Origin of the sequence: Paenibacillus sp. GM2FR, from assembly GCF_002803325.1 — a bacterium.
GTDB classification, from domain to species: Bacteria; Bacillota; Bacilli; order Paenibacillales; family Paenibacillaceae; genus Paenibacillus_AQ; species Paenibacillus_AQ lautus.
Map to the genome: position 1 here is coordinate 4,089,430 of NZ_MKZM01000008.1, position 115,343 is coordinate 4,204,772.

At 50.2% G+C, this 115,343-nt stretch carries 106 protein-coding genes and 1 riboswitch (2 of these 107 only partly in view); of the genes, 23 read left to right on the forward strand and 83 right to left on the reverse strand.

The genetic code is table 11. The features are described 5' to 3' along the window. A protein-coding gene (locus PAEVO_RS18525) for a FecCD family ABC transporter permease (RefSeq protein WP_100538873.1) crosses the window boundary here: on the forward strand, nt 1-434 show its 3' portion. The gene continues 571 nt to the left of window position 1, outside the view; the window shows 434 of its 1,005 coding nt (coding positions 572-1,005); its start codon lies beyond the left edge, outside the window; its stop codon occupies nt 432-434. Between the two features lie 218 nt (nt 435-652). Here PAEVO_RS18525 and PAEVO_RS18530 read toward each other — a convergent pair whose 3' ends face one another. Next, nucleotides 653-1,702 carry a 2,3-butanediol dehydrogenase gene (locus tag PAEVO_RS18530; RefSeq protein WP_100538874.1) on the reverse strand — a complete coding sequence of 350 codons (1,050 nt, stop codon included), beginning with the start codon at nt 1,700-1,702 and terminating at the stop codon, nt 653-655. Nucleotides 1,703-2,028: 326 nt separating this feature from the next. Between PAEVO_RS18530 and PAEVO_RS18535 the strand changes: the two genes are divergently transcribed. Next, nucleotides 2,029-3,057, forward strand: a complete 1,029-nt coding sequence (locus tag PAEVO_RS18535) for a LacI family DNA-binding transcriptional regulator (protein WP_100538875.1) — start codon at nt 2,029-2,031, stop codon at nt 3,055-3,057. Between the two features lie 73 nt (nt 3,058-3,130). Here PAEVO_RS18535 and PAEVO_RS18540 read toward each other — a convergent pair whose 3' ends face one another. The 19 genes from PAEVO_RS18540 to PAEVO_RS18630 all read right to left on the reverse strand — a co-directional run bounded on the left by PAEVO_RS18540 (nt 3,131) and on the right by PAEVO_RS18630 (nt 22,384). Then, on the reverse strand, nt 3,131-3,649 hold the full coding sequence (locus PAEVO_RS18540) for a DinB family protein (protein ID WP_100538876.1): 519 nt from the start codon (nt 3,647-3,649) through the stop codon (nt 3,131-3,133). Between the two features lie 235 nt (nt 3,650-3,884). Continuing rightward, a complete protein-coding gene (locus PAEVO_RS18545) occupies nt 3,885-5,198 on the reverse strand; it encodes a 6-phospho-beta-glucosidase (RefSeq protein ID WP_100538877.1) in 1,314 nt (437 codons plus the stop codon). Continuing rightward, nucleotides 5,183-6,175, reverse strand: coding sequence for an N-acetylglucosamine kinase (locus PAEVO_RS18550; RefSeq protein ID WP_100538878.1), 993 nt, complete (start codon nt 6,173-6,175; stop codon nt 5,183-5,185). Before PAEVO_RS18550 ends, PAEVO_RS18545 begins: the two co-directional genes overlap by 16 nt. A 105-nt stretch (nt 6,176-6,280) precedes the next feature. Continuing rightward, nucleotides 6,281-7,948: an extracellular solute-binding protein gene (locus tag PAEVO_RS18555; protein WP_100538879.1), complete on the reverse strand. Its 1,668-nt coding sequence runs from the start codon at nt 7,946-7,948 to the stop codon at nt 6,281-6,283. Between the two features lie 73 nt (nt 7,949-8,021). After that, complete coding sequence (locus tag PAEVO_RS18560; RefSeq protein ID WP_100538880.1) at nt 8,022-8,915, reverse strand: carbohydrate ABC transporter permease; 894 nt, start codon at nt 8,913-8,915, stop codon at nt 8,022-8,024. Nucleotides 8,916-8,937: 22 nt separating this feature from the next. Continuing rightward, a complete protein-coding gene (locus PAEVO_RS18565) occupies nt 8,938-9,891 on the reverse strand; it encodes an ABC transporter permease (RefSeq protein WP_100538881.1) in 954 nt (317 codons plus the stop codon). A gap of 133 nt (nt 9,892-10,024) precedes the next feature. After that, the gene (locus tag PAEVO_RS18570) at nt 10,025-10,903 is read right to left on the reverse strand and encodes an AraC family transcriptional regulator (protein ID WP_015737064.1); all 879 of its coding nucleotides are present in this window, start codon (nt 10,901-10,903) and stop codon (nt 10,025-10,027) included. Between the two features lie 225 nt (nt 10,904-11,128). Beyond that, the gene (gene bglS / locus PAEVO_RS18575; protein WP_100538883.1) at nt 11,129-11,899 is read right to left on the reverse strand and encodes a beta-glucanase; all 771 of its coding nucleotides are present in this window, start codon (nt 11,897-11,899) and stop codon (nt 11,129-11,131) included. Nucleotides 11,900-12,184: 285 nt separating this feature from the next. Continuing rightward, complete coding sequence (locus tag PAEVO_RS18580; RefSeq protein WP_100538884.1) at nt 12,185-13,042, reverse strand: helix-turn-helix transcriptional regulator; 858 nt, start codon at nt 13,040-13,042, stop codon at nt 12,185-12,187. A 192-nt stretch (nt 13,043-13,234) separates the two neighbouring features. Then, a complete protein-coding gene (locus PAEVO_RS18585) occupies nt 13,235-14,077 on the reverse strand; it encodes a sulfurtransferase (RefSeq protein WP_100538885.1) in 843 nt (280 codons plus the stop codon). Nucleotides 14,078-14,113: 36 nt separating this feature from the next. Further along, nucleotides 14,114-14,887 (reverse strand): ABC transporter ATP-binding protein, encoded by a 774-nt coding sequence (locus PAEVO_RS18590; RefSeq protein ID WP_100538886.1) that lies wholly within the window; start codon nt 14,885-14,887, stop codon nt 14,114-14,116. Between the two features lie 21 nt (nt 14,888-14,908). Next, entirely contained in the window at nt 14,909-15,925 is a 1,017-nt protein-coding gene (locus PAEVO_RS18595) for an ABC transporter substrate-binding protein (RefSeq protein ID WP_100538887.1), read from the reverse strand. Between the two features lie 40 nt (nt 15,926-15,965). After that, nucleotides 15,966-16,742 (reverse strand): ABC transporter permease, encoded by a 777-nt coding sequence (locus PAEVO_RS18600; RefSeq protein ID WP_100538888.1) that lies wholly within the window; start codon nt 16,740-16,742, stop codon nt 15,966-15,968. Between the two features lie 5 nt (nt 16,743-16,747). Next, on the reverse strand, nt 16,748-18,088 hold the full coding sequence (locus PAEVO_RS18605) for an LLM class flavin-dependent oxidoreductase (RefSeq protein WP_100538889.1): 1,341 nt from the start codon (nt 18,086-18,088) through the stop codon (nt 16,748-16,750). Nucleotides 18,089-18,164: 76 nt separating this feature from the next. Continuing rightward, nucleotides 18,165-19,145 carry an aldo/keto reductase gene (locus tag PAEVO_RS18610; RefSeq protein WP_100538890.1) on the reverse strand — a complete coding sequence of 327 codons (981 nt, stop codon included), beginning with the start codon at nt 19,143-19,145 and terminating at the stop codon, nt 18,165-18,167. A 268-nt stretch (nt 19,146-19,413) separates the two neighbouring features. Beyond that, on the reverse strand, nt 19,414-20,736 hold the full coding sequence (locus tag PAEVO_RS18615; protein WP_100538891.1) for an LLM class flavin-dependent oxidoreductase: 1,323 nt from the start codon (nt 20,734-20,736) through the stop codon (nt 19,414-19,416). A 45-nt stretch (nt 20,737-20,781) separates the two neighbouring features. After that, complete coding sequence (locus PAEVO_RS18620) at nt 20,782-21,354, reverse strand: DUF4825 domain-containing protein (RefSeq protein WP_100538892.1); 573 nt, start codon at nt 21,352-21,354, stop codon at nt 20,782-20,784. After that, a complete protein-coding gene (locus PAEVO_RS18625) occupies nt 21,351-22,031 on the reverse strand; it encodes a permease prefix domain 1-containing protein (RefSeq protein WP_100538893.1) in 681 nt (226 codons plus the stop codon). Before PAEVO_RS18625 ends, PAEVO_RS18620 begins: the two co-directional genes overlap by 4 nt. Further along, entirely contained in the window at nt 22,028-22,384 is a 357-nt protein-coding gene (locus tag PAEVO_RS18630) for a PadR family transcriptional regulator (protein WP_100538894.1), read from the reverse strand. The genes PAEVO_RS18625 and PAEVO_RS18630 overlap by 4 nt, the downstream gene beginning before the upstream one ends. Nucleotides 22,385-22,611: 227 nt before the next feature. On the opposite strand from PAEVO_RS18630, the gene PAEVO_RS18635 reads away from it, so the two are divergent. From PAEVO_RS18635 to PAEVO_RS34890, 6 genes are all read left to right on the forward strand, one after another. Further along, the gene (locus PAEVO_RS18635) at nt 22,612-23,139 is read left to right on the forward strand and encodes a DUF2062 domain-containing protein (protein WP_100538895.1); all 528 of its coding nucleotides are present in this window, start codon (nt 22,612-22,614) and stop codon (nt 23,137-23,139) included. A 210-nt stretch (nt 23,140-23,349) separates the two neighbouring features. Continuing rightward, a complete protein-coding gene (locus PAEVO_RS18640; RefSeq protein WP_100538896.1) occupies nt 23,350-24,810 on the forward strand; it encodes a spore germination protein in 1,461 nt (486 codons plus the stop codon). Next, nucleotides 24,810-25,985 (forward strand): Ger(x)C family spore germination protein, encoded by a 1,176-nt coding sequence (locus PAEVO_RS18645; protein ID WP_100538897.1) that lies wholly within the window; start codon nt 24,810-24,812, stop codon nt 25,983-25,985. Before PAEVO_RS18640 ends, PAEVO_RS18645 begins: the two co-directional genes overlap by 1 nt. A gap of 13 nt (nt 25,986-25,998) precedes the next feature. After that, nucleotides 25,999-26,202 carry a hypothetical protein gene (locus PAEVO_RS18650; protein ID WP_100538898.1) on the forward strand — a complete coding sequence of 68 codons (204 nt, stop codon included), beginning with the start codon at nt 25,999-26,001 and terminating at the stop codon, nt 26,200-26,202. 69 nt (nt 26,203-26,271) lie between these two features. Further along, nucleotides 26,272-27,387, forward strand: coding sequence for a GerAB/ArcD/ProY family transporter (locus tag PAEVO_RS18655; RefSeq protein ID WP_100539508.1), 1,116 nt, complete (start codon nt 26,272-26,274; stop codon nt 27,385-27,387). A 278-nt stretch (nt 27,388-27,665) separates the two neighbouring features. Continuing rightward, nucleotides 27,666-27,749, forward strand: coding sequence for a putative holin-like toxin (locus tag PAEVO_RS34890; protein ID WP_223260591.1), 84 nt, complete (start codon nt 27,666-27,668; stop codon nt 27,747-27,749). Between the two features lie 169 nt (nt 27,750-27,918). On the opposite strand, the gene PAEVO_RS18660 is transcribed toward PAEVO_RS34890, so the two are convergent. Further along, a complete protein-coding gene (locus tag PAEVO_RS18660) occupies nt 27,919-28,779 on the reverse strand; it encodes a DUF421 domain-containing protein (RefSeq protein ID WP_100538899.1) in 861 nt (286 codons plus the stop codon). A 153-nt stretch (nt 28,780-28,932) separates the two neighbouring features. On the opposite strand from PAEVO_RS18660, the gene PAEVO_RS18665 reads away from it, so the two are divergent. The 3 genes from PAEVO_RS18665 to PAEVO_RS18675 all read left to right on the forward strand — a co-directional run bounded on the left by PAEVO_RS18665 (nt 28,933) and on the right by PAEVO_RS18675 (nt 30,996). After that, nucleotides 28,933-29,139 (forward strand): DUF1657 domain-containing protein, encoded by a 207-nt coding sequence (locus tag PAEVO_RS18665; protein ID WP_053491912.1) that lies wholly within the window; start codon nt 28,933-28,935, stop codon nt 29,137-29,139. A gap of 160 nt (nt 29,140-29,299) precedes the next feature. Beyond that, a complete protein-coding gene (locus PAEVO_RS18670; RefSeq protein WP_100538900.1) occupies nt 29,300-30,262 on the forward strand; it encodes a sugar kinase in 963 nt (320 codons plus the stop codon). A gap of 65 nt (nt 30,263-30,327) precedes the next feature. Then, the gene (locus tag PAEVO_RS18675) at nt 30,328-30,996 is read left to right on the forward strand and encodes a bifunctional 2-keto-4-hydroxyglutarate aldolase/2-keto-3-deoxy-6-phosphogluconate aldolase (protein WP_100538901.1); all 669 of its coding nucleotides are present in this window, start codon (nt 30,328-30,330) and stop codon (nt 30,994-30,996) included. A gap of 96 nt (nt 30,997-31,092) precedes the next feature. Here the strand turns inward: PAEVO_RS18675 and PAEVO_RS18680 are convergent, their stop codons facing one another. The 5 genes from PAEVO_RS18680 to PAEVO_RS18700 all read right to left on the reverse strand — a co-directional run bounded on the left by PAEVO_RS18680 (nt 31,093) and on the right by PAEVO_RS18700 (nt 36,538). Next, nucleotides 31,093-31,698: a YitT family protein gene (locus tag PAEVO_RS18680; protein ID WP_100538902.1), complete on the reverse strand. Its 606-nt coding sequence runs from the start codon at nt 31,696-31,698 to the stop codon at nt 31,093-31,095. Between the two features lie 124 nt (nt 31,699-31,822). Beyond that, nucleotides 31,823-32,674, reverse strand: a complete 852-nt coding sequence (locus PAEVO_RS18685) for an MBL fold metallo-hydrolase (RefSeq protein ID WP_100538903.1) — start codon at nt 32,672-32,674, stop codon at nt 31,823-31,825. 150 nt (nt 32,675-32,824) lie between these two features. Next, complete coding sequence (locus tag PAEVO_RS18690; protein ID WP_100538904.1) at nt 32,825-34,795, reverse strand: PTS fructose transporter subunit IIABC; 1,971 nt, start codon at nt 34,793-34,795, stop codon at nt 32,825-32,827. A gap of 82 nt (nt 34,796-34,877) precedes the next feature. Next, nucleotides 34,878-35,789, reverse strand: a complete 912-nt coding sequence (gene pfkB / locus PAEVO_RS18695; RefSeq protein ID WP_100538905.1) for a 1-phosphofructokinase — start codon at nt 35,787-35,789, stop codon at nt 34,878-34,880. Further along, nucleotides 35,789-36,538: a DeoR/GlpR family DNA-binding transcription regulator gene (locus PAEVO_RS18700; RefSeq protein ID WP_076324436.1), complete on the reverse strand. Its 750-nt coding sequence runs from the start codon at nt 36,536-36,538 to the stop codon at nt 35,789-35,791. The genes pfkB and PAEVO_RS18700 overlap by 1 nt, the downstream gene beginning before the upstream one ends. A gap of 268 nt (nt 36,539-36,806) precedes the next feature. On the opposite strand from PAEVO_RS18700, the gene PAEVO_RS18705 reads away from it, so the two are divergent. Next, on the forward strand, nt 36,807-37,718 hold the full coding sequence (locus tag PAEVO_RS18705; protein WP_100538906.1) for a molecular chaperone DnaJ: 912 nt from the start codon (nt 36,807-36,809) through the stop codon (nt 37,716-37,718). A gap of 84 nt (nt 37,719-37,802) precedes the next feature. Here the strand turns inward: PAEVO_RS18705 and PAEVO_RS18710 are convergent, their stop codons facing one another. Then, entirely contained in the window at nt 37,803-38,693 is an 891-nt protein-coding gene (locus PAEVO_RS18710; protein WP_100538907.1) for a hypothetical protein, read from the reverse strand. A gap of 173 nt (nt 38,694-38,866) precedes the next feature. Between PAEVO_RS18710 and PAEVO_RS18715 the strand changes: the two genes are divergently transcribed. Together PAEVO_RS18715 and PAEVO_RS18720 are read left to right on the forward strand one after the other, a co-directional pair. Then, complete coding sequence (locus PAEVO_RS18715) at nt 38,867-39,724, forward strand: DegV family protein (protein ID WP_100538908.1); 858 nt, start codon at nt 38,867-38,869, stop codon at nt 39,722-39,724. Between the two features lie 240 nt (nt 39,725-39,964). Then, a complete protein-coding gene (locus PAEVO_RS18720; protein WP_100538909.1) occupies nt 39,965-40,468 on the forward strand; it encodes a hypothetical protein in 504 nt (167 codons plus the stop codon). Nucleotides 40,469-40,565: 97 nt separating this feature from the next. Here the strand turns inward: PAEVO_RS18720 and glpX are convergent, their stop codons facing one another. From glpX to PAEVO_RS18740, 4 genes are all read right to left on the reverse strand, one after another. Beyond that, nucleotides 40,566-41,543, reverse strand: coding sequence for a class II fructose-bisphosphatase (glpX, locus tag PAEVO_RS18725; RefSeq protein ID WP_100538910.1), 978 nt, complete (start codon nt 41,541-41,543; stop codon nt 40,566-40,568). Between the two features lie 41 nt (nt 41,544-41,584). Continuing rightward, nucleotides 41,585-42,391 (reverse strand): pyruvate, water dikinase regulatory protein, encoded by an 807-nt coding sequence (locus PAEVO_RS18730; RefSeq protein WP_100538911.1) that lies wholly within the window; start codon nt 42,389-42,391, stop codon nt 41,585-41,587. A 13-nt stretch (nt 42,392-42,404) separates the two neighbouring features. Continuing rightward, on the reverse strand, nt 42,405-43,067 hold the full coding sequence (locus PAEVO_RS18735; RefSeq protein WP_100538912.1) for a helix-turn-helix transcriptional regulator: 663 nt from the start codon (nt 43,065-43,067) through the stop codon (nt 42,405-42,407). 207 nt (nt 43,068-43,274) lie between these two features. Beyond that, the gene (locus PAEVO_RS18740; RefSeq protein ID WP_100538913.1) at nt 43,275-43,448 is read right to left on the reverse strand and encodes a GapA-binding peptide SR1P; all 174 of its coding nucleotides are present in this window, start codon (nt 43,446-43,448) and stop codon (nt 43,275-43,277) included. Nucleotides 43,449-43,780: 332 nt separating this feature from the next. Between PAEVO_RS18740 and PAEVO_RS18745 the strand changes: the two genes are divergently transcribed. Then, entirely contained in the window at nt 43,781-44,755 is a 975-nt protein-coding gene (locus PAEVO_RS18745) for a cation diffusion facilitator family transporter (RefSeq protein ID WP_100538914.1), read from the forward strand. A gap of 65 nt (nt 44,756-44,820) precedes the next feature. On the opposite strand, the gene PAEVO_RS18750 is transcribed toward PAEVO_RS18745, so the two are convergent. After that, nucleotides 44,821-46,617, reverse strand: a complete 1,797-nt coding sequence (locus PAEVO_RS18750) for a S9 family peptidase (RefSeq protein WP_100538915.1) — start codon at nt 46,615-46,617, stop codon at nt 44,821-44,823. Between the two features lie 272 nt (nt 46,618-46,889). Here PAEVO_RS18750 and PAEVO_RS18755 point away from each other — a divergent pair, with 272 nt between their 5' ends. Next, a complete protein-coding gene (locus tag PAEVO_RS18755) occupies nt 46,890-48,281 on the forward strand; it encodes a SpoVR family protein (protein WP_100538916.1) in 1,392 nt (463 codons plus the stop codon). A 127-nt stretch (nt 48,282-48,408) separates the two neighbouring features. Here PAEVO_RS18755 and PAEVO_RS18760 read toward each other — a convergent pair whose 3' ends face one another. Together PAEVO_RS18760 and PAEVO_RS18765 are read right to left on the reverse strand one after the other, a co-directional pair. Next, nucleotides 48,409-49,470: a globin-coupled sensor protein gene (locus tag PAEVO_RS18760; RefSeq protein WP_100538917.1), complete on the reverse strand. Its 1,062-nt coding sequence runs from the start codon at nt 49,468-49,470 to the stop codon at nt 48,409-48,411. Between the two features lie 212 nt (nt 49,471-49,682). After that, nucleotides 49,683-51,578, reverse strand: coding sequence for a PrkA family serine protein kinase (locus PAEVO_RS18765; protein ID WP_100538918.1), 1,896 nt, complete (start codon nt 51,576-51,578; stop codon nt 49,683-49,685). A 265-nt stretch (nt 51,579-51,843) separates the two neighbouring features. On the opposite strand from PAEVO_RS18765, the gene PAEVO_RS18770 reads away from it, so the two are divergent. Further along, nucleotides 51,844-52,620: a DUF2161 family putative PD-(D/E)XK-type phosphodiesterase gene (locus PAEVO_RS18770; protein WP_100538919.1), complete on the forward strand. Its 777-nt coding sequence runs from the start codon at nt 51,844-51,846 to the stop codon at nt 52,618-52,620. A 138-nt stretch (nt 52,621-52,758) separates the two neighbouring features. Here PAEVO_RS18770 and PAEVO_RS18775 read toward each other — a convergent pair whose 3' ends face one another. Both PAEVO_RS18775 and PAEVO_RS18780 read right to left on the reverse strand, forming a co-directional pair. Continuing rightward, on the reverse strand, nt 52,759-53,973 hold the full coding sequence (locus tag PAEVO_RS18775) for an aminotransferase-like domain-containing protein (RefSeq protein WP_100538920.1): 1,215 nt from the start codon (nt 53,971-53,973) through the stop codon (nt 52,759-52,761). Nucleotides 53,974-54,082: 109 nt separating this feature from the next. Further along, nucleotides 54,083-54,739, reverse strand: coding sequence for a DNA-binding response regulator (locus tag PAEVO_RS18780; protein ID WP_100538921.1), 657 nt, complete (start codon nt 54,737-54,739; stop codon nt 54,083-54,085). A gap of 381 nt (nt 54,740-55,120) precedes the next feature. Between PAEVO_RS18780 and PAEVO_RS18785 the strand changes: the two genes are divergently transcribed. Next, on the forward strand, nt 55,121-55,528 hold the full coding sequence (locus tag PAEVO_RS18785) for a hypothetical protein (RefSeq protein ID WP_071218139.1): 408 nt from the start codon (nt 55,121-55,123) through the stop codon (nt 55,526-55,528). Then, entirely contained in the window at nt 55,525-56,610 is a 1,086-nt protein-coding gene (locus tag PAEVO_RS18790) for a phosphodiester glycosidase family protein (RefSeq protein WP_100538922.1), read from the forward strand. Before PAEVO_RS18785 ends, PAEVO_RS18790 begins: the two co-directional genes overlap by 4 nt. Nucleotides 56,611-56,891: 281 nt before the next feature. Here PAEVO_RS18790 and PAEVO_RS18795 read toward each other — a convergent pair whose 3' ends face one another. The 8 genes from PAEVO_RS18795 to PAEVO_RS18830 form a co-directional block, all read right to left on the reverse strand. Continuing rightward, nucleotides 56,892-57,146 carry an AbrB/MazE/SpoVT family DNA-binding domain-containing protein gene (locus PAEVO_RS18795; RefSeq protein WP_009595823.1) on the reverse strand — a complete coding sequence of 85 codons (255 nt, stop codon included), beginning with the start codon at nt 57,144-57,146 and terminating at the stop codon, nt 56,892-56,894. A gap of 195 nt (nt 57,147-57,341) precedes the next feature. Next, nucleotides 57,342-57,806, reverse strand: coding sequence for a tRNA (uridine(34)/cytosine(34)/5-carboxymethylaminomethyluridine(34)-2'-O)-methyltransferase TrmL (trmL, locus tag PAEVO_RS18800; protein WP_100538923.1), 465 nt, complete (start codon nt 57,804-57,806; stop codon nt 57,342-57,344). A gap of 129 nt (nt 57,807-57,935) precedes the next feature. Then, nucleotides 57,936-59,024, reverse strand: a complete 1,089-nt coding sequence (gene serC / locus PAEVO_RS18805) for a 3-phosphoserine/phosphohydroxythreonine transaminase (RefSeq protein WP_100538924.1) — start codon at nt 59,022-59,024, stop codon at nt 57,936-57,938. 102 nt (nt 59,025-59,126) lie between these two features. Further along, nucleotides 59,127-60,011 (reverse strand): hypothetical protein, encoded by an 885-nt coding sequence (locus tag PAEVO_RS18810; RefSeq protein ID WP_100539509.1) that lies wholly within the window; start codon nt 60,009-60,011, stop codon nt 59,127-59,129. A gap of 78 nt (nt 60,012-60,089) precedes the next feature. Continuing rightward, nucleotides 60,090-62,816 carry a GH36-type glycosyl hydrolase domain-containing protein gene (locus tag PAEVO_RS18815; RefSeq protein WP_100538925.1) on the reverse strand — a complete coding sequence of 909 codons (2,727 nt, stop codon included), beginning with the start codon at nt 62,814-62,816 and terminating at the stop codon, nt 60,090-60,092. A 25-nt stretch (nt 62,817-62,841) separates the two neighbouring features. After that, nucleotides 62,842-63,678 carry a carbohydrate ABC transporter permease gene (locus tag PAEVO_RS18820; protein WP_100538926.1) on the reverse strand — a complete coding sequence of 279 codons (837 nt, stop codon included), beginning with the start codon at nt 63,676-63,678 and terminating at the stop codon, nt 62,842-62,844. Beyond that, complete coding sequence (locus PAEVO_RS18825; RefSeq protein ID WP_100538927.1) at nt 63,678-64,571, reverse strand: carbohydrate ABC transporter permease; 894 nt, start codon at nt 64,569-64,571, stop codon at nt 63,678-63,680. The genes PAEVO_RS18820 and PAEVO_RS18825 overlap by 1 nt, the downstream gene beginning before the upstream one ends. A 107-nt stretch (nt 64,572-64,678) precedes the next feature. Then, nucleotides 64,679-66,019: an ABC transporter substrate-binding protein gene (locus PAEVO_RS18830; protein WP_100538928.1), complete on the reverse strand. Its 1,341-nt coding sequence runs from the start codon at nt 66,017-66,019 to the stop codon at nt 64,679-64,681. A 572-nt stretch (nt 66,020-66,591) separates the two neighbouring features. On the opposite strand from PAEVO_RS18830, the gene PAEVO_RS18835 reads away from it, so the two are divergent. Next, nucleotides 66,592-67,629, forward strand: coding sequence for a LacI family DNA-binding transcriptional regulator (locus PAEVO_RS18835; RefSeq protein WP_100538929.1), 1,038 nt, complete (start codon nt 66,592-66,594; stop codon nt 67,627-67,629). A 153-nt stretch (nt 67,630-67,782) separates the two neighbouring features. On the opposite strand, the gene glnA is transcribed toward PAEVO_RS18835, so the two are convergent. The 22 genes from glnA to metA all read right to left on the reverse strand — a co-directional run bounded on the left by glnA (nt 67,783) and on the right by metA (nt 96,333). Further along, nucleotides 67,783-69,207, reverse strand: a complete 1,425-nt coding sequence (gene glnA, locus PAEVO_RS18840) for a type I glutamate--ammonia ligase (protein WP_100538930.1) — start codon at nt 69,205-69,207, stop codon at nt 67,783-67,785. 405 nt (nt 69,208-69,612) lie between these two features. Beyond that, nucleotides 69,613-70,668, reverse strand: a complete 1,056-nt coding sequence (gene aroF / locus PAEVO_RS18845; RefSeq protein WP_100539510.1) for a 3-deoxy-7-phosphoheptulonate synthase — start codon at nt 70,666-70,668, stop codon at nt 69,613-69,615. Between the two features lie 171 nt (nt 70,669-70,839). Beyond that, on the reverse strand, nt 70,840-72,573 hold the full coding sequence (locus PAEVO_RS18850; protein WP_100539511.1) for a sensor histidine kinase: 1,734 nt from the start codon (nt 72,571-72,573) through the stop codon (nt 70,840-70,842). A gap of 93 nt (nt 72,574-72,666) precedes the next feature. Next, entirely contained in the window at nt 72,667-74,241 is a 1,575-nt protein-coding gene (locus PAEVO_RS18855; protein WP_100538931.1) for a response regulator, read from the reverse strand. Nucleotides 74,242-74,312: 71 nt separating this feature from the next. Then, nucleotides 74,313-75,980 carry an extracellular solute-binding protein gene (locus PAEVO_RS18860; RefSeq protein ID WP_100538932.1) on the reverse strand — a complete coding sequence of 556 codons (1,668 nt, stop codon included), beginning with the start codon at nt 75,978-75,980 and terminating at the stop codon, nt 74,313-74,315. 85 nt (nt 75,981-76,065) lie between these two features. Then, nucleotides 76,066-76,962, reverse strand: coding sequence for a carbohydrate ABC transporter permease (locus tag PAEVO_RS18865; protein WP_071217862.1), 897 nt, complete (start codon nt 76,960-76,962; stop codon nt 76,066-76,068). Between the two features lie 31 nt (nt 76,963-76,993). Next, a complete protein-coding gene (locus PAEVO_RS18870; RefSeq protein ID WP_100538933.1) occupies nt 76,994-77,950 on the reverse strand; it encodes an ABC transporter permease in 957 nt (318 codons plus the stop codon). Between the two features lie 602 nt (nt 77,951-78,552). Beyond that, nucleotides 78,553-79,503: a 4-hydroxy-3-methylbut-2-enyl diphosphate reductase gene (locus PAEVO_RS18875; RefSeq protein WP_100539512.1), complete on the reverse strand. Its 951-nt coding sequence runs from the start codon at nt 79,501-79,503 to the stop codon at nt 78,553-78,555. A 52-nt stretch (nt 79,504-79,555) separates the two neighbouring features. Further along, the gene (locus PAEVO_RS18880) at nt 79,556-81,013 is read right to left on the reverse strand and encodes a sensor histidine kinase (RefSeq protein WP_100538934.1); all 1,458 of its coding nucleotides are present in this window, start codon (nt 81,011-81,013) and stop codon (nt 79,556-79,558) included. 1 nt (nt 81,014) lies between these two features. Further along, nucleotides 81,015-81,701 (reverse strand): response regulator transcription factor, encoded by a 687-nt coding sequence (locus PAEVO_RS18885; RefSeq protein ID WP_100538935.1) that lies wholly within the window; start codon nt 81,699-81,701, stop codon nt 81,015-81,017. A 129-nt stretch (nt 81,702-81,830) separates the two neighbouring features. After that, nucleotides 81,831-83,468, reverse strand: a complete 1,638-nt coding sequence (locus tag PAEVO_RS18890) for a S1C family serine protease (RefSeq protein ID WP_100538936.1) — start codon at nt 83,466-83,468, stop codon at nt 81,831-81,833. Between the two features lie 162 nt (nt 83,469-83,630). Continuing rightward, a complete protein-coding gene (locus PAEVO_RS18895) occupies nt 83,631-84,284 on the reverse strand; it encodes a response regulator (RefSeq protein WP_100538937.1) in 654 nt (217 codons plus the stop codon). 18 nt (nt 84,285-84,302) lie between these two features. Further along, on the reverse strand, nt 84,303-85,385 hold the full coding sequence (locus PAEVO_RS18900) for a sensor histidine kinase (RefSeq protein WP_100538938.1): 1,083 nt from the start codon (nt 85,383-85,385) through the stop codon (nt 84,303-84,305). Between the two features lie 5 nt (nt 85,386-85,390). Then, nucleotides 85,391-86,503: a cell wall-active antibiotics response protein LiaF gene (gene liaF / locus PAEVO_RS18905; RefSeq protein ID WP_100538939.1), complete on the reverse strand. Its 1,113-nt coding sequence runs from the start codon at nt 86,501-86,503 to the stop codon at nt 85,391-85,393. Between the two features lie 195 nt (nt 86,504-86,698). Then, nucleotides 86,699-86,992 carry a hypothetical protein gene (locus tag PAEVO_RS18910; protein WP_174819260.1) on the reverse strand — a complete coding sequence of 98 codons (294 nt, stop codon included), beginning with the start codon at nt 86,990-86,992 and terminating at the stop codon, nt 86,699-86,701. A gap of 131 nt (nt 86,993-87,123) precedes the next feature. After that, nucleotides 87,124-87,870, reverse strand: coding sequence for a 3D domain-containing protein (locus PAEVO_RS18915; RefSeq protein ID WP_100538940.1), 747 nt, complete (start codon nt 87,868-87,870; stop codon nt 87,124-87,126). A gap of 282 nt (nt 87,871-88,152) precedes the next feature. After that, on the reverse strand, nt 88,153-90,090 hold the full coding sequence (thrS, locus tag PAEVO_RS18920) for a threonine--tRNA ligase (protein WP_100538941.1): 1,938 nt from the start codon (nt 90,088-90,090) through the stop codon (nt 88,153-88,155). A gap of 461 nt (nt 90,091-90,551) precedes the next feature. Next, nucleotides 90,552-91,457, reverse strand: coding sequence for a putative sporulation protein YtxC (locus PAEVO_RS18925; protein ID WP_100538942.1), 906 nt, complete (start codon nt 91,455-91,457; stop codon nt 90,552-90,554). Nucleotides 91,458-91,689: 232 nt separating this feature from the next. Beyond that, nucleotides 91,690-92,823, reverse strand: a complete 1,134-nt coding sequence (gene mqnC, locus PAEVO_RS18930; protein WP_015737124.1) for a cyclic dehypoxanthinyl futalosine synthase — start codon at nt 92,821-92,823, stop codon at nt 91,690-91,692. A gap of 166 nt (nt 92,824-92,989) precedes the next feature. Beyond that, nucleotides 92,990-94,210: an aminotransferase class I/II-fold pyridoxal phosphate-dependent enzyme gene (locus tag PAEVO_RS18935; protein WP_100538943.1), complete on the reverse strand. Its 1,221-nt coding sequence runs from the start codon at nt 94,208-94,210 to the stop codon at nt 92,990-92,992. Further along, entirely contained in the window at nt 94,207-95,391 is a 1,185-nt protein-coding gene (locus PAEVO_RS18940) for a PLP-dependent transferase (RefSeq protein ID WP_100538944.1), read from the reverse strand. Before PAEVO_RS18940 ends, PAEVO_RS18935 begins: the two co-directional genes overlap by 4 nt. A 24-nt stretch (nt 95,392-95,415) precedes the next feature. After that, nucleotides 95,416-96,333 (reverse strand): homoserine O-acetyltransferase MetA, encoded by a 918-nt coding sequence (metA, locus tag PAEVO_RS18945; protein ID WP_015737127.1) that lies wholly within the window; start codon nt 96,331-96,333, stop codon nt 95,416-95,418. A 133-nt stretch (nt 96,334-96,466) separates the two neighbouring features. Continuing rightward, a riboswitch (SAM riboswitch) is annotated at nt 96,467-96,596 on the reverse strand. Between the two features lie 441 nt (nt 96,597-97,037). Here metA and corA point away from each other — a divergent pair. Continuing rightward, the gene (corA, locus tag PAEVO_RS18950; RefSeq protein ID WP_100538945.1) at nt 97,038-97,973 is read left to right on the forward strand and encodes a magnesium/cobalt transporter CorA; all 936 of its coding nucleotides are present in this window, start codon (nt 97,038-97,040) and stop codon (nt 97,971-97,973) included. Nucleotides 97,974-98,050: 77 nt separating this feature from the next. Here the strand turns inward: corA and PAEVO_RS18955 are convergent, their stop codons facing one another. The 13 genes from PAEVO_RS18955 to PAEVO_RS19015 all read right to left on the reverse strand — a co-directional run bounded on the left by PAEVO_RS18955 (nt 98,051) and on the right by PAEVO_RS19015 (nt 108,360). Next, entirely contained in the window at nt 98,051-99,076 is a 1,026-nt protein-coding gene (locus tag PAEVO_RS18955) for an HRDC domain-containing protein (protein WP_100538946.1), read from the reverse strand. Between the two features lie 192 nt (nt 99,077-99,268). Next, nucleotides 99,269-100,165: an ROK family protein gene (locus PAEVO_RS18960; RefSeq protein ID WP_100538947.1), complete on the reverse strand. Its 897-nt coding sequence runs from the start codon at nt 100,163-100,165 to the stop codon at nt 99,269-99,271. Nucleotides 100,166-100,265: 100 nt separating this feature from the next. Then, a complete protein-coding gene (gene modB, locus PAEVO_RS18965; RefSeq protein WP_243390820.1) occupies nt 100,266-100,943 on the reverse strand; it encodes a molybdate ABC transporter permease subunit in 678 nt (225 codons plus the stop codon). Beyond that, complete coding sequence (modA, locus tag PAEVO_RS18970) at nt 100,940-101,746, reverse strand: molybdate ABC transporter substrate-binding protein (RefSeq protein ID WP_243390821.1); 807 nt, start codon at nt 101,744-101,746, stop codon at nt 100,940-100,942. Before modA ends, modB begins: the two co-directional genes overlap by 4 nt. Nucleotides 101,747-101,784: 38 nt before the next feature. Continuing rightward, on the reverse strand, nt 101,785-102,681 hold the full coding sequence (locus PAEVO_RS18975) for a 5'-3' exonuclease (RefSeq protein ID WP_181469742.1): 897 nt from the start codon (nt 102,679-102,681) through the stop codon (nt 101,785-101,787). 403 nt (nt 102,682-103,084) lie between these two features. Continuing rightward, nucleotides 103,085-103,447 (reverse strand): arsenate reductase family protein, encoded by a 363-nt coding sequence (locus PAEVO_RS18980; RefSeq protein ID WP_100538950.1) that lies wholly within the window; start codon nt 103,445-103,447, stop codon nt 103,085-103,087. Between the two features lie 34 nt (nt 103,448-103,481). Continuing rightward, complete coding sequence (locus PAEVO_RS18985) at nt 103,482-104,495, reverse strand: RluA family pseudouridine synthase (RefSeq protein WP_100538951.1); 1,014 nt, start codon at nt 104,493-104,495, stop codon at nt 103,482-103,484. Nucleotides 104,496-104,498: 3 nt separating this feature from the next. Then, on the reverse strand, nt 104,499-105,059 hold the full coding sequence (locus PAEVO_RS18990) for a cob(I)yrinic acid a,c-diamide adenosyltransferase (RefSeq protein WP_100538952.1): 561 nt from the start codon (nt 105,057-105,059) through the stop codon (nt 104,499-104,501). A 349-nt stretch (nt 105,060-105,408) separates the two neighbouring features. Beyond that, on the reverse strand, nt 105,409-105,672 hold the full coding sequence (locus PAEVO_RS18995; RefSeq protein ID WP_009590300.1) for an aspartyl-phosphate phosphatase Spo0E family protein: 264 nt from the start codon (nt 105,670-105,672) through the stop codon (nt 105,409-105,411). A gap of 118 nt (nt 105,673-105,790) precedes the next feature. Next, nucleotides 105,791-106,996 carry an aminotransferase class I/II-fold pyridoxal phosphate-dependent enzyme gene (locus tag PAEVO_RS19000; protein ID WP_100538953.1) on the reverse strand — a complete coding sequence of 402 codons (1,206 nt, stop codon included), beginning with the start codon at nt 106,994-106,996 and terminating at the stop codon, nt 105,791-105,793. Between the two features lie 14 nt (nt 106,997-107,010). After that, nucleotides 107,011-107,511, reverse strand: a complete 501-nt coding sequence (locus PAEVO_RS19005) for an Lrp/AsnC family transcriptional regulator (protein ID WP_076324518.1) — start codon at nt 107,509-107,511, stop codon at nt 107,011-107,013. A gap of 170 nt (nt 107,512-107,681) precedes the next feature. Continuing rightward, a complete protein-coding gene (locus PAEVO_RS19010; protein ID WP_100538954.1) occupies nt 107,682-108,077 on the reverse strand; it encodes a spore coat protein in 396 nt (131 codons plus the stop codon). A 46-nt stretch (nt 108,078-108,123) separates the two neighbouring features. Then, nucleotides 108,124-108,360 (reverse strand): hypothetical protein, encoded by a 237-nt coding sequence (locus PAEVO_RS19015; protein ID WP_100538955.1) that lies wholly within the window; start codon nt 108,358-108,360, stop codon nt 108,124-108,126. A 140-nt stretch (nt 108,361-108,500) separates the two neighbouring features. Between PAEVO_RS19015 and PAEVO_RS19020 the strand changes: the two genes are divergently transcribed. Next, nucleotides 108,501-109,727, forward strand: a complete 1,227-nt coding sequence (locus PAEVO_RS19020) for an NAD(P)/FAD-dependent oxidoreductase (RefSeq protein WP_100538956.1) — start codon at nt 108,501-108,503, stop codon at nt 109,725-109,727. 157 nt (nt 109,728-109,884) lie between these two features. Here PAEVO_RS19020 and PAEVO_RS19025 read toward each other — a convergent pair whose 3' ends face one another. The 4 genes from PAEVO_RS19025 to PAEVO_RS19040 all read right to left on the reverse strand — a co-directional run bounded on the left by PAEVO_RS19025 (nt 109,885) and on the right by PAEVO_RS19040 (nt 114,861). Then, entirely contained in the window at nt 109,885-111,111 is a 1,227-nt protein-coding gene (locus PAEVO_RS19025) for an MFS transporter (RefSeq protein ID WP_347708119.1), read from the reverse strand. 121 nt (nt 111,112-111,232) lie between these two features. Then, complete coding sequence (locus PAEVO_RS19030; RefSeq protein WP_100538958.1) at nt 111,233-111,790, reverse strand: hypothetical protein; 558 nt, start codon at nt 111,788-111,790, stop codon at nt 111,233-111,235. 161 nt (nt 111,791-111,951) lie between these two features. Next, nucleotides 111,952-112,371 (reverse strand): DUF350 domain-containing protein, encoded by a 420-nt coding sequence (locus PAEVO_RS19035; RefSeq protein ID WP_100538959.1) that lies wholly within the window; start codon nt 112,369-112,371, stop codon nt 111,952-111,954. A gap of 120 nt (nt 112,372-112,491) precedes the next feature. After that, nucleotides 112,492-114,861 (reverse strand): endonuclease MutS2, encoded by a 2,370-nt coding sequence (locus PAEVO_RS19040; protein WP_100538960.1) that lies wholly within the window; start codon nt 114,859-114,861, stop codon nt 112,492-112,494. A 156-nt stretch (nt 114,862-115,017) separates the two neighbouring features. Between PAEVO_RS19040 and PAEVO_RS19045 the strand changes: the two genes are divergently transcribed. After that, nucleotides 115,018-115,343 carry the 5' portion of a phage holin family protein gene (locus tag PAEVO_RS19045; protein WP_100538961.1) on the forward strand. It continues 34 nt past the right edge of the window, so only the first 326 of its 360 coding nucleotides appear in the window; its start codon is at nt 115,018-115,020; the stop codon falls past the right edge of the window.

Sequence of the window (115,343 nt, forward strand, 5' to 3'; positions counted from 1 at the left end):
GCATCTGGGGGGCAAGCTGGGAATATGTCGCTGCGATCCTTCCGTGGATCCTTCTGCTGATTCCCTGGGCGGTATATAAATCGCAACATTTGAATGTGCTCAACCTGGGGGACCACACGGCTGCCGGGCTTGGGGTCACGGTGGAGCGCGAGCGTAGAACGCTGCTGTTCATCTCTGTTGCCCTGGCTGGCGCCTGCGTGGCCGTTGGCGGCGGCATCGCGTTCCTGGGGCTGGTTGCTCCGCATCTGGCTCGTAAGCTGGTGGGCCCCCGTCATCAGGGAATGCTGCCTGTCTCTGCGCTTCTTGGCTCTCTGGTGCTGCTTGTGGCCGATATGATTGGCAAGAACCTGATGGCCCCTTCCGAAATCCCGGTTGGATTGGTCGTTTCCTGTCTTGGAGCGCCCTACTTTATATATTTGCTGATCAAAGATTAAGTTGAACGGTTTTCAGAAAAAAAGACGGCGATCGCCTCCGGTCATGCAGGAGGAAATCGCCGTTCTTTTGTGTCACGGCTAAAGCTTGATTGCGCACAAGAGCGAGTGCTATGCACTGCTCTGGTTCAGCTCGAAGGCAACCTTTTTATTCCGCGAAACAAAAAGACCGCATCCGCGGTCTTTCATAAGTTATGCAACTGCGAAGCGCAGCTGCGATATTAGTGAGCGCTCACCAGGATCTTCACCTGGTTCTTCTCTTTGAGCAAGGCCTCAAAGCCTCGGTCAATAACCTCATCCAGTTTGATCCGCTGGGTGACCAGCTTATCCGCCGGGAAGAATCCTTTTTCCATCAGGCTGATGACAGCCGGGAATACATCGCGATAACCGATGATACCGGTAATATTACGTTCCTTCATCACGATGTCATTGGGCACGATGGGAGCGGAGGTTTCGAAAATGCTGACAATCATAATCTGACCGCCGATCTTCGTAGAATTGATCGCTTGATTCAGTACGGGCGGAACACCCGTCACTTCAAATGCGACATCTACCCCGCTGCCGGTCCGGCGATGAAGTTCCTCAACTACATCGTAGGCCTTCGGATCAATGACGATGGCACCCAATTCCTCGGCCTTTTGTTTACGCTCGGCAGACAGCTCCACGGCGTAAATCTCGGACGCCCCTGCTGCCTTCAATGCTTCGATGACAAGCAGACCGATCGGTCCCGCACCGAATACGACCGCCCGATCTCCTGCCTTAAGCTGGCTTTGGCGTACGGCATACAAAGCGACCGCCGAAGGCTCTACCAAAGCTCCTTGTTCATACGAGACGCTGTCCGGAATTTTATGCACCATATGCTCATCCGCAGCTACATATTCGGAGAATCCGCCGCCACCGCCGGCAAGGCCAAGAAAGCCCATTTCGTCGCACAGATTGTACTTACCTTGTCTGCAAGCCGCGCATTTTCCGCACGCAAATACAGGCTCAACAACCACGCGGTCACCAGCCTTGAATTTCGTAACGCCTTCGCCAACCTCTACCACCTGGCCGGAAAATTCATGGCCCATAACCACCGGAGCCTGTTCTCCGGTAAGGGTGTGAGGCGTATTCACAGGTATAAATATAGGTCCGGCCACGTATTCGTGGAGATCACTGCCACAAATCCCGCACCATTCAACCTTGATTTTCACTTTTCCATTCGTTGCTTGAGGCTCCGCAATCGTCTCCAAACGCAGATCCTTTACTCCATGCCAGCGCAATGCTTGCATTGTCTTCATCTCCTTATGGGTTCGAAAAAATAAAAACAAAACAGGAAACGTTTCCGAAATCAAATATGTCACAGTTTTGACAATCTGTCAAACACGATCGACTAAAATGTATGAAAAGTCATGGACAATCGACAATCAGAGTTCATCGGCTTTTCCAGGGAGCTGCAGCTACTTACACGCCAACGTCCCTCGCACCTCTTTTCTTCGTCGAGGTGTTCCATGATTTAAAGGTATTCTTAATGTTATAATATAGATATTGCTTCATTAAGATCTCAAATAAGAACAAGAACAGGAAACGTTTCCGATATAGAGAGGACCTTTTGAATATGGTGAATCCCAAAAAAGTGACGATTGAAGATGTCGCCAAACAAGCGGGCGTTGGCATTGCAACCGTGTCCCGAGCCATCAACGACACCAAGGGGATCAGTCCGAAAACGAAAGCACGGATCATGCAGGTGATCGAAGAAATCGGATTTAGTCCGGATACATCGGCTCAAAGCCTGAAGGTTCGGCAGACGAATCAAATCGCCTTGGCCGTGCCTGACATCCGAAATGCGATCATCCCGGAAATCGCCTGGTCGGTCGAACAGACCGCCAAACAGCACGGCTATCGGGTCGTTCAGATCAATACGGCCGGGAATGCCCGAAACGAGCTGGAAATCGTCAGAGATATCAAAAAACTGCACGTGGACGGCCTGATAATCATGCCGCTGGCTTATCCCAAAACACTGGGCGACCTGATTAACAAATCAAGCCTCCCCGTCTCGATTATTAATTACGGGAAACAGCTGGGAGATGAGTATAAAGCCGATATCGTCGGCCTGGCACGCCAGGAGGGCAGGCTTGTCATGGAGCATCTTCTGAAAATCGGTCGGAACCGCATTGCCTACGCGGGTGCGCCCAAAGATAAAATCGAAGAGCGGTATTGGGCATATGAGCAATCGCTGACGCAAGTCGATCCGTCTCTTGTCTATTTCGGGGAGGATTTCTCGTTTGAGACGGGGGTTCGCGCGGCGGACTATTTTTATGGCCTGAAGCATATGCCGGATGCCATCTATGCGGTTAACGATATGGTTGCCATCGGCATCGTCAACCGTTTTAAGGAACTAAAGGTGCGGGTTCCCGACGATGTGGCGGTCGTCGGCATCGATAACAATGCATGGACCACCGTCACGACGCCGCAGATCAGTTCGGTGTCCATCATGGGCGATGAAGTGGCCCGGCTTGCGACGGAATTGCTGCTGAAGCGGCTTCGCGAGCAAAAGACCGGGCAATACGAGCGCGTGCAATTCGAGCCGCGGCTCATCGTCAGGGAATCGAGCGTATCCGTGATCCGAAACGCAACAACCGACTAAGCGTGATTCGGACCCATAAAAAAAGCCCGGAACGCGATGTTCCAGGCTTTTTCCCATTTTGAATCATGGACGCTTAGTGGCTTATGGTATACAAATAATAGCCATAGTCGGTAGGCGTGCCGGGATGGCCGATTTGCCGGAGCATCGCGGTTACGTTCCCCCGATGATAGGTCCCGTGGTTAACTATATGTTGGATATAATCCAGGCAGCTGGCTCTAAAATCTCCGGACGGATAGATGGTGTCCAGATTCTCGTGCTGTTCGATAAACAACCGGAAGCGCGCCGCCAGATCGTCCATTAACTGGCCCAATTCTTCGATTCGCTTGCCTTCCGTTTCCGCAACCAGCCGATCGATCGAATCCTTCAGACTCTCCAAGTACGCAGGCGATACCTCCGTGACTCCTCCCACGTTAAAGAACGACAGCCAGCCGGAATCAATGACATAGATGTGCACCATCGTGTCATAAATGGATGGAAAAACGCTGACAATCTCCTTGCGGTATACCTCTCCTGAAAGCCCCTGCAAATATTCGCAAACCTTCCGGTTAGCCCATACGTGGTAATCGTACTGCTTCAATATCCATGTTTTCAAATCGTCGTTCCCCTTTTCATAGGCGGGGAAGCACGCAGTTTAAGGGCAATTATGCGCTAATCCCCCTATAAGTTTGCCCGTGAACGATTGTTGTCTTCATCTCGAACGCCTCCTGAAAACCTGATCCCATTCTAGCATAAATTACGTTTCCCAGGTGGTAAAATCACGGCAGGCTGCTCATGGACGCTGGAAAAACGATATGCGTTACAATAACCTGCCGGCTTCATTTGGATTCCTAAGCTTTGAACTTTTGAAAAAATCGCGGCAAAAACGAACGGTTCCTCTCCAGCATCTCATCCAGCATGGCTTCAGCGGCACTGACGGAATCGGTGAGCGGATGCGCGCTAAGAGCTAGCAGCGCCTTCTCCCTGCTGCCCGTGACCGCTGCCTCGATGGCCAGGCTCTCGTAGGTCTTCACGGCTTGGATCAGGCCGATCGCCGCAGCCGGCACTCGCTCGACAGGTACCGGCACCGCGCCGTTCTTCGTCACGACGCAGTTCACTTCGATACTGGCATCCGCCGGCAGGAAGTCCAGCGTGTCGCCGTTCATCACGTTCAATGTTTGAATCTCCCCACTATCCGTATGAATGGCCTTCATCAAATTGACAGCCGCCTCGGAGTAATAAGCGCCGCCGCGCTGCTCAAGCTGCTTCGGCTTTTCGGCAAGTTCCGGCCGCTTGTAAATCTCAAACAGCTCATCCTCAAGACGCTGGACCGTTTCGGCCCTTGTCTCGCCTCTGGCCGCGGCAGCCTGCTGCTCCTCCAGCATCTCCCGGTGGAGATAATAATATTTTAAATAATAGGATGGAATCGCGCCCATCGCCCGGATCAGCGTATCGTTCCAGGCAAGCTGCGGCACGTTGCGAGCTGAGTAGCTCCCTCCCGTTGCCAGCAGCTCCTCCAGCTTCGACACGCCATCGACCTCGATCCGGCTGATCCAGTGCAGATGATTCAATCCGGCAAACTCACAGTAGATTCGCTCGACCGGCACCTCGTAAAGCCCGGACAACCACTTGTAAGCGGCGATGGGGGAGTTGCACAAACCGATGGAGCGGATGTCGGAGTGCTTCATGACGGCTTCCGTTACCATCCCGGCGGGATTGGTGAAATTCAGCAGCCAGGCATCCGGACATAATGCCTCCATGTCCTTGCATATATCCAATAGCACCGGTATCGTACGCAGAGTCTTCATCATGCCGCCGGCTCCGGTCGTTTCCTGCCCGAGCATCCCGTATTTCAGGGGGATCGTTTCGTCCCAGCCTCTGGCCTCCAGCAGTCCGACTCGCATCTGAGTCGATACATAATGGGCATCCTTCAGTCCTTCCTGACGGTCCAAGGTCAACGTAATGCGAATCGGCAATCCGCTTCGCACAATCATCCGCCGGGCCAGACAGCCTACAATTTCAAGCTTGCGGCGGCCTTCCGGGATATCCACGAGGACGATGTCCGTCACCGGAAACGACTCATAATGACGGATGAAACCTTCAATCAGCTCGGGGGTATACGAGGATCCGCCCCCGATAACAGCAACCTTCAATCCAGTATCCATTCCACATTCCTCTCCTTCACGGCAAGCTCATGCTGCAATTGTTCATACACGGCTGTGCCCGGAACCACGCCGTTCTCATCCATTGCGAGCAGGACGGCACCCGCTGCGGGCTCAAGGGCCAAAATGCGCACCCGGCTATTCGGGGCTGCCGCAAGAACCTGAGACTCAATATACGGAACGACGTAATCCCTTTCTCCCCGGGTCAGGACGCTGCCGGCCAGCACGACATCGAAGGCGTCATTGCCCATGCCGAGCTTACGAATTACCGCGCTGGCGACCTTCCCCAGCTCCATGCCTTGCCTTTCCAATATCTCTCTTGCAGCTTCATCGGCGGGTGCGGCTTGAAACAGCAATTTCGCCAGTGTATGCGGCGCCCTTCTGCCCTCGTCCAAAAATCGGTGAAACATCTCTTCCACGCTGCCGAACCTAAGCGCATCCAGCGTTAGCGGCGTCAATGAAGTCGGCTTCTCGCGGCCTTCCCAGGAACGAACGACCGTCCGAAACACCTCGACGGCCAGGTCAGCGCCTCCGCCGAAATCGCCGAACGCATAACCGAATCCTCCGATCTGAACCTCCTCGCCTGCCGCGTTGACGCCATAACCGTTCGTCCCGCTTCCGCATATAAGGACGACGCCGTCCCTCTGTCTTGTGCCGGCTCTCATGGCAATGACGGTATCGCAGGCGATATGGTGTTTCTTGAAGCCCATGGCGCCGATCATGGGCCGCAAGATGCGGAAGTCCGCCTCGCGGTCGGCTCCCGCCAGCCCGAACGATGCGCAGGCGATGTCTTCTCGCCCGAGTCCCGCCTGTCCAAGCGCCTCTTCAACGGCCTGCCTGATGCTTGCTTCCGCACGCGCTGCGCCAAGCTGATGGTTGCCGCAGCCGCCCATTCCCTTTCCAGCGATTCGTCCTGTCCCGTCCGCCACGACGGCCAGCGTCTTGCTTCCTCCGCCGTCGACTCCCAAGTAGTAATTCAAGTATGATCTCTCCTATGATGCCCGGCTCATGAAGCCGTCCTGCCCAGCGAATGCCAGCGCATATTCCGCAAGCCCCTGAAGGAATGGACGGCTTCGCCGTGACGTTTATTTCGATGCTTTCAGCTTCTGCTTATTCTCCTGCCATTTTGCTGTTTTGTACTGTAATAGCTTGTCGTAACCCGCTTTTTGCGCATCTGCCTCTGCCTTATCCAGAAGCGAGAGCACTTCCTGATCCGAGGAGGCCGAGCTGATTGCCTTGGCTCTTGCCTGCTCATAAATTTCGAACACACGCTGCGCAATTATGCCCTCCTCGGAATCGCCTGCCGGATCGAGGTTGACGTACTCCGTCGTGTTCATCTGCGTCTTCCAGGTAATCTCCGATTGCCAATACGTTTCAAAGTTCCGCTTCTCCGGCGGCAGCGTAGATTCGAATTTCATCTTGGAATTGTCGACATACACCGTGTTGCCGTTCCACTGGAAGTTCACCGTGGCGTTCATCAACTCATCGCGCCCCTTCGCATCGCTGGTGAATTTATCGGTGAACAGCGGCATGTCCTCTTCGTCCGTCCCGTCCCAGTACAAGCCTTCAGGGCCCCACATGATCGTCCGCTGGCCCTCGGGACCGGTGAACCAATCCAGGAAAGCAAAGATAGCTTCCGGATCTTTCGCCGCTTGCGTGATGACGCTGACATTCCAGCCTAGCTGCTTGTAATCGCCCGGGAAAATCTTGTCGCGATCCAATCCTTCCTTGTGTACCGGCCATATCATGATGTAACCGGCATCAGGGTCCTGCGCCTTCAGCAGATTGTTGCCCTTGGAACCGAATTCGGTCGGGCTGGAGGCTACATAAACCGCCACGTTGCCGCTCAGAATCTTCTGCTCGACTTGCTCCAGCTTCTGCGTGAAGGCATCCTGCGTAATGAGTTTCTCGCGGTACAATCGGCTCATGTATTGAAGCAGCTCCCGATAAACGGGATCCGTGAACAGCGACACAAGTTGATCCCCCTGGGGTACGGCGATCATACTGTTAAACGTATACGGGCGGTTCTCGGCAAAAGCAGACACCATGATGTCCACGCCCGCTGCGGATTGGCCAACCTCCAGAGGAACGACACCCGGATACTTCGCCTTCACTTGCTTCAAATAGGCGTACAGATCATCCGGCGTTTCCAGTTTTGGCGATCCAAGCTCCTCGTATATCTTTTTATTGACGAGATAGCCGGCATTGCCGTTCGGCTGCGTTGTATACCAGTTCGGGAATTGATACAGCTTTCCGTCCGGCGAGCGAAGCAGATCGAGCGTGGATTCCCCGGCCCATTTTTTCAGATTTGGGTATTTATCCAGATAATCGTCGAACGGCACCAGCATGCCCTCGGCACGCAGCTTCTCGACCTCCGCGCCCCGTTCCATCCATATGACATCCGGCAGCTCCCCGGACACAATCATCGTACTGAGCTTGTTCTTGGCAACGCCGCCGGAGCTGACCGGAACTACGTTGACCTTCTTGTTCTCCTGGATCCACTTGGTTGCAAGATCCGCGCCCCAATCCGGCATCGTATACCAGTCATAGTGGCCATAGAACGAGAATTCCAGCGGCTTCTCTCCCAGCACAAAGGTATCCTCTCCGGCTGGTTTCTCATTGTTTTGCGAGCTTGGGCCTTCCTTCTCCGGGCTTGCGGCATTCCCTCCCGAACCCGAACATCCCGTTAAAGCCATGATGATGACAAGCGTGACTGACCATGCAGATAGAAGCCTTTTTCCCCTTTTTTTCATTCCAAGTGCTCCCTTCATGATTCATCTATGGTCAAAGCTGCCGCTTCAAACCCTTGGCAAGATGGCTGTTGAATTACTCCTTCAAAGAACCGATTAATACGCCCTTCACAAAATACTTCTGAACGAACGGGTATACGCACAGGATCGGGACGGTTGCCACCATCATGGTCGCCATGGACAAGGACTTGGTCGTTACGGCCTTCATCGCGCTCATCCGGCCCTGCGCCGCGGCATCCATGTTCTGCATCTGTTCCATCATGATGTTGGCATTGAGGATCTGCTGAAGCTTCGTCTGGATCGGCAGCAGATCCGTGTTGGATATGTAAATGCTTGGCGCAAACCAATCATTCCAGTGATACACGGCCGTGAACAACGACAGCGTCGCAATGACCGGTCCCGATAGCGGAAGCACGATTCGGAAGAATACGCCCCAGTTCGAGGAACCGTCGATATGGGCCGACTCCTCAAGGCCGGGCGGGATGCCCTTAAAGAACGTCCGGAATATGATCATATTCCACACGCTGATGATGCCTGGTACGACCATAACCCAGAACGAGTTCATCAGGCCCAGCTCCCGAATAAGCAAATAATTCGGAATGAGTCCGCCGCTGAAGTACATCGTCACGATGCAGGTGACCATATAAAAATTCCGGCCCATCAACTCGCGTTTAGATATGCCATAAGCGAATATGGCGGTTGCTGCAATGGAGAGAAAAGTACCGGTCACCGTACGGAGCACCGAGATGACGAACCCGTCAATGAGGCGCTCGTCCTTGAACACTACGCGGTAATTCTCCAGCGTAAATTCGCGCGGCCAGAACGTAATGCCGCCCTGCATCGTGTCGGTCCCCGAGTTAAACGAGATGACGGCAGCGTTCCAGAATGGGTACAGCGCGATAAATGCCAGCAATGCCAAAGAGCCGTAGATGAACCCAACGAATACCCGATCTCCGTTTGACAGCCTCATATGCATCTCTCCCCTTTCTGCCCTACCATAGGCTGTTCCCCGACCGTCGGGCCCAGTAGTTGGCTCCGGCCAACAACAATACGCTGATGATCGCCTTGAATAGACCCGCCGCCGTAGCGTAGGAGAATCGGCTGTTCTGAATGCCAATCCGGTAGACGTACGTGTCCAGCACGTCGCTGACATCCCGCAATACCGGATTACCAGCCAGCAGCAAAATGTCCTCAAAGCCGGCATTCAGGAAGTTGCCGATCGCCAAAATCGAGAACACAACGATGATCGGCATAATGGACGGAATAGTGATGGAGATGATCTGCTTCAGACGGCTCGCACCGTCAATTGAAGCCGCTTCATACAGTTGGGGATTAATGCCCGCAATGGCCGCCAAATACACAATGGAGGAAAAACCGATCTCCTTCCACACATTCGTTACCGTCAGGATGCTCCAGAAGTACTTCGGCTCCGATAGAAAATTGATCGGTTCATCGATCAGGCTCAGCTTCTGCAGCAGAATGTTCAGACTGCCGTTGTCCGTGGACAGAATGGAGATCGCAAAGCCCGAGACGATGACCCACGACAAGAAGTGAGGCAGATAGCTGATCGTCTGGACGATCCGTTTGAAGGAATGCCTCCCAACCTCATTGAGCATCAGTGCGAGCAGAATCGGTGCAGGAAACCCGATGCACAGCTTCAGCAGGCTGATGACCAAGGTGTTCCGCATAATGGTCCAGAACTCCGGCGCCCCAAAAAACATCTCAAAATGCTTGAAGCCGACCCACGGGCTGTTCAGAAACCCCTTGAACAGACTGTAGTCCTGAAACGCCATGAGTACCCCGTACATGGGAATGTAGCTGAAAACCAGAATGAACATCATGGCCGGAAGCACCATCAGCTGTATATCCCATTGCTTCAGAAAGCGGCGCAAGCGGCCTTTCTTCACATGTGTCTCCGTCCTGCTGCCGATCCCGATTTGCGGCATGGGCATCTCCCCCTTTTTATTTTGTGTTAGGTTTATTGACACATTCTTGAGATGCTTGCCATTTTATTGTATCGCCTGACCAGGCTCATTTCTCTGCTAAAACAAGCAAAAACCAGCACTATTTCACTGGTTTTTAGGAATGCTGCTTTTGTGAAGCCTTCGGCGTCATGCCGATGTGCTTTTTGAACAGACGATTAAAATTGGTCAGCGTGCGGAAGCCGCATTCCAGGGCGACGTCCATCACTTTCATATGGCCTCCTTCCAGCATCGTGACCGCCTGCTCCAGCCGAATGTGGATCAGGTACAAGAGGGGCGGCATGCCGACCGCACGCTTGAATATTTCGCTGAACCTGGAAGGACTGAGATAGACCAGGGAAGCCAACTCCTCCAGCGTCCAGGGGTGGGCGAAATTTTGCTCCATCACCATGATGACTTGACGCATTTTCTCCAGCTGCCGTTCGCTGATGCTGGGTTCGCTTCCGCCTTCCCCTTCGATCCGGCACTGCCGGTTTACGGTGGCAAGAAATTGGAGCAGAAGCGAGTATACTACCGTAGCGTAAGACCGCTGTTCCCCCACATGCTCCTCCTGCAGCTCAAACAGCAGCGAACGCAGCTTCCCCATGGCCGGATGGTCGCGGGGGATCAGGTTCATGTAATGCTTGCCCATCTCGCGAAACGGGCTGAACAGCTCCGGATCGAACCGGAGGTTATGGATAAACCAAGTCGAATCAAAAGAAATGACGGTCATGACAAGATCCTTCGTCTCGTAAGCGCAGTGAAGATCATTCGAGTTGATGAGCAGTACATCCCCTTGCTGGAATTCAAATTTTTGCCCGTTGATGATGTAGTAACCCATACCGGATTTGATGTAATTTATCTCCAGCACGTTGTGCCAATGAAGCTTCTGATAGGGGCTGGTCACGCCAATCGTATCGGCGACAAAAATCGGATAATTCTTGGCTAATATTACTTTTTCCTTCGGTATCGCTTCTTCCCGCATGATCGATGGCATGATAAATCCCTCCATAACCGATATTTTCTTGTAAGCGTTGCATCCATACATTTGTTGTAAAAAACTCTACCATCTATATTTCATAGTTGTAAATAAAAAGCTGCCCCAAATGTCATTTCTGACCTGGGACAGCTTGTTGGTGCGATGATTCCAGAACAATAAGCGGATGCTAATCAAAGAAACTCCAACATACCTGATAAAATCATCTGCCGAATACCCGATAAATTAGTTGGCCGGCGTGAATTTGATCCAGTCATAGTACGCGCGTACCGGCGAACCCGGGTAATTGAATGTTCCGGTCCATATCTCAGCCGGTCCCGATCCTGACCACAGATTAACCATGATATGGCCCGGACTCGTCGGAAGCGCCCCGCGGGAGCCATTCTCCGTATGAACCAGTTGGCCGTCTACGTACCACTTGATGGACGAGGGTGACCATTCGAACGCATAATTATGGAAATCGAGCGACGCATCAAACCCCAAATTAATGATGGTGCTGTGCTGGCCTACGCCATTGGTAAAATAATTCGTTTCCATCTTCGTGGTGTCCTTCCCCAGGATTTCAATATCGATTTCGTCATTGGACGTGCCTGTGGCTTGACCGGAATACGTAAAGAGGCTCGTCACCAAGCCCGTTCCCTTAGCCGCTTTGATCCGCGCTTCAACCCGGCCATAGCCGTACTTCAGATGTGTCGCATATTCACCGGAAGCGTAGGATTTGCCCGAGCAACTCGCAGGGCATCCCGCATTGTCAAGCCGTAAAGCCATAATTCCGTTAGAGAACTCCTGGTTTGCCGCCTTCCAGCCCACCCCGAAATCCGGGCCATTCGCCCATCCATCGGAAGTATAAAACAGATTAGGGTTCGTGCCGTTCAACGGCTCATTAAATGCAACGTTGGCAGCCGACGCTTGAATCGGTACCAACAATCCGCATAACAAGCTGCCAGCCATAAGCATTGTCGTCATTTTCTTTCTGAACACACTTAGCTTTTTCATGAATAACACCTCTTTCTTGAAATGTAATAAACGGAAAAAAGCTCGAAGATCCCGTGCTGCTCATCCCCCTGACCGCTCGATCCCTCCCTTCATCTCATAGCCGTGTGACCACCAAGAATGGTTGATCCATTCTATCCTACACGCAAATCATTTGGAAATCTTAGCCATTTCAAGGATAAAACGACACTATTTAACGGTCCTTGCTGCCTTGCCAAGCAAAAAAGGACTGCAACGGGCCTTATGCTCCACCCTGTCACAGTCTTGTTATCCTACCCGTCTGATTCACTATATGGGTACCGGCACGTGCTGCTGCCGATACGAGCTAGGCGACGTTCGGTAATATTTAGCGAACGCTCTCGAGAACGTGTGGAGGTTGGAATATCCCAGCGAAAAAGCAGCCTCCGTCACGGACACATCGGTTTCGGTCAGCAGCACCGCTGCCCGCTCCATCCGCAGCTTCATTAAATAATGACTCGGACTGATACCATACGCCCGAATAAACTCACAATACAGATGCGTCCGGTGTACGCCGGCATACTCGACGACATCCGTGACCGTGATCCCCTCCATGTAATGGGAATCCATATAATGAACGCTTTGCTCGAGCCAGTTCGATTTACTCCCTCTTTTGACCGTGGCGGCAGCCAGCAGTTCAAACAGCTGATATAACCATTTCTGTCGCCCAAATTCGTTGCCAATGGTATCGTCATCCACACACCCGTATATTTGATTCAACACCGCCTGCAGCTCCCCCTTCATCACGGCAAACATAAAGGGCTTGCCCGGATGTAACCCGATCCGGGTCAATGCACTGTCGGTTAATTCTCCATCCAGGACGACCCACTGCGTACGCAGCGACGGCTCCGAATGGCGATTCGGTTCCCAGTAACTGAACCTCGTATGAGGGAACAGGCAAAAGACGTCCCCTTCCGACAAAGTGACCTCCTCATCCCCGTAAGCCAGTGAGATCTTTCCGCTTAGAACAAAATGCAGCGAATAGTTTTCGGATACTTTGGGGCCCACGTAATAATGGGGTTTTGCCGTGCTGCGGCCTGTACGGAGAATCCAGATTCCGCCCTTTCTTTCCATATCCGACGGTATGCAGTACTTCATTTCGGCATACTCAAAGGCCAACTCCTTCACATGATATCCCTCCCTCACAAAAAAAGAATGTTTCCAGCTACCGTGGAACCCTGGCAGTTACGCCTGCCTTCATCAGGTAAAAAACAACAAAAAGACACAGCCCATGGCTGTGCCTCCAGTGATCTGGTCGACAAACCCTCCGTATGTTACCTAGGTTGACGTTGCCCTGCGTGAGACGCAGGCTCTTCAGCTTTACACGTTCCCAATCGACACCGGATTGTCCTTATGGCTGATCCAATCACTCCAGCTGCCTGCATACAGCTTCACCTTACCGTATCCGGCTTCCTGCAAAGCCAGCACGTTCGGGCACGCGGACAGCCCGGAGCCGCAATACACAATCACTTCATCCTCGGGAGATATTCCGGCAAAACGTTCCCGCTGCCGCTCTGCTCCCTTCCATGTACCGTCCTCGTCCATCCCGTCCTTCCAAAAGGCGTGCACCGCCCCCGGAATATGTCCGGCCACCGGATCCAGCGGCGCCGTTTCTCCCGTGAACTGCTTCCAGTCCCTTGAATCGAGCAGGGTCACGCCGGATGCGCCAAGCTTTGCCCTCACCTCGTTCACATCAGCCAGCCAATCCTCCTGGACACTTGCCTGGAATACACGCGGAGTTACCTCGCTCTTCTTCGATGTAAGCGGATATCCGGCTGACTTCCAGCTTGCGAATCCTCCATCCAATATATATGCCGACCCATGGCCCAGGTATTTCAAAATCCACCATAACCGAGCTCCTTCCGGCCGAAGGTCATCGTCATAGACAACGACAGGCGTACTCGCATCGATTCCGAGATTGCCGAATCGCCGGGCCAGCTCATCCGGTTGCGGCAGCGGACTCCGGCCGCCATGCTCGCCTGGCGGATCCATCAGATCCCTTTTCAAATCAACAAATACGGCGCCGGGCACATGCTCATACTGGTAAGCCTCAAAGCCGTAACCCGGATCGCCCGGGCTGAATCGGACATCCGCGATAACCAGCTGACCCGGGTTCGACTGCAGCTGTTCCAGCACCCATTCCTTGCTTACGACATTTGACAATAGCTTCACATCCCTTCTGATTTCCAGCGGCTGTTTTTAAATAGTAAATTCCAAATCCGCTTCCGTCTTCACATCATAAATCGCGGAGTAGATATCGTTCTGAATCTTCAGCAGACTGGCATCCTCCCGCTTGCGTGGACGCTCATGGGGAACGTCGAAAATATGGTGAATTCGCCCGGGACGCGGGGACAACAGGACGACTCGGTCTGCGAGAAAAACAGCTTCGGATACGTCATGGGTCACAAATACCACCGTCTTCTTCTCCTCCTGCCATATGCGGAGCAGATCTAACTGAAGCTGAAGCCGGGTAAGATGATCCACCGCGCCAAAAGGCTCGTCCATCAGGAGGATGTTCGGACTACTCACGAGTGCCCTTGCGATCCCTGCGCGCTGCCGCATGCCTCCCGACAGATGATGGGGATATTTTGAACCGAATCCCTGGAGACCGACCATATTCAGATATTTGTCTACGAGCGTTTGCCGCTCCGTCTTTTTCATGCCGCCCAGCTCCAGCCCGAGACCCACGTTCTGTGAAATCGTCCGCCACGGGTACAGGGATGCATCCTGGAATACAACCCCCGAGCTCCGGGTGGGTCCCTTAACCTTCGCGCCATCCAGCAAAATCTCGCCTTCCGTCGGGAGCTGCAACCCCGCCAGCAGTTCGAGCAGCGTGCTTTTCCCGCAGCCGCTCGGCCCAAGGATGCACAGGAATTCGCCGTCCCGGACCTGCAAATTGATATGTTGAAGCGTGATCGTAGGAAGATCACCGTCATATACCTTCGAGACATTTTTCACCGTAAAGCCAGACATAGGAAGGCCTCCTGCCACACTTTATTTTGTCGGAATAAATCTGAGGTCCAGAATGTCCTCCACCTTGTAGATCTCATCCTGGAAGCCCAATTCCTTCTGAATCTGCTGGGTGTCGTTCAGCGCATTGATGTCCACGTCCGGATTGTTCTCCCACAGCACCTCTTCACGCTCGAGCGCCAGATCCAGCACCTCGGGATCGATCTCGATATTTTTCAGATAGTAAGCCTTGTACTCTTCCGGATGGCTCTTCGCATATTCCTGGGATTTGAAATAGGCCCGCAGCAGCTTCTCGACCAATTCCGGTTTCTCATCCAGAATACCGTCGCGCGCCGCCAGCACACCGGTGTGGAAGGTCGGCAGGTAATCCCATCCTGTAGCGATGATATGGCCTTTCCCCTGCTTTTCCGCAAGAGAAGCGAACGGCTCATGGATGATGGTGGCGTCGACCTGCCCGGTTTCCAGACTCGCGTAAGCCGCCTGATGCGTGCTGTTGGCAATGAAGGTCACATCCTCCGGCTCCAACCCATGTTCCTTCAGGATGACCTGCGTATACACCTCCAGCCCGCTGCCGAACACGGCGATGCCCACCTTCTTGCCCTTCAGGTCTTCCACGCTCTTTATCTCCGGCGAGGCAATCAGATAGAACGGCCCCTTGGTCCGGAACATGGAGGAGACGATTTTGACGGGAGCGCCCTTGCCCGCAGCCACAATCGCCGTCGTCGTGGCCACGTCAACCACGTCAATGTCCTTGCTGGTCAGACCGGCAATCGGGTCCTTGGTGGTGATAAATTCGACGTCAAGCCCTTCCTCCTCAAAGAATCCCTTCTCCGCCCCGAAGGACACCGCCAATCCACTGACGCCGCTAAGCGGGGCGTACCGGATCTTCTCCAGCTTGGTGCCTGCCGCGCTTTCTCCGTCTCCGGTGGACGATGCTGCTCCCTTGCCGCTATCTTGACCGCTTGCGCAGCCGGCCGTCATGGCGATCAGCCATATCGCCGCAAGAGCTATAAGGTATGGACGTATTTCTCTTCTGTTCATATGGATCTCTCCCCCTGTAAGTGAAGCTTTTTCTGATGAACTATGATGATTTCCATTTCAAGAACACATTGCGCTCCAACAAATCGATGAATGAAATAATAAGTACGGATACAACGGTAACCAGCGCTACGATAGCAAAGGCCTGCGCGGTATTATACAGCGATGTCGCCTTCACGAGAATATTCCCAAGGCCATCCTTCGACGCGAGCATCTCCCCAAACAGAGCCCCGACCAGTCCGGTTGCAGCCGATAGGCGCAGACCCGCAAAAATGGTTGGCGAAGCCGATGGCAAAATCACTTTCATGATGGTCTGGTACCGCGTGGCCTCGAATACTTGGGCGACCTTCAGATGATTGTCCGCCGTCTGTTTGATGCCGGTCATCGTATTGACCGTGATCGTAAAGAAACAGAACAGAAACACAATCGATATTTTATGCGTGACCCCGATCCCGAGCCAAAGCGCAAGCAGCGGCACAATCGTGACTTTCGGAATCGCCATCAGCGCCGAGAGATACGGCCGGAAGAACTGCTCCGCCCAAGGGATCAGCACCAGAGCCATGCCGACGGCCAAACCGCCAAGGGCGGCAATGCCGTAGCCCGCAACGAATTCGGCCAGGGTGACATACAGATGCTTCCAAATCTCCCCGTCGCCGAACAGTTTGAACAGCTCTCGGAATACCTGGGAAGGTGCGGGCAGGTACAGGCTGCTGACGGTTTCCGTACGAACCAGAAGCTCGCAGATGACCAGTATAATCAGCAGCAAAACCGCCTGCCCTGCCCAGATGCCGCGGAATTTCTTGGCTTTCCTCGTTCCCATCAGGCTCACCCCTTCGCAATCAGATCATAGCGGTTCCCGGGGCGGCTCAATCCCAAGTGCTCCCGGAAGGTGCTGCCTTCATATTCGGTACGGAACAAGCCCCGACGCTGAAGCTCGGGGACAACCAACTCCAGGAACAAATCCAGTCCACCCGGCATATAAGGCGGGCACACATTGAATCCGTCAGCCGCTTCATCCCGGAACCATTCCTCGATGATATCCGCCACTTGCGTCGCGCTGCCGACAACAAGCAGATGCCCGCGGACCGTCACGGTGAAGAAATAGAACAGATCCCTGACCGTAATATCCTCGCGCCCGTTGGCCCCTCTGGCCAAGTCGGCCCATTGCAGTGCCGTTTCCGAAGCGGATACATCCGGCAGCGGATCCTCCAGGGAATATCCCCTTAGATCGATCCCGATCTTATCCGACAGCGGACCCAGATCGTAATCGGTCACAACCAGTTCATTCAGCTCCGCATATTTGGCCCGTGCGTCTTCCTCCGTCCGGCCCACGATCGGAACCAGCCCCGGCAGGACCTTCAAATCCGAATCCTCCCTTCCATACTCCGCCAGACGGCCTTTCACTTCCTTGAAAAATTTCACGGCGACTTCCTTCACATTCGTTCCGGTGAAGACCATGTCGGAATATTTGGCCGCCAGCATTTGACTGCGCAGGGAGGTTCCCGCCGTGATTAGGGGTAGCTGCCCCTGAATCGGGCGCAGAATGTTCAGCGGCCCGGCGACGGAGAAGTGCTCGCCGACATGGTCCAGCGTGTGCACCTTGCTTCCGTCGGCGAACACGCCGCTTGCTTTGTCCCGCGGAAGAGAGTCATCCTCCCAGGTGTCCCACAGCCCGCTCACAACTTCGATAAATTCCTCGGCGTAGTCGTACCGCTTGGCGTTATCCCAATGCTTCTCCCGGCTGAAATTCAGTGCGGCCCGCGGATCGGAGCCTGTCACGACATTCCATGAGGCCCGGCCCTGGCTAAGATGATCCAGCGATGCCGTGAAGCGGGCGATGTTGTAAGGCTCGGCATAGGTGGTGTTCACCGTGCCGATCAAACCGATTTTATCCGTTGCCGCAGCCAGATAGGACAGCATCGTAAACGGCTCCAGCCGCGTCATTTGGGAAGGGAATAAATGCTGCATATCGGCGCTCGTGGCCAACCGGTCCCCCAAGAAGAAGAAATCAAACTTGGCCTGCTCGAGTTTCTGGGCAACCTCCTTCAGGAATTGGGGATCGTAAGCCCCGTCCGTCTTGCCTTCGGGCAGTCTCCAGCCCGCTGGATGATAGCCTGTCCCGAATAAAAACAATCCAAGATGCAATTGACGACGTTTTAAACTCATGGTTGTGTCACCTTCCTGATTCATATTGGTTATCGTTGATATCGTGCTGTATGGGTGTGTCACCTATATATCCGCTTTATCCGCGGAGTTCCTCCGTTAAGCGGTCGATCTCCTGCAGTTCTTCCTCTGTCAGCCGCTCATCCGAATGCTTCAATGTTTCCGCGATATGCTCGGGCTTGGATGCCCCGACAATGGCTGACGTGATGCCCGGGCGGCTGAGCACCCAGTTCAGGGCGAACTGCGGAAGCGTCCATCCCCGCTGCTCGGCCAGCGGCCGGATCCCTTCCACGATGGAAAGCGCATGCCGCTGGTTTAGCAGCAATTGCAATCGCTGTTCACCTGCAGCCAGGCGCGAGTCCGATGGGGGAGCTTCGCCCGCCCGGTACTTCCCGGACAATATGCCCCGGCCGAGCGGACTGTACACGATAACCCCGACCTGCTCGGATAGGGCAAAGGGGATCAGTTCGCGTTCGATCTCCCTCGTAATGAGGCTGTATTCCGGCTGCACGCTCTCGAATCGGCGAAGGCCATGCAGCGCACTGATGCCGTGGGCTTTGGCAAGCTGCCAAGCGGCGTAGTTCGAGCAGCCGATATAGCGAACTTTGCCCTGACGCACAAGATCCGTAAGCGCCTCAAGCGTCTCGTCCAGCGGGGTAAACTCATCAAACCGATGTACTTGATAGAGATCGATATAATCCGTTTGGAGCCGGGCAAGGCTGTTCTCCAGCGCGCGGTAAATATGATAGCGGCTTTGACCTTGGTCATTGATGCCGGGTCCGATGCGGTTATGCAGCTTGGTTGCAAGGAGAATGTCCTGTCTTCGCTCCTTCAGCAGCCTGCCTAGAATGCCTTCCGCTTCCCCCAGCTGGTTTACATTTCCGTTATCCATGCCCGTGCCATACACGTCAGCCGTATCGATCAGATTAATGCCAGAACCAAGTGCCTGGTCCAATACGGCGGCCGAAGCCCTCTCATCGATCCAGCGCCCGAAGGCCATCGTCCCCAGACTCACCTCCGACACTTGAACTCCGGTTCTGCCCAGCGCGCTATACTTCATCATTGCAGCCTCCTCGTCAGATTCATATAAGAAAACCTCTATCGGGGTTTTTTCAAGGATGAGCGACCGCGATTCGAAGGTAGGTTTTCTTGCGATATCAGGAAAGCCCCTGCTTCGAAGTCTGATATCTAAAAAAACAGCCGAAGACACACCTCGGATCACAAGTTGATCCAAGGATGCATCTCCGGCTGTCCGGTAGAATGTGCATTAATTCTATTATTTCCGATATGTTAAGTAGGATTATAGCACCGTCTAATTTTGTCGTCAATTATTTTTCATGTTGGGTTTTCGGCCGGATGAGACCGAGATGGTCCCGTAACGTTCTGCCTGTATAGTCCTCGCGAAACACGCCGCGCTGCTGGAGCAGCGGTACTACACGATCCACAAACTGTTCGAGACCACCCGGAAGCAAAGGGGCCATTATGTTGAATCCGTCGCAAGCCCTGCTTCGAAACCAATCCTCGATCCGATCGGCAATCTGCTGCGGGGTTCCGATCATCGTCATATGACCTCTGGAGACCGCGTAATGCCGGCCAAGCTCCAGAATGCTCATGCCCGATTTCGCAGCCATATCCATAATCATGATCGCCCGGCTGCTGTTCCCTTCCCTCGGCAGATCAGGCAGCGGACCGTCTACCGGATATCCGGTCAAATCCGCATTTAGCAATTGAGATACATATTTCACCCCTGCTTCCGGCACGATGAGCTCGCTGAACGTCCGGTGATACGCCAAAGCTTCGGCTTCGCTCTCTCCGAGGAAGATCAGCAGGCCCGGCAGCACCTTCACCTCTTCCCCTTCCCGTCCATACTCCTTGAGCAAGTCCTTAAACTCGCGGTAATACCTTATCGCATCTTCTTTACTCTCACAGGCCGTGAACACAACATCGGCTGTTTGGGCTGCCAGCCTTCTTCCCGCTTCCGAGGTTCCCGCTTCAATGATAACGGGCCTGCCTTGCGGAGATCTGGGCATGTTCAACGGACCCTCCACCTTGAAAAACGCTCCTTCATGATGCACCCGATGAATCCGGGTCGTATCCGCAAAGACAGCTCTCTGCCGATCCAACACAAGGGCATCGTCCTCCCAGCTGTCCCAACATCCCGTCACAGCCTGTAGAAACTCCTCCGCCCGTTCATACCGCTTCCCGTGCTCCATTAATACAGCCGAGCCGAAATTGCGTGCCTCTGCATCCTTCGTAGAGGTCACCACATTCCATGCGGCTCTGCCGCCGCTGATATGATCCAGCGTGGAGAGGCGCCTTGCCAAAGCGTAGGGCTCGTTGAATGTGGTAGATGCGGTGCCGGCTAATCCAACATACTCCGTAACGCCAGCCAGACTGCTGAGCATGGTCAGCGCTTCAGGCTGCAGAAAGCTGACATTCGTCTGCAAATCCTCGATCAATGGAATTGAGTTGTTGTCCGCAAGGAATACCATATCGAATTTCCCGCGTTCGGCTGCTTGAGTGCAGCGCTTATAGAAAGCGTAATCCACGGCTCCGACCCCCGCCGAACCGGGATGCCGCCAAGCGGCGATATGATGGCCGTAATTCATTAGAAAAGCACCCAAACTTAATTGGCGTTGCTCCGCTCCCATCTCTATACTCCCCTTCGCTTTAACTCTACTGCACGCTTTTTATCTCTATAGATACTTACGTTCAACCAGGTTCTCTACGTAATCACTAACATACTTCCTATCATCAAGACGGGATTGAACTTCCTTCTCCCATGTCCCGGCATCCCGTAATGAAGCAAGCGTAACCTGGCTGCCATACCACGACTCCACCTCGTCCCGCCGGATGGTGAAGGCTTGGTCTTCAAAGACGAAGATCAGCTTCTGCAAATTATCAATCATGGCAAAATTCGCAGTGGAATTATAAACCAGCAGCTGCTTCAGCTTCTCCTCTTGCAGATCACCAGCCCTGGCCTGGAATCGGAGCTCGGCCGTCAATTCCTCCGGGTACAGCTGAAATGTGCGCCCGATGTCACGCATCGGAAGCGAAGCATTCAAATTAATCAGGTTCCCGGCATTCCCCATATACGGGCTGGCGAAGCCTAACGAATTCCGGATATCATGCGTTAACGGATCATTCTGCGCCGCTTCATATTGAACGGCCTGTTCGTTGGCCCTGGGCTTGATGACTCCCTCTAATGCAGCCATACCCGCTACGCCGACAAGCAGGAGTGCAACGATCAGCCAATTTTTTCTGCTCATGGTTCATTCACCTCAAGTCGAAGGGTTAGTTTACAAGCCTTTTGGACAAGCAGCGGAATGATGACCGACGTCATTGGGATGGCATATCGCATGACGGTCACATAGAACGAATAGGGCCCATCGATCCGCAATTCTCGCCCAAACCATAGATCACTGCCGTATTGAATCACGAAGGTGTACATGGATACAACGACGATAAATATCGACCACAGCCACCATGCCCCTTTGCTCCATTTGGCCAATTTGCCTGCGTTGATGACAGCTGTCTGCTTCTCATACCGTTTCAGATGCCGTGACATGGAAAGATACACCGCTCCGGTTAAGACAACGACGCACAGCAGGAGGGTGTTCACCCCTATACCGCTTGGCAAAAATCGGGCCGGGATGGTGACGATCCACGCCAACAAGGAATAAATAAGCGCGCTCTGAACAAGGTCATACCGGAAACGGTAGCTGTAAACTTTTTGATTATCGTCAATGAGGGCCTCGATATCTTCGATGTTATCGATCGCCAGACTGATGGCCGATTGATATTCCATGCCGTTCTCCATGTAATCCGTAACCCGCGCCTCCAAATTGCTGAGAACCTCATTCTTCAGCTCTACCACTTCCTTGGTTTTGCGTTGATTCGCAAATAGACGGTCCACAAAGATCTCTAAGTCATGCCTGTTGGTCATTGATCTGTCAGCTCCTTTCCGTTCCCGATCAGAACATCGATAATCTCGCGCGCAGCCTTCCATTCCTCCTGATTTTGCAGCAAGCGTCCCTGTCCCTCCTGGCTGAGGTTGTAATATTTGCGCCTTCCGCCCTGGGTTTCTTCTCCCCAATAGGAACGGATGAATCCCTGCTTCTCCAACCTTCTCAGACTGGAATATAATGTAGGCTCCTTCAACTCAAATCGATTCCCGCTTCGTAGCGAAATTTCTTTAATGATCTGATAGCCGTAATTATCCCCGTCCGATAACACGCGCAGAATAAAGGTATCAATATTGCCACGTATCAAATCACTGTTATGTAAGGATTCAATCAAATACCCGGACCTCCCTAACGGAATGGAATGGGTATAATATAACGCATATTACTATGCATGTCAAAGTAATACTCCACACATATATTGATCCTTCATCGATTGACGGTTTACAAGCACTACTATATAATTCTTGAAAGTTCTTCCTATTATAAATAGAATCCCCTACATATGATTTGGGGTTCCAATCCCTTCATTATTGTATTTAGTACGTGCAGGAGGAGACGGTTTTGCTTCATAAATACATTCGACGACTGAAATACTATATTCTCCGGACTCTCCGCATGCAAAATAGCGATCATCGAATTGCGCTCGGTTTTGCCGTAGGCTTCTTCCCTTGCTGGTATCCAACCTTTGGCATTGATCTGCTGCTGGCTCCGCTGTTGTCTCGCTTGGTTCGCGCGAACATCCCCTCCGCCTTCCTTGCAGCTTCGGCAGGCTCCGTATTGTGGCCGATCCTGTTCTATTTAAACTATAGAATCGGGGTATTTGTGCATCTGTTCACCACATTTCCCCAAACCTTTGAAATCGAAGATGCCCTCTCGGTGCCTGTGCCTGAGACGGATTATCGAATTGAGACGAGCCATTTTGGCAGATTAGGCGATATGGGCGTCAACTTTCTTGTCGGTGCCCTCATCAACAGCATCCTGTCTACATTGATACTCTATATTTTGCTGCGCATCATGCTCTCCGTTTACCGTAGACCCTTGCTTCATAAAATCAAAAAATCCATTCGAAGAGGAAAATCAAAGTCTTAATTAAAGCTCACATGGAAAAGCGCCTGGAACCCCCTTCCTAGGCGCTTTTTTTATTTTTCAGAAGCAAGTTGCATTGTCCCTGCCTTAATCTCAACTCCTCTTCTGCCCTAGCCGGTTCCTCTGGAAAATTCGGTATAAATTGCTAAAAACACGGCATTCTAAAGAGGATGAGCCTTTACTACGTACCGGCAAAAGGAGGGGAAAACGAAAGTGAAAACGAAGGCGCAGCACGTACTGCTTGACCCTGTTAAAGAGCGGCTTGCGAATTGCGAGGATGTCATCTATCAATCCTTACGTATCCATGGATCGACGTGCACCACCATCTACATTGAATCCATTGTGGATATCAGCACCCTGCACGAACATATCGTTAAACCCCTGATTAAGGAAGCCGCGTTGATTCAGCATAATTTTAACGACTTTATTGACCGTATGGATCGTGGAGATGTCCTGTCGGTTCCATTTCATCGATCTTCCTCGGCGGAGTATATTGCCAATATGATTGTCGAAGGCACAGCGGTAGTGGTTGTGGAGCAGTTGGCAGAGGCTTATTTATTTGACATCGCGTTGTATCAGAAACGGGCGGTTTCGGAATCTCAGAATGAGCTCGTGGTGAACGGGCCGCAAGAAGCTTTTATCGAAGACATTGGCACGAATTTATCGCTGCTCCGGCACAAAATCAAGCATACGGACCTCAAAACCGTACGTTATCAGATCGGCCAATATTCCAAGACCGCCGTATATATGGTGTATGTCGACGGTTTATGCAAACCCGAAGTTGTCGCTCAAGTGGACCGGCGGCTGAATAGCATATCCATTGATGGCACCTTCGGGATCAGCACCTTGTCTGAGCAAATGAAGGAAGGCGTGAAATCCCCGTTTCCGCAGTTTCAATACACAGAGCGACCGGATTCCGTTGCCGCTTCTCTGCTTGAAGGCAGGGTCGGCATTATGCAGGATGGAACGCCGTCGGCACTAATCGTGCCTGTCACTCTATTTTCCCTGCTGCAGTCGTCCGAGGATTATTATCACAGCTTCTTCTCCTCCAGCTGGATCCGGATTGTCCGGTTCGTGTTCGCCATTATTTCATTACTGATGCCTTCACTATATGTGGCGATCACGACATTTCAGCCATCCATCATACCCACCGATCTGCTGATCACCATTGCGGCATCGCGTGAGAATATCCCGTTCTCCGCTTTAGCGGAGGCACTGATCATGGAACTAACCTTTGAAGCGCTGCGGGAAGCCGGAACCCGGATCCCGAAGCCGGTCGGGCAGACGATATCCATTATCGGCGCCATCGTCATTGGACAGGCCGCAGTGGAAGCGGGCGTCGTATCCAACCCGATGGTCATTGTGGTCTCGATAACCGGAATCGCTTCTTATATCATTCCGCACTTCGAGCTTGGGCTTGCGTTCCGCTTGCTGCGTTTCCCCATACTCATTCTCGGAGGGACACTCGGCCTTATCGGCGTATTTGCCGCTGCCTTCCTTGTGTATGGCCACATGGCTTCCCTGAAGTCGTTTAATACGCCTTATCTGCAGCCGGTTGCGCCGCTTGTGATATCCGAATGGAAGGATACCTTTTTGCGGGCACCATCCATGCTGATGAAGAACCGGCCTAAAACCTATGCGTCTTCCAACAATTTAAGGAGAAGAAAGCCATAATGCCTCTACTCAAATGGTTTAACTTGTTCAAATTGGTGCTTCCCCTGACTCTGTTAACGGGTTGCGGTTTCACGATGACCAAGGTTGAAATCAATGAGCAAACCTTTGTATTTGCCATGTATGTGAATAAGGGTCAGCAAAAAGACACCGTAGAAGTTACGATCAGTGCCCCCCTTCCAAATCGGCTTACATCTGGAAGCCAAGCAGGCGGCCAAGGTGGTGGTGACCCGTATGCCATGGTAACCAAGACCTCCAGTACCGTGCAGGATGCCCTGCACCTGATTCAACGGGATCTTTCCAGACGTTTTGACTTCAGTCACACCAAGGTCGTAATCGTGGGCAAAAGCTTCGCGGAGGCGGGATTAGAGGAGCTTACGGACTGGCTTCAGCGAGAACCGACAACCAACCTGAATATTTATTTAATGGTTGCACCCGGAGACGCTAAAAAAGTCGCGGAGCTGACGCCGGTCTTTGAGCAGATGCCCTCGGAGGTGCTCACCCGCTTTGCAGACCAGCACAACATGATCGTGACGAACCTGAAGGACTGCCTCTATGCCGAATCGGCCAATCAAGGCTATGCTTTGAACTATTTGTCAGCAGGCTTGAAGCCGATGGTGGCCGACCAAGAGAAACTGGAACCCTGGGCAGGGATTCAGGGCACGGCGCTTTTCCGTCATCATAAACTCGTTGCCACACTCCCGATGAAGGAGTCGCTTGCCGTCAGTTGGGGAGTAAACGAGGTAAAAGGTCCTATGTATACTGTTCATTGGAGTGATGGCGAGAAAGCAAGCGTGTTTGTCATCACATCCAGATCCAATAAGTCCGTACGCATGGTTTCGGGTCATCCGGTGTTCACAGTAAAGCTAAGCGGAACGGGCGATGTCATATACAAACCAAAGCAAAGGAAGCTTGATACCCTGCAGGTGAAAGAGCTCATCGAGCGTGAGCTCAATGATCAAATCGCCGGTCATTTAAGAAAAGCTCTTCATACATCGCAGCGAGTAGGAGCAGACATCCTGCAGCTTGGCATGCTGGTGGATTGGAACTATCCGGATCATTGGCAAAAGGTTCGTGCCGACTGGCCCGATTATTACAAAAACGAAGTGGAGATCCAGGTTGTTACCGACATCAAGATTCGAAACTTCGGATCCGTACTCAAAATGAATCCGAAATAAGGAGGTTTTGCTTATGCTCGCTCTTCTGTTCCTCGTGTACTCCTTGGTGGAATGGTATATCGCGAAGAAGAAGGCAAAAGCACCTCGTGAAAAATGGACGGTTCTCCTGCTGATCCTTGCGTTTACCGTCTGGAATTTATTCGCCTTGCTTTCTCACGAGCGGCTGACCCCCAACCATCTGATTATGCTGCTGTTCGGTTGGCTTGATAACCTATAACCAAAACATCTATCGGCGTACTTTCACAGAGGACTATAATCTATGACGGAAAGGATGTACGAACCCAACATGCGCAATACTCCCTGGCAGCTGTTCCGTTTCGGATTTGTCTACCTTAACGCCATACCTACTGGATTTCTGATCAGTCCCCTATTGTGGAACTCTGCTTACTTAGGATGGGCTGCGATTCTGGGCGGCTATGTGATGAGTTTAATCTTCCTGTGGTTTACGGTAAAGCTCGCGCTGTGGGATTCTCAGAAACCCTGGATCGATTTCGGCAGTAAACTTGTCAGCAAATGGATTCATATCCCGGTCGTCGCTTTGGTTTTCTTCTGGTCGATCAATTACATAGGAATGGATATCGAAAGCTTCACCTTATTCTTCGACACCAATTACATGCGTGAGTCTCCTCAATGGTTCGTGCTCCTGATCGTGGGGTTGGTCGTTATGATTACCGCCAGATGGGGCATGGAAACGATGATTTATATTTCAGACGGGCTCTTTCTCGTCATTGTCATTGCGATCGTGTGCATGAACATGTTTTTCTTCAAGGAAGCCCATTTTGATATGATGATTGCGATGGTCAGGCATCACAATTATGAATCGGCCATTAAGGATGCCCTGTTCTGTTTTTCATTCTTCGCGGAATGGATCGTCTTCCTCTTTCTCGCTCCCTATATCCAATTTAACCGGAAATCATTTCGAAACCTCGCCGCCGCCGGGATGCTGGTGACGATAGGCATATTGCTCCAATGGGCTTCTGCTTTACTGAATTTCGGCCCTTATTTAGGGCGGGAGATGCAATATCCACTTGTTGAATTAATGCGCTCAGCCAGTGGGTTCCTCGGCAACTCCGATCCGCTTATCATTGGCTTATGGAGCAGTTCGATGTTTTTCCATAGCGCCTTTCTCATCCACGTAAGTGTAAGATGTCTTGCCAAGTTGCTTCACCTGAAGCAAATGGATGGGCCGCTGATCGCCATTATTGGGGGAACCGCTATCGTGATAGCATATCAGTATTCGCAAAATCCGATCCTTTTTCTCCAGGACTTCAATTCTTTCGGGATGGCGATGTTCTTTATTCTTATGGAGTTCATCCCCATTTTATATTGGATGGTCTCCCTGTTCCGCAAACGCAAACCCAAGGGTCAACAAAAACCTAAAGCGAATCATAAACCCGCTTGAATCTGAAACTGTATCGATATCTAAATGAAAAACGAAATAAGAGAGCAGCATTTGCCGCTCTCTTAGTTTCTGGGTCCATCACCTTTTATACTGATTATAGCCTTCTCCTTCGCAAGGAAAGTATGATAAGCCTCTGAAGTTTATACTATCTTATCTCGTCAAAAAATCAACATTTTATGTAAGCGCTTCCTACAAAAAGGTTCTTTTATTGTAAGCAATTGGCATATTATATAGTACAGTAGACCAGCTGGCAAGGGTGGCAGCAGGAGGTGATAGGCATGGGCGTGAATGAAGCTTTGGCTTTAATGATATCGTTCGCCACTCTGGTCGTTTCGATCCTTGCCTTCCATAATAAGAAATAGACCCGTCCCTTGTACAGATGAATCTATTTCTTACGTCTGGTTGCAAGCAAATATCCACCTTGCAGGTGATGATCTGCTGTGCGAGGAGTCGGCGGCAACCGGCTCCTTTTGTAATACACAAAAATATCCTATTCTGATTTTCGCCGAATTATGACTCGGCGGTGGTGAATTAAGTATTCAGGATTGGCTTTACCTCGGCTATAATGTTCTCGATCTGTTTGGAGCTTTCCTCATACATTTTCTTGGCCTTTTTACTCTTCGTACTGAGACTGAATAACTCCAAATCCGCCTGACATTTCTTTAAATTCGCATAGAGCAGTTTTCGCTCCTCATTTTGTGGAGCCTGGATCTGATCATCATACAGATCGACGGTTAGTTGTCCATAAGTGTCGACCTGGGCAAGATATACATCCTTGATCTTTGCGCCCTGCTTGTCCAGTTCTTCTACCAGCCATCCCTGATTGAAGCCCATAACGCGCAGCGGTTCATCCAGGACTTTACCATCCATGACCACAACCTGTGCAACTTTTTCCGGCGCTACCTGGATACCAAGATCTTTAGGAGTTAAAGGCAGATTCTCACGCGTCTGCAGCACATTAATCTCTCCGCTTGACTCCATGATGGCAAATTCCACGTCAGCGACCTGAAACACGTCTTTTTTCCGCAGCTGCTCCATTAACTCATCGGCAGACAGTCTTTCTTTCTTTAAATTGTCTTCTAATATCTTGCCATCTTTAATGAGCACGGTCGCCTTAAAATCGATAAAGTCCCTGACCTTCTTGTTCTTGATTTGCAGGAATTCAATAATTAATGAGCAGGCTACCCACACGCCTAGCGCTACTAATCCCAAATACCAGTTCGCATCAAGATCCAAGGAGATATAGGCCGCCAAGCTGCCGATCGTAATCCCCGTTAAATATTCAAAAAAAGATAGCTGCGAAACCTGCCGCTTGCCCAGCAGTTTTGTCATCAGAAACAACACGACCACAGCACATAAGGTTCTAAGTACAATTTCCAACCATTGGGCCACAATAAAACCTCCTCATTTGACTTGATAATCACTCTATAGATTATTGTCAAATATCCCTATAGAAATCACACCATTATTTCCCAGTCCATGCTTCATGCATGTTCTTCTGCAAAATGCGTACATTATTACGCATGAAAGGAGTGATAAAAACCAATGACCGTAGCATCCGACGTCAAAACATGTCTCTCATCCTTAAAAAGCGCTCAAGCCAGTCTTGAGCAATTTGCACTGTCCACGCAAGATCAAAATGCCAAAGATTTGTTCACGGCTGCAGCACAACAAACACAACAAGTCGTGGACCAAGTGGCCCAGCGGGTTCAGCAGCTTGAACAGGAAGAGCCTCAGTATAAAGGTTTCTAACCATTTGTTTTTGTTTGCTCCATAAACATGTAAGGCCCATGCATACCTCCTATCCCTCTTGATAGGAGGTTGTTTATCTTGTGTTATTTATTATTGAGTTATCCTCCCCATCAGGGTAAAGTGTTAGTAAACGGAGACTGAATATAAGGGGGTAGATTCTATGAAGAATGGTAAGCGTCCTATCGATGTCATCACGTTCGGTGAATCGATGGGATTACTATATCCGGAAGGCACACGGGGCATAGGACAAGGAGGAAGCATGGCACAATCCTTCGGTGGTGCCGAAAGCAATCTCGCTATCGGGCTCTCCAGACTTGGCTGCAGCAGCGGATGGTTCGGTCAACTCGGCAACGATCCGATCGGAACCGGTATTTTGAAAACGCTTCGAGGAGAAGGTGTCGACATTTCCGCCGCCAGACAAACGGATGCTGCACCGACCGGTCTTATGCTGCGACAGAACGTTCGCGGTCAATCCTCCGTCTATTACTACCGCAAAGGCTCTGCTGCCAGTCAAATGACCCCGGACCATGTAGACTCCGAATACATAGCCAATGCCCGTATCCTTCATTTTACAGGCATCACCGCAGCTTTAAGCAGCAGCTGCCTGGAGACGATACGGCATGTCATTTCCGTATGCAAAGCACATGGCGTCCTGATCAGCTTTGACCCAAACCTCAGGCTCAAGCTATGGAATATCGAAGAGGCTCGTCCTGTATTGCTGGAGCTTGCGGAAGCCTGTGATTATTTTCTACCAGGTTATGATGAATGCAAGCTGCTGTTCGAAACAGAGGACGAGCAGGTGATCCTGGATCGTCTGCGACAGCTTCCCACCATGTCCATTATCAAAAGTTTCAATGGGAGCAATGTCATTGTCCACAAGAACCACACCTATTCCCTTCCTTTTGAGCAGGTGGATCAAGTGGTGGATACCGTGGGCGCAGGCGACGGCTTCTGTGCCGGTTTCCTCGCTGGCATCGCCAAAGGCTGGACACCCGAAGAGGCTCTCTCATTGGGTGGCTTAACCGGATCTCTGGTGATCCAAGCGCCTGGTGATTGGGAAGCACTTCCGACCTGGGAAGAGGTACAACAGCGGCGCGGGAACGCTGCTCATATCGAACGTTAACTCCTGTTCTTTAAACGAGTCATCTTTTCTTTCGAATCCATTCATAGACGAGAAGGAGTGTAAACATGAAAAAACTAAGACTGATCGAACAAATTCATCATGCAGGCGTCGTCGCTGTCCTTCGCGGGGATTCCCCCGAAGAGGTTGTCGAGATTGCCAAACATGCGATTGAAGGCGGTATCAAGGTTATCGAAGTAACCATGACTGTACCGTTCGCTACCGAAGCCATTACAACGCTGGCCAAAATGTATTCCTCCAACGATCCGCAAGCGGATAACTATGCCATTATCGGCGCAGGCACGGTTCTGGATGCTGAAACAGCCAGAATCACCATTCTTGCCGGTGCCGAGTTTGTGGTCTCGCCCGGCTTCGACCGCGATACCATTTTGCTCAGCAATCGTTACCGCATCCCGGTTATGCCGGGTGCCGTAACCGTTCATGATATCGTCGCCGCTCTTGAGCTTGGCGTCGATGTCATTAAGCTCTTCCCGGGGAATTTGTACTCTCCATCCGTCATTCCATCCCTGAAGGGCCCCCTCCCGCAGGCCAACATCATGCCAACCGGGGGCGTGAATCTGGATAATCTGCATGAATGGATCAAGGCCGGCGCATTTGCGGTCGGGATCGGATCGGACCTAACCAAGGACGCACTGAAGAGCGGTGACTTCAATCTGATTACAGAAAAGGCACGCGCTTATATTAACGCCTTTAAGGAAGCCCAGGCGCAAAGATAAAAAAATTTGTACTGTTATGATATATGATTTTCTCTAACTATTTTTTTTGAAAACAGACAAGCCTATCAAGAGTCAACTCTTGATAGGCTTGTCTGTTTATTTAATCCTTCTCTTTTTGAACCAACGCTTTTGAGTGAACATCCCCGTCGTAAACCCGCCTGCTACGATCGTCAGAACAGAATACATGAAGGTGCTTCCCGATAGCAGGATGCCTCCGAACCCGATGATAACCGCATCCATCAGCAAAATAATGACGCCTACATTTAATGGCAAATATTTAGCCAGGAAATGCGCCAAGAGGTCCGTTCCGCCCGTGCTTGCATTGTTTCTTAGCATAAATCCAAGTCCGGCTCCGATCAATGCCCCGCCCAGGGGCGCGCTAAGGATGACATTCGGGGAAAAAAATCGCAAAAAAACCTGCTGCAGCGGTGAAAGCAAATCGATGATAAATGAAGATATCAGCATGCCTGACAGACTATTGTAAAAGATTTCGCGATTTAATATCCAGGCTGCGATAAACATGGGAATGCTGCACAAAATGATGACGAATCCGATATGTAGATCAAATACATAGTTAGCAATCAGAGCAATGCCGATAACTCCACCATCCAAAACTTTATGCGGGACAAGAAAAAAATTGGTCCCCATCGCGATCAGAAAACTGCCGATCACGATAATGACATGTTTTCGAAATGACACCATTTCCCACATCTCCATTTATAAGGGCATGTCTCATTTATATGCTTGTCATTTCGAAAAATTGCGGACTTGCTGTCCCGCATTTGAAAAAAAATTCCACCGTGATCGATTTGGACGCCTTTCGCTTTTAATCTTTTACATAAATCAAACGCTCGGTCCGTGCCATCACCTTGGTCTTCATATAGGGATAATTCTCATAACAATAATCCACGAAATACCCCGGCTTCTCTCCATTCCAAGGGAAAATATCATAATGCATCGGAATCGTCAGATCGAATCTCGATGCTGCGGCAAGCTCTGCAGCCTCCCGGAAGCCCATATTTCCAACGATCCCGTCTTTCCGGCGGAAGGCATCTCCCCCGTTGATCGGCACCATCCCGATATCAATCGAATGCCCCTGTAACCTTTCTACCAAACCAGGATATACGACGGTATCCCCCGCATGGTAGATCAACACGCCCTGGATATCCACCAAATATCCGACAAACCGGTGTCCAAACTGTTCATGCTCATCCAAGGTTTCATGGGCAGCCGGAATCGCCATCAGTCGGAAGCCCTCAAACTGCTGCCATTGATCGCACACTGCCGCGAACAAACGCTGCGGCGTAACACCAGCCTCTCTCATCGCTTCATGGCAGCAAGCCGGTGCAACAAAGACGGTCTCCGGATTCTGCTTGGCTATGACCGCAATCGTTCCCAGATCCATATGATCGTCATGCTCATGGGTGATCAGCACCATGCTCGCATTCGTGATATGCTCCGGCTTCAGCGGTGCAGAAAATGCGCGCTGGAATCCCGCTTTGCGTTCCAGATCATCCGACATATAAGGGTCGATGTAGATGACAACCTCCCCACCCTTAAGGACAACGCTCTCCTGTCCCAGAAACCATACCGCCGCCATCCCTTCGGCTGTGGACGTGCGGTTGATTTCTTCGATAAGCTGCCCGGGACCTCGACCCTTGCTGTTCTGTTCCATCATCTCTACTATCTCTCCTTTCATTTTCTATCACGACTAGATTATAACATGCGGTCATCTATAGAAATGACCCAACCGACAATGAAAAAAAAACGAGTCGGAAGTCAGCAAAAATGCTTACCCCAAACTCGCTATGTCTTGTCTTACATGAATCTATTTGCGCTCAAGCGGCTTCTTCCATAGTCCTAGCAGCATGCCTGATATCACCGAACCAATGAGAACGGCCAGCAAGAACAAAAGCGCATGATTGGCCAGAGCGGCAACAAAGATCCCCCCATGGGGCGCAGGCACGTTGATGCTCCACAGCTGCGTCAACCCGCCGGCAACCGCAGAGCCCAGGATACAGGAAGTTAGTACGCGCAGCGGGTCGGCTGCGGCAAACGGGATCGCGCCCTCCGTGATGAAGGAAAGACCCATCACGTAGTTGGTCACGCCGGATTTGCGCTCCTGCTCCGTGAATTTGTGTTTGAAAAACGTTGTTGCCAGCGCAATGGCGAGCGGAGGAACCATCCCGCCGGCCATGACCGCAGCCATCATGGCCCCGTTCGTGTTGCCGCTGGATGTAAAGACGCCGATCGCGAATGCATAAGCCGCTTTATTGAAGGGACCGCCCATGTCAATCGACATCATCCCGCCCAGAATAAGACCGAGAATCACCGCGTTGCCGGTACCCAGATTGTTCAGAATATCAATCAGACCGAGATTGATCCAGCTGAAGAACGGATCGAACAAGTAGAACATGATTGTCCCCGTGACAAGAAGGCCGACAACCGGATACAGCAGAATCGGCTTTAAGCCGTCAAGCGCTCTTGGCAGGCCGGCAAACACTTTGCGCAGCAGGATCACCACATAACCCGCCAAGAAACCTGCCGCAAGCCCGCCAAGGAATCCCGAATTTGAATTGAGGGCCATCAGGCCTCCGACCATGCCGGGCATCAATGCCGGGCGATCGCCTATGCTCAGCGCAATGAATCCCGCCAGAACCGGAATCAGGAAGTGGAAGGCGCCGTCTCCCCCGCCTATCGTCTGCAGCAGCTGGAAGAGGGGATGGTTTTCACCTGCAAGCTGCTCGATCAGGAAGGAGATGGCCAGAAGAATGCCGCCTCCTACGACGAATGGCAGCATATGTGAAATACCATTCATCAGATCCTTGTACACTTTCGTGCCTATGCTGCCCTTCTCCGCGCCTTTCGCCTGCGGCTCACCGCCGCCTTCGCTGCGGTAGATCGGCGCATCACCGCTCATCGCCTTACGGATCAGCTCCTCTGATTTGCGGATACCGTCGCTGACAGGTCGCTGGAGCACAGGCTTTCCGTTAAAGCGGGCCATCTCCACGTTTTTGTCAGCGGCAATGATGACGCCTGCCGCCCTGCGGATTTCCTCTTCCGTTAACACGTTTTGCGCACCTTCCGAGCCATTGGTCTCCACCCGGATTTCGACGCCCATCTCCTGAGCTTTCTTCTTCAGGGCGTCTTCAGCCATAAATGTGTGGGCAATGCCGGTCGGGCAAGCCGTGACGGCAACCACAAATGCAGTCGAAGTTCCTGCAGAAGCATTCCGTTGGTCAGATTCGGGAGCGCCGACGGACTCCTGACGGTTGTTCTCGGCTTCCTTTTGTGCAGCTTCCCTTTTTTTAGCCGCTTCCCTCTCAGCTTTGGCGGCTTCTTCTACCGCCTGCTTGGAATCGAATAAAGCCGTTACCTCCTCGGGCGTCTTCGCATCCATCAATTGGGCGATGAATTCTGTATCGATCAACAGCCGCGATAACGCTGCAAGGGTACGAAGATGCGTATTTCCCGCTCCCTCCGGGGCAGCGATCATGAAAAACACATACGCCGCCTCTCCGTCCAGCGCTTCGAAATCCACGCCCCCACTGCTCTTGGCAAACACGACGGTCGGTTCATTAACCGCTTTCGTCTTCGCGTGCGGCATCGCGATGCCGCCCCCGATCCCCGTACTGGATTCGGCTTCACGCTTCAGAATCATTTCTTTGAACAAGACCGGATCGTTGATCCGCCCGCTTGCAGCCAGGCTTGCGATCAGTTCATCAATAGCTGTCTCCTTCGTGACCGCCTTCAGGTCCATGATCATCGTTTCCTGTATCATTAAATCCGTAATTTTCATGCTGGTTCACACTCCCTTGATATCATCGTGATGACAACCACGCCATAGCCGCACCATAACGCGTGATTCGATGTAAAGCGACTTACCACTCCGTGATTTTAACCTGCGGAAGAAGTCGCTCAATCGTCTCCCGCACAGCCAAATCGTCCGAGAACGCCGTCGCGCTTCCCGAGGCGACCCCTGTCCGGTATGCCTCGATCGGGTCCTTGCCCATCGCAAGTGTACCGACGAATCCGGCAATCATCGAATCGCCGGCCCCGACGGAATTACGGACTGTACCTGACGGTACGCTCGCGTGATATACCCGATCGGTCGTGATGAACAGCGCCCCTTCGCCGGCCATGGAGATAAGGACATGCTGTGCTCCTTGCTCGAGCAGCTTTCGGCCGTACTCCACAAGCTTCTCGCTTGAGTCGATCACGACTCCGAATAATTCGGCCAGTTCGTGATGATTCGGCTTAACGAGGAGCGGCTTCCAGGCTAAAGCCTTCATCAGCGCCTCTCCGGTGGTGTCCATCACGAATTCGGCGCCGCTCTTCCGGCACGCTTCGATAAGACGGCCATAGAAGTCAGGTCCCAGCGAAGGCGGAACGCTGCCGGACAACACAACGATATCCCCTGCTTGAAGCTGCGACAGTCTATGAAGCAGCTCTTTCGTTTCTTCGTCGCTGATGATAGGACCCAGGCCGTTAATCTCGGTCTCTTCGCCATGCTTAAGTTTGACGTTGATGCGGGTATCGTCCGCGATATTTACGAAATCGGTGCAGATTCCTTCCTTGCCCAGCATCTCGTCTATATAACGACCGGTGAATCCGCCAAGGAAACCGATGGCCGTATTATCAGCTCCAAGCTGGTTCAGCACCCGCGATACATTAATTCCTTTACCGCCCGGAAACTTCATGTCCCGGGTCATTCTGTTCAAACCGCCAAGCTCGATATGCTCAACTTCCACGATGTAATCGATGGAAGGATTCAGTGTAACTGTATATATCATCATGATCCCTCAATTATTTTGGTTTTCTGTGAAATGGCCTTCTTCCATGATTCCGGCAAGGGCTCTGTAATCAGCGTCGCTTCGTTCAGATCCAACAATTTGGCGAAGGAAACCTCACCTATTTTGCTTGAATCCGCAAGGACATAACTGGAGGCGGACAGCTGGTGGGCGCGCCGCTTAATCAAGGCTTCTTCCGGATCGGGCGTGGTGTAACCCATCTCTACATCCACACCGTTCGTGCCCAGAAAGCAACGGTCAAAGCGGAAGTTGTCCATATTTTGCAGCGCGATGCTGCCGATGACGGCTTTGGTATGAATTTTCATCATGCCGCCCAGTAGATAACTTTTGATTCGCTTGCTGACCAGCGCTTCGATATGGGATAAACCGTTCGTAACAACCGTGACATCCTTCGCGTCGATGAACGGTATCATCGCCAGTGTGGTCGTTCCCGCATCGAGGTAAATGCTTTCTCCATCTTCCACCTGTGCTGCCGCTAAACGGGCAACGACATTTTTTTGTTGAATGTTTTTGAACGTTTTTTCCTCAATTCCAGGTTCCTGTATCTTAGGGCTCGGCAGAGCCGCTCCGCCATGAATGCGCTTTAATAATTGACGTTCTTCAAGGTCGATCAAATCACGCCTAACTGTTGATTCCGAAGCTTCAAGGAGTTCAACCAATTCCTGCAGCTTCACGACGCCGCGTTCTTGCAAGCGCTCTAAAATGATTCGGTATCTTTCTTCCGTCAGCATAATCGAATCCCCCCTCAAAGCATATACTACCATAATCATTCCAAAAAACAATCTAAAACTTTCAAAATCATTCATAATCATTCAGGAAAGCTATGAATCATTTACCATATCGCATCATTTCCATTCGGCATTTTTTGCTTGTTCATGACAGTTTACCCATTATCAAGCCGGCAAGTGTCGAAACATCACATAAACGTTTGTAACCTGCCACCTCTACACTATATACTGGTAAATAGGAAACTCTCACAGTATAGAAGAGGTGACATGAATGGACCAATTGAAAGAAGCCTATGAGCGAATGGGTCTGCCGGAGGATGCAACCAAGGAACAGCTCGACGACCGGTATACGCTGCTCATGCGCCAAACCCGCTCACATCAAAGGCGGGAGCCGGACCGGGCGGAGGAGATCGAAGCCGAGTTTGCCGAAATCACCAAAGCCTATAAATTCATCCTTGAAGAAGAGAACCGTAAAGCTTTGGAAGAGATGAATCAGAAACGGTACGGCAAATATAAAAGGTTTGCCGGGACAGCGGAGAAAACCGATCATTTCTTCCGTTATTATAAATTTCATGTGCTCGGCGGAATTGCTCTAGTCGGCGTACTCATTTATATCGTGATCAGCATTTTCAACCATCAGGCCGAGAAAGAACGGTTGGCCAATCTGCCCCCGGTTGATCTGGAAGTCATGTTCCTCGGATCTTATATGAATCAGGATGGAGGACAGGACCTCAAGCCGATCGAAGACGCGATTCTGGCGCAATTCCCCGATTGGAAACGCGTAACCGTTAACATTAACTATGTACCGCCTCTGGATTCCAACAATCCGCAGGATGCAGCCATGCTGCAAAAGGCACTGCTTGTCCTGTCCACCGAGCGACCGGACCTGTACATTATGGATCAGACCGCCTTTGATTGGATTGGCAATCAAGGGATGGTACGTCCGCTCGAAGCGGAGGTTGAAGGCGAGCTGAAGGAACTGCTCACACCGGAGATGCTGGTCAAGGGAAAAAATGAGGAAGACGGTTCGGAGCATGTGTATGCCGTGGATATTATGGGCAGCCCGCTTGGCGAAGAACTGCCTGTCCTTAAGAAAGAAATGTTTGCGGGCATTCGTGAAGGCACGGAACGGGACGCAAATGCATTGCGCTTTATTAAGCAATATTTGGAGACGTCCAAGTAATGAATGCGCCCATCCGATATGAATAACAAAACAGCCTCGCTGCTTAGCCATATGGCCAAACAGCGGAGGCTGTTTTTATATGCCTTATTGATTAACGATCGAGCTCAAGGATGTAAAGACATGCGTGGCAAACCCCTCGGATGGTTCACGGTGAGGGTTATTTACGCGGAAAATATAGCCCTGTCCGTCAATCTCATCCACAATGTACATCTTGGTCAGGTTCTCGCCTTCGCCTATCATATACACGGACGCATCCTCCATGCCCTTATGCTTCTCATGGTCGTCAGCTTCACGAACTTTACCTGTCTCGGCAAGCTCTTTCTCCGCTTCCAGCTTGAGTTCGTCCCCGTTATAATCCGAAGGCAGCTTCGTAATCTCGACATAATAATCTTGATCCACATTCATGGTCAGCTTGTTGGTCTTTGCATCAAAGGAAAAGATATCAAAAATATAGAGCGCGTAGCCGTCACCCTGGGCCAGTTTAGCTGTTTTGGTCTCTTTCATGCCCTCCAGCTCAAGTTCAAAATCTTTGGTTGCAGGCAGCTGCGCGTTCTCTGAACCCGTGCCCCCGCCTCCCTCTTCCACCGTCAGCTTGGTGAGGATCAGCTGTTTCAATTCTTCATCGCCCTCAATGGGCTGCTCCCAATACTCATACGAGACGGACTCATCTCCCTGAAGTTTGGATATGACTTGGTCCATACCTTCGCCCAGCCGGAACGCAGTAGGGCCATCTGCTGTTTCAATTTCAACGGAATTGTTATCGATTTGACCTACATAGGTACCGGTTCCCTGCTTGATCTCGACCTTCGGCTCTTCGACGGGTTCAGCTGGTTCCTTAACATCATCCTCTACCGGATTCGGATCAACTGGCGGCTGAGAAGTCGGGTCTTCGCCGCCGCATGCCGTAATTGCCATGAGCAGCATAGCTGCGGCAGCTGCCGCGATGATTTTGCTCAAATGCTTTCGCTTTGCCATAAAACCACCTCCATTATAATTAACGGGAAACCTATGGAATATGTTGCACAATCACCGCCTATTTGGAGTATGCTCACAGCACTCGCCCCAAAACGACAAGAGCATTCCCTTTTCTCATCAAACAAGGTATTCTAGTAGTACAAGATTCAATTAGTTGATAAAGGGAGATGTTCATGTCTGGTAAAATTAGAATTTTTGCTGACAGTACTTGCGACTTACCACCTTCATGGATAGAAGAATATCATATCGGCATCGTTCCGCTCTACGTCGTATTCGGAGAACAATCCTTTCGCGACGGAGTCGACATTACGCCGGAACAGCTATACGCCAAAGTCGATCAGATCGGCAGCCTTCCCAAAACAGCGGCACCTTCTCCGTCCGACTTTATTGCGGCCTTCACGCCTTCTATTGAGCAAGGCGAGGATATCCTGTTCCTCAGCATTTCGTCAGAGCTTTCTTCCACATACCAAAATGCGTTGATAGCCGCAGGTGAGCTGCCCGAGGGCCGGGTTACCGTGTTTGATTCACGCAATCTTTCCTCCGGTATCGGACTGCTTGTTATGAAGGCTGTTCACGCGGCCAATGAAGGTTCGTCCATACCGCAAATTGTGGAGCTATTAAGCCGTACCGTAAATGAAGTGGAATGCGAATTCGTTGTTGATACGCTGGATTACTTGTATAAAGGCGGACGCTGTTCCGGCATGCAAAACATCATTGGCAGCCTGCTGAAAATCCGTCCGGTTATCAAAGTCGTAGACGGCGGTATGATCCCCGCTTACAAGGTACGCGGCAAAAAAGAGAAGGCGCTGGAGCAAATGATCCAGAATGCGCTGACTCAAGTGGATAAGATGGACAATGATTTGATCGTTGTTGTACATACCATGGCCGAAGAGGAAGCCCGCTTCCTGCAGAAGGAGCTGCAGGAGAAAACAGGCGCACGGCAGGTTAGCATTTCTACGGCGGGCTGCGTCATTTGCAGCCACTGCGGTCCTCAAACCGTCGGACTCATGTATACCAAGAAGCCTTCATAATATCCTTCTTTCGAAAAAAACAGTCCTGCCATGTAACGTTCTGCCGCAGGACTGTTTTTCTGTACTCAAGCCTGCCCACCGGACGCTTAGGACCTTATTACACGGGCTGACTATTGGCTAAACATGTCATCCTAGACTAAAGTCTAGGTGAAACATTCCCCGAAGGACCGAGGACATCCCCATCCATTGCATGGTATTCTTGGATTAATCAATCTGCAAAAGGAAAGGAACGAAGTTTGTATGACGAAACGTACAATCTTGGCACCGCTGCTCATCCTGCTCGGCGCATACTTGCTCTTAAACCAAGGCGGATCGGTAGGCGCCGGTTCCATCTTCGCCACATTCTGGCCTACCTTGTTCGTGATCCCGTTAGGCCTGTTTTTTCACTGGATGTACTTCTCGCTGGTTGGACGACAGGGCATCGGACTGTTGATACCGGGCGGCATTCTGCTCACAGCCGGTATTGTCAGCCAAATCGCTTCCTTGTTCGACTCATGGGGTTCAATGTGGCCCGGCTTTATCCTGGCCGTTGCGGCAGGGCTGTTCGAGTTTTACTGGTTCGGATCGCGTAACAAGTGGCTGCTCATCCCGATTAACATTCTGACTGTATTGTCGCTGCTGTTCTTCGTGGTATTCTCTATCGGACCCGTGCTGAATTACCTGTCCGTCGTGCAGCCTGTTATTGCCGTAGTGCTTGTGCTTGGCGGAGCTTGGCTGATGCTCGGACGGAAGAGACACGGTTAAGCATCCGCTGCGCTAAACCGTTAACAACGCATAAAGGCACGCCGAAGGTTAGTTAACCTTTGGCGTGCCTTTATGTTATAGATGCCCTGCATATGCATTAAGAAGATGCAGCGGCAGCTAACGTTTCACTGCTTTGAAACAGATGATGAACGCTGCGGATATAACGGACGGTTCGAGTGCCGGAGTACATCATGACGGAATGCGTTTCAGCCCGCTGACCCGGCATATACTTCACGCCGCGCAGGAAATCGCCAGCCGTCACGCCGGTTGCCACGAATAATACGCCTTCGCGGCCTACCATATCCTCCATGGTCAGCAGCTGCTCGGGATGCTCCAACCCCATATCCTGGCATCTGATAAAATCCTCCGGTGTTTCCGGTATAAGCCGTCCCTGGATTTCTCCGCCCAGACATTTCAAAGCGGCGGCGGCGAGAACGCCTTCCGGAGCTCCTCCAGAACCCACATAGAGATCGACCTCACTGTCCGTGCAGGTCTCGATCGCACCCATGACATCCCCGTGGCTCAGCAGTTTGATCCTTACCCCGGACTCTCGCAAAGCCTTAATCATCGCGTTGTGTCGCTCACGATCGAGAATGGATACCGTCATCTCCGACAATGGTTTTGATAAGATCTCCGATGCTTTTCGAAGGGTTACTTCAATCGGATCATTCAAACTCAGCTTGCCCGCAAGCTCGGGTCCAACCGCGAGCTTATGCATGTAGATATCGGGCGCATGCAGAAGGGTGCCTCGGGGAGCTGCGGCAATCACGGACAACGCGTTGTTCAGCCCGCTGGCCACCGTTTCCGTTCCTTCAAGCGGATCCACCGCCACGTCCATCTTCGGACCTTTGCGGTTCCCAACGCGCTCTCCAATATAGAGCATGGGAGCTTCATCCATCTCGCCTTCCCCTATGACAACGACCCCATCCATCGCTGCGGAATCAAAATGCTTGCGCATGGCAACCGTCGCGGCTTCATCAGCACTGTTCTTGTCACCTCTTCCTGTCCACCGGGCGGATTGCAGTGCCGCTTCCTCCGTTACTCTTACAAGCTCCAATACTAATGAACTCTCCATGAATGAATCCCTCCTTCTGCTTTTTTCCTTACCGGTGCAGCTTATTTCAGATAATTCATGATCAGTCCTGCGGATTCCTCAATCGCCTTATCCGTGACATCAATGACCGGACATCCGAGCTCCGCATACAGCGACAGGGCGTAATCCAACTCCTCCTGTATCCGCTCAAGGGCTGCATACTGCACCTGATGCGGCAGTCCCATGACCTTTAAGCGCTCGCTGCGGATTTTGAGAAGATGCTCCGGCTCGATCGTAAGTCCGATAATTGTGCCGTTCGTGACTTCTCTGAGCTGCGACGGCGGAGACATCTCCGGCACGATCGGAAAATTGACCGTTTTGTAGCCTTTATGAGCGAGAAACATCGATAGCGGGGTCTTGGAAATTCGGGATACGCCCAGCAAGATGATGTCCGCCTTCAAAATGGCGCTAACGTCCTTGCCATCGTCATATTGGACAGCGAATTCCATCGCGTCGACTCTCCGGAAATAGCTGTCGTCCAAGCGATGCAGCAGTCCCGGCAGTCGTTTGGGATAGTCGTTGAACGTATCGGCAAATGCCTGCATCATCGGCCCCATAATATCCACCGTACGAATGTTGAGCCGCACAGCTTCCTCCCGCATGACCTCGCGAAGCTCCGGCTGCACAAGCGTGTAGGCCACAAAGCCTCCGCGCCGCGCCACCTCCTCCATCAATTCGGTCAATTCATCCTCGTCGCGAACGTTCATATAACGTTTAATCTCTGTATTCGGAAGCTCGAACTGGCGTAGTGTAGCTTGCACAACCGCTTCAGCCGTCTCCCCAATGGAGTCCGAACAGATTGCTATGAAATGAGTTAATGCCTGATTCATCCGATTCCTCCCATTATTCCTCGGCTACCATGTCGAGCAGCATTTTGATAATATTCGTTTTTGTAATCCGACCCACAACCTTCCAGTGTTCCCCCGGCTTCCCCGTGGTGGATGGAACAACAACCGGCAGGCTATCGATTTGATGATTGATGATTTTTCGTGCGGCATCCAGTACCGTATCTTCCGGCTGCACCGTTGTCACGTTAGCCCGGCGGGTCATGATCAGGCTTACCGGCATGGAGGATGCCGTCGGGTTGCCAAGCGTTACCTTTAGCAGATCCTTGCGGGACACAATCCCGGCCAGATGGCCGTCGGCATCGGTAACGATCAGATTCCCCACGTTCTCCAGAAACAAGGATACAACGGCTTCATGGATCGTCGTGGTCTCACGCACAATAACCGGAACACCGTGCAGATCGCCAACCTTCATTTTGAGAAGGCGAAACTTCTCCTCCCGGTCGCGCGTACCCCGCTTTCCCAGAAAGTACCCCACCTTAGGCTTGGCATCAATATAATCCAGAACCACCAGTTTGGATAAATCGGTACGAAGGGTGGCTCGGCTGACATTCAGCATCTCCGCAATCTGATCTCCTGTAATGGGTGCATGTTTTTTTACGATATCGACGATATCCTGCTGCCTTGTCGTCAGTTCGATAGTGATCCCTCCTGCGTGCATTTCCTCTACTTGCCGATATAATACGTCATATATAATATATATGCAACATATTTTCGTTCAAAAATGCATAATTAGGTATCAATCATTTTTTTAACCCCTATCAGAAAAGGTTATAAATCCACATAATTCCACTAAAAAAGCATGCTTCAGGAGGTTTCCTCCCGATAAGCATGCTTTGTTTACATTCGGTCTAATCATCACCATCGTTTAATCTTGAGGGTCTGTGCCTTTGCATTCCCCTTTTCCACAATATCCATAAATGATCTTCACTCCGTCGGTTGGAATCGTATCCACCATTTCATCACATCTGGAGCATATAATCAGGCCCCATTCCTCGTTCGCCTTGCCTTTCGCTGCCTCCGGACTTGTTAACGCTTTCATAACATTTCCTCCTCATGTTTTTTCACTTTGCTGCAAGGCAGTTTACGCTTTGTTATCAAGGGGGTAACTCGATTCTCCACATCATGCCAAAGACCGCTAACCAACCGTTTCGTTTCCCACATCCCTTTATTTTCCACTATATTCTTAATGTATTGGGTAAGAAATGAAGATATGAGTAAATCATGATTAATGTAACAAAAAACATGTTAAGTAATATGTATGTCATCATGTTTCCTGTGAAGATAAGGGATGGGGATACCCTTAATTTGGCATGATATGATAATATATACTTCAGATTTATAGAAATCGACATTATAGACGGAGGGTTTGGATTGAAGAACACATGGCAGCTCATTAAGAAAGGAAATACCTCATCCGCCATTGCGGCACTGGGCAACACGGGATTGGCCATAATCAAGGGGATTGCGGCGTCTGTCAGCGGCAGCGGTACGATGTTTGCATCCGCCATGCACTCGGTGGCCGATGCGGTAAACCAGGGGTTTGTATTCGTAGGCAGCGTGCTGGCCGAGCGGAAGCCGACCAAGAAGTTCCCCACCGGATTCGGCAGGGTCATTAATCTGGTCTGCATGGTCGCGGTGATCGTGGTTACCATCATGGCCTACGAAACGATCCTGAAAGGCTTAAAGCTGTTAAAACATCCGGAAGAAGCCACGAATTTCTGGCTTAATTTCATTGTGCTGGCCATTGCCGTTATCATTGATGGCTCCATTCTGATGAAAGCCATGAAAGAGATAATGAAGGAAACCCGCGTTCAAGCATCCGGCCTTGCCCTGCTGCCAGCGGCTTTCAAAAATGCCGGCCGCGCCGCCCCGCCTACACGGCTTGTGTTCTATGAAGACATCGTTGCTACGCTGGGCGCCCTCTTTGCTCTGGTTGCCATTATATTCGCACATTTCTTCAACTTCCTCATCCTGGATGGAATCGCCACGATCCTCATCGGCTGTCTGATGGTAGGCGTCGCCTTTAAGGTTGGATATGACAATATGGTCGGCTTAATCGGAGTCGCCGCTCCGAATGAAGTGGAAGAGAAGATCTCCCAGATCATTCTCGGCGATCCGGATGTCCGCGATATCAATCGTCTTCGTATCCTGCAGGAAGGCCGGAACTATCATGTGGAGGCCTACATTGAGCTGAAGAAAGGGATGAGCCTGGCCGAGGCCGGCCATTCCAAAATGAGAATCAACGCCCTGCTGACCCAGGATCCAAACATCTCGGATGTGACCTTGGGTATCCTGGAGGACGATGGAATCAAGCTTTGGAATCCGAGCGAGAATCTGGATAACTAAACGGGAAAGAGGCATACCTCAGAGTCCGATGGACCTTAAGGTACGCCTCTTTTTTCATACGACTCTTACTGATTACGCTTCAGGAATTCGACCATCCGCGCATAAGCGATTTTCTCGTTGGCCTTCTTCGTAATGCCATGTCCCTCGTCTTCAAACACGAGATACTCTACGTCACGGCCCTTCGCCCTCAAGGCTTCCACGATTTGGTCAGATTCCTCTTTGACGACACGCGGATCGTTAGCCCCCTGGATGATCAGCATCGGGTTCACCATCCCATCCAGGTATGTAATCGGCGAGTCCTTGATAAAGCGATCTTTATCCCTTTCCGGATCGCCTATCCAGCGCTCCATAATCGGCTTCCAGTGCTCCGGTACCGAATGGTAGAAGGTAAACAGGTTGCTGACGCCAACAATGTCAATGGCCGCTTTGAAATACTCCGGATTACGCCCTGCCAGCAGCAGAGTCATATAACCGCCATAGCTGCCGCCCATCACGAAGAGCTTCTCACGGCTCGAGATGCCTTGCTCAAACAGCCAATCCATGCCTGCCAAGCAGTCCTTGCGCGGTCCCTCGCCCCAATCCTGTTCCACCAATTTCACGAAGGAGCTGCCGTAACCCGTGCTTCCCCGGAAGTTCGGACAGAAGATGTGATACCCTTTGGCCAGGATATACTGGAACATGGAGCGGAACTGCTTGCGCTCTGAGGCTTGCGGGCCGCCATGCGGCCAAAATACCGTATAACCGTTCGCCACGTGATCTTTGGCGCGGAACAGGAGCGCTTCAATCTCCATGCCGTCAAAAGATGGATACGTCACAACCTCCGGTGTCACCATGTCCTCGTCGGTTAATCCTGTCAGAACGTTTTTCGTGATCATGCTCCATGCGCCATCCGCATAGCGGTAAATGTTAAGCGGCTTCACGGCGCCGCGGGCGAGCAGGTACAGATTGCCGGACTTTGTCACGTTCAACTGCTCCACGATGTCCGATGGGAGAGGAATGGCAGTTAACTCACCACTGTCGAGCGAATAGGCATACAGTCGATCCTCCACCCCTTTTTCCGTGACAATGTAGAGGGTTCGTGAATCCTTATGGTAGCGCAAGAGCTGAATGCTCTCCCGGTCGATGCGGCACAGCGGTTCAAACTTTTGCTGCGGGATGTCGTAACGGGCCACATAAGAAAATTCGGATTCAAAGTCTGTTGCAAAAATGACCTGGTCATTGCCGGCAAACAGCACATCCCCCGAAATATGCACCTGTTCCGGCGACGGCGTCAAGCACAGCGGCTCTTCGCCCTCTCTCTTCACGTAACTAACATAGTAGGTGTTGGCATACACTTTCGTATACGCGATGGTTCTCTCGTCGGGGCTCACAGCACACATTTCGGTCGACGTCACCTCGCCTTCATGCAGCAACTGATCCTCCTTGGTGTCCAGATGATATACGCGCGAATTCAGGAAGGACGGATTCCCCTTCGACGTAACGTAATACAGTCGCTTGCCGTCCTCCGATAGATGCACAAAATAATGTTTGTCATCCGCATCCGCCCCTTCGAACAAAGGCATCGGCTCGCCGCCGTTCCAGGGCAGCGCATGAAACTGATAATTCTCATTCCCGTCACGGTCAAACGCCGTTAAGATATGCCGCCCTTCCGGGTCCAGCTTGATAAAGCTTGCGATCTGGTCATTGTATGTAAGCGGGTATGGGTAGGATGTCTCCCCTTCTAACTCCATGGCCCATAAATTGAATTTTCCGTTTAGACTGCTGCTGAATACAAGCCGTGATTCGTCTGCACTGATTCCGAAGGTACGAATGCCATACGTTTGAAAAAATTGCTCCACATCGGGTTTAGGAAATTCGATCATTCATTTGCCTCCCTGACCTCATCTTATTATCCATCGGTAAATAAATGGAGAAGTTTGCCAAACCGCTGGATTATTCCCATTATAACGCAAAGCATCGTAAGGGTCACCGTTACATAGTCGGGCAGCTTGCTAAGTCTGCAGACCGAGAGGATGTACAATTTTTGACAGGGGCCTGTATATATTCCCGGCGTCCCTCTTCTGCCCGCATATCTGCAGCAAGATCCCATATAAATGATAAGAACCATGTTTTTAATGACGAAGGGGGGATTCTCGTGCACCAAGACGAGATCGCGGAACTGGAACGTTCCATTGCGGAGATTACCGAGATCGCTACAGGCTTTGGCCTTGATTTTTACCCTATGCGATATGAGATCTGCCCGGCAGACATCATATACACCTTCGGCGCCTACGGCATGCCTACCCGGTTCAGCCACTGGAGCTTCGGAAAAACCTTCAATAAAATGAAGATGCAGTACGACTTCGGCCTTAGCAAGATCTACGAGCTCGTGATCAACTCCAATCCGTGTTATGCGTTTCTCCTGGACGGCAACTCCCTGATTCAGAATAAACTCATTGTCGCCCATGTCCTTGCACACTGCGACTTCTTTAAAAACAACGCCCGCTTCTCCGTCTCCAACCGCAATATGGTCGAGAGCATGTCGGCTACTGCCGAGCGCATCTCCCGTTATGAGATTGAGCATGGCACGGAGGCGGTTGAGCAGTTTATCGACGCGGTGCTGGCGATTCAAGAGCATGTGGATCCGCATATCGTGAGGCCCGATAAACTGGATAAGCAGCGGTACACCGCACGGCGGATGCAGGAGCAGAAAGAGGAAGCCAAGCGGCAAAAGCCTCCAGGCCGGTACGACGATTTATGGGATATGGACGAAGACGGCGAAGACAAAGCCGACAAATCGCCGGCAGCACCTAAACGCTTCCCGCCCGAGCCGGAGAAAGATATCATGTGGTTTATTCAGGAGCACTCCGACATTCTGGAGGATTGGCAGCGGGACATTATGAGCATGCTGCGGGAGGAGATGCTGTACTTCTGGCCGCAGATGGAAACCAAAATCATGAACGAAGGCTGGGCTTCGTACTGGCATCAGCGTATTCTGCGGGAGATGGACCTGACCAGCGAGGAAACGGTGGAATTCGCCAAGCTTAATGCCTCGGTTGTGCAGCCGTCGCGCCACAGCCTGAACCCCTACTACCTTGGGCTGAAAATCTTCGAGGATATCGAACGCCGCTGGGACCGGGATAAGATGTTTGATGTCCGTGAATACGACTCCGATATCTCCTTCCTGCGCAATTATTTGACAAAGGAATTGGTGGAGGATCTGGACCTCTATGTCTTTGAGAAAAAAGGACCGGAGTGGAAAATCACCGATAAGGCGTGGGAAAATATCCGCGACCAGCTGGTCGTCTCCCGCGTAAACGGCGGCTCGCCGTTTCTCGTGGTAACCGATGGCGATCATCTCCGCTCCGGCGAACTGATGATCAGGCATCTGTACGAGGGCATTGAGCTTGACCTGAAATATATGGAGCGGACCATTCCCTATGTTTACCGGCTCTGGGGCAAACCCGTGCATCTGCATAGCATGATCGAGGGCAAACCGATCCTGTTCTCCTATGACGGCAAGAAGCTGCATCGGCGATTTATTTAACCACGCTTGAAAAACAAATATGGCGCCATATAACAGCAGCACCCGCGAAGGGTAAGTTTCCTCCTTCGCGGGTGCTGCTGTTCATTTCATATAGCGCACACATCATCTGTTCGCTCTCGGATCCCTGTTATACACTTACCTTCTCGGATACGTTTTCCTCCTGGACATCGTGCTTCTGAACATCATATTCATGCTGAAGCGATTCCAAATCATCGGCCAGCTTTTCCATCATTTTCACAAAAGCAGCCAATTCCTGCGAGCTTGCCGCCTGATTACGTGCGTTCATGGACGTTTTTTCCGATTCCTGCTCTACAAGACCCAGCTTGCGAATAATGCCGCTAACCTTGTCCTGAATCTCATCCATCGCCTTCTTGGAGTTGGTGGCCAGCTTTCGAACTTCGCCGGCAACCACCTCGAAGCCTCTGCCTAACTCCCCGGCATGAGCAGCCTCAATCGCCGCATTCAGACCGAGCAAGTGGCTCTGATCCGAGATTTCCCTAATCAAGCTGCCCATCTGCTCAATATGTAGAATTTCCTCGCCGAGCTCGGAAGTCAGCGAATGCGCTTTATCTTGGGCTTCTGCAGTTTTGATTGCATTGTCTGCCATTAAGGCTGCGCTTTGATCCAGCTCCACGATCATGGCAGTTAATTCTTGAACTGCATTTGTAATCGCTTCCAACATTCGTTGTTGATCCGATACCAAATGGTTGATCTTCTCTTTCTCTTTCATTTCGTAAGCTTCCAGGACGAGCTGGGAGTCCAAATTAAACATCTTGCTCAGCGCATGCACCACGTGGATCCACTGATCCGGTACGATTTGCTTCAGTAAATCGGTGGCAATGTCCAGATAAACCATGTAACTTCCAAGATAATAATCTGTTTTCAGGCCGATTCTGGAGTGAACTTGTCCGATCTTAATCCGTTCGGCAATATAAGCATCGTCCACTCTCCCTGCCGCAAGCGACATCCAGTATACCCGCTGGGTCTCCTTAAGCCGCTCCACGTTCGAGGTACGCTCGATAATCTGCATCAGGTGCGGCTGCGTCCCGATCTGCGCGTAAAACCGGTTAACGACCTCTTCAACTACCTTCGCAAACACGTCACGATGATTGGCCAGCAGCTCCAACCCTTGTTCATCCAATCCGATATACTCCAACTGTTGGCGTCTTTTCGGGGAAACATCAATCATTTCGAAAAATCCACTCCTAAATAGCGTGATCCATATCACAGGTTCAAGTACTTAGGGTCCATTATAGACTATATTTACCATACAGACATAATGCCAAAGTCCTAATTGTGTGTATATTTGCACCGACAAACCGGGCCATTTCATCCCAAAACATGAGAAACCACCCGAATTCACAGATGGTTTCTCATGGCATTCCATTCTTCTATTCGTTATTACCGATTCAACAGACTGCCCACATAACGCAGCAGCTCGTTCGCGCATACCGGGCAGTACCCATGCTCTTCGATCAGTCTGGAGCTAACCTCGTTGATCCGTTTCAACTGCACGGCATCCGGCGTTTTGGTCGAGGTCGTAATCTTGACGATATCCTTCAGGTCGGTGAACAGCTTCTTCTCAATCGCCTCGCGCAGGCGCTCATGATTGTTATACTCGAACTTTTTGCCCTTCCGGGAATAAGCCGAGATGCGTATCATGATTTCCTCCCGGAAAGCCTTCTTTGCGTTTTCCGAGACACCGATCTGCTCCTCGATCGAACGCATCAATCTTTCGTCCGGATCCATCTCCTCATCGGTTAACGGATCGCGGATTTTCGTCCAGTTGCAGAATGCCTCGATGTTATCCAAATAATTCTCGAACAGCGTCTTGGCCGACTCCTCAAAGGAATACACAAAGGCTTTCTGGACTTCCTTCTTCGCCAGATCATCATACTCCTTGCGTGCGGCAGCGATAAAATTCAGATAACGCTCCCGCTCTTCCTTGGCAATCGAAGCGTGCTGATCCAGCCCATCCTTAATGGCCCGCAGCATATCCAGCGCGTTAATGCACTGAAGATCCTGCTTAATCAAAGCACTGGATATCCGGTTAATGACATATCGCGGATCTATCCCGGACATGCCTTCTTCCAGATACTCATTCTGCATTTCTTTCAGGTCCGCTTCTTTATATCCTTCGACTTCCACCCCGTCGTACATGCGCATCTTCTTGATCAGATCCATCCCTTGCTTCTTCGTTTCCTTCAGGCGCGTCAAAACGGAGAATATCGCGGCAGAACGAAGCGCGTGCGGCGCGATATGGATATGCTTCATATCACTTTGGCCGATCAGCTTCGAGTAGATCTTCTCCTCGTCGCTGACTCTCAGGTTATACGGAATCGGCATGACAATCATTCGGGATTGCAGCGCCTCATTTTTCTTATTGGCGATAAATGCTTTATACTCGGATTCGTTGGTGTGGGCCACGATCAGTTCATCCGCGCTAATCAGCGCAAACCGACCCGCTTTAAAGTTCCCTTCCTGGGTCAGGGAGAGCAAATTCCACAGAAATTTTTCGTCGCATTTCAGCATCTCCTGGAACTCCATCAAACCACGGTTGGCTTTGTTTAACTCGCCGTCAAAGCGGTAGGCCCGCGGATCCGATTCCGAGCCGTATTCCGTGATGGTGGAGAAATCGATGCTGCCGGTCAAATCGGCAATATCCTGCGACTTGGGATCCGATGGACTAAACGTACCGATGCCGACCCGGTTCTCCTCGGAAATTAATATCCGCTCGACTTCAACCTTTTCGATATCACCGCCGTACTCGGTCTTAAGCCGAAGCTGGCAGGCCGGGCACAAATTCCCCTCGATTCGGACGCCGAGCTCCTTCTCGATCTCCGGTCTGAGCTCCAGCGGAATCAAATGCAGCGGCTCTTCCTGCATCGGGCAGCCGGCGATCGCGTATACCGCTCCCCGGTCGGTACGGGAATGCTTCTCCAGGCCGCGCTTCAGCAGCGTAACCAGCGTGGATTTCCCGCCGCTGACGGGCCCCATAAGCAGCAGTATGCGCTTGCGAACATCCAGTCTGCGGGCCGCGGAATGGAAATATTCCTCAACGAGTTTCTCAACAGCTCGGTCGAGACCGAAGATTTCCTGTTCAAAAAACTTATATTTTTTCTGGCCCCCGCTCTCTTCGAAACCGTAGGATTCGATCATGTCATATACACGGGCATGTGCCGTCATGGCTGGAGAGGGATCCTTCTTAAGTATTTCAATGTATTCCCTGAATGTGCCGCTCCACGCCAAACGGTCGCCTTCTGCCCGATACGATGCTATGCGTTCGAAAATATCCATTTCGCTACCTCCTATGAGTCTGTTTATGGGGATTGGCTTCCATTCCACAGCGTCATTAGAAAACATTCCATTTTCGAAAAAGTGTATTACATACCTATGCGACTTACTTGGAATAGTTGACCTTATTTTCGAAGTCATGCGCATGCAATTTTATCTAACCACCGGTCCATTCTACACTCGGGTACGCCACGCGAGCCGTCCCCATGCTATACTGAAATTACATTAACTTGACATTAAGCATCTTTCGAATAAAAGGAGAGTCATCATGGCGATAAAGCATGAAGCCGAGCTGTACGCTCCCCTCAAGGCCTTTTTTGAATTGAACGGTTATGAAGTGAAAGGCGAAGTGCGCCACTGTGATCTTGTCGGCATGAAAGAGGGCGCCGATGAACCGCTGATTGTGGAATTGAAAAAAACATTCAATCTGGCCCTTCTGCTCCAGGGTATCGAGCGGTTGAAGCTGACCCCGTACGTTTACCTTGCCGTCGAGAAGAGCCGGGCGAAGAAAGGAGCCGTCAATCAGCGCTGGTCGGAGCTGACGGGGCTCTGCGGACGTTTGGGACTTGGACTCATTACGGTCACCTTTTACAAAACCAAAGCGCCCTTCGTCGAGGTGCTCTGTGAGCCGGAGATGGCCGTGCAGAAGGGTCGGACCGCCATCAGGCGCAAGGAACGCCTGTTGTATGAATTTCGTGAGCGCAGCGGCGATTACAACACGGGCGGGGTGACGAGGGCCAAGCTGGTTACCGCTTATCGCGAGAAAACGCTGCGCGTTGCTGCTGCCATGAATGCGGCGGAAGTGGAGCAGCTGGGCTCGCGCGAACTCCCGGAGGGTCATGAGCGGCAAGAAGGAACTGCCCCTGCGGTGCTCACCGGCATTTCTCCGGCGGCTGTACGGGATCGAAGCGGGGTGGGATCGGCGGCTGACATTCTGCAGCGCAATTACTACGGCTGGTTCCGTCGGGTGAGCCGCGGACGCTACGTGCTGACGCCCGCCGGCGTACAGGCCCTGGCAGATTATGCTTCCGTAGTGAAATCATAGATTTTATATGCAGCCCCTCAAGCAAGCAAACATTCGCCCATGAAAAAAAGCTGCTGATTCTATTCCGAACCTGAAATCAGGCTCAATCAGCAGCTTTGCTATGTTATACACGATTTCGCAAAAAGAAACCTTCCATGTCTAATTCCGGGCTGTAAATTCCATCACGGCTTCGCTGATGAGATTCATGCCGAGCAGCAGCTCATCCCGCCCCGGATGCGTAAAATTCAGCCGGATACACTCACGGGTGCGATCTGCTGCCGAGCACATCGAGCCTGGCAGGAATGCAGCTCCTTTTAATAGAGCGGCTCTTAAGAGCGCATCCCCATTCAAGCCCGGAGGCAGCTGTACCCAGAGAAACATCCCCCCGGGAGGCACCGCATACTTTGAATCCTTCCATGCGCTGCGTTTCAGCAGCTCCACCATCAGCTTGAGCCTCGTTGCGTATTCCCGATTGAGCATGGCGATATGATCTTCCAGCTTAAAATGCTTTGATTCCAGCAGATGATGCAGCATCCGCTGGTTCAGCATGCTGGATTGCCAGTCGGCCATCTGCTTCACAGCCGTCATCATCTCAATCAAGCGCCGGTTCCCGGCAGCCCATCCCGTACGCAGCGCCGGCGCTACGGTTTTACTGAACGAGCCCACATACAGAACATGTCCTCCCTGCGGCTCCTCGAGTGAGAAGATGGAAGGAATTCGGGGCTTCGGATTCTTGGCGTCTGCAAAATAAAGATCGCCGTAAGAATCATCCTCTACGATAAGAAGTCCATGCGAGATACACAGCTCCAGCACCTGCTTGCGCCGTTCCAAACTCCACATCACGCCTGTGGGATTGGTAAAATTGGGGGCAGCCATCAGCAGCTTCGGCTTATGCTGCCGGATCATGGCCTCAAGATGCTCCGGCAGCATCCCGTCTTGATCTCCCTCCACAGGCACGATGACGGCACCTTGGAGACGCAGCACCTGGAGCAGTCCCGGTGAGGTTGGATTCTCCACCAACACCGGATCGCCTGGGTCCACATACACCCGGACCAGCAAATCAATGGCCTGCTGGGTGCCCGTTGTCAGCAGAATATGCTGGGGCTGAACGCTCAGGCCTTTACGCCTGGAAAAGTCCTCGCTCAGCCACTCGCGCAGCGGTCCATAACCTTCTGCCTCACCGTACTGCAGGGCGAGCGGGTCCTCGGAGAGCACCGATGTCGCCGCTTCTGCCAGTGAATGCAAAGGAAATAACTCTTCGGCCGGCAGCTCTTCTGCCAAGGAAATAAAAGAATCCCGCTTCGCAAGTTCCCTGATATCGCGCAGCGGGGATGACAAAAGGGTCTGTGCACGGGAAGCAAAGGAATACTGCATGGAAGTCCCTCCTCTAACCGTTATCAAAACCTCGGTTTTGTATTCAGGAGCCTCTTAACAACCTCTAAAAGGTATTCCTGATATGTATATATTATACCTTAATCCTGCATTAGGCATATATTTGCCTGCCTTGGCGGGTATACAGCGCATACTTCTCGATCGCCTGCGCACGGGTGGATACCCCGAGCTTCACATAAATTTTGCGGAGGTAATTGTCAATCGAGCGGCGGCTCACCTGAATTTCCATGGCGATTTTGTCGTATGTAATGCCCTGGACGATCCGTTCCATTATAAAAGCCTCCGTTTCGGAGAGCTGGAGTCCGCCTTCGTTCATTGCAGAGGCCGTTAACGGCCAGATGCCTTGCCTTACCCAGTCGAGCGGCAGCGAGGCGACGCCTTCCCGGAGTCCGGTAATCATATGTATGAGCTGAAATGTGGATGCCTGCTTGGACAATAGGCCGCTAGCACCGCGACTGATCAAGGATTGCAGCAAAGGAAGGCCATCATTGTCGGTCATAATGACGACATGGGTCTTCGGGGACAGCTGCTTCATCTGCTCCAATACGGCTTCCGAGGTATGTTCCGACAAATGATAATCCAATAGTACCAAGTCAGGAAGCAAATCCCCGACCATTCGAAGCCCTTCTGAATCCGAGGAGGTCATTCCCTCCACGAGCAGATCCTGCTGCTCTTCCAAAATCAATTTTGTTCCCAGCATGCTTGTAGGTTGACTGCCAACGATAACTACCCGCCAACACTGATTCATTTTCTAATAGACCTCCTGTATCAACAATCTTGAATCTCTAGTATCTCTATTAAGTAAGCGCCGTCAATTTCTTACATATCCGGTATTGCGAATCCCCGTTGTTTGCAGATATGGATAGACGCAATTCGGAGCCGTTATTCGTATAGAAAAAAGGTTAATTAATCCTATAGGCGCAGGGCCTTTGACGGTATGCATGGCGAATGTCTTATATGTATCCTATTTGATAATCAAATCTATACAGATTGTATCCCACTCTATCTTTCTAGGCAATCTATTTTTCATAAAAACAAGTGCTATTGGTTCGTCTTTGCGAAAGTAATTCTGACATGTTAGAATGAAATTTGGAAAAAATGATAGTTTTTGAGGGGTGATGAAATGCCAATGTTGGAGCAGGAACACAATACCCCCTATAAATCCCGTGAGGAAGTGCAGCAAAAGGGGCCATCCACCAAATGGTTCTGGGTATTTTGGATTGTTCTCATCGGGCTGGGTACCACCGCAGCCTACCTATATAGCAATCACTTGAAGGAGCAAGTCGTGGTGCAGCTGCAGCAGGATACGCGCCAGGAGATGGCGTCATTCAAAGCAGAGTACGACCAAAGGTTTAACGAGCTGGTTCAGGAAATGGACGAAATGCAGAGCAAGGTTCAGTCGTTTAATGAGCTGCTGACCTTTACCAAGGATCAGGCTAGCGGCAAAACAGACAACAGCAACAAGCTGTACAGTCAACTAAGCCAAGTTGAGAAACAGCTGAAGGAGCTGGAACGCAAGATGGAGCTGCTGAAGTGAGAAAACTGAAGTATATCCGTCCCAAGCAGTTAAACCGTACGTTTATGCTGGCCATTGCACCTTTTATCGGAATGCTGCTGTGTATGTGGTTAATCACGGAACCGCCGCGTCTGTCGCACGAAACCGCGGAGTACATACCATCCGGCAGCATATCGGAACAGTCAGCCGTTATTAAACAGGATTTGGATCAAGCTGCCGTCTCTGCGGAGCAGACGATATCCTCCATTGAAAAAACGGCCAAGCTCTATCGGCAGACAACCGCCACAGTAGGAACCATTCTGCAAACAGCGGAATCGCAAGCCGCGCGCCCGGAGCAAATCTATAATCGCCGGATCACCACCAAACTGGGTGTCCCTATTGAAACGGTCAACAGTGACCGGATTCGAATTGAGTTGTACAAGATCAATCCCGGCACCTATCACGGGTATGCGATGAAGGTCAAACTGAAAGACCCTTCCGCGATGAAAATGTCGCTTGGAAGCGAAAGCGGCAGACCCGGGTCCGTCGAAACCACCATGCGTGCCGTAAGCAGGCATGGTGCGGTTGCGGGAATTAATGCCGGTGGATACGCTGACGGGAACGGGGGCAGACATCCGCTGAGCACGACCTATTATGATGGCAAATACGTCTCGGGGTTTCAACCGAGCTTTAAGGATCTTGCCTTTGTCGGCATGAGCAAATCCGGCAAGCTGATCGGTGGCAAGTTCTACAGTCAGAGCGAGCTTGACCGGCTTGATCCTATGTTCGGTGCTACCTTTGTACCCGTGCTGCTCAAAAACGGCAGCAAAACGACAATACCCGAGAAATGGAGAACAACTCCCGGCAGGGCACCGCGTACCGTCATCGGCAATTACAAGGACGATCAGCTGCTCATTCTGGTTACCGAAGGATATGATGAGAAGGGCAAATCGGGAGCCACGCTGCAGGAGCTGCAGAACAAGCTTAAAAAGTTGGGCGTGATTGACGCTTATAATCTGGATGGCGGCGGGTCCGCATCCCTAATCCTAAACGGCCGCGTCGTGAACAAACCGTCGGACGGAAGTCTGCGGCCGGTACCCACGCACTTCTTATTTTTCAAATAATGGAGCCGGCTTGATATTCTCGTTTATTTTTTTGCCCAAGGTGGTTATAATAAAGAGTAGCTTAGCAGGAGGTGGCAAGGATGTCTTTCTCATTAACATTTTGGATCGTCATGCTCGTATTCGCCCTTTATATGGTTGGCATTTGGACCGCGTCATACAATGATGATAAAACCAAAGGCCTGTAAGGCGTCTCCCTCGTATATCGGGGGAGTTTTATTTTTTTGAGGGACAAAAAAGGCACCGCTCATTAGCGATGCGCAAAAAGTAATTCGTGTGAGGTACTAGGCATGTTTGGGAAGCTGCTGCATTTCGGACATGCATTGTGAACAGATATAGCGTTCTTTAAACTCGCTTACTCCGTCCATAGAACCACAGAAGACGCATTTCGGACGATAGCGCTCCAATATAATATGGTCCCCCTGTACAAGAATTTCTACGGGATCCCCCTCGTTCATTTGATATCTCTTGCGTAGAGACTTAGGCAGAACGATTCTTCCCAGCTGATCAACTTTACGAACAACACCAGCAGGTTTCATAACGATTGTACACCTCTTTCATTTTCAACAAGTGATTTCTGACACCACAGTTCAGAACTGATAACAAGGGCCTAGTATAATAGTTCGATAAAAAGTTGTCGAATCCTGCTGGAAATTAAGAATTTCTTAGTTTTTTTCAATATCAACTAGGTATACTGGATGATTTTCCCGAAAAAACTCAACGTTTTGCAAAATTTATTCCATACCCGGGAAATCTAATTGACGTAATGCCTCATACACCATAATTGCTGCGGAGTTGGACAGATTCAACGAACGCACCTTATCCGTCATCGGCATGCGAATACAATGCTCGCTATTCGCGGCTAGCAGCTCCGGAGGCAGTCCCTTGGTTTCTTTGCCAAACACCAAAAAATCTCCGTCTTGATATTCGATATCCATATAACGCTTGGTTGCCTTCGTCGTGGCGTAGAAATAGCGTCCTTCGGGATAGAGTGCCTGCAGCTCCTCAAAGGAATCATGATATTCAATATGTACGGCATACCAGTAATCCAGCCCGGCCCGTTTCAAGGTTTTGTCATCGGTATTAAAGCCGAGCGGACGGACCAGGTGCAGATGGGTGCCCGTTGCGGCACAAGTTCTGGCGATATTGCCCGTATTGGCTGGAATTTCCGGTTCGACTAGTACGATGTGTAATGCCATGTTGATAAGTCCACCTTTTCATCTGTTTTATTTTTATTATAACCGATTCCCTCCCGATTTCCCGGGATATCCAGAAATAACCTTCCGCCAAACCGGCGGAAGGTTATCATTGTGTAATCTTGTATAATATTAGCTGTGACTATTCTTAAACTGCTGCATGAATTCTACCAGCGCCTGAGCGCTCTCATACGGAACGGCGTTATAGACCGAAGCCCGCAAACCGCCGACGCTGCGATGACCCTTCAAGCCGACAAAGCCTGCTTGCTCCGATGCCTTCACGAATTCCTTCTCCAGCTCCTCAGAGGCAAGACGGAACGTAATGTTCATATCGGAACGCACCTCTGCATTCACGCATCCGCGGTAGAAGCCTTCGCTGTTATCGATGGCATCATAGATGAGCGCGGCTTTCTTGCGGTTCATCTCTTGAACGCCTTGCAGTCCGCCCTTCTCCTCAATCCACTTCAGCACTTCGTTGATCATATAGATGCCAAAAGACGGCGGCGTATTGTACAGCGAGTTATTTTTCAAATACGTATTGTAACGGAGCATAGTCGGCAGATGTTTAGGAGAATCTGTAATCATATCCTCTCTGACGATCACAACGGCAACGCCGGACGGCCCCAAGTTCTTCTGGGCACCCGCATAGACCATCGCGAATTGGTTCAAATCGAACGGACGGCTGAGGATATCGCTCGACATATCACAGATAAGCGGCACCGAACCGGTATCCGGGAATTCCTTAAACTGCGTGCCTTCGATCGTTTCATTGGAAGTAAGATGGAGGTAAGCTGCATGATCCGACAGCTTGATGTCTTCAAGACTAGGCAGAGCCATGTACTTGCTCTCCTCAGAAGAGGCTGCCACATGAGTTTCGCCGATCAGCTTGGCTTCTTTAATCGCCTTGTCAGACCAGCTTCCCGTCATTACATAGTTCGCAACCTGGTCTTGTCCCAAGAAGTTCATCGGAATCATCGCAAATTGCGTGCTTGCACCGCCTTGAATGAACAACACCTTGTAGCCGGATGGATTCCCCAGCAGGGACAGCAGGCGCGCCTGCGCTTCGTTATGAACGGCTTCATATACAGCACCGCGATGAGACATTTCCATGATTGACATGCCGGTATCCCCGTAATTGACGAATTCGGCCTGGGCGCGCTCCAACACTTCAAGCGGCAATGCAGCAGGTCCTGCGTTAAAATTGTATGCTCTCTTGCTCAAAAGACTCTCCACCCTTTCTCTACTATGAATGCTAATTAACGCTAATCATAGCAACAATCCCATAGACCTTCAAGTGTAATTATTCACATTAAATTGTTCCGGTTACCAGCAAAAGAATTGATACTTTCTGCTCCAGGATCTCTTTTCTCCGGGTGCCAGGCTTAATCGAATAAACACTTCTGGCGAAATAACGTGGCCGATCCCCCACAGGGCCATATGCGCCACCGTAAAATCGCTGATCTCCCTCACTCCCGCCCTGCTGGCGCTGTGCGTTAGCTGCCAGGAATAAGGATAATCGCTGCCGTTAAAGCCTTGCATTCTCCCATAGAAGGGCTTGTGGGGTCTCTCATTCCAGCATACCTCGCAATCATGAACAGACAGCAGGCCCGAGGTATAATCCGATTCGACCTCCGTAAAACGGACAGGGACAGGCAGCTTGAGCTTATACTCGGGTCCTACCGATTCCTCATTAATCCCTATGAAATTATGAATGTACTCCTCCGTATCTATCCTTTGGCTCCCTTCATTGAAGAGCTCATAATCTATCGTCAACGCCGTGTCCTGAATCGAGATTTTTTTAACGAGCTTTGCCGCATACCCCTTGACGTTCCTAGGATGAATCGTATAGGTGATACTCACGTCATCCGAAGTGATATCCACATCGAAGGGTTCCACCGGATACGTATACTGAAAGTGATACGAGTCCTTGCTGATCCGTTGAAGAAGGCCCACCCCTAATTTAGGAAACCACCCGCCTACTTCGGCCTCTGCATACCCCATACCTTCATGCAGTCCAAACTCGTTGCACAACCCGGAACCACCCTGAGGGTTAAACCCATCCGCAAACTCATGAACACAGAATGTGTGACCGCTCTCGGTCAATTTGGCCTGGGTAATGAAACCGGTCCGGTCAAAACGCGTGCCTTGGTAACGACCAACCTCCGCTATATCGACTTCCAATTGTCCGTTTGCTAATTGATGTCCCAAAAAAATCGCTCCATTCATGATGAAGAAGCCCCGGCCGACTTGCCTGCCAGGGCTTCCAAAATGTTGTATGCTCGTGTGTCAGGCAAGCTCGACACGAATCCGTTGACACTCGTCATCGGATAACGCGGACAGCAAGCTGCGATCCAATTCGGCTGCCCCCGGTTTCTGACTGCGCAGCTGAATCTTCTCGCCGTTCAGCGTAACCGATTGAATCGTATAGCTTCCGTAATCCAATCGCTTCGGATTGCTGTATACAATCTGAAGCTGTTTACCCGCAAATCGCGTATGCACAACGGCAATGCCATCGGCTCCGAATTGCGAAGGCCTGAGCTTCGGCTCCAAGAGCAGATGTCCCAGTTTTCCTTTCACGCCAAAGACCTCGGTCAGCATGGTAAGCAAAAGCCAGCTTGCCGAACCGGTAAGATAGGGATACATCCCTCTTCCCTTCTCGTTGATGTACTCGGGAATTCCCGGATACATGCGGCTGCGTTCAAAGTCATTGCTCAAATCGTAAATCGATTGTAATACCTCGTATCCCTCTCGGACGAAACCTCTCTTATAAAGAGCGTTAGCGTACATGACGCTCATATGGCTGAACATGGCTCCATTCTCTTTATGCCCGAACGCGAAACCGAATGCCCGCCCCAGATTTTGCTGAATCTCGCCAAAGTTCGTATTCAGACGATAGCCGATGCTCGGATCTTTTAAATACCGATCAACCGACTTCGTAATTTGTCCTACCTGTTCATCGTCCGCAATTCCGCCCATCACAGCAAAGACCTGGCCTGTGAGCGTCATGCGCACGCCAAGGGGATGGTCGCCTTCCACGCGCGCTCCGTCATTATTGTAATAACCATTAAACCACGAGTATCCTTCTTGACTCGTAATCCATTCTTTGCTGCGCAAATGCCGGATGATCCAGTCCGCTTTCCATTTCAAATCCTTCACAACTTCCGCAACGCTAAACTTTCGTTTGTTTCCGGTGACGGAGACTTTAACGGCCTGATAATACTGATCAAGCAGTTCCAGCTTCTCCTGCACATCGTCATAGGAGACGGGAGCCGTTACCGAATCAAGCAGCACGGCCATTTCTTCCGCAATTTCAAGAAACTCCACGCCTTCGCCGTCCTGCCATGCCAGCAGCAGATCGCCAAGCTGCATCAAATTGCTTGCATAGAACGCAGTAAAGGCTACGCTCTCGCCTCTGTCCGGGGCAAGATCGAGACCATCATTCCAGTCTGCTCCCTCAAGCTTGATGTTATTGTGTTCACCGACATTAAAGAACGGAACCAAATTCTGCAGCAGCATGTGCTCCAGTATCGTACCTTCGTATACCTCACCGTTCACGGTTAAGAGCTGATTCCCATGCTCAGGCAGCCATCCGCTGTCCTTCTCCTTGCACCGACTAACAAATACGTCGCGGAAATAGGTCTGCGGCTGCTTCAGGAAATCCAAATCCCCGCTCTGATCTATATAAAGCAGCGTGGTCATGAATGGCCATGCACCGTGATCCATCCATACGCGCGGTATGTTGTTCCGGTCAGCGATAAACTCACCGGGCTTCGTTCCGATAATCGTGGCATTGCTTCCGTCCATCCGGACACCCGCGTAATTATTGAGCAGCAGATACCGGACCTCGGACGGTTCCATGATCATCAATGCGAGGCAGTCCTGCCATAGGTCACGCCATCCACGCCCTCCGCGGCCATAGTCATGATAAGGAAGAAATGAGTTGCCATATAGGCGCCTCAATATCGGCTGCAAGGTTACCCATTTCATCCACAAGTCCTGCTGCTGATCTCCGGTCTGGAAGGATACCGTATTCAGTTTGTCATTCCAATAGGCTTCATTCTGAGCAAGCAGCCCATCAAAGCGATTCTCCGATAAATACGTTTCAGACAGCCTTTCAGTGTCTGCGCGATCCTCTGAAATAACCATTGCCATGACAAAGACCTTGGATTCACCCGGCAGCAATTGAACCTGCGCAAACCGCAAACCTCCTATAGCCTCGTACCCTTCCACGGAGTCTCCTGCCTGTGCGCCTGCTGGCTTATTGGCAATGACTGCCTCAGGCCAATCGAGCGCGCCGCCTTCCCCGATATATTCCTCGAGCACCGGAAAATAACCGATCGGTTCCGCACCGTCCGCTTCCGCCCCCAGCACACTATAGGATACGTGATTGATACGGTGACCCCGCTCGTCAAATGAGAGAGCAGGCTGCACTTCAATCCCTTTACGATGGACAAAGATCCGGTGAAGCAGGGATGTTACGTGACGATGGTCCCTTAAGTCGTCTGCCGAACGGCCATACAGCGGGATCGCCGCGGTAGGGGTCAGTTTTAGCGTCTGCCCGCCTACGTTGGTCAGTTTTACTTTCATTAATTCGATTTTGTCATCCGTCACCGGAACGAAGCTGGTTACTTCCGCTTGCAGTCCGGCCTCCCCGTTCATCCGCGTCAGCTTATGCCATAAAAACCCGGCTTCCAATTGGCTTTCTTCTTCCTTGTTCATGAACCGGCTTGCGTTCTGCTTGGCAGAATTGCCGGTTACGGACCATGCGCCATGCCCGTCAACGTGCACCCAAAAATTACGTGCGGACTTGGAATTATGTAGATCCTCCACCGATACGGGCGACATGAAAAACGTATTATGACTGCTGGTCATTTCACCGTGAAGATTCGGCGTGACGGCCGACATCATGCCGGCCTCATTCACTAAAGGAAAATATAAATAGTTATGATGTCCGGGATCACTTAACTTAAAGACACCCTGGTTCCCCTCAAACTTCCATCCTGTTGATTTCATATCACGATCTCTTCCCCTCTATGCCTTAGGATTTGACGGCTCCTGCAAGAGCACCATCCACCAGATATTTCTGTATGAACGTGTACAGAATGATCAATGGCGCAGCTACGATCGTAATTCCGCATGCCAGCAGCGGCCAGTTATTCCCGTACTGCCCCCTGAATTCCTTCAGACCGAACGTAATAGGATAGTTGGACGGACTCGGGAGATACATGATCGGCCCGACAAAATCATTCCAGATTCCGATTGCGGTCAGAATGACGCCCGTTGCGATAACAGGCTTCATCAGCGGCAGAATGATCTGGAACAGGTAACGGATATATCCGGAACCATCCATTCCTGCGGCCTCATCCAAATCGCGGCTGATCGACTTGATGTAGCCGACAAACATCATGAACACAACGCCCGTTCCCGTCGTTTTCAGCAATATATAACCAAGCTTGGTATCATAGCCGAAGAACGAAACGCTCTCCTTGAAGGACAGCATGAGTTTATACTGGGCAACCATCGGATTCGGAAGAAACTGGGACAGCAAAAAGAACATATAAATGAATCCGCTCCACATCACATATCCGCGCGCGACCGGAAACGCCGCAAACAGCGACACGATGATGGTCAATACCGTCGCCGTTACCGTATAAATCAAGCTGTTCGTGAAATAGCCAGCGAAATTGCCCTCAGACCATGCTTGCGTGTAATTGCCCCATTCGATGTTCTGAACGATCCCGATCGGGTTGAGCAAATATTCGTTGAAGGATTTCAGCGATACATTGAATACGAGCAGAAGCGGAACAACGTAGAGAATCAGCAGCAAACCTATGACGCCATAAGAAAGGATTTGCGTGGTTTTGGAATTTTGCATCAATATTCCACCTCTCTCTTCCGCGTCTGTCTGACGGCCACCACAACAAAGAGGAGAATAATCAGGAACTGTATGACGGATAGAGCCGAAGGAAGACCCATTTCCAAACTTCCCCGGAACGTTTCTTTGTACACGTCATACGCCATCGTCCTTGTATTGAAGCGACCGTCTGTAGTCGCCAGAATGATATCAAAGGTAGACATTGCGCCAATGATGGATAACAGCATATTCACCGTGAAGGACGGTGCGATCAGGGGGAAGGTAATATGACGGAAGGATTGCCACTTGTTGGTGCCGTCAATATGACCCGCCTCATATAAATCTTTCGGGACGGATTGGAGCCCGGCCAGAAAGATCAGCATGGAGTAGCCCATGTACATCCAAATCTGGACGAAAATAATATAGCCGAAGGCGTGAGTGAAGCTCCCAAAGAACATGTCCTGATAGCCGAAGAGGGCGTCGTAGAGGCGATTGACCGGTCCGTTTAACGGATCGAACATCATCCCCCAGATCAGAGCGACGACAGCTACGCCCAATACAACCGGCAGGAAGAATACCGCACGATAGAAGTAATCGCCTTTTAGGCGCTGGTTAATGATGACGGCGATAAACAGAGCGACCCCGTTCTGCACGATCGTAACAACGAACATAAAGATCAGGGTGTTTACGATGGAACGCCACCGCTCCCCTGAGTTCCCCGAGAAAAATAATTCCTTATAATTATCAAGCCCGACAAACTGGTACGTGCTGCCCGGGAGGTTCTTGACATCGGTAAAGGAATAGATGACCGTCAGGATCGATGGTCCAAAATAAAACACGATATACAACGCCATCGGTATCAGCAGCAGCAATAAGGGTATGAATCGGTTAAATCCTTTTCCAAATGGATACATCTCTCTCACCTCGCAAATCCCTTTTCAATGAATGTCGGGGCCTGCTGCACAGACCCCGACTACAGTATGGTTCATTCTATATAGGTCTCTTTATAATAGAAGAATCTTTATTTTGGAGCGGCAGCTTCCCATTCTTTTTGTTGAATGTCAGCCAGTTCTTTTGCTGTTTTGTACGGGCCGCCCGGTGCCAGGAATTCCGTATGCACGCCTTCTGCAGCCAGATGCTCGCCAATATTTTGACGGTTAATCATCATGATTTCGTACGCCAATTCGAACTCTCCGAGATATGGAGTCAGTTCATTATCAATAAATTCACTTTCCGTCTGAATGTTATCCTGTGTCGGGATGAAACCGGCAGCTTTCACGAATGTCGTGTAATTTTCCGGCTCGGAGAAGAATTCAAGCCATTTTAGGGCTCCTTCTTTGTTCGGTCCTTTCTCCGCAGCATACCAGGTTACGTCATACTTGCCGACAAAGGAGGAATTCTTGGCTGCATCTTCCGTAGCCGGTAGCGGGAAGTAACCGAATTTCAGCTCCGGATTTGCTGCTGCGACGGTTGGAGCATCCCAAGAACCATCAGCCAGCATGGCTGCTTTTCCTGTGGCAAAATAGGAAGGTGCCGTTGCATAATCAATTCCCATGAATCCGTCAATCATGTAATTGTCTTGAAGCGTCTTCATTTTTTCCAATACTTCGATTGCCTCTTCATCGTTGTAAGCCGTCTCGCCTTTCCACACGCCCTCAATCCATTTCTGCTGATCTCCGCCGCCCAGAATTTTAGCTTGCAGAGCAAATACAGGAAGTTTCAATGGCCATACGTCTTTACCTGCAACAACAATCGGGGTAATGCCTTTGGCTTTCAGATCATCATTCAGCTTGATGAACTCCGACCACGTTTTCGGCACGCTCAATCCATTCTGTTCGAAGATTTCCTTATTGTAGAACAGGCCCGACATCGCAACCTTGCCCGTTGGAACAGCATACACTTTATCGTTATAAGTTCCGGCTTTTTCGATATCGTTAGCGTTATAATTTTTAATGAAGGCTTGGTCGGATAAATCCGCGATCAATCCCGTATCAATCCATTGCTGCCAATCCGGTACTTTCGCTCCCGGTGTCCATTCCTGCGGAGAGAGCCTCATTCCCGATAAATCAGCCAAAACGTCGACGTCATTCGCGGTAATTCTTGCTCTCTGCGCCTGCTTGTATTCGTCATCCGGACCCGTAGTGGTATACTCTATCGTATACTCGGGATATTTCTCTTCAAATTTCTTGTTGATCTCTTCAACCGCTTTATTGATGTTATCTTGTTTCCAGTGTAAAATTTTGATGACCTTTTTATCACCTTTCGCAGGTGTACCCTTATCGGCTGAATCGCTGCTTCCGCAAGCCGCTAGCGAGAAAGTCAGAGCACCCGCCAAAAGTATTGCTGATAATTTCTTAATCATTTCGTTACCCCCTGAAATTAAAGTGCAATTCATTATGAAACCGGATTCATCATTCCGCTTTTTCTCGCCCAGTACCATCTTGATGTTACGAAACATTTATTATAAATTTTCGTAATTTAACGAAATATACCGAAAGCGGTTTCGCAAGGCCTATTATTACTCATTATTTTTTGTTTGTCAAAGCTTTTTTCTCTTTCCCACAATATTTTGTTATTGAACGCGATTCAGCCTTATCCCTTTCTATTACAAGCATCATAGCTACTCTCTTCATTGACTTACCTGGTTAAAGCAGATACACTAATTTACGAAACAGTTTCGAATCAGTGCTGTATACGTTTCAACCAGATTGGTTAATACTTATCACAATGGTAGGCTCTATCGATATGTTTTCCGTTATCACTCCATCGGATCATATAAAAACTTATACCTAAACAACATATTTTGAGCAGGAAACACGTATAAAACCACTCTTTCTCTCCTTAACCTTGCACTTACAGACAAGGCAATCATGATTAACGAAAACTTACGAAAATTATGAAGTGACATCATAAACAGAATAAGGGGCGTTTCGCATGGCGTTAAACATCAAAACAATCGCTAAGATGGCCGGGGTATCCGTATCCACCGTCTCCAAGATTATCAACAACTATAGTGATGTATCCGAGGAGACCAAAGCACGCGTGTTGGAAATTATGAAAGAGACGGGATACACCCCTTCCAATTCTGCGAAAACATTAGCAACCAAGAAATCTAATTTAATCGGCATCATATTTGCGGGAAAGCTGAATGTCGATTTTACCCATCCTTTTTTTGTTGAAGTTCTGAATTCATTTAAAAAGCAAATGGGGGTACTCGGTTACGATCTACTGTTTTTTTCGAATGAGAAATTCCAAGGGGATGACGCCGACTACCTAGGCCGATGTCGTCATTATCAGGTGGATGGCTGTGTCATTATATCCGGCGAGGAAATCGAGCCCTCGATTAAAGAGCTTGATGAGAGCGACATTCCGTGTATCGGGGTCGATATTGAACTGTTCGGCGAAATGTCGGGGCATATCATGTCCGATAATTATAAAATGTCCTCGAAGGTCGTGGAGCATTTCTATCTTCAAGGCTTCAGAGACTTGGGGTTCATCGGAGGCAGCAAGGAGTCTGAAATCTCCAACATGCGTGAGGCCGGTTATCGTAACGCCATGGACAGCTTCGGCCTTCCGGCCCGTACGGAATGGTTCCAAAGCGGTGAAGATTTTCATGAGGCCAGCGGATATAAAGCCATGACACGGCTGATCCAGGCGGGTTCTCTTCCCCGCGCAATCTTTGCAGCCTCCGATCAGATTGCGATTGGAGCCATCCAAGCACTTCAGGAACATAGTCTGAATGTCCCTGACGATGTATCGATCATCGGTTGTGACGATATTGAGGCGTGCAAATATACAACACCCAAACTAACGACGATTCGGCAAAATAAAGAGAAAATCGGCCGCTTGGCAGCGCTCATGCTCTATGACCTTATCCATAAACAATCACCCGTCAGCTCCTTTGTCGTAGAGCCTGAACTCATCGTTCGTGAATCTTGCGGAAGCAATACGCACCACTACGGTTACTTCTAAAGAGTAGAGCTGAGGTGACGGGGGTGCTTCTAGCGAAGAGAATCCCTCTTTATCTCACTTGGTATGGTAATCCTCACCTAAGCCTAGTTAGGCTTTATATGTGTAACAAAAAAAGCCCAGGGCATCATGCCCTAGGCTTTTTAACGTTGTTTATTACAGGTCGTAGTACAGGGAGTACTCGTGCGGATGAACGCGGATATTAACCGCTTTGGCTTCGGCACGCTTGAACTCAATGAAGTTCTCGAGGAATTCTTGCGTAAACACGCCGCCTTCTGTCAAGAACTCATAGTCTGCTTGAAGTGCATCCAAAGCTTCATCCAGGGAACCCGGTACGCTGCGGATTTCTTTCTTCTCGGCGTCGGACAATTCATAAATGTTTTTATCGAATGGTCCATAACCGAGTGCGGTAGGATCGATTTTACGCTTGATACCGTCCAAGCCTGCCATCAGCATAGCGGAGAATGCAAGGTAAGGGTTCGCCGTGGAATCCGGTGTACGGAACTCGATGCGGCAGCCTTTAGGCGTTACAGCTGCAACCGGAATCCGCACTGCGGCAGAACGGTTGCCTTTGGAGAATACGAGGTTAACCGGTGCTTCATAGCCTGGTACCAGACGTTTGAAGGAGTTCGTGCTCGGATTCGTCAAAGCGATTAATGCAGGCGCATGGTACAGAATACCGCCGATGTAGTGGATCGCTGTTTCGCTCAGGTTAGCATAAGCGCCTTTTTCGTAGAACAATGGGGTGTCACCATCGAAAATGGATTGGTGAACGTGCATGCCGCTTCCGTTATCCCCGAACAATGGCTTCGGCATGAACGTAGCCGTTTTGCCATATTGGCGTGCTGTGTTATGCACGATATATTTATAGATCAACAAGTTGTCAGCTGTTTTTTTCAATGTATCGAAACGGAAATTGATTTCTGCTTGGCCGGCCGTTGCTACTTCATGGTGGTGACGCTCAACGCGAAGTCCTGCTTCATCAAGCAAACGGCACATTTCGCTGCGGATATCCTGCTGAGTATCCACAGGTGCTACAGGAACATATCCGCCCTTAACGCCAACTTTGAAACCAAGGTTGCCGCCTTCTTCCTTGCGGTTCGTATTCCAATGTGCTTCCTCGGAGTCTACGAAATAGCTGGAGCTGTTCATGGAGCTTTCATAGCGAACTTCATCAAACAGGAAGAACTCGGATTCCGGTGCGAAAAATGCTGCTGTTCCGATACCGGCCTCTTGAAGGTATTGCTCGGCACGAGCCGCGATACCGCGCGGGTCACGCTCGTAAGCATCCCCTTCCGGAGTATAGATGTTGCTCATAATATTAAGCGTAGGATGTGCTGTAAACGGATCGATATAGCTAGACTCCGGATCAGGCATCATAACCATATCCGATTCTTCAATGCCGCGGAATCCTGGAATAGAAGATCCATCGAACGCGACCCCATTCACGAATGTTTCTTCATCTACTTCTGAAGCCGGCAAGCTAATATGATGAACCCGTCCCGACAAGTCTACAAAACGAAAATCAACCCACTCAATATTGTTCTCTTTAATGGTTTGCAATACTTTCTCTACCGACATGTCTCTTCCTCCCAATTTCCGAACATTTAGACTTAAACAGCTTAACAATGTTCATAATCTTTCGATTTCTTTTCGTCATTATATGCCGGGAGATAACCTGACGTCAATACCTATGTAAGGTATTTTTGAAAACAATGTTAAGTTATATTACATGAAAAACCAGTTAATGTAAACTCAGAAAAAAGACACCTGCAAGCTTTTTGCAGGTGTCTTTTATATTAGAAATTAAGGAAATGGCGAACCATAACGATGTGCTGAACGTTATCCACGGGTATACAACGGCTTATCAGAAAAACGTCTATCGGCGTACTTTCTCAGTAGACAGACCGCATTCAGCGGAAGTTTTTCTTGCGAGATAAGCATGGTTGGCCACCGTTGTTTTTCTTCCTTATCTCTGACCAGAAGCTATACGCGCGCAAATTCAGAAGCCGGTGCTTTCGCAGTCGCAAAGCTTTTGCCTACCAATGGGGCCAGCTGCTCCAAGTCTTTAAGCAATGCGGCGAATTGATCCGGGAACAGGGATTGCACCCCGTCGCCTGTCATGGAATTGTCCGGATCCGTGTGCATCTCAATAATAAGACCGTCTGCCCCAGCCGCCACGGATGCCTTGGACATCGGCTCGACAAGCTCGCGTCGTCCCGTTCCGTGACTCGGATCAGAAATGACCGGAAGGTGACTCAACCCTTGTAAAACAGGGATGGCAGATAAATCCAGCGTATTGCGGGTGTAAGTTTCGAATGTTCGGATTCCGCGTTCACAGAGCATGACATTTTGATTGCCGCCGGCAAGGATGTACTCCGCTGCATTCAGGAATTCATCATAGGTTGCGCTGAAACCTCTTTTCAGTAATACCGGCTTGCCGCAGGTACCCAGTTTTCGAAGCAGATCGAAATTTTGCATATTACGGGTACCCACTTGCAGAATATCGGCGTACTCCGCGCAAATATCCACGTATTCGGGCGTCATAACCTCCGTAATCGTCAACAGGCCATGTTTTTGCCCGGCTTCCGCCATCATGATCAAACCTTCGACGCCAACGCCCTGGAAGCTGTATGGTCCCGTACGAGGTTTAAAAGCACCGCCTCTAAGCACTTGTCCTCCTGCTGCCTTAACCAGCTGAGCGATCTCGTCAATCTGCTGTGCGGATTCCACGGCGCATGGACCACCCATGACAACCAGATTGCCGCCGCCAATCTTGGTGCCTTTAATATCAATGACGGTATCATCCGGATGAAAATCACGACTCGCGAGCTTATAGGACTTGGAGATTTTAACCACATTCTCTACGCCCTTCATTTGGCGAAGATGCTCCGCAAGCTTCGGGTTCACGCTGCCGATCAGCCCGATCACGGTACGATCCGCCCCCTGGGATACGTGAGCCTGCAGTCCTTCCTTCTCAATCTCGCTTGCGATATGCTGAACTTGTTCCTCTGATATTTGATTGGATGTAATAACGATCATAATAAAACCTTCTTTCTGAATATATTCCATTTTAATGTGTGATAGCCACTTTCGCGCTTGTTCGCTTTTAAGCTTTTATGCTTTTAACCGATAAAGTAAATATACAGAAAATATCTCCCCTCGTCAAGCCCATTCTTCAAGCCTGAACGATCGGGAGATATAGACCACCTGTTACATCAATGTTTTGCTGCGTCCTTCCGCTACGGTGCGCTTCACGAGGGGTATCACAATTCTTACCGTTGTCCCAATACCGGCACGGCTGAATAACGTGACCCCGTATTCGCTGCCATAATGAAGTTTGATTCGTTGATCCACATTCCGAATACCGTATCCGGCATTCGTAAGATCCTGCCCGCCTGTATTGTCCAGAACTCTGCCGGGCGGGAACCCGACGCCATTATCGATAATTTTAAACTCTAGGACGTCTTCCAGCACTCTGGCGGTAATTCGAACATGTATATAATCCCCGGTCCAGGCATGCTCCAGCACATTCTCGATAAACGGCTGCAAAATCAATTTCACGGTTTCATACCGGACCACTTCCGGCTCAAAATCATAAGTAACCTGCATCCGTTCGTCGTATTTAATCTTTTGAATGTCTACATACGCCTGAGCCTGTTCCAACTCATTCTTCACAGAGATGATATTCCGTCCATCATTAAGAGACAGACGATAAAACTTCGCTAAGTCCATCACCATGCGCTGCAGCTTGTCCAGCATCCCAAACCGCGCCAGACGGCTGATGGAGGATAGGGTGTTGTATAGGAAATGCGGATTAATCTGCGCATGCAGCGATTCCAGTTCCGCTTGCTTTTTCTGAAGGTCGGCCAGATACACCTCATTAATCAGCTTGCCGATATTGCTGCCCATATCATTCAGGGCTGAAGCGATATGTGTAAACTCATCGTTCCCCTTGAACTGAGCCCGTTTATGAAATGCACCTTCCTGAAAAGAATCCAGAACAGAAACGATTTTGGATACGCGTAAGCTGAAATACTTGGATATCACAATGCTGACTATAAAAAATATAGCAATGCAAATGAGGCAAATAAGCAGGGTGAGGTTCCGGATTTTCACCGTATCTTTCTCCACAATGTCTGCAGGAACGACAGCGATAAGATTCCAGCCGAGCACGGGAATCGGCTTACGAATAAGCAAGTCTCCATTATTGCGCAGCTCGTTCTCCTTAAACACGGTTGTCTGTACCCCGCCTGAGGAAAGAATGACTCTGCCTTGCGAATCCGACAAATATAACGCTGTCCCATCACCAATTTTGTTATAATCCATGCTTTCGAACATATCTTCTAAACTGACATTGATTCGCACGAATCCAATCTCCTGCAGCTGTATAGAACTGATGTCTATCAGCCTGCGCAAGAGCGAAATGCGACCGTTGCCCGCATCATTTTCAACCTGCTTCCATTCCAGCGTCGATCCATAGTTTTCCTCTTGGGGATAGAGCTTGTACCAGGTCTTATCCTCAAGACGCTCATACTGATATATATCAAATAAACGCGTGTTGGATTCAAGCGGATCAGAGTAACTATAATTATTATAAATTTCCCTTAACTCTTCATTCCGTAAATAAATAGACAACCAAACCTTGGAGTTCGCTGTATTGATCGCCGTTTCCAGCTTCGGAATCAGGACATTGACCATCGTATCGTAGCTAACCCATGTACTTTCTGAATAACGCAGCCGGTTATTAAAGGACGAATCAAAGTAGAGCATGTCGGAAACGCGGACAATGTCTTCCATTTTATACGAAATGTTATCACTCATTTGGTGCAGGGTACCCTGAATGTTATTATACGTTTGTTCTCTAATCGATTTGATAAATACCTGGTTCGCGATATTTCCTACAAGCAATACCGGTATGATGATGAATACACAGTAAGAAATCATTAATTTGAAGCCAAATGGGATTTTGACCCGGATACGCTCGAATTTCCCCGCCAAACCTAATCACAACCTCATTACAAGCGGTATAGTAGTATGTTAAGAGTGTTTACGCCTATATTCCAACGGTGTCATTCCATACATCTCTTTGAATTGACGACTAAAGTAAGGCAAATACTGGTACCCCGTTTGAGAAGCCACTTCATATATTTTAAGTTTCGTGCTGACTAATAGTTCTCTGGCTCGCTCCATACGAAGCTTGATGACATAATCACTAAAATTATAACCGGTTTCTTCCTTAAACAGAACACCTAGATAGTTAGGAGAAAAGGAAAAACGGTTCGCCATATCCCGGAGCGTAATATTCTCGTGTACCCGCTCTCTTATATTATCAATAATTTCCTCAACAAGGCGTCCATTTTTGGACGATTTGCGAAATTTCAATTGCTCCGATATCTCAAACACTTTCATTCTTAACCACGAGAAAATATCGTCCATCGTTTCAAATTGCAAGAGTACATCGAGGTTTTTCAGTTCGATTCCCAGCATCCGAAACAGGTCTTCGTGCATGGTATGCAAATGCGCGTCCAACTTCAATATAATGTATACTCCAAGATTCCGAACCGTAAATTTGGAGCGGATATTGGATGCAAGCAGTTGTATGGCTTCGATTTCGTCGTGGATTTTGACGATCTCATAATTCGTCATAGCGGTAAATAAAGAGTCCAGCCTGAGATCGAGGCTTTTCGCGTCCTCCCGGTCCTCTGTCGGCACTTCGTTATAAAGGATCCATTTCCCTTTTCCACGGAACATTTTATAGTCAAGGGCCCCCTCTGCCATAACGTAGGACGGATGAAGTTCTTCAAGCCGATTCGCAGTCCCTCCCTCACCTACGGTCACGGTAAGGGGATACTCTTGACCTAGCGCCGTCAACAATGACTGAATCTCTTCCTTGCCTTTCGCCGTGTCCATGAGTATGGCCATCCGCTGGTCTGTTACCTTACAGATATGCCTGAATCCGCAATTTTCCAGCTGCTTATGCAAACTCGTGAAGTACTGCTCATTTAACCCCCTCTGATTCTCAACCTCGTACTGATTGCTTCGCCATGAGCTGACATCATCCACTTCAAGTAATATCACTCGTACGGGCCAGTTTATCTCATGAAGTTGATATTCCCGCTTAATAATACCCAGCATGGCACCGTCATAAGGCTTCTGGAGAATTTGCAGCAGATACTGATTTTTAAGAATCGGTACCATCAGCTGATAAGCCCGTTCTGTTTCCTTACGATCATGGAGTCTGTCCAGCTCAAGCCGAACTTTTGTCAACTCTTCAATCAGCTCTTGGTCCTCCATGGGCTTCAGCACATAATTACAAGCGTTTAATGCGATTGCCTGTTTAACATAACTGAAATCCTGGTAACCACTTACGAAAATAACCTGTAATTCATCATGTATCTTCAGCGCTTTTTGCGCTAATTCAATACCAGTCATATTGGGCATGCGAACATCCGTCACGAGAATATCGATATCCTCTCGTTGTAGGACTTCCCATGCTGCAAATCCATTATTGACCGAATCAACCACGGTCATTCCAAGACTCTCCCATGGAATAAAGCTCCTCATGCCCTCTAGGTCCAGTATTTCATCGTCAGCCAGCAGCACTTTATAGATGGGTATCCTCTCCCCTAAATTTCGATAAGGGTATGCTGCGGATGCAGCATACCCTTTCGGTTTACGTTATTCTACTTTTGACCATTCATTTGAGCCAAGTTTTCTTGCCATTTCGTTGTTTTGAATGCAAGAAGCTTATCATATCCAGCTGCTTGAGCATCCGCTTCTGCTTTGTCCAAGACAGCCAATACTTCTGCATCGTCCTTCGCAAACAGCGCCTTCGCTCTAGCTTCTGTGTAGATATCTTCTACACGCTGACGGATAATACCTTCTTCACTTTCTGGGGCCGGATCAAGATTGATGAATTCCGTTGCATTCGCTTGCGTTTTCCAAGTTATTTCATACTGCCAACGAGTTGACCAGTTACGCTCTTCTTCTGGCAAGGTGCTTTCGTATTTCGCTTTTGCTGTATCAATAAATACCGTGTTTCCGTTCCACTGGAGGTTTGTTGTTTCCGCTTGCAACTTACCAAGACCTGCAGCATCCGTAACATATTTTTCAGTAAACTTAGGCGTTATACCATCTTCTTCATATCCATCCCAATATCCGCCTTCCGGTCCCCACATTAATAGTGTTTGACCTTCAGGACCTGTATACCAGTCCAGGAAAGCGAAGATCGCTTCAGGATTTTTTGCAGCTTTCGTAATAACGCTTACGTTCCAACCCAGTTGAGTATAGGTTCCTGGGAAGATTTTATTCTTATCCAGACCTTCCTTATGAATCGGCCAGATCATGAAATAACCGGCTTCCGGATCTTTTGCAACGAGTTCCGCATGTGCGTTCATTGCATTTTCAGTCGGGCTGGAAGCTGCATATACAGCAACGCGGCCTGTCATTACTTTTTCCTTGATTTGGTCAGCGGTTTGAGTCAATGCATCTTGAGAAATCAGTTTATCGCGGAACAGCTTCGCTGCATATTGCATCGATTCGCGATATGTTGGATCCGTAAAGATCGAAGTCAGTTTATCTCCGTTAGGCACACCACGAATGGTAATCCAACGTGTCATTGCATCCTCTTTGAAAGCAGAGTACAACACATCAATCCCTTGTCCTTCAATACCTGGTTCATAAGGAACTACAGAGTTTCCGTATTTCGCCTTGACAGCTTCCAGGTATTTAGTCAAATCGTCCGTTGTTTCCAGCTTAGGCTCGCCAAGCTCTTTATAAATTTTGCTATTAACTACATACCCTGCATTTCCGTTCGGTTGACTGGTGTACCAGTTAGGGAATTGGTACAGCTTGCCATCCGGGGAACGAAGCATGTTGATTCCCGCCTCGCCCAACCATTCCTTCAGGTTCGGATATTTATCCAAGTAGTCATCGTAAGGTACGAGCATGCCGTTCTCTCTCAATTTTTCAACATCCGATCCTCGCTCCAACCAAATAACATCAGGGAGCTCGTCGGAAGCAATCATCGTGTTGAATTTTTGTTGAGCATTACCTTGGGAGTTGACCGCTTTTACATCAACTTTTTTATTCTCTTTAATCCACTTCGTTGCGGCATCTTCTCCCCATGTAGGCATGGTGTACCAGTCATAGTGTCCATAAAAACTAAAATCAAGCGGTTGCTCACCCAGTACAAATTTTTCCGATACTGCTTCGGTTGGCGGTGTGCTGGTTCCATTGTCGCTAGGAGTCGGGTTAGCAGTCTTAGTACCACCGCTGCATGCTGACAGCATTAAAGCCGCTGCTAACAACGCAGTAACCGATGTGGCCAAAGATTTTTTTCTGAGCCTCATTCTCTAATTTCCCCTTTCAAAATTCCCCTTGATATTTATGTCTAAAGCTAAGCTTCAAACAACAGGATGGCTTGCCATGCATGTGCTACTCTTTCAACGATCCTACCAGTACTCCCTTAACAAAATGTTTCTGTACAAAAGGGTATACCATGATGATCGGAACGGTAGCGACAATCATTGTGGCCATGGATAAAGATTTCGTGGTCACACTCTGCATTCGAGATAAAGCGGCCTGAGATGCCGAGTCCAAATTACTCATCTGCTCAGACATAATGTTGGAATTCAGTATTTGACGTAATATGGTCTGAATGGGCAGCAATTCTTCTTTATTGATGTAAATACTCGGTAAGAACCATTCATTCCAGTGATATACCGCCGTGAATAATGACAAAGTGGCAATAACCGGTCCCGATAATGGCAGGATAATCTTAAAGAAGATTCCCCAGTTACCCGCACCATCAATTTTTGCCGATTCTTCCAAGCCATTAGGCAAGCCAGCAAAGAAGGTTCGGAATATGATCATATTCCATACACTTACCAAACCGGGAATAATGAACACCCAGAAAGAATCCATCAAGCCCAAACTACGAGTTAGCATGAAGCTTGGAATTAATCCGCCAGTGAAATACATGGTCACGATACACATAATCATGTAATATTTGCGGCCCATCAGTTCGCGCTTGGTCATGCCGTATGCGAAGATGGAAGTTACGAGAATCGAAGTAATCGTTCCAATGATCGTACGTGCTACGGATATGCCGAAGCCGTTCAACAAGCGTTTATCCTGAAACACGATTTCGTAGTTCTCCAATGTAAAATCTCTCGGCCAGAATGTAACCCCTCCAAGCGATGTGTCCGCTCCGGAGTTAAATGAAATTACAAGTGCATTCCAGAAAGGATAAAAGGTCACAAAGGCCAAAAATGCTAAACAGACATAGATCATAATCACCATGAGGCGATCACCGAATCCTAAACGTACCAATCTAATCGCTCCCCTCTATACGATGTTCGTTTTACCATAGACTGTTACCTGATCTGCGTGCTACCACGTTGGCAATGGTCAGAAGCATCACGCTGATTACCGCTTTGAACAAGCCTACAGCCGTTGCATAAGAGAACCGGGAGTTTTCAATACCAATTCGGTAAACATAAGTATCAATTACATCTGATACCTCTCTTAAAACAGGGTTCTTAGCCAAGAGTAAAATATCCTCAAATCCTGCATTGAGCAGGCTACCTATTGCCAGAATCATAAAGATGATAACGACAGGCATGATGGACGGTAATGTAATCGTAAAGATCTGTCTGAATTTGCTCGCTCCATCCATATCCGCAGCCTCGTACATATGGGGATCTACACCCGCTACAGCCGCCAAGTAAACGATGGAGGAAAACCCAATTTCCTTCCAGAGCCCTGTGGTCACCAATATCCCCCAGAAGTATTCAGGAATGGATAGAAAGTTAATAGGCTCTTTAATCAAGTTCATTTTTTCTAATAGAATGTTTACACTTCCATTATCTGTAGACAGCATGGAAACCACAAACCCTGATACGATAACCCAGGATAAGAAATGGGGCAGATAACTGACGGTCTGAACCAATCGTTTGAAGAACATATGGCGAACTTCATTAAGCATCAGCGCAAGCAGGATCGGAGCTGGAAAGCCGATCAAAAACTTGAGTAAGCTGATTACGATGGTATTCCGCATTACGGTCGTAAACTCTGGTGATTCAAAGAACATCCGGAAGTGCTTCATGCCTGCCCACGCGCTGCCTCCCATGCCTTTGAAAATATTGAAATCTTGGAAAGCCATCAGAATACCATACATCGGTATGTAACTGAAAACAAAAATTAATGCGAGCGCAGGAAGTACCATTAATTGAATATCCCACTGTTTAAAGAAGCGAATAAATCCATTGTCTTTCTTCCGTTTAGGAACAGTCTTCTGTTCTACGGATATCTGTGCCATGTCCAACCCCCCGTGTGTTCTATGCCATGAAGTTTACCTGATGTCTAACATTGTAGAATAAATGATCCCATATAAACATTTGCCTATTCAACGAAAAATGATATTATTCAATTGAAAAATGAAACGCTTACAGGGCATGGGATATTCACGGGGTTATGAGAGTCCCTAAAAAGGAAGCTTTAACAGGCCAGATTATCTAACTTCACCCTCCCGATATTTAATCTGAGGCATAGAAAATCCCCTTGCGTCAATAGTGTCAGGTTCATTTCACATGAACGGTTATTCCACCATTCACCACAAGGGGAGAGTTTCAATTAGCTCTATTTGGCTAAGCCATTCATAGTATCATCAACATTTAGCTTAACGTTGCTGTGCTGGTATGTTATAAACCATTTTCTGTAATGTCAATGGGCTGGAACCCCTAATATATCATAGGTGATCATGAAAATGATATTAATCAATGAATAACAGTGGCGTATATAATTCCAAGCAAGAGGCCCTGTGGTATAACGATGACTGGTTAATACTAAAGAAGCACCGATATCAACAAAAAAATACAACCGTCACGACCAAATCGCGACGGTTGTATTTAGAAAAGTCTCTTATGACTTGCTCTTCACCCGTACAGGTGGAAGCAATTTATTCATATTCACCGTACGCTTGATCTCCCAAGTGTCCGGCTGATCATGTTCATACTGTTCCAGATAGGCAATGACTTCTTTGGTAATTGGAGTCGGTGTGGATGCCCCTGATGTCACTGCCACTTTGCCTACGCCTTCAAGCCATTCCCGTCTGAGTTCCGTCACATCGCCAATGCGGTGAGCCGGTACGCCTGCTATCTCTTCGGATACCTGGGCAAGACGGTTGGAGTTATTGCTGCGCGGGTCGCCAACCACGATGACCAAGTCCGCCTGACCGGCTTGCTCGGCTACCGCTTCCTGCCGGACTTGCGTTGCAAGACAAATTTCATTGTGAATCTCCGCTCCAGGGAATTTATCGAGCAGACTCTTCATGATATGCTTGATATCCCATTGACTCATCGTGGTCTGGTTCGTAATGATGATTCGGGATGATTTTACCTGAAGCTGTTCAATTTCTTCTTCCTTCTCGATCAGATGCACATGTTCCGGTGCGATCCCGATAGCCCCTTCCGGCTCGGGATGCCCCTTCTTCCCGATGTAAATGATCTCATATCCGTCGGCTACCTTATCCCGGATCAAATCATGGGTTTTCGTCACATCCGGGCAAGTGGCGTCGAGCGTGGTCAATCCTTTATCCCGTGCAAGCTTGCGTACTTCGGGAGAGACCCCGTGTGCGGTAAAGATTACGGTTCCGCTCTCCACCTGGCTCAGAATTTCCATTCGATTCGGACCGTCCAGGGTAATGATGCCTTCGTCTTCAAAGGATTGCGTGACATGACTGTTATGCACAATCATGCCCAATATATAAATAGGCCGAGGAAGATCCAGATTCTGCGCCGCCTGACGCGCCAAGACCATGGCGTCGACGACACCGTAACAATAACCTCTCGGTGATATTTTCAAGACTTCGATGATCCCCACCTGCTTTCCGTAGTAATACATAAGCGATCTAGTCTATTATAACCTATTCCAGAGGAGGAGCAAAGACGACGGGGAGCCAGACGATAAAGGTGCTGCCTTCCCCTCTTCGGGTAACAACTTCGACAGAGCCCTTGTGCTCATCGATAATCCATTTGGCGATGGACAGCCCGAGTCCGGTTCCGCTCGTGATGCCTCTCGACTGATCCGCACGGTAGAAGCGTTCGAATATGAACGGAACCTCATCCTTATCCATGCCGATCCCCGTATCCGAAATCCGCAAGCCCACCTGACCCTTGTACAGGACGACATCCAGGCTGACTTCACCCTCCGGCGTATACTTGAACGCATTCTCGATAAAGATAAACAGCATCTGTTGCAAGTAGTCCTTATTTCCTTCTACATAGACACCGTTCAAGACAGACAGCTCTCCAACATGCCACTCAGCGGTTTTATCGAGGAAATGAGCGCGCCGTGCGACCTCTTCAACCAAAGGCTGCAGAGGGACCGGATCCAGTTCAAAGGTCTGGCCGGTATCGGCCCGTGCCAGAGACAGCATGTCGTTCACCAGTCTGCTCATCCGCTTCGCTTCGTCGGAAATATCGCCCACCGCTTCAATCGAGATCTGTTTAATCGTTTCTTCGTCCATATTCGCTCTTTCACCAGGGGCTTCCGTCCACATCTTATGGAGAAGATCCACATTCCCCCGGATGGTGGTCAGCGGCGTTCGGAGTTCGTGGGAAGCATCCGATACAAACCGGCGCTGTGCCGCATAGGCATCCTCAAGCTCTTTGTAAAAGCTCTCCGTCCTCTCGAGCATCCCGTTAAACGTCCCGATTAATTGACCAATCTCGTCCTCTGGCCCATCATATTCGATTCGTACGCTGAGGTCAGTCCCCTTCTGAATCTGCTCGGCCGCCTCCGTGACCTTGCCGATCGGTTTCATGGATTTGCGTGCCAGGAACAAGCCTAATGTTGAGGCAATGACAAGTGTTGCTGCGGATCCCATGATGAGGATGGACTGGAGTCTATCCAGGGTTTGCTCGATGGTTCGCGTACTTACTCCGATCTGAAGCCATCCGAATAATTTCCTTGAGTTCGTTTCAACGACCGGGGATTCGTATACAAGGAAGGATGCCCCCTCGAAAGAAAAACGTTTAAACTCTCCGGGTTTGTTCATACTTAATGCTCTTTCTACAGTTGGATTTTCAAATTGCAAACCACTGAACTCCATATTGCCAGATCTCCAGATGGATCCATTATAGAAAGTATAAAGCTGAACGTATAAATCAGCTGCCTCCATATTAAGCGCGGAGGAACGATCCGGTAGAAGAGCAACAGACGAGGAGGTGTAACCAATCTTATTTGCTTCCTGTACCAACCGCTGTTTTAACTCCTCATACGTATACAAATGAACAAAGCCATACACCGCCGAGCTGAATATCAGCAGTGTCACGAATAAAATGCCGGTATACCATGCTGTCAGTCTTAACCGAATAGACATGCTAGTTATCTCCTCTTAAAATATAGCCGGCTCCGCGGATCGTCTGGATCAGCCGTTTACCTCCATGTTCCTCGGTCTTCTGCCGGAGCATGGCGATATAAACCTCCAGCACGTTGGACTCCCCGCTGTAGTCATAGCCCCATATTTTATCCATTATTAAATCGCGGGACAGCACCCGCTTCGGATTTTGCATAAACAGATGCAGCAGCTCAAATTCCTTCGCGGTGAGCTCCAGTCTCTGCCCGCTGCGAATAACTTCCCTTGCATCCGTATCCATCACGAGATCCTCGAAGGTCAGTCGGTGGTTAGATGAATCATCACCGGTTTTACGGCGCAGCAAGGCCCGTACGCGGGCAAGCAGCTCCTCCAGGGCGAAGGGTTTGACCAGATAATCATCTGCTCCGGTATCCAGTCCCTTTACCCGATTCTCCACTTCATCCTTCGCGGTCAGCATCAGCACAGGTACTGTGCTTCCGCCTTCCCGGAGTCTGCGCAATGCCTCAAATCCATCGACTTGAGGCATCATCACATCCAGAACGACAACATCCGGCTCCTCACTCAATATCACCTTCAAGCCTTCCGCTCCGTTGGATGCGGTCAGGACGTCATAGCCCTCAAACGCAAGTCCCCTGCGCAGCATGGAAATAATCTTCTCATCATCATCTACAATTAATATCCGGGATCGCATAGCGGCATCTCCTCTATCTTCTAGCGTTATATTTAATACGACGTTACAATCCCATTATATCGGTCGCCTCAAGGACAAGACAAGCGGAAGGGAACGGTCCCTTCCGCTTGTTGTCACGCCTATCCAGGGTTACGGCTGCTGTTGCTGTTGTTGCTGCTGTTGGGTTAAATCGAAATCGTTCTTATCACCGATCGTCAGCGGCAGGTCAATGTTCTTGCCGTTACGAACCACATTCAGCGTAATTTTGTCTCCAACCTTCTTCGATTGAATCAATTCAATCAGATCCTGCGAGGTCGGATATTTCGTCCCGTCCACGCCCACAATGATGTCATATTGACGCAGGTCTGCTTCATAAGCCGGCGAACGGAATACGACGCTGTCAACGTAGGATCCTTCCGTTACGTCGGTACCGAGGGACTGGGCAATTTGCGGAGTGACCGTCCCCAGGCTTGCCCCGATAAACGGAGCCGGTTCTTTCGGAATTTCCTCATTGTTCTTCAGGTATTCCACAACTTCCTTGATCGTGCTGGACGGAATCGCAAACCCGATCCCTTGCGCTTCCGCGCTGACGGCTACGTTCATCCCGATAACCTCACCCTTCAGATTGAGAAGCGGTCCGCCGGAGTTACCCGGATTAATCGAAGCATCGGTTTGCAGAAGATGCTCGTAATTACGATCATCCTCACCATTGGTTCCTTGAATATCGATCTCGCGTTCCTTCGAGCTAAGTACGCCTGCTGTTACCGTATGCTCAAAACCGTGCGGGTTACCGATGGCTACAAGCCATTCACCGACCTTCAGCGAGTTGGAGTCGCCTAGCTGCACCGATGGAAAATCGGCCCCTTCGATTTTAAGTACGGCCAAATCGAGCTCATAACTAGAACCGAGCAGCTTCGCTTCATACGGCTTTTTGGTACCCTGTACCGTCACTTGAATCACATCGGCGCCATGGATCACATGCTCATTCGTCAAAATGTATCCGGACTTCTCAAAGATGAAACCCGAGCCGATGCCGGAAGGCTGAAGCTGGGATTCCTGACCTCCGTTATTGCTGCTTCCACCGTTTCCGCCATTTCCTCCCTGGTTCGATTGTCCGCCGCCAAAGAAGTACCAGAACGGATCATTCATGTTTGGATTCGTGCTTTGACGATTGCTGCTGTTCACAAGCGTCTCGATCAGCACGACGGCTGGACTCGCCTGGTCCACGACCGCCGATACATCGCCTTGACCTGACGGAATCATGGCTGATGCTGTAGTAGCTCCGCCGTTATCATCGACTTTGGCTGAAGTTTCTTGGGCTGGCTCTGATGAATACGCCGCATCCGGCGTAAACAGGTTCGTACGGTCAGCGGCAAACATCAGGCTTGAGATCACGAGGACACCTGCCAAGAAGGACAACAGCACCGTCTTCACAGAATTTTTAGGCTTCTGGCTGTAGTTCCATTCTTTGTTTCTTTTCATCGAATCCATAGACCCGCCGCCCCCTTGGCTTCCGGAGGAATGTGACTGCGAGAAACCGGAGGATGGAATCGGTTTGACAGGCTGCGGAGCGGTAACTTCCACTTCCTGCGATTCCCGGCTCTGATATGGTCGCTCTGTCTGCTGATCATCGCGTTCATTGGGTATGGACTGAAACGGTCCGTAAGAATAGTAATAAGACGAATTCTTCGTGGATGCTTCCTCACGTCTCGGTGCTTCATTGTTATTCGACTCGTTGTTCATTCCCTCATCATCCGGATACCCGTAGCGCTTTCTTTGGTCGTCCATAGGTCTACCTCCTATTTAAAATCACTTGCTTCCAAGTGGTTTAATTGATTAACTGTTCTTATTGTGTACTATAAACCTTAATAGTACCTTAAAAACAATTAAAAGGCAGATAAAAAGAAAGCTAAGGCCGCGTCAAGGGGAAATCTGATCCGAACGGAGTCGCTATATTTTCACCCATCCCTTACGGTGGGCATAAATCGCCAATTGCGTGCGGTCTTCCAACTCACACTTCATCAGCAAATTGCTGACATGGGTTTTGACCGTTTTGATGCTGATATGCAGCTCTTCGCCGATCTCTTTGTTGCTCTTGCCTTCGGCAATGAGCAGCAGCACTTCTTTTTCGCGCTCGGTAAGCCCGGAATCGTCGCCGTTCACCATATGTCGGCGGATCCCCCGGGTGAGTGCTTCCGACACGTCTTTGGTCATGACCGGCATGCCCCTGAAAGCTCCCTGAAGGGCGTAAATGAGCTCGTCGGCCGAAACGGTCTTCAGTACATAACTGACAGCCCCCGCCTCAATGCACTCAACCACAAGCTCGTCTTCGAGAAAGCTGGTCAGAATCACGATCCTCTGGTCCGGGAACTCGGACATGACCGCACGCGTGGTCTCCGCCCCGTTCATCACCGGCATCATCAGATCCATCAGAATGAGATCCGGCCGGTCTGACTCATCCCCATTTCTTAACATATCAACGACCTCTTGGCCGTTTGCCGCCTCTCCAATCACTTCAAATCCCGGATCCAGCGACAAATACGTTTTTAATCCCATACGAACCATATCATGATCATCCGCCAGCAATATCCGAATCGTACCCATAATGATGTTGTCCCCTCTCTATTCCACTGGCTCAGCCAGCACTTCCTCATCCTTGCCCTCTTCCGCAGCCGGTCCCTGATTGCCCTCGGCCTCAAACAACGGAATATTCACGCGAACGGTCGTCCCTGCGCCTTTTTTGCTTATAATATCGACCTGTCCACCAAGCTTTTCGGCCCGCTCACGCATCGTGGACAGCCCGTATGAACCCTGCTTGCCCGCCACCTCGTCAAACCCAACCCCGTCGTCGCTGATGCTTAAAATCACGCGTTTCTGATCCTCACGAAGCGACATGCTGACAAGGCCTGCACCGGCATGTTTCACAATATTAGCTACTGCTTCCTGTATGATCAGGAACAGCTGATGCTCAATCGCATCCGATACCCCGCCGTAGAGTTCAACATCCTTCATGCCCTTCAGGCCATTTTGGCGACAGTAATCCGGGAACCACCGTTCAAGTGCCTCCTCTAGGGTTCTTCCTTCCAGTTCAACAGGCCGAAGCTGTGCAATCAGCGCCCGCATCTGCTTCTGAGCCACGTGAGACATCTCAATCAACTGGCCGAGCACTTTATCGCCCTGCTCCGGGTTTCGCTTAAGAACCGCCGGAAGCGATGATGCCGACATGTGGATCGCGAAAAGCTGCTGACTGACCGTATCGTGCAAATCCCTTGCCATCCGGCGTCGTTCCTCAAGCACTGCCGCTTCCGCGGCAATCTCTTTCTCAATGACATCCTGCTCACCCAGGCGCTGCAGCAGCTTCATCTTCTTCTCCAGCGCTTCTGTCATTCCGTTAAACTCATCGTATACTCTGGAAAAAGAGCCGTCTTCCATGGCCGGCAGCCGTACGTTCAGATTTCCTTTGGCAACCTGCAGCATGTTCAGATGGAGCAGGTCCAGCGGTCGCTGAATGCGCTGTCCCGCGATGTATCCAGCAATCCCCGTAAACAGAAGTACACCGACCGTGTAATACACCCACAGCCGGTTATCTTCAATATGTATGTAGCCGGATTGGTTTGCTGTATACAGGAAAACAGCAACCCCGGCTCCAATCAACAGAAAGTAAAACAGTATCACCCATTTGGTATTTTTCAATATCCCCATCATAACGGTTATCCTACCCTATTCACTTTGACATCACCGATAAATACGCTAACGGTGATTCGAATTTTCTTACCCGCTTCCCTGTAATGCGGACTTTCCAGACCGGCATTACTCATAAAGCCGCTGCGGCTTTCCTCCAGCACCTTCATATCGCCAATGAAGGAGTTGGTTGTGACATGAATGCCGACATCCGAATCATTCGGAACGAATACTTTGACATCCCCGATAAACGCCGAGATGTTGATTTTCGTTTCGCCGTAAGGGATTTGGGCTTTGGTCAGATCCAGCACCGTATCACCGATGAACTGCGAGATATTGGTCGGCTTGAGCTGAAAATAATCTTTTCCCATATGCACGTCCCCGATAAAAGAGGACTTGTTCACCGCATCATGGCTATGCCAAGATTGATGATGATGATGGTGCCCGTGCTGTTCATCCTTATATTCCGATCCGTCGCCGTAGCTTCTGCCGTTATCGTCAAAATCCACATGAACCCTGAACCGGCTGCGATCCTGACGGTCCTGGCGCTGGCGTTCATGATGCTGCCCCTGCCAGCGGTAACCCTTACCTGGCTCATGATAATCCTGTGATTCAAGTTCAGGATCGGGCAAGGTATTCTCAGTCTTGTCAGCCTTGTCTGTTTTACCAAATCTCCGTTCAAATTCTTCATCCAGAGAAGAATCAAGCGGACGCGCTTCAGGCGGCTCCGGGATATTGTAATCGTCGCGCCGATGTGAGCTGAAGTCATCCGGACTTGGCGGCGATGGCGGTGGCGTATGATCCTTCGGTTTGAAAATAACCTGCAATCCAAACCCAATCAGGATAATCGGAATCGCATACTTGATCAGATCGCCGAATGAGAAGTCAATCAAATCCAGATTTCTGCCAAGAAAGTACGATCCGATAATGATCGGCACAACGGAGCCCCATAGTGCTCCTCCACGGGCATAAATTAAGCTTTGCAGCCCGAACCAGATGATAAACACCGGCCAAAAGGTCGAGAATATATAACCAAGATCCACATGTATCATATCGAGCTGATTTAGAAGAAATACCACACCAATACCGATGAGCAGCAATCCGTTGCTAAGCTGGCTCCATCCTTTTCTACTCATGGTCATCCCCTTGCCTTCCAGTTCTATTTTTTCTTAACTACAGTGTACAACATATTGCAATGAACCGGTTAGCGGCGGTGGAATGAAGTTGATCTCGGTCTTGAGACTGAGTCCATGGATAAAAATGGGAAAAGCATCAAAATAAAAGACCCCCGCTATAGCGGAGGTCTTATTTCACGAACGGACGCTGACATCTAAACCTTAACGGTTAGCGGAATGGTCCCCTGGTGTGTTCAGTTCGCCAAACTCAGCATCAAACTTCTCGTTCGGCTTTTTGTAGTTCTCTTGAACTTTCGAATTTCCTTTTGGATTGCTGGCGATGCTGGTATCTTCAGCAAACTCAGCATTAAACTTTTCATTCGGTGTTTTGAAGTTCTCTTGAACTTTGGAATTCCCTTTTGGGTTGCTGGCTATGCTGGTATCTTCAGCAAACTCAGCGTTAAACTTTTCATTCGGTGTTTTAAAGTTTTCTTGTACTTTGTTCTTTTTAGCCACAGTATTCACCTCCCTGTTCATATGCAATACCATCATCCTCTTCAGGGGTTTGGCCCCCGAAAAGTAGTATGTGATGAACAGGGAGGCATTATTCTTAAATGTTTACTGCCAATCTATGCGCCATAATCACCCTAAATGGCTTCCTCCAGAACGGATGAAGGCAGGAAACGATAGGTTTCGATCGCGGTATCCAGGGTTCTCAGCATTTCCTCCGTGCATTTGCCGCTTCCGGTTTTAATGACCTGTACCTCGACGTCCTTCTTCCCCCACTCCTTGAACACTTGTTTGGTTGTGGAGAAATAAAGATCGATTTTTTGCCCTTTGATCGCTGATCCGATATCCGCTACGATTCCATAACCATAACCCGGTATATAGAGAATACTGCCAAGCGGAAATACATCCGGATCCGCGGCAATCGTAGATAGCGTATTTCGATCCCGTTTAACCTTCACCCCGGAGTAGGTGATTCCATATTGAGGATGTCCCGGCTTCTTCCCGGTCGATTCATAACCTGCCGTATACCCCGTAGCGGTTACCTTCACCGTATGCAGCACCTGGTCCTCCCTGGGGGCAAGCACAGGCATGGATTCCCGTTTCTTGCCCGGCTGGCTGGCCTTTGGCCCCGTATCCGGAACTTCCAAGTATCTATTCATATCGCTAAAACCTACTACACGAAGCGCATAGAAGCGAGACATTTCCACGTAATCGGAGCCTTGAATTTCCCCGGCCGGATCATATACATTTCTGAAGTCCGTCGAACCATAGGATTCGCTTAGAATCAGATTGTGGGCTTCTACTATTGAAGAACCTGCACTAAACAAGACGGCTGATAAAATAAAACCAGCAAAAAACCTCTGCCATTTTTTCCATTGGATCATGTGAGTACCTCCCCCTTACTAGCGAGGGTTCCCACTTCCCAAATAGAATATACGTGATGGCAGAGGTTTGCATGTTCCCTTGTTACTTATAGAGGTTGTTCAAAAAGTCCGCTTTTGATCACGAAGCGAATCGGGAAGCAGCTCGGCATCGAATCTTGAATTCAGCCGGGCCTTCCAGTGCTCACGTACCCAAATCGTACGCTCCGCTCCTCACTCCCTAGCTTCATCCAACCTTCTCGGTGCTGAAAATCGACCTTTTTGAACATGCACTTAAAGCCAAACTTAAACGACGTGGGTGTTAATTTCTTCACGAAGCTTGATGATGATCTCGTCCAGCGGCTGGGCACCGATGTCCCCTTCGCCGCGTTTGCGGACGGAAACGGCGCCCGCATTTTTCTCGTTCTCGCCTACGATAAACATGTAAGGAATCTTCTCGAGCTGTGCTTCCCGAATCTTGTAGCCCAGCTTCTCGTTGCGAAGATCCGGCTCTACGGAGATACCGGCGAATTGAAGCTTCTCGGCCACTTCCTTGGCATAGTCTTCAAAGGCATTGGAAACCGGAATGACTTTAACCTGCACCGGTGACAGCCACAGCGGAAGCGCACCTGCAAAATTCTCAAGCAAGAAGGCGGTGAAGCGTTCCATGGTGCCCAGAATACCGCGGTGGATAACGACCGGACGATGCTTCTGGCCATCGTCACCGACATATTCCAGCTCAAAGCGCTCAGGCAGCAGGAAGTCGAGCTGAACGGTTGACAGCGTCTCTTCCTTGCCTAGAGCCGTACGGATCTGGACGTCGAGCTTCGGTCCGTAGAAGGCAGCTTCGCCTTCGGCCTCATAGAACGGCATGTCCAGGCTCTCGACGACTTCGCGCAGCATGCGCTGGGACATTTCCCACATTTCGTCGTTCTGGAAGTACTTCTCGGTATCCTGCGGATCCCGGTAAGAAAGGCGGAAGCGGTAGTCATGGATGCCAAAGTCCTTGTAGACGGTCATGATCAGCTGAATGACCCGCGCAAACTCTTCCTTGATCTGATCCGGACGGCAGAAAATATGCGAGTCGTTCAACGTCATCGCGCGCACGCGGTGCAAGCCGGTCAGTGCACCGGACATTTCATAGCGGTGCTGCATGCCAAGCTCAGCAATACGGATCGGCAGATCCCGGTAGCTGTGCATATCGCTCTTATATACCATCATATGGTGAGGACAGTTCATCGGACGAAGAACAAGCTCCTCGTTGTCCATCTCCATTTTTGGGAACATATCTTCCTGATAGTGCTCCCAGTGACCTGAAGTTTTGTACAGCTCCACGTTTCCGAGGACAGGCGTGTACACGTGCTGGTAACCGAGGCGCTCCTCCATGTCCACGATATAACGCTCCAGGGTACGGCGCAATTTCGCGCCGTTTGGCAGCCAGATCGGCAGGCCTTGTCCAACAAGCTGAGAGAACGTAAACATTTGCAATTCCTTGCCCAGCTTACGATGATCGCGCTTCTTGGCTTCCTCCAGCAGATGAAGATGCTCATCGAGCTGCGCTTTTTTCACGAACGCCGTACCGTAAACGCGCTGAAGCATTTTGTTCTTGCTGTCGCCGCGCCAATATGCGCCTGCCACATTCATTAGCTTGAATACTTTGATCTTGCCGGTTGAAGGGACATGCGGTCCACGACAGAGATCAAAGAATTCGCCTTGCTCATAGATCGTAATGACGCTATTCTCTGGCAGGGCATTGATCAGTTCCAGCTTGTACGGATCCCCGAGCTCGCCGAAGATGCGCAGCGCTTCCGCACGGCTTACTTCCTTGCGGACAATCGGAAGATTTTCGCCGATAATGCGTTCCATTTCCTTCTCAATCTTCTGCAGGTCCTCCGGATTCAAAGGCTCCTCCAGATCCATGTCATAATAGAAGCCGTCCTCAATGACCGGACCCACGCCCAGCTTTACTTCTTTCGCTCCATACAAACGCTTGGTTGCTTGAGCCAGCAAATGCGCTGTACTATGGCGCATCACTTCAAGCCCTTCGGGTGTATCCTGCGTTACGATTTCGATCAAAGCTCCGTCCTGAAGCGGTGTCGAGAGATCCACGACGATCCCGTCCATTTTTCCCGCGACCGCATTCTTTCTAAGTCCGCTGCTGATTGACGCAGCCACATCCTCAATGCTGCTGCCCGCCTCATACTCCCGTACGGAGCCGTCAGGCAATTTAATGCTAATAGCCACCTTGTATTCCTCCCAAAAAGTATTTCACGTTTCTTCCATATATGAAGGACGCGTTAGTCTCCCCGCGAAGACAGGCATGGACCGCTGAGGTGCCCGCCTGGACTTCAACGAAAGATACCGGAACATGCAAAAAACACCCGTCCCGCGAAGGGACGAGTGTTATACCCGTGGTTCCACCCTAATTCGATCTCTCCATCACCTTATGTACCGGGTACATAAACGATTAAGATCCTTCATCAGCATTGAGTAACGGTCATGAACCGGTGAAGCCTACTCATCCGCATTCATCATGACGTGCGGGTTCGACGACACAGCTACAAAGGGGTAAATCAATGGCGAACCGGAGGAAATTGCAGCCGAGGTTTCCTCTCTCTGAGCGGTCAAATCCGGATTGATTCATGTCTTTGTCAGAGCTTTTACGTGAATTTATCAGTAATTATAATCCTGACCGCTTCGGTGCGTCAAGTCATCATTCGTCCGCTTCCGAGAAGCGCGCTGCATTCCGGACAACTGCAGCATACTTCGGCGCGGTTATCAAAGATGTGGGCCAATGTCACGATGACGGGAAGCTCAGGCTGCCTCGTGTGGATAATCATGCGGGCCGGAGATACCGAAATCAGCGTACTGACCACCATATCTTCAATCTCCATATCCTGGTCCAGCCTTTCCATAACGAGTCCTTCATCTCGAGGACGTTCAATCGGGCGAAGATTGCCATCCAGCAGCAGGAAATCCTCCTCCCCCTTATGAATGACGTGAACCAGCGGCATTTTGGGCTCCTGAAAATAAACAAAATATTTCAGCAGGCTGACAAACTCCTCGTACTGCTGATCCAGCATAAATTCATCCACTGCATACTCCGCCATCTCGCGGAGCTCCTGTTCATAGGACTGAAGCCGGAAGGTCATGTATCCATCCAGATTGAGCTCAGATGCTTCGTTTAGGCATTGGTATATGCCTTCGGACAGCTTGCGTCTGCGGCTCTGCCAGAAGTCCGCGGACGGGCCTTCCTCTTTTTGCAGGAGCATCAAAAACCATTGCAGAATCCGCCCCGCTTCTTCCTCATCATCAAACTCGAATTCCGAGAACATTAACCGTGCAGCAATCTCCTGCTCCTTCTCTTCCATAATATAAGCAGTGACTGCTTCGGCAGTGAGCCGGCGCAGCGTGTCGGCCGATGCGGTCCATGAGGACAGCGGAAGCTTGCCGGAGCACGTCCAAATCACGCGGTCATCCGAAGCGCTGAATGTGAATTTCAGCTGCTTGCATTGTTTATGTAGCTCTTTCTGCTTGTCTGACAATATACGGTGAAACGCCTTTTTCTCGTCTTCCGTCCGTGTACCGACAGAAATGCTGAACAGTTCCATGGAATCACTCCTTTCGAGTTCCCTTTTCAGTATATGGGGACCCGCTCGGGGATATACGGAACTCCTGCTTGGAAAAACAAGCAAGTCCGAAAGAATATCTAATAAATGGCGCGCATACTAAAAATGTCGATCGATTTAAGTTCCATGAAAACCATACTTTCTAATATCCCAATATAAAAAAAGCGGACCGAGTTGCTCGGCCCGCTTTGCGGATTTTTCATGAAGTATAAAATTAGTTCTGCATGACAAAGTCGCGCTCAACGGTGCTGTTATCTTCGAACACGCGCAGAATATCATACCGGGTATTGCGTTGAGCCGGAATGTTACCGGTCTCGCGGATCAATTGAATAATCGATTCAATATTGACCTTATACACAGCTCCTGCGGAAGAAACCACGTTCTCCTCCATCATCGTGCTGCCAAAGTCATTACAGCCGTAGCTGAGTGACAGTTTGCCGATCTCAGGCCCCATCGTTACCCAGGACGACTGCAAATTCGGAACGTTATCGATCGCCAATCGACCGATGGCTACCGTCTTCAAGTACGCCTCCGGCGTTTCGCGTTCACGCTTAAGGTTTGTATTGTCCGGCTGGAACGTAAATGGAATGAAGGCCAGGAAGCCTTTGGAATCATAACCGTTCTGAATGCATTCATCCTGAGCATCACGTACGCGAAGCATATGGAGCGCACGCTCTTCCATCGTTTCGCCCAGACCGATCACCATGGTTGCCGTCGTGTTCATGCCGACTTTATGAGCCGTTTGCATGACATCCATCCACTGGCGCCATGTGCCTTTCAAACGGCTGACTTTTTTACGGATGCGATCATCCAAGATCTCTGCGCCGCCGCCAGGCAGCGAATCCAGACCCGCGCTGTGAAGCTCGCGCATTACCTCTTCGAGTGTAAGCCCGGAGATCTCCACCATCTTCATAATTTCCGCTGGGGAGAAGGAATGCATCGTAATGTTAGGAAACCGCTTCTTGATGTTACGAAGCAGGTCCGTATAATAATTGAAAGGCAAATCCGGATTGACTCCGCCCTGCATCAGAATTTCAGTACCGTTCACATCCTCGGTTTCCTGAATCTTCTGGAAAATCGTCTCATCGGGCAGAACATAGCCCTCGGAAGAGCCCGGTCTGCGATAAAAAGCACAGAAACGGCAGAATACATCACATATGTTCGTGTAATTGATATTCCGGCCGATAACAAATGTTGTGATAGGATCCGGATGCAGGCGCTTTGTCATCACATCCGCCGCATGGCCAATTTTCTCAATCTCGTCACTTTCAAAAAGCGTCACGGTATCTTCCAGGTTTAGACGCTCACCGCGTAAAGCTTTATCCAATATACGGTTTACCGCACTCATTCTTGCAGCCTCCCTACTTAGAGCAAAATAACAAATCACCAGTAAAACTTTTTCTATCTCATCCTACCACAATCCGGCATTAAAAACGACATCCCGTCCGTGACAGGATGCCGAATTCTATGATTTGGCATATCTTTAAATGAAGTCCTTGCTTCCATGCAAATCTTTAGTAACTGGCAGCAAAAGCCCGATCCAGGTCAGCAATCAGATCGTCCACATCCTCGAGTCCAACCGAGAAACGGAGCAAACCATCCGTAATGCCGCGTTCATGCCGAACCTTCTCGCCCATCGCTGCATGCGACATCATCGCCGGATACGACAGGATGCTCTCCACAGCTCCCAGGCTGACCGCTACCAGCGGCAGCTTCACATGGTTCAGCACCTGCTTGGCGCGCTCGCCTGAGCCGACGTCAAAGGAGATGACCGCACCATAACCGCTCGATTGCTTCTCGTGGACTTCACGTCCCGGATGATTCAAGAGGCCAGGGTAGTACACTCGCTCAATATCGCTTCTCCCTTGCAGCCAGGCCGCCAGCTTGGCTGCACTTTGCTCGGAGTGGGCCATTCGTGTGCTGAGTGTCTTCATGCCGCGCATAAGGAGCCAGGAATCCTGAACCCCAAGCACCGTGCCCAAACCATTTTGCAGTTGCTTCAATTGGTCTCCAAGCTCCTGGGTTCTGGCTACCGCGAGACCTGCCAGCACATCGCTGTGCCCGCCAAGGAATTTGGTCGCGCTGTGGATGACGATATCCACGCCGAATTCAATCGGACGCTGGTAAAACGGCGTCATGAACGTATTATCCAGCAGGGTAAGCAGGCCTTGCTCCTTCGCCCAATCCGTCACGGCACCAATGTCGGTAATTTTCAGGGTCGGGTTCGAAGGAGTCTCCATATAGACAGCTTTCGTATTCGGTTTGAGGGCCGCCTTCACCTGATCCAGATCGGTCATGTCTACAAAGGTGCTCTCGATGCCCATACGGCTCAGAATGCTGGTCAGCAGGCGGTAGGTCCCGCCGTACACGTCCTCCGTCACGATCATATGATCGCCCGCGGAGAGCAGCATGAACGAGCTGGAGATCGCGGCCATACCGGAAGCATAAGCGAAACCGCGTACGCCTCCTTCCAAGAGGGCGATATAATCTTCCAGCGCCTGCCTCGTCGGATTGCCGGAACGGCTGTAATCATGTTGGGGCGGGTTAAAGATATCTTCATGATGAAACGTAGAGGCTTGATAGATCGGAACGCTTGAGGCGCCGGTTGCCCGGTCGATTTCCCCGCCGAAATGCAATAATTTCGTCTCGAAACGGAGTTCTTCCTCGCGCTCCCGTTTTGTTGATAACTGCTTGGATTGCGTTTCCAAGCCTGATGGGCCTTTATCGATGCTCATTCTCCCGTGCTCCCTTCCACTTCAGCCATAGCTGCGCCCAGCGCAGCATCCAAATCCGCGATCAGGTCATCCGCATGCTCGATGCCGACCGAGAACCGGAGCAAGCGGTCATCCACACCGATCGCATCCCGAATCTCAAGCGGGATGTCCGCATGGGTCTGGACGGCTGGGTATGTCATCAGGGACTCGACGCCCCCGAGGCTTTCGGCGAACGCAATCAGCTTAATATGCCGCAGCACGGGCTCCACATAGCGGGCGTCCTTCACCTTGAAGGAGAAGATGCCGGTGTTGCCGCTGGATTGACGGTTCTGTATGTCATGTCCCGGATGATCCGGCAGGGCAGGATAATATACCTCGCCGATCGCTGGGTGAGTTGTCAAAAATGTCGCCACTGCGGTGGCATTCGTTTCGTGCCGATCCATGCGCAGCGCAAGCGTCTTCATGCCTCTCATCAGCTGATAGGAATCGGTCGGGCTTAACACCGCGCCGATGGAGTTATGAAGGAAAGCCATCTCCTCCGATAATTCCTTGCCCTTCGTTACGATGATACCCGCCAGCACATCGTTATGTCCTCCCAAATACTTGGTGGCGCTATGTATGACGATATCCGCCCCAAGCTCGATGGGTCTTTGGAAATATGGAGTCAAAAGCGTATTATCGACGATGCTGATCAGTTGATGGCGCCTTGCCCACGTACAGACGGCTTCGATATCCGTAATCATCATAAGTGGATTGGTCGGCGTTTCGACAAAGACAGCCTTCGTGTTGGGCTGTCTTGACCCTTCCAGGGCATCCAGGTCATTCGTATCCACGTACGTAGCCGTTACGCCGAACTTGGACATAATCCGCTCCAGCAGCCTATACGTCCCACCATACAGATCCAGCGATACAATCAGATGATCCCCTTGGCCGAACAAAGCAAAAATCGTCTGAAGGGCAGCCATGCCCGAGCTGCAAGCAAAGCCGGCATCACCGGATTCCAGCTCGGCGCAGGCATCCTCCAATACCGACCGGGTCGGATTTTTCGTACGGGCATAATCAAACCCCGTGCTCTGGCCTAATTTGGGATGGCGGTACGCCGTAGCCTGATAAATCGGAAAATTCACGGCTCCGGTTACCGGTTCTTGCACCGACCCGATCTGTGCCAGCCGGCTCTCTATATTCAAAGGTTTCTTCTCCATCACAAACTCTCCTCCCGTATACTGCTATATTTGCGGACCAATATCGTACGGCGTTTCCTGATATACATAGTAATTGAGCCAATTAGTAAATAATAAGTTTGCATGCGCGCGCCAGATGGACGGAGGCGTCCTTGTTGGATCATCATTCGGGTAATAGTTGCGCGGCAGCGCGATATCCATTCCTTTGGCAACGTCCCGGTCATACTCCCATTTCAGAGAGTCCGCATCATATTCGGAATGCCCTGTGGCAAAAATCTGCTTTCCATCGCGGCTGGATACCAAATAAATGCCTGCTTCCTCGGACTCGGACAGGATGACCAAATCGTCAACACCTGTAATGTCTTCGCGCCGAACTTCCGTATGACGGGAATGCGGAACAAAGAACATTTCGTCAAAGCCGCGAAGCAGCTTGGTACATGCTTCATTGATCGTATGTGGAAATACGCCAAAGCATTTTTCCTCGAGGCTGTATTTCGGCACGCCGTAATGATAATAAAGCCCGGCCTGCGATGCCCAGCAGATATGGAGCGTGGAGGTCACATGCGTCTTGGTCCATTCAAAGATTTCAGTAAGCTCATCCCAGTAATTCACTTCTTCAAACTCCAACTGCTCGACGGGAGCTCCTGTAATAATCATGCCGTCAAAACGCCGGTTCTTCACTTCTTCAAAGGTTTTGTAAAATGATTTCAGATGCTCAGCCGACGTATTCTTCGAAACGTGGGAACTCGGATGAAGAAGAACAACATCCACCTGGAGCGGGGAGTTACCGATCAATCGCAGCAGCTGGGTCTCCGTCGTTTCCTTGGTTGGCATCAAGTTCAGAATAGCAATTCGCAATGGGCGGATATCCTGATGAAATGCATGACTCTCATCCATGACAAAAATGTTTTCTCCAGCCAGAACTTCCTTTGCCGGCAAGGCATCCGGAATTTTAATTGGCATTGTGGCTCACTCCTTCGAAATATGAAATGATACATCCATAAAAAGCTGTGAGAAAGAGCGTTAGACTGTATAAACGCAAGAAAACCTTTCTCGAAGTAGAGAAAGGTCATCATATACGTATCACAATGCGCCTCTCTCATCTGTCAGACTATACAACGGCTTCGAAGAAGCGTCGTATCTCCTGCAAGAATTAGCACCGTGCGATGTTGCCGCCGGTTGCCGGGTTTCATAGGGCTAGTCCCTCCACCTGCTCTTGATAAGATTTCGCTTTATTCAGTTGTCTTAAATGGTTCGTAATTGATACTTACTTTAAATCATTCCCAATTTTTCGTCAAGAACCTTTTCATAAGTCCGTCACACTTCACCGAAGGTTTCCATACCCTGTACAAATGGCCCTTGATTGCACCGGATTTTCAACTTGAAAGGTCCTACACCCGGCGTTATACTAGACAAGTGCTGTTTAAAACCGAGTATGAAAGAGGTGACATGGAAGATGGACGGTGACCCGAGCCAGAAACTGGATGCACAAGACGCACAACCGCATAGGATTAAGATCAGCTTACCGGCAGAGGGCGGCGTTATTTTTCATGCGCTTTTATCGTATTCTAACCTTCCTTGAATCATGCCTGTATACCGGTGGGCTGATATCCTGTGCCTTTACTGCTGAACCAAGCAGTTTGTATTTGACAAAGGAGTGATATCAGATGAAAATCCGGTTGGTCGATTCGGGCGTATTTACCCCTATTGATGACATCGAAATGACGCTGACGCCTCCGGCCAGCGGCTTCTACTGGCTGGATGCGGACGTGGATGATTTAGCCGAACTGCAGCCCCTCTTCTCCCTGCATGATCTTGCGGTTGAGGATTGCCTCAGCGAAGAGGAGCAGCGTCCCAAAATTGAAATATACGAGAACCACTATTTTATCGTCGTGAACAGCATCCGGTTTGACGACGAAGAGATTTTCCTTCGGGCATTGAATGTTTTCCTGGGCAGACATTTTATTATTACGGTAACCAAGCAAAAGATCCACGAGCTTCGCACCGTTAAGCCGCTTCTCTGGGAGGACGAAGTCAGCACGCCTGACCGCTTCCTTTACCTCTTGATCGACCTTGTCACGGACAACTATTTCTCCGTCGGGGACCGCATCGAGGCGCGGATTGAAAAGCTGGAGGAAGACATCCTGATGCATACCAAAAAAACACACTTAAGCGAGATTATCGGTCTGCGAAGCGAGATTCTTTGGTTGAAAAAGGTGCTTGGTCCGCAGAAGGAAGTTATCAATACACTTAACAAAAAAGATCTCCGGCTGATCGATGACCAGCTGCAGAAATATTTCAGCGATATCTATGAAAATGCCGTGAAAATTTCCGAAACCTTCGAGACCTACCGGGATCTTATGGGGAACCTTCGAGAGGCTTACCAATCCAGTATCGCCAATCGGGCCAATGAAATCATGCGTGTGTTTACCGCCATTACAACGATCTTTATTCCACTGACGCTGATTACGGGCATCTACGGCATGAACTTTGACAATATGCCTGAGCTTCACTGGAAATATTCATATTATGTAGTTATAGGCATCATGATTTCTGCCGGTGCCCTCATGTTTTATCTGTTCCGCAAAAAGGACTGGATATGAAATATCACATCTCCACAGACAGAATCAGGACGGATCTCCTTGCACAAGGAAATCCGTCCTGATTTCGTTCGTGCGGATTAGCCTGCGTTCGCTTTGCCAGGCTCTTCCCGCCGGAAGCGAATCCGTATCAGGCGCAGCCGCTCATACAGCTTCTCCGTTCCGCCAATCTCTTCTACCTCTCCATTCCGGGCTTGTCCTTCTCCATATACCCGTTGTAATACCGGTTTAAGAAACGTATCGCCCAGCTCTTCAAAAGCCTTCCATACCGTCGCCTGCTCTGAAGCCGTCATCGTATTCAATTCTACCTCCAGCAGCTGCTCCGTGTCATAACCTTCCTTCTCGAGCCCCTCCAATTCCTCAACCAAATCCCGGCGAGATAACGCGGTGCGCTCTTCCAGCTGGGTCAGCGAAGCTCCCTCTGCTATGCCAAGCAGCATCGTACGACGGATTCGGAAGCGGTCCAGCTCTTGCTTGTAGCGCTGCTCCTTCTGTTTATACAGCCAGGACAAGAACACTTCTTCCTGCAGCTGCTTATAAACCCAATCCAATGGAAAGGTTGTGGTTCGCTCGATTTTCGTCGTGATCTCCAGCCACTCCGCCCCATGCTCCGAGGCCTTGCTGACCCCGATTCCCGGAAGCTGCAGCAGCTCTTCCTCATTCTGGGGGATGAAGGCGCTAATCATGCGCAGCACCCGATTGCTGGCAATGAAGTAAGGGGCTTTTCTTCCGGAGGCCGCCTTTCTCCTGCGCCAGGCACACAGCTCCGTGTACAGCTCCTCCGAGCCATACAGCTCACTGTAGCACTGCAGCTTCTGCACACGAAGATTCTTGCCTCCCGTCTCTCCGGGTTCATGGAATACCCCCTCAACAAGCGGCCGGAAGCCCTCTCCAAGCTTCTTCGCTAATTGATGTCGGTACACGCATAATAACTCATTCCATGAATTCCCTTCATACCACTCCTCGTCGGATACTTCACCGTCCGGTTCCATATTCCGCCAACCGAGCTGCCATCCCCCCTCTTCCTCACCGATCCATACTTGAGCAGAACGGAGATGACCTGACTCATCCGCTCCGCTCATCTGATTCATGAACACAATTTGCATCCCTCAAATACCTCCCGTTTAAGCATTCAGCACAACGATGATACAACGCAAAAAAGCACCTCTCCTCCGCCGCAGCGACAAAGAAAGGTGCTTCCCGTTCCATACGTTATACTGTTGAAACCATAATACCATAATCTGTAATAAAATCAAACCAATTTTGGCTCACTCTATATAAGAAATTAAGAAATAAGGTTAAGCCTGAACGCTCTTCGCCTCATCTACTGCCAGCTTGGCCAACGCCAATGCGCCGCAGAGCCCCGCATTATCGCCGAGCATCGGCGGAACGATGAATTGATCAATCCCGTCATGAAGGCTTGGATGCTGAACATATCCGGCCAGCAGCTCCTGAAGCTTCGTGCGGATCAGCGGGAACAGCTGCTCCTGCTTCATAACGCCTCCGCCCATCACAATACGCTGAGGGGACAGAATGAGGACATAATTCATCAGCGCTTGAGCCAGATAATAAGCTTCCATCTCCCAAGCCGGATGATCCGGCGTCAATTCCACGCCGGGAACTCCCCAACGTTTGCCAAGGGACGGACCGGCTGCAAGCCCCTCCAGACAGTCGGCGTGATAGGGACAGGTCCCTTCATACCGGTCTTCCGGATGGCGGCGCACATAAATATGCCCCATCTCCGGATGAGACAAGCCGTGGATCAATTCACCAGCTACCACGGCGCCTGCTCCTACTCCCGTTCCGATGGTGATATACAGACAGCTATCCAGTCCCTGGGCAGCGCCCCATGTATATTCTCCAAGAGCTGCTCCGTTTACATCGGTATCAAATCCAATCGGAACATGAAAACGCTCTTCCAATGCTTTGACAATATTGTAATTGCTCCAATGCGGCTTCGGTGTCGTTGTAATGCAGCCATAAGTCGGGCTGCCCTTCACCGGATCAATCGGTCCGAAAGAACCGACTCCGATCGACTCTATATCCTTATCAGCAAAAAAGTTAAAGACGTTTGCCATGGTTTCTTCCGGGGTTGTTGTCGGGAAGCTCACTCGCTCCACAACCGTTCCATCCTCCATACCCACGCCGCAAACGAACTTGGTTCCTCCTGCTTCAATTGCTCCAAGTAAACTCATGCTTCTTCCATCCTCTCCACGATGTGCTGTGCCTTGTTCTCTATTTGGTTGCTAACAAGCTCTATTCGAAGCATATGTAAACATTGTGCTCCCGTCAAGTCTACCTGCCGCTTTCTCTGCTTCTGCCCGTTCCTGACGCGGCGAGTAACAGCCATGAGAACAAAATAATGACCGCCGTCCACGCCCATGCCAGCCCGCTTTCGCCATTGCTAACCGCAACGTAAATCGCCGTGGGCAGCGTTTGCGTGACGCCCGGTATATTGCCTGCAACCATCCAGGTTGCCCCAAACTCGCCCAAGCCTCTGGCAAAAGCCAGAATGAACGCCGATACGCCTGCCCTGCGGACCAGCGGCAGCGTAATCCAGCGAAGCACCTGCCATTCACCGGCCCCGGCCGATCGCGCCGAATCCTCAAGCTCCGGGTCCACGGACTCAAAGCCCACCCGCATGCTCTGATACACAAGCGGAAACGAGACCACTATAGCCGCTATGACTGCGGCTCCCCAACTGAAAATGATGGGCCTGGCAAACAGCCATTCGGCAGCTGAACCTATCCAGCTGTTTCTGCCCAGCATGACAAGCAGAAGAAAGCCGACCACCGTGGGCGGAAGCACAAGCGGAAGCATCAGCAGCGTTTCGACGGCCGTTTTGCCGACAAACGCGCGCCGGGACATCCAGCGTGCCGCCGCTGATCCCAGTATAAAGGCAATGATGCTGGACAGCAGTGATGTTTTTATCGACAGCCATACCGGCATCCAGAACATTTCGGTCGTGGTCACGGCGACGCCTCCGCTACCTCAAATCCAGCCTCCGTGAAGATATCCCTGATCTCGGGCTTCCGCATAAATTCAAGGAGCGCCTCAGCCTCCTGCGGATGCTTGGCATTGCCCGGAACCGCTGCAGGATATTCAATCGGTTGGTGCTTGTCCGGGTCGACCTCAAGCGCAAGTTTTGCCTTGGTCGAACTCTTCAGATCGGTTTTATACACAAAACCGGCATCCGCATTCCCCGACTCCACATAAGCGAGAACTTGCGTCACGTCCTTGGCATACACCGCCTTGGATTCGACATCATCCCAAAGGCCTTCATTCTGAAGAGCATCCTTCGCATACTCCCCGGCCGGTACCGTATCCGGCTGCCCGATAGCCAGAACGCGTACTTCAGGTTTGAGCAGATCCGATAACTGCTTCACGTTCTGTTTGCCAACAGGCTCAATCAGCACCAACGCATTCCGAAACATCAACTGAACCGCATCGGATTGTACGATCCCCTTCTCGACCAGTCGATCCATCGGCTCCGTTGCCGCGGATACAAACAAATCTACAGGCGCCCCTTGCTCGAGCTGTTGTCCAAGAGAGCCCGAACCGCCGAAATTATAACGCAGCGTAACATTCGGAAACTCTGCTTCAAATCGTCGTCCGGTCTCTTCCAGGCTGGATTTTAGGCTTGCTGCTGCCGAAACAATCACTTCCACCTTCTTCTCAGCCCCTGAGGGCTGCTTAGTGGTATCGGTTGAAGGAGTCTGGTTGGAGGCACATGCGGATATTAGAAGCAGCATGGCCCCAAGCAGCAACCCGGTCAAGATTGATGTTCTTCCGAAATTAAACGGTCTCCACATGACTAGGAAACCACCGCCACCCCAAAAAGATGGCCGAGGCTCTTCATCTCGAGCTCCTCCAGTTTGGTTAATGCCCGTTCGTGATCCACGCTCAGGCGGCATAGATCCAATTCGCACTCCATGGGAACCTCGCAATGGATTTCGGCCAAAGCCCGGGACAGATGCAGCATTTCCAGATCCGCCTCGATCTTGGTGCGGACCCCTTTGGTCAGCGAATCAAGATTCGCAAGAATGCCTTCCACGGATTCATACTCCTGAATCAGCTTGACCGCCGTTTTCTCGCCAATCCCGCGTACGCCCGGATAATTATCGCTCGTATCTCCCATCAGGCCTTTCACATCGATCACCTGTCTTGGGGAAAGTCCTTTTTCGGCATACAACGTTTCCGGGGTATAATGCATATAATTGCCGTGTCCCTTTTTCATAATAATGACGGAAGTCGAATCGTTCACGAGCTGAAGCAGATCGTGGTCCCCCGACAGGATCATGACATTCATGCTATCCCCATACCGTCTGGCCAGCGTACCGATGCAATCATCAGCCTCATAGCCCACGACGCCCAGATTCGGAATTCCCAGGCATTCCGTCACATCACGCACCAACGAAAACTGCGGAACCAAATCATCCGGCGCTTCCGGACGATTCCCTTTATACGAGGCAAATTGCTCTGTACGAAATGTTTTTGAGCCCATATCCCAGCAGCACGCCACATGGGTAGGCTGAAATTTATCGATAGCATCCCACATATACCGCAGGAAGCCGTAAATCGCGTTGGTCGGCACACCCGCTTTGGTTCGACGGATATAGCCGCTTGACGCGGTCGCATAGTAAGCACGAAATAATAAAGCCATCCCGTCTACAAGCATTAAGGATGGTTGTTGATTGGGTATCACAGTCATGATCGCTCCTAACTTTAACTTCTCTGATATAACCTTAAATATACCTTGTCATTATACCATATCCCTATATAGACTTGGGCTAGTCACAAGGCATTTCTTTGAATTTCCTATCATTGGCTGTTCATAAGAAAAACGTCTATCGACGTACTTTCTCAGTAGACAGACCGCATGTAGCGGAAGTTTTTCTTGCGAGATAAGGATGCTAAGCCTCGGATGTTTATACGTTCTTATCTCTTAAAACAAAAGAGCATCCCGGCGGTCCAAGGACCTTGGGATGCTCTACCTTTACCAGCAGGAGAATGCGTCAATGCCGGATCGTTGCCCTTCAACAATCGGGTTCCATCAGCTCTTTTAACCGGCCTTTATTGGGCCTGTCCTTGTCTCCGGCTAAAAAATGGCCATTCTACTTCTGCCATGAATCCTGATATTGTTCCGCCTTGAAGCCGACGGTCACTTTACTGCCGTCCGTCACGATCGGACGCTTAATCAATCTTCCGTTGGACGACAACAGTTCGATTTTCTCCTCGTCGGAGAGTCCAGGCAGCTTGTCTTTCAGGTTCATTTCCTTGTAGACCTCGCCGCTCGTATTGAAAAATTTCTTCAGCTCCAGGCCGCTCTTGGCGATAAGGTCGGCTAATTCATCCTTCTTTGGCGGTTGCTCAAAAATATTTTGAAGTTCCAGCTCATGCCCTTCGTTCTGCAGCCATTTCACCGCGTTACGGCATGTCCCGCATTTCGGGTATTGATATACTTTCAGTTTGCTCATTCGATACGTTCTCCTTCTCATGTTGTTTTGAAAATTAGGTCGCCTCTTCCGCAAGCAGGTTTCTCAGAAAGTTCATATCCTCAGGGAGCGGAGCGGTGAATACCATCGGGGTCCCCTCAATCGGGTGCATCAGCGTCAGGCTTGCCGCATGCAGCGCCTGCCTGCCCATGCACCGGTCCAGCCTCATGATGGATGCGGCTTCCGGCTCTGCCGGTCCCTCGTTCTCATAGGAAGCAGCTTCCGTCCCATCTGATGGCGACTCCCGATCGCTGTAAACCGGGTGCCTATACATCTGATCTCCAATCAATGGACAGCCGATGCTAAGCATATGCACCCGAATTTGATGGGTCCGGCCCGTTTCCAGCTTCAACTCAACCAAGGATGCGGAAGGATAGGTTTCGCATACCTGATACCGTGTCAATGAAGGATATCCATCCGGAGTTACGATGCGACGGTGGGGCTCTAACGGATCCCGATCAATCGGACCGTCAATATCGCCTGACGGCACAGCAGGCTTGCCATGAACAAATGCTACATACCTCTTGTCAACCGTGCCGGCTATCATTTGTTCGGAAACATGCTGGTGAATATACGGATTCTTCGCCACCACCAGCACGCCGGAGGTTTCCTGATCCAGCCTGTGAACCGCTCTGAACCGGTAATTCCAGCCCTTCTCCTGCCAATAGTGAACAACGCCGTTCGCCAGTGTGTCCGTATAATGACCGTGCGTCGGATGCACGATGATCCCTGCCGGCTTGTTCAGAACAAGCAGATGCTCATCCTCGTACAGAATATGAAGTTTCATCGGCTGGGGCAGCATATCGTCTGACCGTTCCTGCTCCATCCGAATTTCGATCAGATCTCCCGCATGCACTTTAACGCTAATGTATACACGGGTCCCGTTCAGCATGATGCCCTGCTCGGTCAACTTGAGGCGCGAGAGCAGCTTACGGGATACCCCCATTCGTTTTTGTAAAATGGTCTTAAGCTGCATGCCGTCTTCTTGCGGTGACACGACATAGCTGATTGGCGGATAATACAAATTCATGAATTACCGAAACACCTTTCCACTTCGCTCATATTCGACATCCGGAATCCCGGCGTGCACATTGGCTGCCCGCGCAGTCACAAAGAAATAGTCGGACAATCGGTTCAGATAGCGGCGAACCTCCGGATTGATTTCCGTGGTTCGCTGCAGCGAAACGGTCAACCGCTCGGCTCGGCGGCATACGGTCCGACATACATGAAGCATGGAGGACAACGCGCTTCCGCCTGGCAGGATAAAACGCTCAAGCGGAGGGTTTTTCTCCTCGAATGCATCCAGCCATGCCTCCAGATTATCCACAAGATCGGCGCTTACCTTGAGTTTATCCTCACGAGGTCTCGCATAGGCCAGATCCGAGCCGCAATCGAACAGTTCATGCTGGATTCGAACGAGCTGAAGATGCAGCTCCTCAAAGTCGGCTTCCTTGGCCAAAAATACGGCTTGACCGACAAAGCTGTTTAATTCATCGATCGTGCCATACGCCTCGATGCGCGGATCATCCTTGGGCACACGACCGCCAATAATTGAAGTTTCCCCCGCATCTCCCGTTCTCGTATATACCTTCATCACATCTTCCTCCATTTCAAAGTCCGATCCATATTGAACGAACACACCATATTTCTTAAGATTATAGAATTTATAGTTTCAGCGAAGCTGAGCAATTCTATAATCGCAAGAAAAACTTCCTTTAACCGCGGTCTGTCTTCTGAGAAAGTACGTCGATAGACGTTTTTCTTATTATGCTCAACTATAGCATAATTTCCAATAACGGTCCCTCTACGGCAGAATAAGCCCCATGCTGATCATGATTCCGGGACGAGTTTTTGCACCAGGGGATTGTTTTAAACGCAAACAAGGCTGATCCGTGAGGCATCTAGCCTCAGAGCAGCCTTGTATTATTCAATCATGTCGTATTTTATAGTTTCTTTTTGGGATGGGCCTTCATATATTCGTTGATCTTCAAATCCAGCAAACTGCTGATCTCGATAACAATCTCCGATGTGAAGGACTGCTCTTCCAAAAAAATTTGTTCCATCTTCCGGCGAAGCATATGAATTTCGTCTTCCAAGGTAATTTCCTGAGGAGTGGATTTGGCTGATTTAATTGACCATTTACCGTGATTATTGTCTTCAGCCGTATAGTCACCACGGTAGTTTGACAATTCATAATCACAAAACACTGGTGATCCCTCCTTGGAAAGTAAAATTCTGCCCCCAAAATAAAATTATAACATATATTTTGCCAATGGAAAGTGATTTTTTTGTTAATTCAAGGAAAAAGTTCAACGATTTCCTTGCCTACTTTATTTTTTCCACAAAATTGCCCATTCTCTCCAAGGCCTCATTCAGTTGGGCAATGGATGTAGCATAAGAGCAGCGGATGAATCCTTCCCCGCCAAGCCCGAATGCGGTGCCTGGTACTGCAGCCACTTTTGCCTCGGTCAGCAAGCGCTGGGCAAATTCATCCGAGCCGAGTCCTGTTCCCTTGATGCTCGGGAATGCGTAGAACGCTCCCTGCGGTTCGTGGCAATCCAAACCGATCTCCCGCAGCCCTTGAACCACGAGCCTGCGCCGCTGGTTATAGGATTCAACCATTCGATCCTTTTCCCCCATACCGTTGCGCAATGCTTCGAGCGCGGCGACTTGCCCCATTGCGGGTGCACACATAACCGTATATTGGTGTATTTTCAGCATGGCGCCGATCAGATCGGCATGAGCACACACATACCCCATACGCCAACCGGTCATAGCAAACGCCTTCGAGAAGCCGCTCACCAGTATGGTGCGGTCCATCATGCCTGGCATCGAGGCAAAGCTGACATGTTTGCCTTCATATGTGAGCTCCGCATAGATTTCATCGGAGATCACAATCAAATCGTGTTTTTCCACCACTTCTGCAATGGGCAGCCAATCCTCATAAGTCATGATGGCTCCCGTCGGATTGCTTGGGTAGCACAGGATTAGAATCTTCGATTTGGGCGTGATTTGCGCTTCAAGCGCCTCGGCCGTCAGTTTGAAATGATGCTCTGCCGTCGTTTCAATACCAACGGGTACCCCGCCACCGATTGAAGCAATCGGCGAGTAAGAAATGTAACACGGCTCGGGAATCAGAATTTCATCACCGGGTACAATCAAGGCACGCAGCGCCAGATCAATCGCTTCACTGCCGCCTACGGTTACAATCATTTCATTGGCAGGATTATAGGTCACGTGGAAACTGTCGTTCAAATATTCCGCGATCGCCTCCCGCAGTTCCGGCATACCGGCATTGGACGTATATCCTGTAAACCCGCGCTCCAATGAATACACGCAGGCTTCTCGTACATGCCACGGCGTTACGAAATCAGGCTCACCGACACCAAGTGTGATAATATCCTTATTTCCACTGACGAGATCAAAAAATTTCCGGATTCCGGAGGGTTGAATGTCCCTGACCCTAGGCGCCAAATAGGAGCTCATCGATTTCCTGTTATTTTCTGCAAGCTGCTGTTCGTTCACAATCATAGCACACGCTTCCTTTACGGCGAGATCAGGAGACGATTGTCTTCTTGACGTTCTTCAAAAATAATCCCGTCTTGTTTATATTTTTTTAAAATAAAATTGGTTTTGGTCGATAATACAGAATCGATAGGTGACAGTTTCTCAGAAACAAAGTTGGCCACCTCACGCAAGTTTCTGCCTTCCACTTCAACCAGCAAGTCGTAGGCGCCAGACATAAGATAGACCGACTTCACCTGCGGGAATAAATAAATCCGCTCGGCAATTCCTTCAAAGCCTCTTCCGCGCTCAGGTGTAATTTGAACCTCGATCAGCGCCGTAACCTTCTCGTCTTCCATCTTGCCCCAGTTGACAACGGTCGCATACTTAACAATAACGTGATCTCGTTCAAGCTCCGCAATGGAGGTCTTTATTTCTTCCTCATCTACACCGAGTAGAGTAGAGAGTAGAGCCGGCGATCTTCTCGCGTCTTCTTTCAGCAGGTCAAGCACCTTCAGTTTCAATTCGCTAAGCTCTTCCATATACGTATCCTCCAGCACTTATTCCGGAAATCATGCATGATATTTCGGAACAGAGATTAATACTTATATTACAATAACTTACACGGGATGTGCAAAAAAAAATACCGATGCATCACTGCAGCAACGGGCTGCAGTGATGCATCGGCTTATTGTTTGAGTTAACCATGGGATTATTGGGTTACATTATTAGATGTAGGGGCTACATTATTGGTATGCGGCGCTACATTCGGATGATGCGCGTACGTGCCCATACCGGAAGTTTTTTGATTAATGGTTTCCCGTGTTTTTTGCTGGGACTGCTGCGCCTGCTTATACTGCTTGTCCACATCGTATTTCAATGCATGCCGAGGCGCGGTATACATGTTCTGCTGCTTCATCATATTAAAAAATTCACCTTGCAGCTTCAGTGTATCCGCAGTCAGATCCGTAAACATTTGACGGACATCAGGACAAGAAGCTTCCGTTGTAGCTGTCGTATACTCTCGCACGACCCGTTTCAGTTCTCCCAGAATAGGGCTAAGCATATCCTCTTCGGGCAGGTATGAAGATCCATTAGACGTTATCATAAGTCGTTCCTCCTTAACAATTATGCATCCTGGTCTATATCTCCTCTTATTGAGGCTGCGTCGGCGCGATATTGCTGTGGATCTGCAGTGAGTTAATCAATGTATCGAGATGCTGCTCATGGCGACTTACGAATCCCAGCAGCGCCTGCTGGATTGCAGGATTTTGACTGGCTGCGGCTGTCGCGGCACAATGCTTGGCCAGCATGCTCTCGTTGGAAATGCAGTCCGCAATATAGTCCAGTTCTTTTGAGGTTAGAGGCTGTAATTGCTGATTAGGTATCATCTTTGTGTTTGTTCCCCTTTCCAATTAGGTTGCACAGGGCTAGTATGCCACCTATATAAAAATCTATGTCGTGAGATGTCATTAAATACGAAAGGAACGTCCAAACTAATAACGATGTGACAATGAGGGGGTGAGGGACCATGTTACTGACCGGCGGAACAACGCCCTGGAAATATTTAAACACCGAACCTGTAAAAAGATACCCCGGTCTATCAGAACAGCTCAGCTGTGATGTGCTAATTGTCGGCGGCGGTATTAGCGGTGCGCTGATGGCCTATGTGCTGACCAAGCAAGGCGTGGACACCGTCCTGCTGGACAAAAAACGCGTATGCGAAGGCAGCACATCCGCCAATTCGGGGCTGTTACAATTCTCCAACGACTGCCCCCTATCTGATCTGATCCAACAATTTAACGAACAACAGGGCTCCTCCTTCTACATGATGTGCAGAAACGCCGTACGTCGGCTCACCGAAATTGCAAATCATCTGTCCAGGGATTCCGGCTTGACCCCGCGAAGCAGCCTCTACTATGCCAGTAACCCCCAAGATGTCGGCATGCTTCGCCATGAGTATGACCTGCTCAAACGAAAGGGCTTCGATGTGGAGTACTGGAGCCGGGAGCATGTGAAGGCTAACTTTCCGTTCTCAAAAGAAGCCGCCATCTATACTCGCGGCGATGCCGAAGTCGATCCCTACCGTTTTGGGCATAATCTTCTTCAAGATGCCTGGGAGCATGGGCTGCGAATTTACGAAAATAGCGAAGTGAAGGAAACTCGGTATAGCGACAGCGATGTCACCGTCTTAACCGACCAAGGAAGCGTCCTCGCCAGGAACGTGATCTGGGCCACCGGGTATAGCACCCAAGAATGGAAGCCTGATTATCAAGCGGAGCTGCTCAACACCTATGCCATCCTGACGGAGCCTGTATCCGATCTGTCTTCATGGTACGAGCGAGCATTCATATGGGAAACAAATCGCCCTTATCTCTATTTCCGGACAACGCCGGATCAGCGAATCATAGCCGGAGGGCTGGATGAACCGCTTCCTCCTTCAGGCAAACCAGAGGAATACGCTGAACCGAGAGGCCGGAGATTGCTAAATGAAATCCAGAAACTGTTCCCCCATATGACGGATTTGAAAATCGCTTGCAGTTGGGCCGGCGTGTTTGCCACAACCCAAGACGGCATCCCGTTGATCGGCAGACACCCGCAGTATCCGCACAGCTACTTTATCGAGGTGTATGGCGGAAACGGGACCGTTTACAGCATGATCGCTGCGGATCTGCTGGCCGAGACGATTGCAGGACGTGAGCCCGAAGAGCTGAAATGGTTCTCCTTGATACGGCCAATCGACCTGAAAATGACATAAAATAATTGAAGGTATCTCCTTATTGGCCATGGGGCCTTGGAGATACCTTCTTAAGTTGTAGGGTTGCGCCGTAACGCTGTCTCTTGTTTATCAACTCACCGTTCGTTAACTGGCACGACGCTTTTGACGCGAGCGGATGCGATTAGGCTTCAGGTGTTCAGGTGACTTGTCCTTTGGAAGGAAACAGCTTTCGTATAAACAGCCATGATCCGATAGGGGATGCCCCCAGAAACAGCAGCAGCAGCGTCACCGTTAACGTGTCCTGTCTAAATGACAGGACAAGAATAAACACAAGCAGACCCGTAATTCGGCCTACGGTTAGACTGAGTTCCCGGAGCACAACCAGTTCCACCCGCTTCTCCACATTTTCCTCATTCACTCCCATAAGATCAAAGCTGGCCGATATAGCCGGCATCATGTACAGGGGAATAAACAGCGACGTCCCGATTCCCAGCACCAACAGCGTAGTATAGTTGACGGCAAACAGCAGCGGCAAAATGACCAGCAGCATCAATATCGAACCTACCAGCATGCCGGTTTTACGAAATTTGGGCTTGAACCACTTACCGCAGGCCCAGTAGCTGACCAGCGAAACCGCCGAAGTAATCAATGCGTATTGCCCCAGCTTCGATTCCTGGTCCGTCGCCACAAAAACAAGGAGCGTAATGAGAAAGGAAAACACACCTTCCCTGATTCCCTGAACGGCCAATCCGAATACGGCGTATTTCCAAACGCCGCCCTCCTTGAGCCGGCTCACCCCCTCCAGCCAATGGTAGTCGCTCTGGACCGGCCGTTTTCGCAGAAAAAAGCTCAGCACCACCGTCGCTGCGAAGATGACCATCGATACGGTAAAAATAAACCGGTAGCCCCGATCCCCATGCATCATCGTGATGATCCAACCCGCCAGCCACGGACCGATAATCCCCGTAATGGAGCCCAGGAGTCCGATCCAGCCATTAAACCAGTCCCGATTCTCCGCGCTCGAAACCTCGAAATAAACCACATTAAAGGCTAACCAGAATAATCCTAATGACACGCCGAACAGCAGGCCAAGCGGCCAAATATAATGGACGGCGTCCCGCCCTGTCCACAGAACGCATAGATAAAACAGGCCGGACACCGCAATTCCCAGGCGAAGCGCATTCATTTTGTTATGCTCCTTCACCCATTTGCCGGCGGCCCAGAACGTCAAGCCCAATGCGACCTGCTGAGCAATCGTGAACCAACCGAGCATCGTATAATCCTGGCGGCTTTTCCATAAGTATACGTTGAGGAATGTACCCGACAATGCACTCGATAGTATAAACAACCCATGAACCGATAACAGAAGCATAGCCTGGGGGTCCTTTGTCAACTTCATATACAGTTCCTCCCTTGCCCTCACACTTGAAGTCCAAGGTATTTTACCCTTCTAATCCCCACTTCATGAACAAAAAAAAGGAAACCGCCGCAAGCAGTTTCCTTAAGATAGCCGTGGATCGGCATATTGCGCCTTTCCGTAAACTCTATTCCTTTTTATGGATAAAACTCTTGATCATCCGAAGCCGATCATTCTCTGCCAGATTGTACTGTACATGGAAGCATCCGGGACACACGTATACGTTTAAGTCATATGGCGGCTGCAGTATAGGGCCTTGAATCAAGGCTGCGTTAACCGGCTGGAAGCCTTCCCCGCTCACGTGCTGCGTTCCGGCATGAAGCATATACTCCCTGCAATGCAAGCACTCGGGAACTTCCTCTTGCTGGTCCAGGATCCCCTCTACGGTCTCCTCAAATGCAAATAGGTCGTGATCCTCCCCGTACTTATCCACGGTTCGAAGAGAGGACAGCGATTCATGGTCGGATCCCCAAATACGATGAAGATCACCCGCCTCCTCATCGGAAGCCTCGTAAGCCTCTTCATATTCCTCCGGATCTTCCTGTGTTTCCTCTTCTTCCAATGCGATATTCAATGTGCGGTAGCCTTTAAGCTCGTTCGCACAGTGAGGACAAGTATCTTCGGGACCTATCTCTTCATCCCATACAATCTCACTTTGGCACCATGGGCAAACCGTCGGTTCCATCGATCATTCATCCCTTTCCTTATTCAAACGGCCATAAATGGCCCTGTTAACTTTATTTTTATTGAGACATCAAGTATACAATACCCGCCACAAAAAAAATCAAGGCAGCCGCAAACAATATCCGCGGTAAATATTTCATCGTCCTTTTCCTCCCGAAGCCATTAAATGATGCTTGCTCCAATAATGTAAGATAAAGATACGGTGATAAGAAGTACGATCAAGCCCACTGCGCGATTATCCTTGCCAATCTCTTCATCTACCGAAAACACAGGCGTCAAGAACTCAAGCAACCAATACGCCAATAAAAGCAGTATAAACCCGAAGAACGACCATTTAATCATGCCGTAAATGGACGTATTAGCCGTTATGCTATACCGCATCACATTACAGATGCCAAAGACCTTGCCGCCGGTCGCCATGGCCGCGGCAACATTTCCTTTGCGTATTTCATCCCAGCAATTGTACTTGGTAACCAATTCAAAGCAATACAAGTAAACAATAAGTGCAAGTATCGCAACCGAGAAATAGCCGACGAGCACCCCAAGTGGATGGGTCAGCAAATGATCAATCGCTTCCGTCATTACCTTATTTCCTCCCTGATATAAACGGGATGCGGCACCTTTCGCATCCCGTCGTTCTGAACCCTATGATGATATGTTATACGATTGAAGGAGAAAACGGTTCCTGATTTCTTACTTTCCTTATTTCAACTCGGCAATGGTAACGCCATTACCGCCTTCGCCGTAATTACCTAACCGATGACTCTTCACATGTTTGTGCTTACGCAAATAATCCTGAATTCCGGTTCGTAAGATCCCGGTGCCTTTGCCATGAATGATGTAAATCTGACCCAGGTTCCCCAGAAATGCCTCATCAATAAACCGATCCACCTCGATCAGCGCCTCTTCCAGATTCGCGCCCCTTAAATCCAGCTCATTCCGGATGTTGGTATCGCGAGTCCGCTTCAAGACGGTCGCATGCTGTTTCGGCGCTTGTTTAGCGTTTGCTGCCGGATTCGACAGCAGCTCCAAATCATCCAGCGCCACCTTCATCTTCATAATGCCGAGCTGAACAACCGCTTCCTTCGAGCCGGACATCTCCACGACATGCCCCTTCTGATTCAGGCTGTATACCCGCACCTCATCCCCAGGCTCAATGCTGCGCTGCTGCTTCGCTGAACGCTGGCCGCCCGTTTTCTTGCCCTGCTGCGGTTCGGCTTCATCCAAACGCTTTCGGGCTGCAATCAGCTTATGCTCCTTAACGGAGGCCCCTTCTTCTTGGGCAATCTTGCGCAGATCCGAAATGATCTCTTCGGCCTCGCTCCGGGCCTTGTCCACGATCTGTCTCGCTTCCGCACGAGCTTTATCAACCAGCTTGTCCTTCTGCTCTTCCAGCTTCTGAAGCTCGTGTTGGTGGCGAAGACGCAAGTCCTCCATTTCCTTCCGAACCTGCTCTGCCTTCTCCCGCTCTACTTCCGCGGTGTGACGGTTCTCTTCGAGCGATGCAATCATATGCTCCACCCGTTGATCTTCTTCCTTCACTTCGCCCCGGGCAAATTCCAGAATGGATCCCGGCAATCCCAGACGTTCTGCAATGGCAAACGCATTACTGCGTCCAGGTACGCCTACCAGCAGCCGATAGGTCGGGCTTAGGGTATTGATATCGAACTCCATGCTGGCGTTGATCACGCCTTTTCGTTCGTATGCATAGGCCTTCAATTCCGAATAGTGCGTCGTCGCGATCATGCGGCAGCCCATGCGGTGGATATGCTCCAGAATGGAAATCGCCAGAGCGGAACCCTCCGCAGGGTCCGTCCCCGCTCCCACCTCATCAAGCAGCACCAGACTCTTCGGTGTCATCTGGCTTAAGATGCGGATGATGTTCGTCATATGGCTGGAGAAGGTACTGAGGCTCTGCTCAATGCTTTGCTCATCGCCAATGTCCGCGTAGATCGCGTCAAACACGCACATCTGGCTGCCTTCTTCAGCTGGAATAAAGAGTCCGGACATCGCCATCAGGTTTAATAACCCGATCGTTTTGAGTGTAACCGTCTTACCGCCAGTATTCGGACCCGTGACGATGATGGAAGTATAGGAATTGCCCAATTCCACATCAAGCGGCACAACCTGATCCGCCGGAATCAGCGGATGTCGGCCTTTACGCAGCTTAATATAACCTCTGTCATTCATTCTTGGCAGTGAAGCCTTCATGACATGGGCCAAACGAGCCTTGGCAAAAATAAAGTCGAGCTGGCCGATCAGATCCAAGTCAATGGACAGCAGCTCAGCCTGTTCGCCGACCTGAGCGGTCAGCTTCTGCAGAATCACTTCGATCTCCCGTTCTTCCCTCATTCGCGTCTCACGCAGCTTGTTGTTCATGGCTACGATGGATTCCGGCTCAATAAACAGCGTCGCGCCTGACCCGGACTGGTCGTGCACGATGCCGCCAAAATGCGAGCGATATTCCGCTTTAACGGGAATGACAAAACGGTCGCCGCGTATCGTAATTAACTGGTCCTGCAGCATCTTCGCCACGGATTGCGATCGAATCATGGACTCCAGTTTCTCGCGAATGCGAACTTCTCCGCCCCGCAGCTCCCGCCGGATCTGGGCAAGCTCCGCGCTTGCGGAGTCCAGCACCTCAGCAGCATCATCAATACACAGCCGAATGGCATCTTCCAGGGGCTTCTGCTCCGAAATAAGATCACTCAGATTATAGAGGGTCTCAATCTTCTCGTCCTCATGAATCGCCGCTATAAACCGCTTGATTCGGCGAGATCCATGAATCGTATTCGACGTAGCCAGCAATTCATGGGGATTGAGCGTCCCCCCGATTCTGGCCCGTTTCAGAGCGTCGTTGATATCGGTAATCCCGCGGAAAGACGGATTGCCCTTAAGTCTGTCTACGGTGTAGGCTTGATCGGTAGCCGCAAGCAGATCCTTTACAGCCTCCAGGTCGGTTTCAGGCATTAACTGTTCAGCTCTCGCACTTCCCATGGAGGTTTGAGTGTATTGTGTTAATGTATTTAAAATTTTTCGGTATTCTAAAGTTTGCAAAATCTTGTCATTCAAGAAGTTCACAACTCCTCTCAATCAATGCATATATTATATCGAAAGTGATACGAATTCGCCAAGGAATCCAAAATCCTTCCACACATAACCGACGGCCCTATTGAACAAAATAAATTCTGCGTAACATTCCAGTCTTATTCTAAGGAGGCAGGTACCATGCAATTTCTCGGGCACGTTGTTCGATTTATCGTTGCCGCGCTCGTTCTTATGGTTGTCGGATGGATTGTCCCTCAATTCTCCGTCGGCGGATTCGGAAGCGCCCTGTTGCTTGCACTCGTCATCGCTCTGATTGGTTGGGCTATCGAGGGCATCTTCGGCAAAAAAGTCACGCCGTTTGGACGTGGCATCGTGGGCTTCCTAGTGAGCGCACTCGTGATTTACCTTGCCCAATTCATCGTTGGAGGCGTTAGCGTCTCCGTATTGGGCGCATTGCTTGCTGCACTGGTCATCGGGATCATCGATCTGTTCATTCCGATTTCCAC

What these genes read in the sequence shown, in the direction of transcription:
- PAEVO_RS18530 (WP_100538874.1), bottom strand. Translation starts at nt 1,702, where the DNA reads ATGCAAGCATTGCGCTGGCATGGAGTAAAGGATCTGCGTTTGGAGACG.
- PAEVO_RS18535 (WP_100538875.1), top strand. Translation starts at nt 2,029, where the DNA reads ATGGTGAATCCCAAAAAAGTGACGATTGAAGATGTCGCCAAACAAGCG.
- PAEVO_RS18545 (WP_100538877.1), bottom strand. Translation starts at nt 5,198, where the DNA reads ATGGATACTGGATTGAAGGTTGCTGTTATCGGGGGCGGATCCTCGTAT.
- PAEVO_RS18555 (WP_100538879.1), bottom strand. Translation starts at nt 7,948, where the DNA reads ATGAAAAAAAGGGGAAAAAGGCTTCTATCTGCATGGTCAGTCACGCTT.
- PAEVO_RS18560 (WP_100538880.1), bottom strand. Translation starts at nt 8,915, where the DNA reads ATGAGGCTGTCAAACGGAGATCGGGTATTCGTTGGGTTCATCTACGGC.
- PAEVO_RS18565 (WP_100538881.1), bottom strand. Translation starts at nt 9,891, where the DNA reads ATGCCGCAAATCGGGATCGGCAGCAGGACGGAGACACATGTGAAGAAA.
- PAEVO_RS18570 (WP_015737064.1), bottom strand. Translation starts at nt 10,903, where the DNA reads ATGCCATCGATCATGCGGGAAGAAGCGATACCGAAGGAAAAAGTAATA.
- bglS (WP_100538883.1), bottom strand. Translation starts at nt 11,899, where the DNA reads ATGAAAAAGCTAAGTGTGTTCAGAAAGAAAATGACGACAATGCTTATG.
- PAEVO_RS18590 (WP_100538886.1), bottom strand. Translation starts at nt 14,887, where the DNA reads ATGTCTGGCTTTACGGTGAAAAATGTCTCGAAGGTATATGACGGTGAT.
- PAEVO_RS18595 (WP_100538887.1), bottom strand. Translation starts at nt 15,925, where the DNA reads ATGAACAGAAGAGAAATACGTCCATACCTTATAGCTCTTGCGGCGATA.
- PAEVO_RS18600 (WP_100538888.1), bottom strand. Translation starts at nt 16,742, where the DNA reads ATGGGAACGAGGAAAGCCAAGAAATTCCGCGGCATCTGGGCAGGGCAG.
- PAEVO_RS18605 (WP_100538889.1), bottom strand. Translation starts at nt 18,088, where the DNA reads ATGAGTTTAAAACGTCGTCAATTGCATCTTGGATTGTTTTTATTCGGG.
- PAEVO_RS18610 (WP_100538890.1), bottom strand. Translation starts at nt 19,145, where the DNA reads ATGAAGTATAGCGCGCTGGGCAGAACCGGAGTTCAAGTGTCGGAGGTG.
- PAEVO_RS18615 (WP_100538891.1), bottom strand. Translation starts at nt 20,736, where the DNA reads ATGGGAGCGGAGCAACGCCAATTAAGTTTGGGTGCTTTTCTAATGAAT.
- PAEVO_RS18620 (WP_100538892.1), bottom strand. Translation starts at nt 21,354, where the DNA reads ATGAGCAGAAAAAATTGGCTGATCGTTGCACTCCTGCTTGTCGGCGTA.
- PAEVO_RS18625 (WP_100538893.1), bottom strand. Translation starts at nt 22,031, where the DNA reads ATGACCAACAGGCATGACTTAGAGATCTTTGTGGACCGTCTATTTGCG.
- PAEVO_RS18645 (WP_100538897.1), top strand. Translation starts at nt 24,810, where the DNA reads ATGCCTCTACTCAAATGGTTTAACTTGTTCAAATTGGTGCTTCCCCTG.
- PAEVO_RS18650 (WP_100538898.1), top strand. Translation starts at nt 25,999, where the DNA reads ATGCTCGCTCTTCTGTTCCTCGTGTACTCCTTGGTGGAATGGTATATC.
- PAEVO_RS18655 (WP_100539508.1), top strand. Translation starts at nt 26,272, where the DNA reads ATGCGCAATACTCCCTGGCAGCTGTTCCGTTTCGGATTTGTCTACCTT.
- PAEVO_RS34890 (WP_223260591.1), top strand. Translation starts at nt 27,666, where the DNA reads ATGGGCGTGAATGAAGCTTTGGCTTTAATGATATCGTTCGCCACTCTG.
- PAEVO_RS18665 (WP_053491912.1), top strand. Translation starts at nt 28,933, where the DNA reads ATGACCGTAGCATCCGACGTCAAAACATGTCTCTCATCCTTAAAAAGC.
- PAEVO_RS18670 (WP_100538900.1), top strand. Translation starts at nt 29,300, where the DNA reads ATGAAGAATGGTAAGCGTCCTATCGATGTCATCACGTTCGGTGAATCG.
- PAEVO_RS18675 (WP_100538901.1), top strand. Translation starts at nt 30,328, where the DNA reads ATGAAAAAACTAAGACTGATCGAACAAATTCATCATGCAGGCGTCGTC.
- PAEVO_RS18680 (WP_100538902.1), bottom strand. Translation starts at nt 31,698, where the DNA reads ATGGTGTCATTTCGAAAACATGTCATTATCGTGATCGGCAGTTTTCTG.
- PAEVO_RS18685 (WP_100538903.1), bottom strand. Translation starts at nt 32,674, where the DNA reads ATGATGGAACAGAACAGCAAGGGTCGAGGTCCCGGGCAGCTTATCGAA.
- PAEVO_RS18690 (WP_100538904.1), bottom strand. Translation starts at nt 34,795, where the DNA reads ATGAAAATTACGGATTTAATGATACAGGAAACGATGATCATGGACCTG.
- pfkB (WP_100538905.1), bottom strand. Translation starts at nt 35,789, where the DNA reads ATGATATATACAGTTACACTGAATCCTTCCATCGATTACATCGTGGAA.
- PAEVO_RS18700 (WP_076324436.1), bottom strand. Translation starts at nt 36,538, where the DNA reads ATGCTGACGGAAGAAAGATACCGAATCATTTTAGAGCGCTTGCAAGAA.
- PAEVO_RS18705 (WP_100538906.1), top strand. Translation starts at nt 36,807, where the DNA reads ATGGACCAATTGAAAGAAGCCTATGAGCGAATGGGTCTGCCGGAGGAT.
- PAEVO_RS18710 (WP_100538907.1), bottom strand. Translation starts at nt 38,693, where the DNA reads ATGGCAAAGCGAAAGCATTTGAGCAAAATCATCGCGGCAGCTGCCGCA.
- PAEVO_RS18715 (WP_100538908.1), top strand. Translation starts at nt 38,867, where the DNA reads ATGTCTGGTAAAATTAGAATTTTTGCTGACAGTACTTGCGACTTACCA.
- PAEVO_RS18720 (WP_100538909.1), top strand. Translation starts at nt 39,965, where the DNA reads ATGACGAAACGTACAATCTTGGCACCGCTGCTCATCCTGCTCGGCGCA.
- glpX (WP_100538910.1), bottom strand. Translation starts at nt 41,543, where the DNA reads ATGGAGAGTTCATTAGTATTGGAGCTTGTAAGAGTAACGGAGGAAGCG.
- PAEVO_RS18730 (WP_100538911.1), bottom strand. Translation starts at nt 42,391, where the DNA reads ATGAATCAGGCATTAACTCATTTCATAGCAATCTGTTCGGACTCCATT.
- PAEVO_RS18735 (WP_100538912.1), bottom strand. Translation starts at nt 43,067, where the DNA reads ATGCACGCAGGAGGGATCACTATCGAACTGACGACAAGGCAGCAGGAT.
- PAEVO_RS18740 (WP_100538913.1), bottom strand. Translation starts at nt 43,448, where the DNA reads ATGAAAGCGTTAACAAGTCCGGAGGCAGCGAAAGGCAAGGCGAACGAG.
- PAEVO_RS18750 (WP_100538915.1), bottom strand. Translation starts at nt 46,617, where the DNA reads ATGATCGAATTTCCTAAACCCGATGTGGAGCAATTTTTTCAAACGTAT.
- PAEVO_RS18760 (WP_100538917.1), bottom strand. Translation starts at nt 49,470, where the DNA reads ATGATTGATGTTTCCCCGAAAAGACGCCAACAGTTGGAGTATATCGGA.
- PAEVO_RS18765 (WP_100538918.1), bottom strand. Translation starts at nt 51,578, where the DNA reads ATGGATATTTTCGAACGCATAGCATCGTATCGGGCAGAAGGCGACCGT.
- PAEVO_RS18770 (WP_100538919.1), top strand. Translation starts at nt 51,844, where the DNA reads ATGGCGATAAAGCATGAAGCCGAGCTGTACGCTCCCCTCAAGGCCTTT.
- PAEVO_RS18775 (WP_100538920.1), bottom strand. Translation starts at nt 53,973, where the DNA reads ATGCAGTATTCCTTTGCTTCCCGTGCACAGACCCTTTTGTCATCCCCG.
- PAEVO_RS18780 (WP_100538921.1), bottom strand. Translation starts at nt 54,739, where the DNA reads ATGAATCAGTGTTGGCGGGTAGTTATCGTTGGCAGTCAACCTACAAGC.
- PAEVO_RS18785 (WP_071218139.1), top strand. Translation starts at nt 55,121, where the DNA reads ATGTTGGAGCAGGAACACAATACCCCCTATAAATCCCGTGAGGAAGTG.
- PAEVO_RS18795 (WP_009595823.1), bottom strand. Translation starts at nt 57,146, where the DNA reads ATGAAACCTGCTGGTGTTGTTCGTAAAGTTGATCAGCTGGGAAGAATC.
- trmL (WP_100538923.1), bottom strand. Translation starts at nt 57,806, where the DNA reads ATGGCATTACACATCGTACTAGTCGAACCGGAAATTCCAGCCAATACG.
- PAEVO_RS18815 (WP_100538925.1), bottom strand. Translation starts at nt 62,816, where the DNA reads ATGAAATCAACAGGATGGAAGTTTGAGGGGAACCAGGGTGTCTTTAAG.
- PAEVO_RS18820 (WP_100538926.1), bottom strand. Translation starts at nt 63,678, where the DNA reads ATGCAAAATTCCAAAACCACGCAAATCCTTTCTTATGGCGTCATAGGT.
- PAEVO_RS18825 (WP_100538927.1), bottom strand. Translation starts at nt 64,571, where the DNA reads ATGTATCCATTTGGAAAAGGATTTAACCGATTCATACCCTTATTGCTG.
- PAEVO_RS18830 (WP_100538928.1), bottom strand. Translation starts at nt 66,019, where the DNA reads ATGATTAAGAAATTATCAGCAATACTTTTGGCGGGTGCTCTGACTTTC.
- PAEVO_RS18835 (WP_100538929.1), top strand. Translation starts at nt 66,592, where the DNA reads ATGGCGTTAAACATCAAAACAATCGCTAAGATGGCCGGGGTATCCGTA.
- glnA (WP_100538930.1), bottom strand. Translation starts at nt 69,207, where the DNA reads ATGTCGGTAGAGAAAGTATTGCAAACCATTAAAGAGAACAATATTGAG.
- aroF (WP_100539510.1), bottom strand. Translation starts at nt 70,668, where the DNA reads ATGATCGTTATTACATCCAATCAAATATCAGAGGAACAAGTTCAGCAT.
- PAEVO_RS18850 (WP_100539511.1), bottom strand. Translation starts at nt 72,573, where the DNA reads ATGATTTCTTACTGTGTATTCATCATCATACCGGTATTGCTTGTAGGA.
- PAEVO_RS18860 (WP_100538932.1), bottom strand. Translation starts at nt 75,980, where the DNA reads ATGAGGCTCAGAAAAAAATCTTTGGCCACATCGGTTACTGCGTTGTTA.
- PAEVO_RS18870 (WP_100538933.1), bottom strand. Translation starts at nt 77,950, where the DNA reads ATGGCACAGATATCCGTAGAACAGAAGACTGTTCCTAAACGGAAGAAA.
- PAEVO_RS18880 (WP_100538934.1), bottom strand. Translation starts at nt 81,013, where the DNA reads ATGTCTATTCGGTTAAGACTGACAGCATGGTATACCGGCATTTTATTC.
- PAEVO_RS18885 (WP_100538935.1), bottom strand. Translation starts at nt 81,701, where the DNA reads ATGCGATCCCGGATATTAATTGTAGATGATGATGAGAAGATTATTTCC.
- PAEVO_RS18890 (WP_100538936.1), bottom strand. Translation starts at nt 83,468, where the DNA reads ATGGACGACCAAAGAAAGCGCTACGGGTATCCGGATGATGAGGGAATG.
- PAEVO_RS18895 (WP_100538937.1), bottom strand. Translation starts at nt 84,284, where the DNA reads ATGGGTACGATTCGGATATTGCTGGCGGATGATCATGATATGGTTCGT.
- PAEVO_RS18900 (WP_100538938.1), bottom strand. Translation starts at nt 85,385, where the DNA reads ATGATGGGGATATTGAAAAATACCAAATGGGTGATACTGTTTTACTTT.
- liaF (WP_100538939.1), bottom strand. Translation starts at nt 86,503, where the DNA reads ATGACCATGAGTAGAAAAGGATGGAGCCAGCTTAGCAACGGATTGCTG.
- PAEVO_RS18915 (WP_100538940.1), bottom strand. Translation starts at nt 87,870, where the DNA reads ATGATCCAATGGAAAAAATGGCAGAGGTTTTTTGCTGGTTTTATTTTA.
- PAEVO_RS18925 (WP_100538942.1), bottom strand. Translation starts at nt 91,457, where the DNA reads ATGGAACTGTTCAGCATTTCTGTCGGTACACGGACGGAAGACGAGAAA.
- mqnC (WP_015737124.1), bottom strand. Translation starts at nt 92,823, where the DNA reads ATGAGTGCGGTAAACCGTATATTGGATAAAGCTTTACGCGGTGAGCGT.
- PAEVO_RS18935 (WP_100538943.1), bottom strand. Translation starts at nt 94,210, where the DNA reads ATGAGCATCGATAAAGGCCCATCAGGCTTGGAAACGCAATCCAAGCAG.
- PAEVO_RS18940 (WP_100538944.1), bottom strand. Translation starts at nt 95,391, where the DNA reads ATGGAGAAGAAACCTTTGAATATAGAGAGCCGGCTGGCACAGATCGGG.
- metA (WP_015737127.1), bottom strand. Translation starts at nt 96,333, where the DNA reads ATGCCAATTAAAATTCCGGATGCCTTGCCGGCAAAGGAAGTTCTGGCT.
- corA (WP_100538945.1), top strand. Translation starts at nt 97,038, where the DNA reads ATGAAAATCCGGTTGGTCGATTCGGGCGTATTTACCCCTATTGATGAC.
- PAEVO_RS18955 (WP_100538946.1), bottom strand. Translation starts at nt 99,076, where the DNA reads ATGCAAATTGTGTTCATGAATCAGATGAGCGGAGCGGATGAGTCAGGT.
- PAEVO_RS18960 (WP_100538947.1), bottom strand. Translation starts at nt 100,165, where the DNA reads ATGAGTTTACTTGGAGCAATTGAAGCAGGAGGAACCAAGTTCGTTTGC.
- PAEVO_RS18975 (WP_181469742.1), bottom strand. Translation starts at nt 102,681, where the DNA reads ATGACTGTGATACCCAATCAACAACCATCCTTAATGCTTGTAGACGGG.
- PAEVO_RS18980 (WP_100538950.1), bottom strand. Translation starts at nt 103,447, where the DNA reads ATGAGCAAACTGAAAGTATATCAATACCCGAAATGCGGGACATGCCGT.
- PAEVO_RS18985 (WP_100538951.1), bottom strand. Translation starts at nt 104,495, where the DNA reads ATGAATTTGTATTATCCGCCAATCAGCTATGTCGTGTCACCGCAAGAA.
- PAEVO_RS18990 (WP_100538952.1), bottom strand. Translation starts at nt 105,059, where the DNA reads ATGAAGGTATATACGAGAACGGGAGATGCGGGGGAAACTTCAATTATT.
- PAEVO_RS19000 (WP_100538953.1), bottom strand. Translation starts at nt 106,996, where the DNA reads ATGATTGTGAACGAACAGCAGCTTGCAGAAAATAACAGGAAATCGATG.
- PAEVO_RS19005 (WP_076324518.1), bottom strand. Translation starts at nt 107,511, where the DNA reads ATGGAAGAGCTTAGCGAATTGAAACTGAAGGTGCTTGACCTGCTGAAA.
- PAEVO_RS19010 (WP_100538954.1), bottom strand. Translation starts at nt 108,077, where the DNA reads ATGATAACGTCTAATGGATCTTCATACCTGCCCGAAGAGGATATGCTT.
- PAEVO_RS19015 (WP_100538955.1), bottom strand. Translation starts at nt 108,360, where the DNA reads ATGATACCTAATCAGCAATTACAGCCTCTAACCTCAAAAGAACTGGAC.
- PAEVO_RS19020 (WP_100538956.1), top strand. Translation starts at nt 108,501, where the DNA reads ATGTTACTGACCGGCGGAACAACGCCCTGGAAATATTTAAACACCGAA.
- PAEVO_RS19030 (WP_100538958.1), bottom strand. Translation starts at nt 111,790, where the DNA reads ATGGAACCGACGGTTTGCCCATGGTGCCAAAGTGAGATTGTATGGGAT.
- PAEVO_RS19035 (WP_100538959.1), bottom strand. Translation starts at nt 112,371, where the DNA reads ATGACGGAAGCGATTGATCATTTGCTGACCCATCCACTTGGGGTGCTC.